Source organism: Janthinobacterium sp. MP5059B (assembly GCF_001758645.1).
Lineage (GTDB): Bacteria > Pseudomonadota > Gammaproteobacteria > Burkholderiales > Burkholderiaceae_D > Janthinobacterium > Janthinobacterium lividum.
The window spans coordinates 56952-169946 of record NZ_LRHX01000007.1; the positions used below are offsets into that span (position 1 = coordinate 56952).

Genomic DNA, 112995 nt, shown 5'->3' on the forward strand with positions numbered 1-112995 from the left:
TTGCATCATTCCCGGCGCCGTGCGCACGCCGCGCCAAGAGCGGCTGTGGCATACGCCGGAGGCGGAAGCCGTGATCCTGCAGGGACAATGCCTGCAACTGCGCGTGGAGCCGGAAGACGTGGCGGCGCTGGCGCTGTTCCTCGCGTCGGACAACGCGGCCAAGTGCGCCGGACGCGAATACTACGTCGACGCAGGCTGGTACGGCGCATGAGCATTCCCGCCCAACCCCAGGCGCGGCGCTTCCGCTCGCAGGACTGGTTCGACAATCCCGACCATATCGACATGACGGCGCTGTACCTGGAGCGCTTCATGAACTACGGCATCACGGCAGAGGAGCTGCGTTCGGGCCGGCCCATCATCGGCATTGCGCAAAGCGGCAGCGATATCAGCCCGTGCAACCGCATTCACCTGGAACTGGCCCAGCGTGTGCGCGACGGCATCCGCGACGCGGGCGGCATCCCGATGGAATTCCCGCTGCATCCGATCTTTGAAAACTGCCGCCGTCCCACGGCCGCGCTGGACCGCAACCTGGCATATCTGGGCCTGGTGGAAATCCTGCATGGCTACCCGATCGACGCCGTGGTGCTGACGACGGGCTGCGACAAGACGACGCCGGCCCAGTTGATGGCCGTCGCCACGGTGGACATTCCCGCCATCGTGCTGTCGGGCGGCCCCATGCTCGACGGCTGGATGGACGGTGAATTGGTGGGTTCCGGCGCCGCCATCTGGAAAGGCCGCCGCCAGCTGTCCGCCGGCTTGATCGACAACGACAAATTCCTGCAGATCGCAGCCGCTTCGGCGCCGTCGGCCGGCCACTGCAACACCATGGGCACGGCATCGACCATGAATGCGCTGGCCGAGGCGCTGGGCATGTCCCTGACGGGCTGCTCGGCCATCCCCGCGCCGTACCGCGAGCGGGGCCAGATCGCCTATGAAACGGGGCGCCGCATCGTCGGCATGGCGCATGACGACGTGCGCCCGTCGAGCATCCTCACGCGCGAGGCGTTTTTGGACGCGATTATCGTCAACGCGGCCATCGGCGGCTCCACCAACGCCCAGCCGCACCTGATGGCCATGGCGCGCCATGCTGGCGTGGCATTGCATTCGAGCGACTGGATGGAACATGGCTACGATGTGCCGCTGCTGTTGAACATGCAGCCGGCCGGAAAATACCTGGGCGAGCGCTTCCACCGCGCCGGCGGCGTGCCGGCCGTGATGTGGGAGCTGCAGCAGGCGGGCTTGCTGCACACCGAGCGGCCCACCGTCACGGGCCAGAGCATGGCGCTAAACCTGGCGGGTCGTGAAAGCGCTGACCGCGAGATGATCCGCCCGTTTGCCGCGCCATTGAAGGAAAAGGCCGGTTTCATGGCCTTGCAGGGCAACTTGTTCGATTTTGCCATCATGAAGACCAGCGTGATCTCGCCCGCTTTCCGCGAGCGCTACCTGTCGCGTCCCGGCAGCGAAGGCGTGTTCGAAGCGCGCGCCATCGTCTTTGACGGTTCTGCCGATTACCACGCGCGCATCAACGACCCGGCGCTCAATATCGACGACAGCTGCATGCTGGTCATGCGCGGCGCAGGTCCCGTGGGCTGGCCCGGTTCGGCCGAAGTGGTCAACATGCAGCCGCCCGATGCGCTCCTCAAGGCCGGTATTTTGAATCTGCCGACCCTGGGCGACGGGCGCCAGTCGGGCACTTCGGACAGCCCGTCGATCCTGAACGCGTCGCCGGAAAGCGCCGTGGGTGGCGGCCTGGCGCTGCTGCGCACGGGCGACATCATCCGCGTGGACTTGAGCGCGGGCCGGTGCGACATGCTGGTCGATGCTGACGAACTGGCGCGCCGCGCCACGGCGCTGCCGCCGCCTGTCAACGACAGCGCCACGCCGTGGCAGGAAATCTACCGCGCCAGCGTGGGCCAGCTGGAAACGGGCGCCTGCATGGAGCTGGCGCTGAAATACCGCGCCGTGGGCCAGACCCTGCCGCGCCACAACCATTAGCAGGCAGGTCGGGATAGGTCGGGTTAGCGCTCCGCGCGTAACCCGACACCACCACAGACATAAAATTTTTCAGCAGTACCCCGTAGTGAAAAAACGTTGTTAATAAAATCCACAAGGAGACACACAATGAACAAGATCATCAGTGCAGCCATCATGACCGCCATGCTGGCATTGAGCAGCAGCGCCGCTCTGGCCGATGCGAAAAACCCGAAGATCGGCTTTTCCATCGACGATTTGCGCGTGGAACGCTGGACGCGCGACCGCGATTTCTTTATCGCCGCCGCCGAAAAGCAGGGCGCCAAGGTCTTCGTGCAGTCGGCCGACGCCAGCGAGCAGCGCCAGATTTCGCAGATCGAAAACCTGATCTCGCGCGGCGTCGACGTGCTGGTGATCGTGCCGTTCAACGCGACAGTGCTCAACAACACCGTCAAGGAAGCGAAAAAGGCCGGCATCAAGGTGCTGTCGTATGACCGCCTGATCCTGAATGCCGATATCGACGCGTATATCTCGTTCGACAACGAGAAAGTGGGCGAAATGCAGGCCGAGGGCGTGACCAAGCTGCAGCCGAAGGGCAATTACTACCTGCTGGGCGGCTCGCCGACCGACAACAACGCCAAGATGCTGCGCGAAGGCCAGATGAAGGTGCTCAAACCGTTCATCGACAAGGGTGACATCAAGATTGTCGGCCAGCAGTGGGTGAAGGACTGGAGCGCCACCGAAGCGCTGTCCATCGTGGAAAACGCGCTGACGGCCAACGGCAACAAGATCGACGCCATCGTCGCCTCGAACGACGGCACGGCCGGCGGCGCCATCCAGGCCCTGGCCGCGCAAAAGCTGGCCGGCAAGGTGCCGGTCTCGGGCCAGGACGCCGATCTGGCGGCGGTGAAACGCGTCATCGCCGGCACGCAATCGATGACCGTCTACAAACCCCTGAAAACCATCGCTTCGGAAGCGGCCAAACTGGCCGTGCAACTGGCGCGCAATGAAAAACCGGCCTACAACTCCAGCTATGACAACGGCCTGAAAAAGGTCAGCACGGTGCTGCTGAAGCCTACGCCGCTGACCAAGGCGAACGTGAACATTCTCGTCGACGATGGGTTCTATACCAAGGCGCAACTCGGTAATTGATCGCCTGTGTCATGTCGGGTTACGCGCCATGCGCTAACCCGACCTACCCGTTTTTACCGGTAGGTCGGATTAGCGTAGCGTAATCCGACATTTTTTCCCGTATCAGCAACGAGAGCAAGAATGTCCGACTATCTGCTTGAAATGAAAGGCATCGTCAAACAGTTTGGCGGTGTCCGCGCGCTTGACGGCATCGACCTGCAGGTGCGGGCCGGCGAGTGCATCGGCTTGTGCGGCGAGAATGGCGCCGGCAAGTCGACCCTGATGAAGGTGCTGTCCGGCGTGTACCCGCACGGCACCTGGGAGGGCGACATCCTGTGGGATAGCCAGCCCCTGCGCGCGCAATCGATCCGCGACACGGAAGACGCGGGCATCATCATCATCCACCAGGAACTGATGCTGGTGCCGCAGCTGTCCGTGGCCGAAAATATCTTCATGGGCCGCGAGCTCACCCTGCCCGGCGGGCGCATGCATTACGCGGCCATGTACAAACGCGCCGACGAGCTGCTGCGCGAACTGAAAATTCCCGAACTGAACGTGGCGCAGCCCGTGATGAATTACGGCGGCGGCCACCAGCAGCTGGTGGAAATCGCCAAGGCGCTCAACAAGAATGCGCGCCTGCTGATCCTCGACGAGCCGTCGTCGTCGCTGACGGCGTCGGAAATCGCCGTGCTGCTCGATATCCTGCGCGCACTGAAGGCCAAGGGCGTCACCTGCATCTATATTTCGCACAAGCTCGATGAAGTGGCGGCCATCTGCGACACCATCGTCGTCATCCGCGACGGCAAGCACATCGCCACCACGCCGATGGCGCAGATGAACGTCGAACGCATCATCGCGCAGATGGTGGGCCGCGAAATGAGCCAGCTGTATCCGCAGCGCGCGCAGCCCCCGGCCATTGGCGAGGTGCTGTTCGAGGCGCGCCACGTGACCTGCATCGATGCCGACAACCCGCAGCGCAAGCGGGTCGACGATGTGTCATTCACCCTGCGCAAGGGCGAGATCCTCGGCATCGCCGGCCTGGTGGGGGCGGGGCGCACGGAGCTCGTCTCGGCCCTGTTCGGCGCATACCAGGGGCCGTGCCAGGCCGAAGTGTGGCTCGATGGCCGCAAGATCGATACCCGCTCGCCGCAAAAGGCCATCGCCATGGGCCTGGCCATGGTGCCGGAAGACCGCAAGCACCACGGCATCGTGCCCGACCTCGACGTGGGGCAGAACATCACCCTGGCCGTGCTGGAAGAATTCGCGCGCGCCACGCGCATCGATGGCGAGGCGGAATTGACGGCCGTGCGCGGCGAGATCGCCCAGCTGGAGCTGAAGGCGGCCAGCCCTTCGCTGCCCATTACGAGCCTGTCGGGCGGCAACCAGCAAAAGGCCGTGCTGGCAAAGATGCTGCTGACGCGCCCGCGCGTGCTGATCCTCGACGAACCCACGCGCGGCGTGGACGTGGGCGCCAAATATGAAATCTACAAATTGATGCTGGCGCTGGCCGACCGGGGCGTGGCCATCATCATGGTTTCGTCGGAACTGGCCGAAGTGCTTGGCGTGTCCGACCGCGTGCTGGTGATGGGCGAAGGCCGCCTGCGCGGCGACTTTATCAACGATGGCCTGAGCCAGGAAACCGTGCTGGCGGCGGCGCTGGACCAGCGTCCGGCACCCGCCGCCAACACCGCAAACAAGGAACCCGCAGCATGAAACCGCACAGTATCAAACAGCTGTTCACCCAATACAAGATGCTGGCCCTGCTGATCGCCGTGGCGCTGATCTGGGCCTTCTTTTCGTGGAAGACGGAGGGTAGTTTCCTCACGCCGCGCAACCTGTCGAACCTGCTGCGCCAGATGTCCGTCACCGGCATCCTCGCCTGCGGCATGGTGCTGGTGATTATCGCCGGCGAGATCGACCTGTCGATCGGCTCCCTGCTGGGGCTACTCGGCGGCATCGCCGCCGTGCTGGACGTGACGCAGCACTGGCCGCTGGCCCTGAACCTGGCGGCCGTACTCGGCTGCGGCCTGGTGATCGGCCTGCTCAACGGCTATCTGACGGCCTACCGGGGCATCCCCTCCTTCATCGTGGGACTGGGCGGCATGCTGGCGTACCGCGGCATCCTGCTGGGCATCACGGGCGGCATCACGATCGCGCCCGTCTCCGAGCCGATGGTCTACCTGGGGCAGGGCTATCTGCCCGCCGTGCCCGGCATCGTGCTGGGCATCGGCCTGTTCCTGCTGGCCGCCTTCCTGACGTGGCGCGCGCGTGCCAGCCGCGCACAGCATGGCTTGCCGCAGACGGCGCCCTGGGCCGACGGCTTGCGCCTGGCCGTCATCGGCGCCGTGCTGTATGCCTTCGTGCAAACCCTGAACGGCTATGAAGGCATCCCGCTGCCCGTGCTGTTGCTGCTGGCCTTGCTGGGACTGTTCAGCTACATCACCAGCCAGACCGTGTTTGGCCGGCGCATCTACGCTGTCGGCAGCAATATGGAAGCGACGCGCCTGTCCGGCATCAACGTGAAAGCCGTCAAGCTGTGGATCTTCGGAATCATGGGCCTGATGTGCGCGCTGGCGGGCCTGATCAACACGGGCCGCCTGGCGGCCGGTTCGCCCTCGGCCGGCACCTTCAGCGAACTCGATGCGATTGCCGCCTGCTTCATCGGCGGCACCTCGATGCGCGGCGGCTCGGGCACCGTGTACGGCGCCCTGATCGGCGCGCTGGTGATGGCCAGCCTGGATAACGGCATGTCCATGCTGGACGTGGACACCTACTGGCAGATGATCGTAAAAGGCAGTATCCTCACCCTCGCCGTGTGGGTCGATGTCAGCACCCGGGCCGGACGCAGATAGCGTGGACCCTCGACAAACCTACTGCGCGCCCCACTATCGCCTCTGCGTTGCTCAGCGTACCTTTGTACGCTTGCGCTACTCAAGACGATATTGGACCGCTCGCTACGGTTTTTCGAGGTCCCGAAAGGCCTGACTACGTCGTGCGGCCAGAGATACTTCTTTGGCCGCCACATGGAGGAGACACCTGCATGAAACTGCCGACCGCGCACCGGATCGCGCTGCTGTTTAACGGCAATAAAATCTACGACCGCGACATCATCGCCGGCATCGCCGCCTATCTGAACACCACGCGCGTGTCCTGGGACCTGTTCCTGGAAGAGGACTTCCGCTGCCGCCTGCCCGGCATCGAACGCTGGCAGGGCGACGGCATCATCGCCGATTTCGACGATCCCGCCGTCTGCGCGGCGCTGGCGCACAGCCGCCTGCCCGTGGTGGCCGTCGGCGGCTCGTATGCGCGCGCGGAGGATTACCCGGCCGGCATCCCGTACGTGGCGACCGATAATTTCAAGATCGTCAAGCTGGCCTATGAACACCTGGTGGAAGCGGGATTGAGCCGCTTTGCCTGTTTCAGCCTGCCCGAGGCCGATGTCAACCGCTGGGCGCAGGAGCGCGAAACGGCGTTTTGCGCCTTGATGGAGCGCGACCATATGCGTGCCGACGTGTACCGGGGCGTCGCCACCAGCGCGCCCTCGTGGGACGAAGCGGTGGAGCAGCAGATCGCATGGCTCAACAGCCTGGAAAAACCCGTCGGCATCATCGCCGTCAGCGACGCGCGCGCGCGCCAGCTGCTGCAGGCGTGCATGCATGCGGGGATCGCCGTGCCGGAGCAAGTGGCCCTGATCGGCATCGACAACGACCCGCTGGCGCGCATGCTCACGCGCATTCCATTGAGTTCCGTGATCCAGGGCACGGAGGAAATGGGCCGCACGGCGGCGCATTTGCTGCACCAGATGCTGAATGGCGCGCGCCTGTCCGGCACACGCATCCTCGTGCCGCCGGCCGGCCTGAACGTGCTCGCTTCCACGCGCCACCAGCCCTTCCAGCATCCGCAGGTGATGCAGGCGCGCCACTTCATCCGCCAGTACGCCTGCCAGGGCATCAAGACGGAGCAGGTGGCCGATTACGTGGGGGTCTCGCGCTCCTCGCTCGAAGCGCACTTCCGCCACGAGCTGGGGCGCAGCGTGCACGATGAAATCCTGCATTTCAAGCTCGATGCGGCCAAGACCCTGCTGGCGCGCGGGCCGGGGCAGGTGGCCGAGGTGGCCGTGCGTTGCGGCTTTACCACGGTGCAGTACATGCATGCCGTCTTCAAGCGCGAACTCGGTTGCACGCCGCGCGAATTCCAGCAGCGCAGCCGGCCGCCGCCAGCGCCCGGGCCGGCGCCATGATGCATCTGCTGCGCAATGCGCGCGGCATGTGCGTGGCCATCGACGCGCACGATGCCAGCGTGCGGGCCTGGTGGGCGCCCGACCGCTATGGCCGTCTGGCCGATGTGCTGGGCGCGGTGCCCCCGGCGGCGCGTGCGTCCACGGGCTGGCAGGGCGCAGCGCCAAACGACGGCCACTTGCGGCTGCACCTGGCGCAAGATGGTCTGTCGGTGCGCCTGGCCTACCGGCTTGACGACGATGGCAGCCTTTACCTCGATTGCGATGCCACGGCCGATACGGCTTCCCGTTTCTCTCTTGCCGCGCCCCTGTTCAATCTGCAGGGCGGCCGTGCCGGCGTGGGCGACCATGTACTGCGCCTGGCCGCTGACCGCTACCGGCCCGGCGGCTGCGCGGGCGGCGCTCCGCTCGATGTGGCGGGCAGCGCATTCGACTTCCGTCACGCGGCGCCGCTCGCTTCGCGCCTGGCCTGGCCCGCGCTGGCGCAATCGCCGGGATTCCGGCATGACTTTTACTGGACTGGCAGCGGCCAGCTGCGCGAGGCTGCGCGGGTTGCCGACCCCGCGTCGGGCCGGGTCTTGCGTTTTTCCAGCACCCAGGACAGCTGCCATCTGTATTCCGATGCGCGCTGTTTTTCCCTGCTGGCGCAGGGCGTGCAACTGCAGCCGGGAGAGGCGAGGCGCTTCAACCTTGCCTACCGTTTGGGCGTGCAGGATATCGATGCGTTTGACATATCCGAACCGGTATCAATGATGTCAAATAAGTGATTGGTCAGATATGCGGGGCAGTTCTACCATGGGGTAGTTTTTCCCTCATTTATTTTTGTCCTGACCGACGCTGCGAACCTGCCCATGAACATACTCACCATCGATGCCGGCACCACCAATACGCGTACCTTGCTGTGGCGCGCGGGCGCCGTCGTCGCCCAGGCGCAGCTGGAAACGGGCGTGCGCAATACCGCCATCGATGGCCATAACGGCGCGCTGAAACAGGCGCTGCGCGACACCATCGCCAGCGTGCTGGCCGGTGCCGGCATCGCGCCATCCGAGGTGGATCTGGCGCTGGCGTCTGGCATGATCACTTCGCCCATGGGGGTGCGGGAGGTACCGCATTTGCCGGCGCCTGCCGGCCTGGCCCAGCTGGCGCAAGGCATGCAGGCGGTGGACTTGCCCGACGTGCTGGCGCAGCCCCTGTGGCTGATTCCCGGCGTGCGCAACCAGCATGGCGCCGTCGGCCTGCATAACGTCGAAGCGATGGACATGATGCGCGGCGAAGAGACGGAAGTCGTCGCGCTGCTCGAGCGCCTGCAGTTGCGGGGCGCGGCGACCCTGATCATGCCCGGCTCGCATACCAAACTGATCAGCGTGGACGAGCAGCGCCGCATCCTCGGCTGCAGCACCACCATCGCGGGCGAGCTGCTGCAGGCGATCACGCAGCACACCCTGATCAAGCAATCGGTCGACGGCGGATTTGCCCAGACCCTGGTGCCGAAAATGCTGCTGGCCGGCGCGGCAGCGGCGCAAAAAACGGGGCTGGCGCGCGCCTGCTTCAGCGTGCGCACCCTGGGCCAGTTCAGCGCTGTCGAATGCAATGAGCGGGCCAATTTCCTGATGGGCGCCGTCCTCAGCGGCGACCTGCTGGCGCTGCGCAACAGCACCGCCATCCAGATGCGGCCCGATACGCCGCTCGTCATTACTGGTAAACCCATGCTGCGCCAGGCGCTCGGGCTGCTGATCGAAGAACACGGATTTTTTTATGGCAAGCGCATCATCGTCGACGACCAGCAGCAAGACTATCTGGCCGGTCACGGTGCGCTGCTGATCGCCGCCGCGCGCGGCTTGATTTCCCCGCAGGAGACAGTATGAGCAGCAACAAGAACAAGCGTCCCTTGCGTTCGCAAGCGTGGTTTGGCGGCGACGACAAGGACAGTTTTATTCACCGCAGCTGGATGAAGAACCAGGGCTATCCCAGCGACGCTTTCGATGGCCGCCCCGTCATCGGCATCTGCAATACCTGGTCCGAGCTGACGCCCTGCAATGGCCATTTCCGCGACCTGGCCGAGATGGTCAAGCGCGGCGTGCTCGAAGCGGGCGGCTTTCCCGTCGAATTTCCCGTCATGTCGCTGGGCGAAACGAATCTGCGCCCGACGGCCATGCTGTTCCGTAACCTGGCCAGCATGGATGTGGAGGAATCGATCCGCGCCAACCCGATCGACGGGGTGGTGCTGCTGACGGGCTGCGACAAGACCACGCCGGCCCTGCTGATGGGCGCGGCCAGCGTGGACTTGCCGACCATCGTGCTGTCGGGCGGTCCCATGTTGAACGGGAATTACCGCGGCAAACCGATCGGTTCGGGCACGGACGTGTGGAAGTTTTCCGAAGACGTGCGGGCAGGGCGCATGACCTCAAACGAATTCAAGCAGGCCGAATCGTGCATGTCGCGCTCCGCCGGTCACTGCATGACGATGGGCACGGCTTCCACCATGGCCAGCATGGTCGAAGCGCTGGGCGTGACCTTGCCCGGCAACGCGGCCATTCCCGCCGTCGATGCGCGCCGCAAGCTGCAGGCGCAGCTGACGGGCCGGCGCATCGTCGATATGGTGCATGAAGACCTGAAACTGTCGCAGATCCTCACGCGCGAAGCGTTTGAAAACGCCATCATGGTCAACGGCGCCATCGGCGGGTCGACCAATGCCGTGATCCACCTGCTGGCCATCGCCGGGCGCATCGGCGTGGACATGCGCCTGGGTGACTGGGACCGCCTGGGCCGCGACATTCCCTGCCTGCTGAACCTGATGCCGTCGGGCCAGTACCTGATGGAAGATTTTTACTATGCGGGCGGCCTGCCCGTGATCATCCGCGATCTGCTGGGCAAATTGCATGGCGAGGCGCTCACCGTCACGGGCGCCAGCATGGCCGTCAACGTGGCCGAAGCGGAAAATTTCAATCCCGAGGTGATCACGCCGCTGGTGCAGCCCTTCAAGGACGAAGGCGGCATCGCCGTCCTGCATGGCAACCTGGCCCCGCGCGGCGCCGTCATCAAGCCGTCGGCCGCTTCGCCGGAACTGATGCAGCACCGTGGCCGCGCCGTCGTCTTCAACAGCATCGAGCATTATAAAAAGCGCGTCGACGATCCCGCGCTCGATATCGACGCCAGCTGCGTGATGGTGCTGCAAAATTGCGGCCCGCAGGGCTATCCGGGCATGGCGGAAGTGGGCAATATGGGACTGCCGAAAAAACTGCTGGAGCAGGGCGTGCGCGACATGGTGCGCATCTCGGACGCGCGCATGAGCGGCACGGCTTACGGCACGGTGGTGCTGCACGTGGCGCCGGAAGCGGCCGTGGGCGGGCCGCTGGCATTGGTGCGCGATGGCGACATGATTGAACTGGATGTGGCGGGGCGCCGCTTGCACCTGGACGTCGACGAGGCCGAACTGGCGCGCCGGCGCGCCGAGTGGAGCGCGCCGCCGCCGGCCATGAAGGGCGGCTACCAGTCGATGTATATCAAGCACGTGACGCAGGCCGACGAAGGCGCGGACCTGGACTTTCTCGTCGGCTGCCGCGGCTCGGCGGTTCCGCGCGAATCACACTGAAAAACAAGGAAAAATGATGGGGACACAGGCCCAACTACTGGTCGATGCGCAGCACTTCCTGGGCGAGGGCGTGCGCTGGTGCGAACGCAGCGGCCGCGTTTTCTGGACGAATATCGAAGGCTGCCAGCTGCATGCGCTGGTGCTGGACACGGGGGAGCGCCAGAGCTGGGCCATGCCCGAGCGCCTGGCGTGCTTCGCGCTGACGGAGAGCGACGATGTGCTGTTGCTGGGACTGGCTTCCGGACTGGCCTGGTTTGACGCGCGCAGCGGGGCCGTCACGCGCTTGCACACGGTGGAGGGGGACTTGCCCATGACGCGCCTGAACGATGGCCGCTGCGACCGCCAGGGACGCTTTGTCTTCGGCACGCTCGATGAACGCCCGTGCCGCGATGCGATCGCCAGCTTCTATCGCCTCAACCTGGACTTGACCCTGGAGCGCTTGCCGCTGCCGCAGATCGCCATCTCGAACAGCATCTGCTTCAGCGTCGACGGCACGGTCATGTACTTCTGCGATTCGATGAAAAAGGCGATCTATCGCTGGGATGATTACCTGGGGGGCGACGCCAGCCGGGTGCGCGTGTTTGCCGTGCTCGATCCGGGGCCGGGCGCCGCCGATGGCGCCACCATCGACGCGGATGACTACCTGTGGAGCGCGCAGTGGGGCGCCGGCAGGGTCTTGCGCTTCGCGCCGGACGGCAGCGTCGAGCGCAAGATCAGCCTGCCCGTCTCGCAGCCCAGCTGCGTGAGCCTGGGCGGGCCGCACTACGATGAATTGTTCGTCACGACGGCGCAGGAGAGCTTGAGCCCGGCCCAGCTGGAGAGCGAACCGCTGGCCGGGGGATTGTTTCATGCGCGTCAGGTGGGCGTGCGCGGTTTGCCGGAAGTGCGCTTTGGCGCCCTGCCGGCCTGACAGGAGAGAGCAAATGCAGAAGCACACGGTTTTCGAGGGCATTATCGAACGGGGCATGGTCGGCATCGTGCGCGCCTCTTCGGCGCAGGCGGCCGTGCAGATTGCCGAGGCATGTATCGCCGGCGGCATCACGGCGCTGGAAGTAGCGTTCACCACGCCCGATACCCTGGGCGTGTTGCGCACCCTGCGCGAACGCCATGGTGATGACGTGCTGCTGGGCGCGGGCACGGTGCTCGATACGGAGACGGCGCGCGCCGCCATCCTGGCCGGTGCCCAATTCATCATCTCGCCCGGCGTGAACGTGGAGACCATCACGCTGTGCCAGCGCTACCAGGTGCTGTCCATGCCGGGGGCGATGACGCCGACGGAGATCGTCACGGCCCTGCAGGCCGGCGCCGACATCGTCAAGGTCTTCCCCGCCGAGATGTTCGGTCCCGCCTACATCAAGGCCCTGCGCGCCCCCCTGCCGCAAGCGCCGCTGATGCCCACGGGCGGCGTGACGCTGGAAAACCTGCATGCCTGGTTTGCCAGCGGCGCCGTGGCCGTGGGTATCGGCAGCAGCCTGAGTGGCCCGGGCGCCACTGGCGACTATGCGGCCGTGACGGCGCGCGCGCAAGCCTTCGTGGCGAAGATGTCGGCCATGCGTAAGGCTAAGTCTTCTGGCTAGCTCCCGGCGGGACGGGAATCTGCTACGCTAGGCGGGCAATGTCGCACGCCTAACTACGACCCGAATATGCCCAACATCGCCCGCATCCTGCAAGACAGCCGCATCATCGCCATCGTCGGCATGTCCGACAAGCCCGAACGCGCCAGCCATGAAGTGGCCGACTACCTGTTGCAGCAGGGCTACCGCGTATTGCCCGTCAATCCGGCCCTCGCCGGGCGCGATGTGCTGGGGCAGCGCGCCTATGCCACCCTGACGGAGGCTGCGGCAGCCGTGGCGCCGGCGCGCATCGACATCGTCGATTGCTTCCGCAAGTCGGCAGACATCCTGCCCATCGCCGAGGAAGCCATTGCCGTCAAGGCCGGCTGCCTGTGGCTGCAGCTCGATGTCGTCAACGAACAGGCGGCGCAGCTGGCACGGGCGGCGGGGCTGGAGGTGGTGATGGACCATTGCACAAAAATCGAGCACCGCAAGCTGGCGGTGGCGGCATGAAGGCGCGCACACAATTTCGTGCCGGCAAGGATTTTGAGCTGAACGAGGATTTCGCCGGCAAGCGCCTGCTGGGCGCTGCCACCAAGGCGGCGAACAAGAAGCTGACGGCAGCCCAGTGCAAGGCCCTGGACCGCGAGGAAACCGTGGCCTTGACGGCGCAGATCGCCGAGTGCCAGAGCATGCTGTATGCGCAGCACAAAAAGAAGGTGCTGCTGGTCTTGCAGGGCATGGATACGTCGGGCAAGGATGGCACGGTCAAGGCGATCTTCAGCAACATCAATCCGATGGGCATCCGCGCCGTGGCGTTCAAGGGGCCTACCGATATCGAACTGGCGCACGATTACCTGTGGCGCGTGCACCAGCACGTGCCCGTCAAGGGCGAGATCGCCATCTTCAACCGCAGCCATTACGAGGATGTGCTGATCACGCGCGTGCAGGACATGATCGACAAGGCCGAATGCCAGCGCCGCTACGCGCAGATCCGCGATTTCGAGCGCATGCTGAGCGAAACAGGCACCGTCATCCTGAAAATCTTCCTGCATATCTCGAAGGACGAGCAGCGCGGACGGCTGCAGGAGCGGCTCGATGATCCCGACCGCCAGTGGAAGTTCGACCCCAACGATATCGCCCAGCGCAAGAAGTGGGATGGCTACCAGCGCGCCTATGAAACGGCGATCCGCGAGACGGATGCCGACCACGCGCCGTGGTACGTGGTGCCATCGAACTCCAAGACGCAGCGCAACCTGGTGGTGGCGTCCCTGCTGCTGGAAACCCTGCAGGGCATGAAGCTGGAATACCCTGCGCCGGACCCGAAACTGTCGTCTTTCAAGGTCGAGTAGTTCCGCGCATCGCCTGCGGAATCGGCCGCGCTGTGGCATAGTATCCCTCGTCGATAATTCAAACCAGACCGGAGATCCATATGCTGCAGTTGAAAGATCCTACCTTGTTGCGTCACCAGGCTTACGTGAATGGAGCCTGGGCGGATGCCGATGGTGGCCAGACGATTAATGTGAGCAATCCCGCCACGGGCGAGCATATCGGCACGGTGCCCCTGATGGGCGCAGCCGAGACGCGCCGCGCCATCGAGGCGGCCAATGCCGCCTGGCCCGCCTGGCGCAAGAAGACGGCCAAGGAGCGCGCGGCCGTGCTGCGCCGCTGGCATGACCTGATCCTGGAAAACGCCGACGACCTGGCGCTGATCATGACCACCGAGCAGGGCAAGCCCCTGCCGGAAGCGAAAGGCGAAGTGCAGTTCGGCGCCTCGTTCATCGAGTGGTTTGCGGAAGAAGGCAAGCGCGTGGCGGGCGATACCCTGCAATCGCCGTGGCCAGACCGCCGCCTGGTCATCACCAAGGAGCCGATCGGCGTATGCGCCGCCATCACGCCGTGGAACTTCCCCGCCGCCATGATCACCCGTAAAGTCGGCCCGGCCCTGGCTGCCGGCTGCCCGATGGTCTTGAAACCGGCCGAAGCCACGCCGTTTTCCGCGCTGGCGCTGGCCGTGCTGGCAGAGCGCGCAGGCGTGCCTGCGGGCGTGTTCAGCATCGTCACGGGCGCGCCGAAAGACATCGGCGGCGAAATGACGTCGAACCCCATCGTGCGCAAGCTGACGTTCACTGGCTCGACCCAGGTGGGCCGCCTGCTGGCGGAACAGTGTGCGCCGACGATCAAGAAACTGTCGCTGGAACTGGGTGGCAATGCGCCATTCATCGTCTTCGACGACGCCGACCTGGACGCCGCCGTGGAAGGCGCCATCGCCTCGAAATACCGCAATGCGGGCCAGACTTGCGTCTGCGCCAACCGCCTGTACGTGCAGGACAGCGTGTATGACGCGTTTGCCGAAAAATTGGTGGCCGCCGTGGCCAAGCTGAAGGTGGGCAATGGCATCGAGGCAGGCGTCACGCAAGGCCCGCTGATCGACGCCAAGGCTGTCGCCAAGGTGGAAGAACACGTGGCCGACGCGCTGGGCAAGGGTGGCCGCCTGCTGGCTGGCGGCAAGCGCCATGCGCTGGGTAACGGCTTCTTCGAGCCGACCATCATCGCCGATGTGACGAACGACATGCGCGTGGCGACCGAGGAAACCTTCGGCCCGCTGGCGCCCCTGTTCCGCTTCAAGACGGACGATGAAGTGATCGCCCTGGCCAACAACACGGAATTTGGCCTGGCCGCCTACTTCTATTCGCGCGACATCGGCCGCATCTGGCGCGTGGCCGAAGGCCTGGAAACGGGCATGGTCGGCGTCAACACGGGCCTGATCTCGAACGAGATCGCGCCCTTCGGCGGCGTCAAGCAATCGGGCCTGGGCCGTGAAGGGTCGACCTACGGTATCGAAGATTATTTAGTCATTAAATACATCTGCATGGGCGGTATTTAAGGTCGCCTAGCGCGAGCCGCGGCGCGCGGCGAGGCGGTCGAGCATGCCCTTGACCGCTTCCATCTGTGTGCCGCTCTTGCGGTAGAAATCCGGGTCGATCGGATTGATGCTGGTGTAGCCCCAGAAATCCCAGCAGCCTTTCGGGTTGTACGGGTAGACGGGGCTCGGTTCGGCCTGCGGATACAGCACGATGATCTTGTTGGCGTCCGCCACCTGGTTGTAGCCGGTGCTGGTATAGAAACGGTCGCCGATGGCCTGCGTCGTTTGCAGACAACCGTGGAACACCACATGCACGCGGCAGCTCTCGCTGTCGCAGGCTTTCGGGATGTAGGCGTAGCCCGTATTGTTCATGCTGGAGTACGCGCTCTGGATGAAGCTGCGTTGATTGAAGGATATCAACTTGCCCGTCAGCGTGGTCGACGACGGTTGCAGGTCCGGATACAGGTGCTGCAGGATGTCGCGGGCCTGCACGAAGTCGCAGTCATTGATGAAGGGCGACGCCGTTACGTCGCAAGCCTTGTCCTGGTTGTTGTCCGTGATGATGGCATGGCCTGCCCCGACCGTGTCGACGAAGCGGATCTGCTCGGCCGGCGTGCCCGCCAATGCATAGAATTTTCCCACCTGCTCCACCACCGGCCGCGTCACGGTCTGGTCTTTCGTTCCGCTGAACAGATACACGCGCTGGCGTTTCAGGTTGGCCGTGTCGTCGATGAGGCGGGCGCGCGCAAAATCGTTCGCTGCGCGCAGCAATTCGCTGGCCACGGGTGGCGCCACCTGCGCGCTGCCCGGATTCATGCAGGTGGTCAGGGCATTCGTCAGGTAGGGAATGTAGGGGAAGCGGCCTGGCTGGCCCGAGCAGAAATACGGGCCGCCCGCGATGATGCCGGCGCCGGCCACCGTGGCCGAGTAGGCGACGGCAAATTGCGCCGCCATGAAGCCGCCCGAGGACAGGCCGGAGACGGTGGTCTGGCTCAGGTCGGCCTGGTAGCCGGGCAGGGCGGGGGCGTCCCTGGTCGCGGCGGGCTTGACGGCTTTGGCCGTCGTGGCGGCGTGCACGCCGCCTGGCGCCAGGATGAGCAGGCTGGCAGCCAGCAGGGCGGAGGGTAGTACGGTCAGGTGCGGGAAGGGCATGGCGACTCCACAGGGCAAGAAAAGGGACAGGAAGGCCGAGCATAGGTAAAAAAACTGTGCGCTGGGCAAGTACTGCACTGTCGTTGATGTCGCTCAAGCAATCGCTGTTGTTGTCCGTCTCATACGCGCGCGCGGCGTTTGACATAGAATGGTTTTTTTCCGTTCAACCATGGTGCCCTTCATGTCCAAGACCCTTGCCCAGCTGTTTGCGCTCACCACCCTTGCCGCCAGTGCCAGCCTGGCCATGCCGGCCCATGCTGCCGAAGCCGCTACAGCTGCCGCTGCTCCGGCCGCCTGCCCCGCCATCCTCAAGCAAACCTTCAACCGCCTGCAGGATGAAGCGCCGCAAAACCTGTGCCAGTACGCGGGCAAGGTGGTGCTGGTGGTGAATACGGCCAGTTATTGCGGTTTTACCAATCAATATGAAGGGCTCGAGGCGCTGTACGCCAAGTATGGCAGCAAGGGCCTGGTGGTGCTGGGTTTCCCGTCGAACGATTTCGGCAAGCAGGAGCCAGGCAACAGCAAGGAAATCGCCGATTTCTGCTACAACACCTATGGCGTGAAGTTCCCCATGTTTGCGAAGTCCGTCGTCTCCGGTCCCGCGCCGAACCCGCTGTATGTGGACCTGATCAAGCAGACGGGCAAGACGCCGGCCTGGAATTTCCATAAATACCTGATCGACCGCCACGGGAAAGTGGTGGAAAGCTTCCCCAGCAAGGTGACGCCGGATGACAAGAAACTCGTCGGCGCGGTGGAAAAAGCGCTGGCGCTGTAAGTTGCCGAGACGCAAGCAGGCTTGAACGCCTGCTTTTTTTTAATGTTGCGCTTGTCGTCTTGCCATCATTGTCCTAAGCTGGTTGTTCGCGTTTGTCACAACAAAGGAGAACATCATGGCGTATGTCGATGGATTTGTGGTGCCCGTACCGAAAGCCAAGCTCGATGCCTACCTGGCCATGTCGCGCAGTTGCGGCGCCGTCTGGCGCGAGTACGGCGCGCTGGAATTTCGCGAATGCGTGGGCGACGATGTCAAGCCAGGCAAGCTGACCTCGTTCCCGCAGGCGGTGGACTTGCAGGATGGCGAAGTGGTGGTGTTTTCATGGATCGTGTATGCGTCACGCGCCAAGCGCGATGAAATCAACGACAAGGTCATGAAAGATCCGCGTCTGGCCGAGATGATGGATCCGGCCAAGCTGCCGTTCGATGGCAAGCGGATGATCTACGGCGGTTATGAAATGCAGGTGGATCTCTAGCGGCTGAAACAGTCCATGGCGGCGTTGCAGTGCCTCGTCGTGCAGTTCGCACTGCCTTTGGCAATGCGCCTTGCCCTGAACTGTTTCAGGAGTCCATGGCGGCGTTGCAATGCCTCGTCGTGCAGTTGCACTGCCTTCGGCAATGCGCCTTGCCCTGAACGGTTTCAGGCGCTAGCGATAATATGTGCTGGCAACGCCCCGCGCAGCGCGTTGCACACGACAATGGCTTCGGCCCGTGCCAGCATGGGGCGCGTGATGATGGTTTCCTGCGCGTTCCAGGCGGGATCGGCCAGCATGGCCGCGCGCTGCACGCCGGGCAGCAGGCCGCAGGACAGGGGCGGCGTATGCCAGCGGCCGTCCAGCCGGACGAAGACATTGCTGCGCCCGCCCTCCGTCAGTTCGCCCCGTTCGTTAAAGAACAGCATGTCGAAGCCGCCTTGCGCCTCGGCCGCGCGCCAGGCCGCGTCATAGCGCGCGCGCACGCTGCTCTTGTGGCGCAGGAACAGGTCGTCCGCCACGGTGGCGTCGGGCGCCAACAGGATGTTGACCGTGTCCGGCAAGGCGGTGAGCGCGCCGCTTTGCGTCGTGAACTGGCCATCCTGGCGCAGCGCCAGGCGCAGGCGGAAGGGGGCATCGTCCGGGCGTGCCGCGCAGGCGGCCTGCAGCGCGGCACGCGCGGCACTTTCACTCCAGACAAAACCGAAGTAGGCGCAGGAGGCGGCCAGGCGCGCCAGGTGGCGCTCTTGCTGGCGGCAGCCACCGGCACGGCTGGCGTGCAGGGTTTCGAACAGTTCAAAGTCGTTGCTCAGCTCCGTCAGGAAGCGGGCCTTGAGCTGGCACTCCGCAAATTCCTCCTGCGGGTCGCTGTCGAGCACGATGCCGGCGCCCACGCCCATCTCGCCGCGCCGGATGCCGCCATGGCCAGCCGCTTGCAGGGCCAGGGTGCGGATCGGCACGGACATGCAGAAGTCGCCCACCGCGTTGGCAGCGCCGGCGGCTGGCGGATCGAACCAGCCGATGGCGCCCGTATAGATGCCGCGTGGCGCCGCTTCCAGTTCGGCGATGATTTCCATGGTGCGGCGTTTCGGCGCGCCCGTGATCGAGCCGCATGGATACAAGGCCTGGAAGATGTCGGCCAGGCTGGCGTCGTCGCGCAAGCGCGCCTGCACGGTGGAGGTCATTTGCAGCACGCTGCTGTAGCGCGTCACCTCGAACAGGGCCGGCACCTTGACGGAACCCGTGGCGGCGATGCGGCCGATGTCGTTGCGCAGCAGGTCGACGATCATCAGGTTTTCTGCGCGGTTCTTCGGATCATTGGCCAGGGCGGTGGCGCGGCGCGCGTTTTCTGCTACTTGGTCCGCAGGGGCGGCCGGCGCCGTGCCTTTCATGGGGCGCGCCATCAGCTCGCCCTGGGCATGGCGCACGAACAGCTCCGGCGACAGCGACAGCAGGGCGCCGCCATCGGGCAGCATCACCAGCGCGCCATACGGTACGGGCTGGCGCGCGCGCAGCCGCGCATACAGGGCCAGGGGCGAACCGAAGGCGTCGAAGCGCAAACGATAGGTGTAGTTGACTTGATAGGTGTCGCCGGCCACGATGTAGTCGTGGATGCGGTGCAGCGCCTGCGTAAATTGCGCCTGGTCGACATTCGTGCGGATGCCGGCGATGCCGGCCGGCGTTGCCGTCGCCGGCGTACGTTCGGCCAGCCACTGCAGCACCTCATCCTGCGACAGCTGCGTGCAATGTTCAAAGACGAGCACTTGCGCCAGCGGCGGCGCGCCGGGATCTGCCGCGCGCGGTGGCATGCCCAGCAAGTGGGCCCCCAGTTCGTAGCTGCACACGCTGACGGCGTACTGGCCGCGTTCCAAGGCCTCTTGCAGCCCCCCGAGCAGGGTGGGCCACTGTTGCCCCTCGGTGCACTGCAAGACTGCCGCCAGGCCCGTGTACAGGCGCGAACCGGCGCCGGGCGTGCTGGCGTCGTCGAGCAGGGCGAAACAGTCGGTGTGCATGGGGACAGCCGCGGCGGTGACTTACCCCAGCAGCATGGCGATTTGCAGCGCCGCTTCCTGGGATGGGTTGATCTTGAAGCCGCTCTTGGCGTAGCGGTGCCAGCGTCCGATGACGAAGCTGACGATCAGGGTGGCGCGCGCCGCCACTTCGCTTTCCTTGCCATGGCCTTCGGCAGCTGCCACGCGCAAGGCTTGCTTGAGCGCCAGTTCCACGCGGTCGTAGAACTGGTTCATGCGCACTTGCAGGCGCTCGTCCTCATTGACCAGCGCATCGCCGATCAGCACGCGCGTCATGCCCGGATTGCTGATGGCGAAATTGAGCAGCATGCCGATGATGTCGCGTGTTTGCGTCATGCCGTCGCTGTGCTTTTCCGCGATCTGGTTGATCAGGCCGAAGACGCTCGACTCGATGAATTCGATCAGCCCTTCGAACATTTGCGCCTTGCTGGCGAAATGGCGGTACAGGGCCGCTTCCGACACGGTCAGTCTGGCCGCCAGTGCGGCAGTGGTGATCTTTTCGCCTTTCGGCTGCTCCAGCATTGCGGCGAGGGCCTGAAGAATTTGTAGCCTGCGTTGGCCCGGCGGTGTGCTTGCCATATTTTCTCTTGTCGTTAAAAAAATGCTGCCTCGATGGGGAGGTCCGTCACCGCCGCTAGCGGTGCGGCTTCCGGCGTCAAGCGGAAGCCCAGGAGTCCCCTTCAACGCAGACGGTGAAGGCGGCGTGCCAAATGCCGGACAGATTTTACTTTGACATCGACGTAAGCGGGGCGATTTAACGCCTTGGGCAACTTCGCCACGCCGATCGGATCGGCCATTTTCAGGTATTGCGTGATCCAGGCCGTGCGCAGGCCCAGTTTTTTCGCGCCCTTCAGGTTGGCCAGGGTGTCTTCCACCAGGATGCAGCGGCCAGGGCGGATCTGGTGCTTGCGCATCAGTTTGCGCAGCATCAGCGTCGATGGCTTGGGCCGCAGCTGGCGGTGTACATGCATCGCCTCGATGGCGATATGCTGCGCAAAGTGCTGGCGCAAGCCCAGGTGGCGCATCACGTCGCTCGAATAGCGCAGCGGCGCGTTGGTGAGTAAAATTTTACGGCCAGGCAGGCGTTTGAGTAAAGCCCCCAGTCCCCGCTCGGCGCGTATCATGGCGCGCAAATCGTCGAAGCTATGCGTCTCGTGCAAAAAAAAAATGGGCTGCCTGTACCTGATGGTGCTTGACCATGCCCAGCAAGGTGGCGCCGTAGCGGCGCCAGTAGGCCGCGCGCGCCGCATTGACGATGGCGTCGTCGGCCGGCGTGACGCCATCGCCCAGCACGCGGGCAATATACGTGTTCATATTGGCCGTGATGGTGGGGAAGATGGCGTGCGAGGCATTGTGCAGCGTGTTGTCGAGGTCAAACAGCCAGACCGGCGACGAGCGGTTAAGATGGGACACAGGCACAGGAGTCTTTAGGCAAGATGATAAGCAAGATGAAAAATTCAACAATCAGGAAAACCATGCGACGCCAGATTATAGTGATGTTTTGCGGATTATTCTTGCTGCCGTTGCCGGCGGCCTTTGCCGAAGCACCGCCCGTGGCGCAAAACCGGGGCGCCCTGTTCAAGGTGCAGGATGCCAGCCACACCCTGTATCTGTTCGGCACCATCCACGTCGGCGCGCCCGATTTTTATCCGCTGGAACCGACGGTGACGCAGGCGCTGCACCAGGCTGGCGCGCTGGCGCTGGAGATCGATCCCGGCGCCGATTCGCGTGCCGCCCTGGGCGCCGTGCTGAAATACGGCATGGAAGCGCCGGGCAGCAAAGTGCCTGCCGACTGCCGCCAGACGCTGGCGCCGCGCCTGGCGCCGCTGTTGCAAAAATACGGCATTCCAGCCGAGTCGGTGGCGCCGATGAAGCCGTGGATGCTGGCCAGCATGCTGGCCATCGGCGAATTTTCCACGCTCGGCTACCGCTCCGACCTGGCCGTCGACAATTATCTGTCGCAGCAGGCCAAGGCGCGCAAGATCCCCGTGCTGGAACTCGAGTCGATGGAAGGCCAGATGGCGCTGTTTGGCGCCATGTCGCCGGCCGACCAGTGCCGCTTCCTGGAAGACGGCGTAGCGTCGATCGAGGACCAGGAGCAAAGCCAGGAAGCGCGCGAGATCGCCAACGCCTGGCGCACGGCCGATGCCGCCGCCTTCGACAGGCTGGCCGCCAAGGCCGCGACAGACCCGTCGTTCGCCGCCCAGTTCGTGCAAAAGGTGTTGCTGGATGGCCGCAACCCGGCCCTGGCCGACGGCATCGCCAAACTCCTGGCGCGCGAAAAGTCCAGCCTGGCCGCCATCGGCGTGCTGCACCTGGTGGGAACGAAAAGCGTGCCGGATTTATTGCGTCAGAAGGGCTTGAAAGTCGAACGGATTTATTAGTTTTAACGACAGCAGGAAGAATAGATGACGCTAGCTCCGCCGCGCAAAACACGCGGCAGAGCAGATGGAAAAGTGTTCAGGGCAAGGCGGACTGACGAAGACAGTACGCATGTACGGCGAGGAAGGACAACGCCGCCATGGACATTTTTTCAGCTGCGGGGAGATATAGTTGGTGCCCTTGACGTGGATCGAACACGTGGCCTCTCCCTTACCAAGGGAGTGCTCTACCACTGAGCTACAAGGGCAAATTAAAAGCGGCGCCAGGTGATCTGCGCCGCCAAACTACTCGCTGTGATGCGTTGCGATTTTTTTAGTGCGAACGGATCATAGTACCAAAAGCCTGCTCGGTCAACACTTCCAGCAATAATGAGTGTTCGATACGGCCGTCGATGATGTGCACCGTGTTGACGCCGGACTTGGCGGCGTCGAGCGCTGACGAGATCTTCGGCAGCATGCCGCCCGAGATCGTGCCATCGGCGAACATCTCGTCGATTTCGCGCGCGGACAGGTCGGTCACCAGGTTGCCCTGCTTGTCCTGGACGCCGGCGATGTTGGTCATCATGATCAGCTTTTCCGCTTTCAGGATTTCCGCGATCTTGCCCGCTACCACGTCGGCGTTGATGTTGTAGGCCTGGCCATCCTGGCCGAAACCGATCGGCGAAATGATGGGAATGAAGGCGTCGTCCTGCAGCGCCTTGACGACGGCCGGGTTGATCGCGTCGATTTCGCCGACAAAGCCGATGTCGAGGAATTCGCCCGGATGTTCGCGGTCCGGCATCTGCATCTTGCGCGCGCGGATCAAGCCGCCATCCTTGCCCGTCAGGCCCACAGCCTGGCCGCCGTAATGGTTGATCAGCATGACGATATCCTGCTGCACTTCGCCGCCCAGCACCCACTCCACCACTTCCATGGTTTCTTCATCGGTGATGCGCATGCCTTGCACGAAGGTGCCTTGCTTGCCGATTTTCTTCAGCGCGTTGTCGATCTGCGGTCCGCCGCCGTGCACCACGACCGGGTTCATGCCGACCAGCTTGAGCAGGATGACGTCGCGCGCGAAGCCGTGCTTCAGGCGTTCGTCCGTCATGGCATTGCCACCGTACTTGATGACGATGGTCTTGCCATGGAAATTGCGGATGTATGGCAGGGCCTCGGCCAGAATCTGCGCCTTGATTTGCGGCGACACCGCCGTCAAGTCGTCATTCATGTCCAGGTTCAAGTTAGCTAGTTGATTCATGGCGAGTCCGGAAAATAGATTTGTGCGATTTTACAGGGAAGAAGAAAATCCTGGAGGCATTATAGGGCGATCTTGTTGTATTTTCCCTGATGATCCTATAGTCTGGCCCGATATGTCCCCCAGCCAGCCCTTTTACTGCCAGTTACATCTGCGTCGCATGCCGGCGCAGCATGACACACACTTGCCAATTCACACACAGCCATGAGCCAGTGCACTCTCTGCGGCGCCACCTTCCAGTGTGGCCAGCTCGATCCGGCCGCCAAGGAACCCTGCTGGTGCGTGGCCCTGCCGCCGGCCGTTCCCGTGCCTGGCAGCCTCGCCGTCGGCTGCTGGTGCCCCGCCTGCCTGCAAGCCCACATCGCCACCTTGACGCCCCCGGCAGCAACGCCGGCCAAATAAGAGCCGCGGCACGCTTTTTCCTTTGCAAAAGACCTTGCATTTTGTAGGGGAATACGTTCAGACTTCGATTTTCAAGAATTTCTTATAGGAAAGTCATGCGCTTCAGGGATATCAGTATCGGCGTGCGCATCAATGCCGGTTATGCCATGTTGATCGTGCTGATGCTGGTTGTTATCGTCCTGGCGGGTAGCCGCATCTATGCCATCCGCGCCGAGACCGACGATATCCTGCAGCGCGACTGGGTCGCCGCCAAGGCCACCAGCAAGATCCATGGGCTGGCGCGCGAGGCCGCCACGCGCATCGGCAACCTGCCGAACCAGCACGAGCTGGCGCTGCGCCAGGCGAACCAGGCGCGCCTGGAAGCGATCAAGCAAGACATCGATGAGCAGGTGCGCATCCTCGACGGTCTCGATGCGCGGCCCGACGAACGGCGCCTGCTGGAACAGATGCACCTGGCCCGCGCCGGCTACTATGTGTCGCTCCAGACGATGTTCGAACTGGTCGAGCGCGGCGAGGATGCGCGCGCCGAGCAGGCCATGCAGACGCAGACCTTGCCGGTGCTGGAAAAGGTGCTGCTGTACGTGGGCCAGCTCGACGATCTGCAGCAGCAGCAGATCCGCGACAGCGCGGCCAGGATACGCAACGACATCGACACCTCGCTGCTGCTGATGGGCGGCATCGGTCTGGCGGCCCTGCTGACGGGCCTTGCCTTTGCCTGGTCGGCGCGCTCGATCACGCGTCCGCTGGGCGAGGCGGTGGCGATCGCCACGCGCGTGGCCAATGGGGACCTCAGTTCCGTCATCGAAGTGACGTCGCGCGACGAGACGGGCGAACTGCTGCAGGCGCTCAAGGACATGAGCACCAGCCTGGCCGTGGAACAGGACCTGCGCCACGCCGTCGAGGTGGCCGAGGATGCGACCAAGATGAAGTCGGACTTCCTGGCGAATATGTCCCATGAAATTCGCACGCCGATGAACGGCATCATCGGCATGACCCACCTGGCGCTGCAGACGGAGCTCACGTCGACCCAGCGCAACTACCTGGAGAAGGTGGAATCGGCGTCGAAGAACCTGCTGGCCATCATCGACGACATCCTCGATTTCTCGAAGATCGAGGCGGGCAAGATGGCCTTTGAAAAAGTCGATTTCTTCCTCGAGGACGTGCTGGCGCAGATCGCCGACCTGTCCGTGATGCGGGCGCAGGACAAGGGCCTGGAACTGCTGTTCGACATCGCCCCCGACGTGCCGAACGCATTGCAGGGCGACCCGCTGCGCCTGGGCCAGGTGCTGATCAATCTGACCAACAATGCGATCAAATTTACGGACAAGGGCGAGATCGTCGTCACCATCCGCCTGCAGCAGCTGGAAGAACATGCGGCTGTCTTGCGCGTCGATGTGCGCGACACGGGCATCGGCCTGACGCCGCCCCAGCGCAGCAAATTGTTCCAGGCATTTACCCAGGCCGACACCTCCACCACGCGCCACCATGGCGGAACGGGCCTGGGACTGACCATCAGCAAGCGCCTGGTGGAAATGATGGAAGGCGAGATCGACCTGGTCAGCGAAGCGGGCGTGGGCAGCACCTTTTTCTTTACGGCCCGCTTCGGCCTGGCCGCCGTGCCGCGCGACAGTCTGCTTGCTCCGCAGCGCTTTGAGGGCTTGCGCGTGCTGGTGGTCGACGACAACCCCAGTGCACGTGAAATCTTCGTCAGCATGCTGACGGCGCTGGGCTTCGAGGCGCGTGCCGTGTCTGGCGGCGTGCTGGCCATCGGCGCCGTGGCGCAGGCGCGCGCCGAGGGGCGTCCGTACGGGCTGGTGCTGATGGACTGGAAAATGCCGGGCATGAACGGCCTCGATACCCTGGCCGGCATCCGTGCCGATGCCGCCGGCATCGATGCGACGCCGGCCTGCATCATGGTCACGGCCTTCCATCGGGAAGCGCTGCTGGAAGCTGCGCGCCAGCGCGACTTGCCGCTCGACGGCGTATTGAACAAGCCGATCAGCGCCTCGACCCTGCTCGACCAGATAGCGTTCGTGTTTGGCGGCGTGACGGGACAGAGCCGCAAGACGCAGCGCCAGAGCAGCTACCGCGACGACGAGCGCGCCCTGCGCGGCGCCTGGCTGCTGCTGGTGGAGGATAATGAAGTGAACCAGGAAGTGGCGCAGCATATTCTCAACGACGCCGGCATCCGCGTCGATATCGCGGGCAATGGCGCCATCGCGCTGGCGAAGATCGAGGAAAACGCCTATGACGGCGTGCTGATGGATTGCCAGATGCCGGTGATGGATGGCTACCAGGCGACGCGCAAGCTGCGCCAGGATCCCCGTTATTCGAATTTGCCCGTGATCGCCATGACGGCCAACGCCATGGTGGGCGACAAGGAAAAATGCCTGGACGCCGGCATGAACGATTTCATCGCCAAGCCGATCGACGTGGCGCAGCTGTTCGGTACCCTGGCGCGCTGGATCGCGCCGGCCACGCCGCAGGAAATGACGGCGGTGGTGGCGCAGCCGGAAGTGGAACTGCCCGTGATCGCCGGCCTGAAAATGGCGGAAGCCATGCGCCGCGTGGGCGGCAATGCCGCTTTGATGCGAAAATTGCTGGAGCGTTTTGTGGAAACCCAGTTCGATGCGATGCAGCGCATCGTTGCCGCCATCGAGAACAATCAGCTGGAAACCGCGATCCGCGAAGCGCATACCCTGAAGGGCCTGGCCGGCAATATCGGCGCCGGCGGCCTGGCCGACAGCGCCGCGCGGGTCGAGCACTTGCTCAGCCTGGGCTCGCACGACGGCTTGCCGCAGGCGCTGGCCGCCTGCACCCTGGCGCTTGACGAACTGGTGCCGAAGATCGTGCTGGCGATGCAGTCGCGCGGCCATGTGGCCGAGGCGGGCGGCGCGGCGGTGGCGCAGGCGGCGCCGGTGGACCGGGCGCACCTGGAAGCGGGCTTGCGCGAACTGTCGCAGCTGCTGCTGCAGGACGATGCGCAGGCCGTCAAGCACCTGGACGGCATCGGCCCCGTGCTGGTCGCGGCCGGGCAGGCGGAACACGCGCGCCAGTTGAAGCGCATGCTGGGACAATACGATTTCGAAGGTGCGCTGGCGCAGCTGGGCGAGGTGGCCGATGCGCTGGAGCTGACACTGTGACAAGGATAACTATGCAGAGCGAAGGACGGGCATGAAAGCGCCGGCAAGCAAGCCAACCATCCTGGTGGTCGACGACACGCCAGACAATATCGACCTGCTGCGCGCGGTGCTGGAAGACGATTACCGCACCAAGATCGCCGTCAATGGCGAGCGCGCCCTGAAGATCGCCGCCGGCAGCGACCAGCCCGACCTGATCCTGCTCGACATCATGATGCCGGGCATGAGCGGCTACGATGTGTGCCGCGCGCTGAAGGCCGATCCCGCCACGGCCGGCATCCCCGTGATTTTCGTCACCGCCATGAGCGAAGTGGCCGACGAGCAGCTGGGCCTGGCCCTGGGCGCCGTCGATTACATCACCAAGCCGATTTCAGCGCCCATCGTGCTGGCGCGCATCAAGACGCAGCTGGCGATGAAGCAGATGCAGGATTTCTTGCGCGACCAGAATCATTACCTGGAAACGGAAGTGGAGCGCCGGGTGCAGGAAGTGGCCGCGCTACAGGACGTCACCATTCACGCCATGGCGTCGCTGGCCGAAACGCGCGACAGCGAGACAGGCAACCATATCCGCCGCACTTCGCATTACCTGAAGGCGCTGGCCGAGAAGGTGCGCGGCTTGCCGCGTTTCCGCGATTTTTTGACGGACAAGAATATCGAACTGCTGTTCAAGACGGCGCCGCTGCACGATATCGGCAAGGTGGGCATCCCCGACCATATCCTGCTCAAGCCGGGGCGTTTCGAACCGCATGAAATGGCCATCATGAAAACCCATACCACGCTCGGGCGCGACGCCATCCTGGCGGCCGAGCACGAGCTGGGCATCGAAGTGGACTTTCTCAAGTACGCGAAAGAGATCGCCTACAGCCACCATGAAAAGTGGGATGGCAGCGGCTATCCGCAAGGCCTGGCTGGCGAAGCCATCCCGATTTCGGCGCGCCTGATGGCGCTGGCCGACGTGTATGACGCCCTGATCAGCCGTCGCATCTACAAGCAGGGCATGGACCATGCGCAGGCCGTGCAGATCATCGTCGAGGGGCGCGGTTCGCACTTCGACGCCGAGATCGTCGACGCCTTCCTGCAGATCCAGGACCAGTTCATCGCCATCTCCCACCGCTACGCCGACGGCGTGTGCGAGATCGCCGACAAGCAGCGGCAGATCGCGCCATACACCGAAAACATCAGCTGACGGATTAGCTGACCGTCTTGAAGAAGCGCAGCATCTCCCGGCTGGCGTCCGGCCCCTTGCCATCCGTGTAGCTGCCGTTATTGCTGCCGCCGGACCAGGCATGGCCGGCGCCGTGGATGACCCAGTGTTCGCCCAGCGGCGAGCCATCGGCCTGGCTGTGCGTGGTGCGCGTGTAGCGGTGGCCATTCGGCACGCTGCCGTCGATGGATGCGGCCTTGGCCGCTTTGCCGCCCGCCTGGCTGCGCACGCCCTGGGCAATCAGTTCATCGCCATTGCGCGGGTTGACGGTGGTGTCGCGGTCGCCGTGGAAAACGATGATGGGCACGCCGCCCGCCGGCGCTTTGCGCTGGGCATTGGGCATGGCGCCGCCCTTCATGGCTGCCAGTGCCGACGGCAAGTCCTGCGCCGAGGCGAACGGCAGGCCCGAATGCACGCCGACGGCAGCAAACAGGTCCGGGTACAGGGTACCGACGATGACGGCCATGGCGCCGCCAGCCGACAGGCCGGCGACGAACACTTCGCGTTCATTTACCGGGTAGTCGTCGATGACTTGCCGGGCGATGCCGGCGATCAGCGACGGTTCGCCCTGGTCGCGCTGCTGGTCGATGGCATTGAACCAGTTCCAGCAGCGCGAACTGTTGGCGCCCTGCGTCTGCGCCGGGTAGACGACAAAGCATTCCTTTTCTTCTGCCAGCGCATTCATCTGCGTGCCGGCGGCGAAATCGTCGGGATTTTGCGTACAGCCGTGCAGCATGACGATCAGCGGCATGGCCTGGCCGTGGTAGCTGCTGGGGATATACAGCTTGTAGGAGCGCGTGCCCGCATGGTTGCGGTACACGCCGTCGATGAACTGCGCGCCAGCGGGCACCTCCGCCGGCGTGGTGGCCGGCGCGTTGAAGCCGGGCGGATGGAAATTCGGCAGCTCGAAGCTGGGCATGTCGAAGCTGTGCTGGCCCAGGCCGGCCGGCACGCCCAGGCGCGCCATGAAATCCTGCGCGAAGTCCTGCGCCGCTTGCGCGGGCGTGGGCGGCGCATCAGGCGTTTCTGGCGCGGCGGCAGCTTGCGGCTGTTCGGCTCGGGCTCGGGCTTGCGCTGGTGGTGGCGGATTAATATCGCGCATGGTCTGCGGCGGCGGCGCTTGCGTGGCTGCCGCCTGCGGTGCCAGGCCGGCGGCAGACAGCGCCTGCTGGATCGCTTCGGTGGCGGCGGCGGGACCGCTGCCCATCAGATTACGGGTTGCTGCGCGCATCTGCGCCAATATGTTGAGAGGGAGTTTCATGACCATCCTTAACGGTGCCGCGCATCGGCCGGGTCATCGCCGCGAACCAATACGCTAGTGAATTCGCCCTGCGAGCGCCGTCTTGACGACGGTGCTGGCGTGCAGGGCACCTAATACGAAAATCGACTCGATGGTGGCCAGTGCCAGTTCCACGGAGACGTCGCTGGCGATGCTGGCCAGTCCCAGCACCTGTATCTGCAGGCGCTGGCCGGCTGCCTGGATCGCTTCCAGGTCGGCGCGCGAATAGTGCTGCATGCCCAATACCAGGCTTTTACGGGCGACGGTTTGTTTCACCACGTCGGCGTGGATACCCAGCTGGTTGCGTATCGCCGTACGGATCAGATCCGTGCGGTTGGAATAAAATCCCTCCTGGACCAGCAGATCGATCTGCCCCAGGTCGATCAAGCCGAGGTTGATCGTGATTTTCTCGGATTCCCCAATTTTGGGCTTGCTGTCTTGCTTGGCCATATCTCTCCAAAAACTCCACGTGGCATCCAATTGCCATCTGTATGGATGGTAGTATAGTTGTGAAATATCTCAAGTCAAGCAGGATTTGACCTGATCGTGTTGTAGGACGGGTACTCGCAGAGTGAGAATGGGCTGCAAAATAAATTTCCGGAAGATGGTTTTTTGATCATATTTTTGCTTGAAAATATATTCACAGAAACATTGCATGGCGATGCCACCGACTCGCCGGCACGGTTTCGCGGCATAATGCAAGCCTGTACCTACACCGATGCCGCTCCATGATGGTCGCTCCCCCACCTCCGCCCGCCGTTCCGCTCCCCTTGCCATCGCCAGTGCCGTCGCCCTGCGTCAGCCTGTGCAAGATGAACCGCAACAGCGGCTTGTGCGAAGGCTGTTTGCGCACGCTCGACGAGATCATCGCCTGGAGCAAGGCCGACGACGACTTCAAGCGCGCCGTGTGGGCCGAATTGCCAGGACGTGAATCCCTGCTCGATTTCGAGCCCGACTACTGAGGAAGCCATGCCGCGATCGCCAGCGCTGTTCCCCGAGGCCATGCAGGTGTTCGAACGCGGCTGGCTCTCGTCGAATAACATCCTGTTCCAGGGCCGGGACGACACGGCGCTGATCGACAGCGGCTATGTCACGCACGCGCCGCAAACCGTGGCCCTGCTGCGCCACAGTCTCGCTGGCCGTCCGCTGGACCGCCTGTTCAACACCCATCTGCACTCCGACCATTGCGGCGGCAACGCGCTGCTGCAAGCGCAATACGGCTGCCATACGGCCATTCCCGTGTCGGAAGCGGACAAGGTGCGCGCGTGGGATGTCGATGCCCTGAGTTTTCAGGCCACGGGCCAGCAATGTCCGCGTTTCGGCTTTGACGCCACCGTCTCACCCGGCGACACGTTGACGTTGGGTGACATGGCCTGGCAAGCGCTGGGCGCGCCTGGCCACGATCCGCACTCGCTGATTTTTTACTGCGCCGACGAGGGCATCCTGATCTCCGCCGACGCCCTGTGGGAAAACGGCTTTGGCGTGATCTTCCCGGAACTCGATGGCGGCTCCGGTTTTGCTGAGGCGCGCGCCACCCTGGACCTGATCGCCGGATTGGACGTGCGCGTGGTGATCCCTGGCCACGGACGGCCTTTCCAGGATGCCGCCGGCGCCCTGCAGCGTGCCTATTCTCGCCTCGATTACCTGGCGTCCGACCCCGTGCGCAATGCGCAGAACGCGGTGAAAGTGCTGCTGAAATTCCTGCTGCTGGAACGCCAGCGCATCGCCCTCGCCGAGATACCGGCCCTGTTGCGCGGCATGCCCATCTTCGAAGAGGCCAACCGGCGCTTCCTGCGCCAGGAGGCGGCTGCGCTGGCCGAGTGGGCCGTGTCGCAGCTGGTGAGAGCCACGGCGGCGCGGGTCGAGGGTGAGTACTTGCTTAATGATGGCTGAAACGGATAGGTGATAAATTCAGCACGACCGTACTTTTTCTGAACTATAATCAACGTTCAGTGTGTTTCTCATCCCGATCAACTTTCCAGCGAGTCCGCCATGGCATTGCCTGTTGCGTTGCAAAACCTCTCCTTACCCGTTATCGCCTCGCCGATGTTCATCGCCAGCGGCCCGGCTCTCGTCGCGGCGCAGTGCAAGGCCGGCATCGTCGGTTCCTTCCCGGCCCTGAATGCGCGTCCCGCCGAATTGCTCGATACCTGGCTCACGGAGCTGCAGGCCGAACTGGCCGCCTTCCAGGCCGCCAATCCGGATAAAAAAGTCGGGCCGATCGCCGTCAACCAGATCGTGCACCAGTCGAACGACCGCCTGGCGCATGACGTGGAAGTGTGCGTGAAACACCAGATCCCCATCATCATTTCCTCGCTGCGCGCGCCGCCCAAGGAAATGCTCGACGCCATCCACAGCTATGGCGGCATCGTGCTGCATGATGTGATCTCGATCCGCCACGCGAAAAAGGCGCTGGAAGCGGGTGTCGATGGCCTGATCCTGGTGGCCACGGGTGCCGGCGGCCATGCGGGTACCTTGTCGCCGTTCGCCCTGGTGGGCGAAGTGCGCAAATTCTTCGACGGCCCGCTGGCGCTGTCCGGCTCCATCGCCACGGGCGACGCCGTGCTGGCCGCGCAAGCCATGGGTGCGGACTTTGCCTATATCGGCTCGCGCTGGCTGGCAACCAAGGAATCGAACGTCAGCGATGGCTACCGCGACGCCATCGTCGATTCCAGCGCGGCCGACATCGTCTACACGAACCTGTTTACGGGCGTGCACGGCAATTACCTGAAAAAATCGATCGAAGCGGCCGGTCTCGATCCGGAAGCGCTGCCCGAAGCGGACAAGAGCGCCATGAATTTCGGTTCCGGCAGCGCCAAGGCCTGGCGCGACATCTGGGGCGCGGGCCAGGGCGTGGGCTTGATGGATGACGTGCCGAGCGTGGAAGAGATGGTGGCGCGCCTGAAGGCTGAATACGATGCGGCGCGCGCGCGGTTGAAGCTGTAACGTTGGTGAGGATGTCGGATTACGCGCTGCGCGCTAATCCGACCTACTCGAACCTGGTGGCGTAGGTCGGATTAGGGCAGCGTAATCCGACAACCATCATGAATCACTGCTGCTTCAAATCCTCAGGCTTGATGGCCCACAGCCCCGGCAGGTTGCGCCAATAGCCATACGCATCCATGCCGAAGCCGACGACGAAGCGGTTCGGGATCACCAGGCCGACGATGTCGGCTTGCACGGGCTTCTTCTTGCCGATGGCCTTGTCGGCGAACACGGCCAGGATCACTTCCGAGGCGCCCATGTCCAGCAAGCGCTGCTTGACGTGCGCCAGGGTTTCGCCTTCGTCGAGAATATCGTCGAGCACGATCACGGTGCGGCCCGCTACATTCGAGCGGGGGATGACTTTCCACACCACTTCGCCACCCTTGTCGTCGTCGCCGTAGCGGCTCACGTGGATGTAGTCGAATTCGAGCGGAAAGCTCAGCTGTGGTAGCAGGTTGCCCGTAAATACGACGGCGCCGCCCATCACGCCCAGCACCAGCGGGAACTCTTTCGAGTCCTCGGCGTTGAAGCGCGTGTTGAGCACATCGGCCATGCGCGTGATCGACGCCTGCACGGCGTCTTGGTCGAACAGCAGTTCCGCGTTCTTGATCAGGTCACGGGCACGGTTGTGATGAAATTCTTGCATGGACTCTTGCATGGCGATGAATAGGGCTGATGGTCAATGCCGGTATTATCCCGCAAATCGGCCTTATTTGTAATCGCGCATGTCGTCGATTATTTTCCCATCCTGCGCCAGGCTGCCCGTGGCCACCAGCAGCACGTCGCCGCGCAGCTTGGTCAGTTCGCGGATCGACCCGATGATGGCTTCCACGCTGCTGGCGTCCGTCGGATCGTCGACTTCGCAATGCAAAGTCATCTCGTCGTTGGCCATGCGTCCCGATACCACCAGCCGCGCCTTTTTGATTTGCGGGTGGCGGCGCGTGATTTCATGCACCTGCGACGGATGCACGAACATGGCGCGCACCTTGGTGGTTTGATCGGCGCGCCCCATCCAGCCTTTGATGCGCGTATTCGTGCGGCCGCACGGCGACTCCGGCGTATCGACCAGCACGGCCGACAGATCGCCCGTGGCGAAGCGGATCAGCGGATAGTCGGCATTGAAGACGGTGACGACCACTTCGCCCACTTCGCCCGGCGCGACGGGAATGCCGCTGCCCGGGTGGACGATTTCCAGCAGCACGTTTTCATCGATCACCATGCCCGGATTGAGCTTGCCATTGCTGGCCGTTTCATAGGCGATGCTGCCGATGTCGGCCGAGGCATAGGTCTGGAACACGTGCGGCACGCCGTTCGCGGCAAACCAGCTGCGCAGGGATTCGGGCAAGGCTTCGGCGCCCATCACGGCCTTGGTGACGCTGCTGATGTCGGCGCCCATTTCGCGCGCCTTTTCGATGATCAGTTTCAGGAATGACGGCGTGCCGATATACGTGTCCGGCTTCAGGTCGACCATCGCCTGCACCTGCATTTCCGTCTGGCCGATGCCGGCCGGGATGACGGTGCAGCCCAGGCGCGCGGCGCCTCCTTCGACCATGAAGGCGGCTGGCGTGAAGTGATATGAAAAACAGTTTTGCAGCAAGCCGCCAGCGCGCACGCCGGCCGCATACATGGGGCGCGCGAAGCGCCACCAGTCAGGGCCGCGGCCTTCCGGATCGAAGATGGGGCCGGGCGAGACGAAGACGCGCGACAGGGCGTTTTTTGGCGTCGTGTTCAAGCCGCCGAACGGCAGCGCGTCGTGCTGCAATTGCTTGAGGTCGGACTTGCGCGTCACGGGCAGCTGCGCCAGCGCGGCGCGGCTGGTGATGTCGGCTGCGTTGACGCCATCGAGGATGCGGGCCCAGCCCGGCGCCTGTTGCGCGCGCGCGATCAGCTGCGGCAGGCCGGCCATCAATTCGCGTTCGCGCGCTTCGGGGGCGCGTGCTTCCAGACTGTCGAGCGTATCGGTCATGTTGCTGATTCTCCAATGTCACGTTGCATTTTTTTCGTCAGCCCCGCCACAATCAGGCTGTATGAGCGCTGCAGCAGGGCGGCCATTTCATCGTCGTCCAGGGCGTCGGGACTGGCGACCAGCACCCATTTGGCCCGCGCCAGGTAGGGCGCCGGGCGAAAGCCGGGACGGTCCGTCAATTCCAGGAAGCGTTCCGCATCGACCTTGAAGCTCATGCCGCGCGTGCTGTGCGCTTCCGCGCCGCACAGGGCGAACAGGCGGCCACCGACGGAAAACGCCAGCACGTTGCTCCATTTGATGTCTTCTGTCGCGCCGGGAAAGCCGCGGCACACTTGCTTCGCCCGTTCCAGGTCCATGACTTGCTTCCTGCGTCAGGCCAGCCAGCGCTTGCGGCGGCGGTAGAACTTCATGTCGCGGAAGCTCTTGCGCCCGGCGCTGGACACGCCCAGGTAAAACTCTTTGACGTCTTCGTTGCTGGCCAGTTCCTGCGCTTGCCCTTCCATCACGACTCTGCCGTTTTCCAGGATGTAGCCGAAGTCGGCGTAGCGCAGCGCCACGTTGGTGTTCTGTTCAGCCAGCAGGAAAGACACGTTTTCCTTGTGGTTCAAATCCTTGACGATGCCGAAGATCTCTTCGACGATCTGCGGCGCGATGCCCATCGAGGGTTCGTCCAATAAAATCATCGACGGCTTGGCCATCAGCGCGCGGCCGATGGCGCACATCTGCTGTTCGCCGCCCGAGGTATAGCCGGCCTGGCTGCTGCGCCGGGTTTTCAGGCGCGGAAAATAGTGATACACCTTTTCCAGCGCGTCTTTCAGTTCGCCGCGCGACAGGCTGCGCGTGTAGGCGCCCGTCAGCAGGTTTTCCTCGATGGTCAGATGGCCGAAACAGTGACGGCCTTCCATCACTTGCGACAGGCCCCGCTTGACCAGTTCATTCGGCGTCAATTGGTCCACGCGCTCGCCCTTGAACTGGACTTCGCCCTTGGTGACGTCGCCCCGTTCGCCGCGCAGCAGGGTCGAGATGGTTTTCAGGGTGGTCGACTTGCCGGCGCCGTTGGCGCCCAGGAGCGCCACGATCTTGCCCTGCGGGACTTGCAGCGACACGCCCTTCAGGACCAGGATCACGTGGTCGTAGATGACTTCGATGTTGTTCACCGACAGGTACGGTGGCGGTGTTTCCGGTGTTTGCGTGGCAGTGGGTGTCATGGCTGCTTCGTTTTCATAGGGTGTTGGCTTGTCGGATTACGGCCTGCGGCCTAATCCGACCTACGTCATATCCAGGTAGGTCGGATTAGCGCAACGCGCGTAATCCGACACCACCATCAGCAGCGATTTACTTCATGCACGCCGGCGTGATCTTTTTCTCTTCGGCGTACTTGTTCGACGATTCCTCGACCAGCTTGCGCACCAGGGCCTTGTCGCCGACGATCCATTTCGGCGTGATGGCGGTCCATTTCTTGCCATCCCACTGCTGCACTTTCACGGCGCCCGAGCCTTCATGGTCGTCGCAGCTGGTTTTCACGGTCGGGAACATGCCCAGCGCGCCGACGGCCTTCTGGCGCGCATCGTCGACGTTCAGGTTTTCCAGGCCCCAGCGCATCTGCTCGCCCGTGATCGGTTTGCCCTTGCCGAATTTTTCCTGCGCCACGCGGATCGCTTCCACCCACAGGATGCCGGCCGTCACGCCGCGCATGTGGTAGACGGAGCCGATGCGCGACTGGTCGGACAGGTTGCCCTTGCCGGACGCGTAGAGTTTCTTGCGGATATCGTCGAGCACGGGGTAGTTGCCCGGCGTATTGAACGTCATCGCCGTGTAGCCCTTGGCCGCATCGCCCGATGGAATCGTGTCTTCCTCGGAGCCGGCCCACCAGACGCCCAGCATTTTGTCGCGCGGAAAGCCGTTGCGCTGCGCCGTCTTGATGGCAACGGAATTCATCACGCCCCAGCCCCACAGGATCACGTGGTCGGGCTTGGCCTGGCGGATCTGCAGCCATTGCGATTGCTGTTCGCTGCCTGGCGGCGCGACGGGAATTTTCACCAGCTCGAAGCCGTACTGTTTCGACAGCGCTTCGAGCACGGGCAGCGGCTCCTTGCCGAAGGCCGAATCGTGGTACAGGTGAACGATCTTCTTGCCTTTCAGCTTGTCCATGCCGCCATCCTTGTCGCCCAGGTACTTGATCATGGCGGCGGCCTGGCTCCAGTAGCTGGAGATCAGCGGATACACATACGGGAAGACCTTGCCGTTGGCGGCGTCCGAGCGGCCGTAGCCGATCATCGTCATGGGGATCTTGTCTTGCGCCACGCGGTCGAGGATGCCGTAGGCGACACCGGTGGACAGGGTTTCGACCAGGGTGGCGCCGCCCTGCTTGGTTTTCAGGCGTTCATAGCATTCGACGCCGCGCGACGGGTTGTATTCGGTTTCGCATTCTTCCCAGCTGATCTTGACGCCATTCACGCCGCCGGCCTGGTTGACCAGATTGAAGTAGTCGATGATGCCGCCGTAGAAACCGGAGCCGCCGGCCGCGTACGGGCCCACGCGGTAGGACGGCAGGGCGATGTACTGTTCCTTGTCCTGGGCTTGCGCGCTGCCGGCCATGGTGAGTGTGGCACTGGCGATGGCGGCGGCCAGCATGAGCGATTTGATGTGTTTCATTGTGTGTCTCCTCTTGTTTTATTTGATTTCAAGTCAATCGACATCAGACAGCAAGGTACAAATTCCTAGTGCGGGAAAGGCCACAGGCGCAGTTTCTCCTTCGCGATCTGCCACAGCCTGGCCAGGCCGTGCGGTTCGACGATCAGGAAGAAAATGATCAGCGCGCCGAACACCATCAGTTCCAGGTTCGAAGCCACGCTGGTCGGCAATGCCAGGCCATGCGCGATGGTGTTCAGGAAGACGGGCAGCAGCACGATGAAGGCCGCGCCGAGGAAGGAACCGAGGATCGAGCCGACGCCGCCGATGATGATCATGAACAGGATGCGGAAGGACAGGTCCAGGTTGTACGCTTCCGGCTCCACCGTGCCCAGGTAGGCATACGCATACAGGGCGCCGGCCACGCCGCAGTAGAACGAGCTGACGGCAAAGGCCAGCAGCTTGGTGCGCATCAGGCGGAAACCGATCACTTCGGCCGCCATGTCCATGTCGCGCACGGCCATCCACGAGCGGCCCACGTTCGAGCGGATCATGTTCTTGGCCAGCAGCGCCATGCCGGCGACAATCGCCAGCACCAGCAGGTATTTGCTTTGCGGCGTGTCGAACTGGTAGCCGAGGATGGTCATTTTCTGCACCGTGATCACGCCCGAGGAGCTGTAGTTGGTGAGATACGGGATCTTGGTCAGACACCAGACGACAAAGAACTGCGTCGCCAGGGTGGAGGCGGCCAGGTAAAAGCCCCGGATGCGCAGGGAAGGCAGGCCGAAGGCGATGCCCACCATGGCCGCGCACAGGCCGCCGAGGATGAACGACACCAGCAGCGGCAAGCCTGGCAGGCGGGCCATGAAGTTATACGAGGCAAAGGCGCCCACGGCCATGAAGGCGGCCGTGCCCAGCGACAGCTGGCCCGCGTAACCGGTGAGGATGTTCAGGCCCAGTGCTGCCAGGGCGAAGATCAGGAAGGGAATCAGGATCGCCGACAGCATGTAAGGCGAGGCGAAATACGGCAGGAGGAAGACGGCGACGAGGAGCGTGGCCGTCAGCGCCAGGCGGTCTTGCCTGATCGGGAAAATCTGGTTGTCAGCCTGGTAGCTGGTCTTGAATTGTCCTGCTTCACGGTAAATCATGGCGTGTCCTTTGCTGGCTGTTTTGGCTGTTGTCGGGTTACGCGCCATGCGCCAACCCGACCTACGATGCTGTTACGGTGGCGTTATATTCGCCGGATGATCTTCTCGCCGAACAGGCCTTCCGGCCGCACCAGCAGGAACAGCAGGGCCAGCACATACGGGAACCAGCCTTCGATGCCGCCGCCCACCATGGGACCGAGGTAGACTTCGGCCAGCTTTTCCGACGCGCCGATGATCAGGCCACCGACGATGGCGCCCGGCACCGACGTAAAGCCGCCGAGGATCAGCACCGGCAGCGCTTTCAAGGCGATGAAGGTGAGGGCGAACTGCACGCCGTTGCGCGCGCCCCACAGCAAGCCGGCTACCATGGCCACCAGGCCCGCCACGCCCCACACGACGGCCCAGATGCGCTGCAGCGGGATGCCGACCGCCAGTGCCGCCTGGTGGTCGTCGGCGACGGCGCGCAGGGCGCGGCCCACCTTGGTTTTCGAGAACAGCAAGGCCAGGCAGATCACCAGCAGCGCGCAGATGCCGGCCGCCATCAGGTCGAACTGCGAGATGTTGATGTCGAAGCGGTCCATCAAAAACTGCATCGGCACGTCTTCGATGGGCAGGTCCAGCTTGTGCACCTGGGAGCCCCACATCAGCTGCGCCAGGCCTTCGATGAAAAAGGTCAGGCCGATGGTGGCCATGAACAGCGTGATTTCCGGCTGGTTGACGAGCGGGCGCAAGACCACCCGTTCAATCGCCATGCCCAGCACGATCATGGTGAGCATCGTCAGCGGGATGGCCAGCCACAGCGACAGGCCGAACTTGTCCATGATGCCGACGCAGGTGAGGGCGGCGAAAAACACCATCGCTCCCTGCGCGAAGTTGAACACGCCCGACGCCTTGTAGATCAGGACAAAGCCGATCGCCACCAGCGCATACATGACGCCCGACAGCAGGCCGCCGATCAGCACTTCAAAGAAAAAATTGATATTCATTGTTATTCCTCGTCTAGTGCGCCACGCCGAGATAGGCGTTGATGACATCCTGGTTGCTGCGCACCTCGTCGGGCGTGCCGTCGCCGATCTTCTTGCCGTAATCGAGCACCACCACGCGGTCGGAGATATCCATCACCACGCCCATGTCGTGCTCGATCAGCACGATGGTCGTGCCCAGCTGGTCATTGACGTCGAGGATGAAGCGGCACATGTCCTGCTTTTCTTCCACGTTCATGCCGGCCATCGGTTCATCGAGCAGCAAAATTTCCGGTTCGGCCACCAGCGCGCGGCCCAGCTCCACGCGCTTTTGCAGGCCGTAGGGCAGGCGCCCCACGGGCGTCTTGCGGATGGCCTGGATTTCCAGGAAGTCGATGATTTCCTCTGCCTTCTTGCGGTGCTCGATTTCCTCGCGCCGCGCCGGGCCCCAGTACAGGGCTTGCAAGAGGAAATTCGATTTCATCTTCAGGTTGCGTCCCGTCATGATGTTGTCGAGCACCGTCATGCCTTTAAAAAGGGCGATGTTCTGGAAGGTGCGCGCGATGCCGGACTTGGCGGCCGCATAGCAATCCATGCCGCGCCGGTGTTCGCCCCGGTAGATGATTTCTCCCTGCTGCGGGCGGTACACGCCGTTGATCACGTTGAGCATCGAGCTTTTGCCGGCGCCGTTCGGGCCGATGATGGCGCGGATTTCATGCTGCTTGACGTCAAACGAGATGTCGGTCAGCGCCTTCACGCCGCCAAACGACAGCGAGATGTTCTTCAGGTCGAGGATCACGGGGCCCGCCTTGCGGGCCGTGCCGAAATGGGCGTCGGGTTCGTTCATTTGCATCGTGCTGTGCTCCATCATGCGGCCAGGCCCTGGGGCCGATACGTTTTGCTGTCCCAGATCTGCAGGTCGGCGCTGGTCGAACCGGTGCGGCCATCCTCGAATTTCACCTGGGTCTCGATGTATTGCGTTGCCTTGCCCTCATACAGGGCGGAGATGAGCACCGCGTATTTTTCGGCGATGAATTTGCGGCGCACCTTGCGCGTGCGGGTCAGCTCGTCGTCGTCCGGATCGAGTTCCTTGTGCAGCACGAGGAAGCGGTGCACCTGCGTGCGGTCCATCAGCGGGTCGGCCGCCAGTTCCGCGTTGACTTGCTCGATGCAGTCGCGGATCAGGCCATAGGTCTCGGCGCGCGCCGCCAGGTCGGTGTAGCCGGAGTAGGCGATGCCGCGCCGCTCGGACCAGTTGCCCACCGCTTCGATGTCGATATTGATGAAGGCGCACACCTGGTCGCGCGCATGGCCGAAGGCCACCACTTCCTTGATGAAGGGGAAGAACTTGAGTTTGTTTTCGATGTAGTTGGGGGCGAACATGGCGCCGCAATTCATCTTGCCCACGTCGGCCGCGCGGTCGATGATTTTCAGATGGCCTTCGCTGTCGAACACGCCCGCGTCGCCCGTATGGAAATAGCCGTCGTTGTCGATCACTTCGGCGGTGGCGTCGGGACGCCGGAAGTAGCCGCTCATGGTGGCCGGCGACTTGACCAGCACTTCGCCATTCGCCGCCAGCTTGACTTCCACGCCCGGCGCCGGCAAGCCGACGCTGTCGAACTTGATATTGCCATCCGGTTGCAGACAGACATAGGCGCAGGTTTCGGTCGAGCCGTACAGCTGCTTGAGGTTGACGCCGATGGAGCGGTAGAAGCGGAACAGGTCGGGGCCGATGGCGGCGCCGGCGGTATAAGCCACGCGCACGCGCGACAGTCCCAGCACGTTTTTCAGGGGGCCGTAGACGAGCAGCTCGCCCAGCTTGTAGCTGAGGCGGTCCGCCAGCGATACGGGCTTGCCATCCAAAATCTGCGCGCCGCAGCGCTTGGCCACGTCCATGAAATGGCTGAACATGTGGCGCTTGATGCTGCTGGCGTCTTCCATGCGTATCATCACGCTGGTGAGCATGTTTTCGAACACGCGCGGCGGCGCAAAGTAGCAGGTGGGGCCGATTTCGCGCATGTCGATCATCACCGTGTCGCCCGATTCGGGGCAGTTGACGGTAAAGCCGGCCACCATGGCCTGCGCCAGCGAGAACAGGCAGTCGCCCACCCACGCCATGGGCAGGTAGGACAGGATGTCTTCCTCGTCGGTGAGCTTGTCGAAGGCGACGCCGCCAATGCCGGCAGCCAGCAGCGCCGTGTGGCTCTGGCATACGCCCTTCGGCTTGCCCGTGGTGCCCGAGGTGTACAGGATCACGGCGGAGTCGCTCCCTTGGCCCGCTGCCACGGCGGCGTCGAAAAAGCCCGGGTGTTCGCGGTCATAGGCCCGGCCCAGCACCTGCAGGGCGGCAAAGGACATCAGTTCCGGCTGGCGGTAATGGCGCATGCCCCGTTCATCGTCATAGGCGATGTGGGCGACGTGCGGGTACAGCGCTTTGAGTTCGAGCAGCTTGTCGACCTGCTCCTGGTCTTCGACGATGGCGTAGCGGATGTCCGCATCCTGCAGCACGTAGGCCATGTCGGCGGCCGGCGCGTCCTGGTACAGTGGCACGGGCACGCCGCCCAGGCTTTGCGCCGCCAGCATGGCCCAGTACAGGCGGGGACGATTATCGCCGATGATGGCCAGGTTCATGCCGCGCTGGAAGCCGATGGCTGCCAGGCCGCAGGCCAGCGCGCGTACTTCCTCGTTGACTTCAAGCCAGGTCCAGGTTTGCCAGATGCCCAGGTATTTTTCGCGAAATGCGGGCTTGTCGGATCGTACTGTCCCGTGTTGCAATAAGCGCCGCGGAAAAGTCGGCATTGCTGCTGTGGTATTCGTTTGCACCAGTGTCTCCCTGTTGCTTGTCTCAGGCCCCACCTCGTTGGATGGCGCTCTGTGTTTTTTATGTGTAAGGCGTTTGTGCAATGATAGTAGCTTGCGTTAGTTTGCCAAGTTGTCTTTTCGGGGACATTTACCCACTTTTCGATGGTGCATCGCACAATGACCAATCCTGATATCAGCCTCAAGGATGCCGTGCGCGCGGCCCACTGGGCACAGCTGCTCGATCCCGTTCAACTGGCCAGGGTCGAGGCGGATGTGTTTGAAACCTTCGTGCCGAAAGGCGGCTTTGTCTGCCGCAAGGGAGAGCCGGTGGACAACTGGATCGGCGTCATCAGCGGCATGGTCAAGATGAATAATTTTTCCGCTTCCGGCAAGGCCATGACCTTTATCGGCGTGCCGCCCGGCAGCTGGTTCGGAGAAGGTTCATTACTGAAGAATGAAATCCGCAAATATGACACCATGGCCCTGCGCGACACGCGCGTGGCGCGCCTGCCCGGCGCCACCTTCCACTGGCTGCTGGAAACGAGCCTGCCATTCACGCGCTTCCTGCTGATGCAGCTCAACGAGCGTTTGGGCCAGTTCATCGGCATGGTGGAAAACGAACGCCTGCTGGACCTGAACACGCGCGTGGCGCGCTGCCTGGCCTCGATGTTCAATTCGCACTTGTACCCGGGCGTGGAAACCCTGGTGCAGCTATCGCAGGAAGAAATCGGGCTGTTGTCCGGCTCTTCGCGCCAGCGCGCCAACCAGGCCTTGCAAGTGCTGGAAAAAAAAGGTTTATTGCGCCTCGATTACGGCGGCATCCGCGTGCTGGACCTGGAAGGCTTGCGCCGCTATGAGGCCGATGATGGCGAATGACGTGTCGATGGACGAGGTGCGGCACCTGACGGAGCAGCACTACCAGTCGTTCCTGCAGGCGCGCCTGGCTGGCGCCAAGGCCCTGGCGCGGCTCGATGCGGCCATGCAGGCACGCCACGCCGTGCTGCCGATGCCGATTACCCTGCGCGAACTGGCCTTGCTGCCGCAATTGCGCGATGCCTCCCTGCTGGCGCTGGCCCGCTCGCCGCACAGCGGGCATTGGAGCCGCGACGACATCGGCGATACGGATCCCGCGCAGGAGCTGGCCGGCGACGCCGCGTATGCGGATTTTGCGCGCGTCATCCTGGAAGAAGCGGCTGCGCACGTCGCCGCCATCCATGCGGGCCAGCTGCCGTATGTGGCCGATGCGGCCTTTGCCACGGCCGATTCCGGCGTGCTGGCGCGCGCCGCGCGGGTGGCTTCCTACCGCGATGACGCATGGTTCGCGCCCGTCATCGCCACCTTGCTGCCGCAGGTATGCGTGGCGCCCGGCACGGCGAAAAGCGCGCCGTCGCAGTCGCTGGCCATGGCGCTGGGCCATGGCGTGGAAACCATCCCCACCCAGGCAAGCCTGGAAGCCCTGCGCGCGGCGCTGGACCAGGTGCGCCACGCGGGCATCCGGAAAAAACTCGAACGCAACCTGAAACCGGCGGAAAAGGCGTTGCGGGCGCGCAGTGCCTTACCCGGGCTAATCGGGGTATCATAGGCACTTCCCAGCACCGCTCTTTTCGTCCCCATGCAGACACCTGACCAAGCCACTCCCGCCTCCCGTTTGTCGCAACTGCGCGGCGCCATGCGCGCGCAGCACATCGACGCCCTGATCGTGCCCTCGGCCGACCCGCACTTGTCCGAGTATCTGCCGGCCCGCTGGCAGGGCCGCGAGTGGTTGTCGGGCTTTACGGGTTCCGTCGGCACGCTGGTCGTGACGCAGGATTTCGCCGGCGTGTGGACCGATGGCCGCTATTGGGAACAGGCGGAAGACGAACTGGCCGGCAGCGGCATCGTCCTGAAGAAAATCCCGTCCGGCGCCAGCGTGCTGTATATCGACTGGCTGGGCGAGGCCATGCAGCCGGGGCAGACGGTGGCCGTCGATGGCGCCGTGCTGGGCCTGGCCAATGCGCGCCTGCTGCAACAGGCGCTGGGCGCGCAAGTGACGCTGCGCACGGACACCGATGTGCTGCAAGCCGTGTGGCCGGATCGCCCGGCCATGCCCGCCGCGCCCGTGTTCGAGCATGCGGCCGCGTATCCCTCGCTGTCGCGCACGCAAAAACTGGCGGCCCTGCGCGCCAGCATGGCGGCCCAAGGCGCCAGCCACCATGTGATTTCCACGCTCGACGACATCGCGTATCTGTTCAACCTGCGCGGCGCCGACGTCAGTTACAACCCCGTCTTCCTCGCGCATGCGCTGGTGGAACCCGAGCGCGCCACGCTGTTCGTCGCCGACGGCAAGGTGCCGGCGGCCCTGCGCGCCACCCTGGAGAGCGAGGGCGTGGACGTGGCCGCGTATGACCGTGCCGGCGCCGCATTGGCCGCCTTGCCTGCCGGCGCCACCTTGCTGCTCGACCCGCGCCGCATCACGTTCGGCACGCGCCAGGCCGTGGCAGATGGCGTGCGCGTGGTCGAATCGATCAACCCGACCACCCTGGCCAAGTCACGCAAGACGGACGGCGAAGCGGCGCACGTGCGCGCCGCCATGGAGCAGGATGGCGCCGCCCTGTGCGAGTTTTTCAGCTGGCTGGATGCCACCCTGGCCGATCCGCAGCGTGCGCCGTTGACGGAAATCGGCGTCGACGAGCACCTGACTGCCGCCCGCGCGCGCCGCGCCGGGTTTGTCAGCCCCAGTTTCGGCACCATCGCCGGCTTCAATGCGCATGGCGCCATCATGCATTACCACGCCCATGCGGATTCGGCCGTCACTATCGAAGGCGACGGCTTGCTGCTGATCGATTCGGGCGGCCAGTATTGGGGCGGCACCACGGATATCACCCGTGTGGTCCCCGTCGGCACGATCACGGCCGAGCACAAGCGCGATTTCACCCTGGTCTTGCGCAGCATGATCGCCCTGTCGCGCGCGCAATTCCCGCGCGGCGTGAAGTCGCCCATGCTGGACTCGATTGCGCGCGCGCCCCTGTGGGCCGAGGGCATCGATTTCGGTCATGGCACGGGCCACGGTGTGGGCTTTTTCCTCAACGTCCACGAAGGGCCGCAATCGATTTCCCAGTCCGCCATGCCGGAGCCGCAGACGGCCATGGAACCTGGCATGATCACTTCCATCGAGCCGGGCATCTACCGTCCCGGCCAGTGGGGCATCCGCATCGAGAACCTGGTGCTGAATGTCCCGGCAGGGACGACGCAGTTTGGCGAATTTTTGCGTTTTGAAACCCTGACCCTGTGCCCGATCGACACGCGCTGCGTGGAGCGCTCGCTATTGCGCGACGACGAGGCGGCCTGGCTCAACGACTATCACGCGACCGTGCGCGCGCGCCTCGCGCCGCACTTGGCCGCGCCGGCCGATGCGCCTGCGCTGGCGTGGCTGGCACAGCGCACGGGAGCCATCTGATGCGCTCGACCCGCGCCACGTCCGCCATCGAGCGGCTCAAGGAACGCACCGGCCAGCGCCTCTACACGATGGCGCGCACGGGCGATGAACTGTTCTTCCTCACGGAAGGCCCGGGCTTGCCGCCCCTGTGCCCGCCGCTGGAACTGGACGCCTTTGTCGCCTTCGTCAATGGCCTGGGGCCGCAAAAGGCGCGCCGCGTCAGCAAGCTCGACGTGGCGTTTGAAAAGCAGTTGAGCAAAAAGCCCTAAATGCCGACCATCGACTTCCTGCGCGCCTACTGGTCGCCGGCCGAGCTGGCGACGAATGGCGTGATCCTGCTGAACCTGCTGGGCGCGCTGCTGCTGGGCTTGTTGGTTGGCTATGAACGCTCGTATCACGGGCGCGCGGCGGGCATGCGCACCTACAGCCTTGTCTGCATGGCTTCGGCCGCGCTGACGGTGCTGGGCGGCTATCCCGAGTTCTGGTACGGCGGCCATGGCGCCATCGTCGGCAGCGACCCCACGCGCGTCATCCAGGGTATCGTCACGGGCGTGGGTTTTCTCGGCGCCGGCGTCATCATGCGCGAGGGTTTCAATATCAGCGGCCTGACGACGGCCGCCTCGATCTGGGCCTCGTCCGTGATCGGCATCATGGTCGGCATCGGCTTTTATCTGTCGGCCATGGGCCTGGCCTTCCTGTGCGCGATGGCGATGATTTTTCTGTCAAAATTGGAGAACTGGCTGCCGTCGCGCCACGCGGTGGCCATCACCATGCGCTTCCGCCAGGGGTTTATTCCGCGCGAAGATGCGCTGCGGCGCATGGCGGCCAAGCGCGGCTACGACATCGCCAGCGGCTCGCTGACCATCGGCAGCAATGAAGGCATGCAGGAATGGCGCTTCGTCGCCATCGCGCATGGCAAGAACACGGGCGCCAGCCTGTCCGCCATGTCGGCCGAACTGGCCGCTTTCGAGGGCATTGCCGGCTTCCAGCTGTCGCACGCACGCAATTGAAAAGGATGGACATGGATGCACAGGCCCAAGAGGTACTCGATTTCTGGTTCCTGCCGCCGGATAACCCGGATTACGGCCAGTCGCGCATGGAATGGTTCCGCAAGGATGACGGCTTCGACGCGCAGATACGCGACCGTTTCGGCGCGCTGATCGATGCCGCCATCGAGGGTGGCTTGCGCGAGTGGGACACGGCGCCGCACGGCGCGCTGGCGCGCCTCATCGTGCTCGATCAATTCACGCGCAATGTGTATCGCGGCACGCCGCGCGCCTTTGCCGGCGACGCCCGGGCGCTGGCGCTGGCTCTATCCTTGACCGAGCAAGGCCTTGATCAGCAGCTGCCGCCGATGCTGCGCGCCTTCGCCTACCTGCCGTTCGAACACGCGGAAGACCTGGCCATGCAGGCGCGCGCCGTCGAGCTGTTCCAGATGCTGTCGCAGGCGCAGCCCGGCTTTGAGGGCATGCTCGACTACGCCGAGCGGCACCAGGAAGTGATCGCCCGCTTTGGCCGCTTCCCGCACCGTAACGCCATCCTGGGCCGCGCTTCCACGCCGCAGGAGCTGGAATTCCTGCGCCAGCCGGGATCAAGTTTCTAGACATGAACGTCACCCTGAATATCATCGGCGCCGGCCATGTGGGCCGTGTGCTGGGCCGTTTGTTCGCCGGCGTGGAGGGTGTCGCCGTGCAGGACGTGCTGACGCGCTCGATGGCGTCGGCGCAATCGGCCGTCGATTTCATGGGCGCCGGCACTCCCGTCGCCAGCTATGCGGCCTTGCGGCGCGCCGACGTCACCATGCTGGCCGTGGCAGACGACCAGATCGGCCCCGCCTGCGCGGCGCTGGTGGCCGAAGGACGCCAGGCGGGCGCCATCGTGTTCCACTGCAGCGGCGCGCTGGCGTCGAACGCGCTGCTGGCCGCCACGCAGGCCGGCGCTTTTGTCGCCAGCGCCCACCCGATCCGCAGCTTTGCCGACCCGCAGCAGGTGGCCGCCACCTTTGACGGCACGTTTTGCGGTGTCGAAGGCGATCCGCTGGCGCTGGCCTTCCTCACGCCGGCATTGAACGCCATCGGCGCGCGTCCCGTGCCCATCGACCCGGCCGCCAAGACCCTGTATCACGCCGCTGCCGTCTTCGCCAGCAATTACCTGGTGACGGTGCTCGATGCCGCCTTGCGCGCCTACCAGGCGGCCGGCATTCCCGAGCCGGTGGCGCGCGAACTGGCGCAGCCTCTGGTGACGGAAGCGGTGGCCAATGTGTTCCGCCTGGGCGCCGCGCCCGCGCTGTCCGGCCCCATCGCGCGCGGCGATTCGGCCACCGTGCGACGCCAGCAGCTGGCCGTGCAAAGCTGGGATGCCGCCACGGGCGAGTTGTACCGGGCGCTGGTGGCGCCCACGCAGGATCTGGCCAGGCGCAAGCGCGGGGGATGACTCAGGCGGCGTGCATGCCGTTGCGGCCGTGCTGCTTGGCCTGATACAGCGCGCTGTCTGCGCGCGAAAAGAAGGCCGATTCGCTTTCCTCTGGCCGGTACTCGGCCACGCCCAGGCTGATCGTCACGGGTACCTGCGGTTCGGGCAAGCCGAAATCGTGGCCTTCGATGGCGGCGCGCAGGTTTTCCGCCACTTCCGCCGCTTTGGCCAGGTTGCAGTTATTCAGCAGCACCAGGTATTCCTCGCCGCCCCAGCGCGTGATGACGTCGCTTTCGCGCACGGTGGCACGCGCCACGTCGGCCACGCCACGGATGACCTTGTCACCCCACAGGTGGCCGTGCGTATCGTTGACGCGCTTGAAGAAATCGATGTCGAACAGGATGGCGGACATCGGTTGCTCGTTGCGCCTGGACAAGAGCATGGCGCGCTGGAACAGCAATTCCAGCGATTGGCGATTCAATAGTCCTGTCAGCGCATCCGTCGAGGCGATGCGCTCGATGCGGCGCTGGTAGCGGTTCACCGTCAGCAAGGTCAGCACCAGTACCAGCAGGGTGACGCCAAAGCTGATGGCCAGGTTGAGGATGAAGACGCGCTGCAGCGACTGGACTTCGTCGCTGACGTTCTGCTCGACCACCAGGTACCAGCCCAGTTCGGGAATGAAACGCGAGTTGACGAGGATTTGCGCGTGGCCCAGCTGGTACGACAGATGCGTCGGTTCGCTCTGGTGGTTGATGATCTGGTCGGCAATGGCGTTCACGCCGGGCAGGCTGCGGATGTTGCCGTGCCCGTTGCGCATGGTCTTGCCCGCCAACACCAGGGCGCCGGCGCCATCGACAAAATAGATGTTGCGGTGAAAGCGCGCCTGGTAGCGGTCGATGATGTGGCTCATGGTGTCCAGAGTCAGGCCGATGCCGGTGGCGCCGATGAACCGGCCGTCGTAGTCGAGTACGCGGTGGTTGATGAAGATGGTCATGCTGTCGCGGTTGGCCATGTCCACGTCGACATTCGTTTCATAGTCGCTGTTTTCCATGGCGCGCACGCGGTAGTACCAGATGTCGCGCGTCGCCTGCGGGCTGACGGATTTCAGCGTGCCTTCCGCGTAATAATATTTGCTGCTCTTGTCCGAGACGAGAAAGCTGGTGATGGCGCCGTATTTCTTCTTGACTTCGGCCAGGTAGCGCACGATCTGTTCCGGCTTGTTTTCGCCGGCGAGTATCCAGTCGCGCACGAAGGTATCGTGCGCCATCAGCGAGGAAATGAAGACGGGGCGCAGCATGTCCTTCTGGATTTCGGAATAGATATTGTCGCCCGTCAGCGGCAAGGTCTGGTCGGCGATGCCATGTTCGATGGTCTGGCGCGACGCCAGGTAGCTGGCCAGGCTGGTGGCCATGAAGCCCGCGCCCAGGATCAGGGTCAGGAGGATGAGCAGGCGGTACTTGATCGACAGAAGACGCATGGAGACGAGGAGTGGCCGGCGGGAAGGCAATCGTGACGCAAGCCAAAAGTATGCAGCAGGGCGGGTATTGGCGCAATGATAACTGGATTTATTGACAATTTACCTTGGTGAACGCGACAAGATAACCACGACTTACCAAATAAAAGTGCCGATTTGTCGACAAAGATGCAAATTAGCAATAAGATTTGACGAGGGGGAATCATTGCGCACCGCCCCTGTCTTGCCGCCCGTTTCAGGCGCGGGACATTACGCGCAGGGAGTGTTGTATGTTATTTTTAAAGAGTACGTCTGTCAGCAAGGCCCCCGGCATCTACGAGGTCGACATCGCCGCCAAGCCGCCTGGCAAGACCTTCGGCATTTTTCTCGCCACCGATCCCGACCATCCACCATTGGCTTTGCTGGGGCAATTGAAGGCGCTCGGCTTCGAGAACACCTATAGTTCGCCCTACCTGCACAAGGATGCGGGCAAGGTGCTGGACCTGCATTTCCAGAAGGATGGCACGGATATCTTCAAGGGCTGGAAAACCGAGGAGTGCACGCACAACCTGGCGGCCATCACGGCCCTGTTCGAGGAGCATGGCATTGCCATCGCCCCGCGCGTCATGTCGATGGCGGAAGCCTACGCTTAATTTGCTTCAGCCTACCTCCACGCCGATGTGATACAGCGCCCACGGGCAGCTGGTGTAGCGTTCGGCCAGGGGCAGCGCCGCCACGGCCGCGATGCGGTCCGCATCGTGGATCGCCCATAGCGGTCCCAGGCCGCCCAGCGCCATCGCCTGCCCGTCCAGGTGGGTGGCGACAATAAAACGCTGTGTGCGCGCCTGTGCCATGGTCAGCGCTGCCGCATAGCCATCCACGGCGCGCAGCAGCAGCCGCACGGCATCTTCCTCAGGCGCGCCCGCCGCCTTCAATACATCGACCAGCAGCGGCCCGCGCAGGGCATGCGCCTTGCCATCGTATTCCAGGGTGGGGTGGATGGTGCGTGCCGGCAAGTTCGCCAGCGCCGCGAAGTCGAAGGCGCGCGCCCGTTCGAAACTGATCTTTTGCTTGTGCATCATCTGGTCGCGCACGGCGTCGAACGGGCCCCGGTTCGGCTTGTCGATGCTGCCTGTGATGGTCAGCAGGGCCGGACCGCGCAGGCCGGCGGGTGCCGCCCTGCTTATGGCGGGCAGGGCGCTGGCAGCCATGGCGGCGGCGAGAAACTGGCGTTTGTGCATGCACTTCTCCTCTGGACTGAAAATCGCTAATGTTCTTAAGTCTATCTTAAGTTCGCTTAACAGTGCGCATTTTACGGTTATTGTCAGTTTGGAATGTTGGCTTACATCTTGTCACAGTTCTTACGGAATGGAGAAAGACGTAGCTTTTTTCGGCTGTTATTGTGTAGTCATCGCACTTCGCTGAACTGCGAATCCAGGCAAGTCAACTAATTGAGAGAGAGAGAACATGATGAAGAAGAAAATCCTGTTTGCAATGATCGCTTCCGTTACCGCACTGACCGGCATGAGCGCCGCACACGCCGAAGGCGCCTATGTGGGTGCTGGCGTCACGGGCAACCGTTATAACTTCGATATTCCTGGCGCCACCAGCGCCGATAATCACAGCGGCTACAAGGCCGGTGCCAAGATCTTCGCCGGTTACGATTTCGATAAAACCTGGGCGGTCGAGGGCGGCTACGCCGATTTCGGCAGCAAGGATTACAGCTATGTCACTGGCGCCGGCAACGGTTCCGTGAAAAGCGATTCGCACGGCTACTATCTGGCCGGCAAGGCCACCATGCCCGTGACCGACAAGGTTGGTGTATTCGGCAAGCTCGGCGTGGCCAAGGTCAAGAACAGCTTGAGCGGCACCGGCCTGTCGACCGGCATCAGCGGCAACGACAAGACGGGCGTGTACGCTTCCCTCGGTGCACAGTATGCGATCAACGAGAAAGTCTCGCTGACGGCGGAAGTGGAACACTTCGGCAAGAGCGCCGACCAGGGCCGCAAGGCCACCGGCCTCGCTTTGGGCGCACGCTACAACTTCTAAAAACCTACTGCGCGGCACGCTTTGCGGCCTCCGATGCTCACTGCCTCGGCGGCCCCGTGCTGTAGCACAGCTCCGCTTCTCAGCCACAATTCGTTGCCGCTCGCTACGGTTTTAAAAACTGGAAGTTTGCTGAAAAAAAAGGCAGTTACCGCGAGGTAACTGCCTTTTTGCATGGCCGGACCGAAATTACGTGGTCAACGGCTTGTAGCGGATACGTTTTGGTTTCGCGCCTTCTTCGCCCAGGCGTTTCTTCTTGTCGGCTTCGTACTCTTGATAGTTGCCGTCAAAGAAGGTGACCTGCGAGTTGCCTTCGAATGCCAGGATATGCGTGGCGATACGGTCGAGGAACCAGCGATCATGGGAAATGACCATGACGCTGCCGGCAAATTCCAGCAAGGCGTCTTCCAGTGCGCGCAAGGTTTCCACGTCCAGATCGTTCGATGGTTCATCGAGCAGCAGGACGTTGCCGCCCATCAGCAGGGTTTTCGCCAGGTGCAGACGGCCACGCTCACCGCCGGACAGGTTGCCGACCATTTTTTGCTGGTCCGAACCCTTGAAGTTGAAGCGGCCCAGATAGGCGCGCGACGGCATTTCAAAGCGGCCCACAGTCAGCATGTCGGCGCCGCCGGACACATCTTCAAAGACGGACTTGTTGTCGGCCAGCGAATCGCGGTTCTGGTCGACGATGGACACGCGTGCCGTCTGGCCGATGGCCACTTCGCCGCTGTCCGGCTGTTCCTTGCCGGTGATCATCTTGAACAGGGTCGACTTACCGGCGCCGTTGGGGCCGATGATGCCGACGATGGCGCCTGGCGGCACGGTAAAACTCAGGTTATCGATCAGCAAACGGTCGCCGAACGCTTTCGACACGTTCTTGAACTCGATGACGTCATTGCCCAGGCGTTCGGCCACGGGAATGAAGATTTCCTGCGTTTCATTGCGTTTCTGGTATTCGTGCTCGGACAACTCGTTGAAGCGGGCCAGGCGGGCTTTTGATTTGGCCTGACGCGCTTTCGGGTTCTGGCGCGACCATTCCAATTCCTTCTGCAGCGCCTTCTGGCGCGCCGATTCCGTCGATTCTTCCTGCTTCAGGCGGGCTTGCTTCTGCTCCAGCCAGGTCGAGTAGTTACCCTTCCATGGAATGCCGCTGCCGCGGTCCAGTTCCAGGATCCACTCTGCCGCGTTGTCGAGGAAGTAGCGGTCATGGGTGATGGCCACCACGGTGCCGGGGAAGCGCAGCAGGAATTGTTCCAGCCAGTCGACCGATTCCGCATCCAGATGGTTGGTCGGTTCGTCGAGCAGCAGCATGTCGGGTTTCGACAGCAGCAGCTTGCACAGTGCCACGCGGCGCTTTTCACCGCCGGACAGCACGCCGACCTTGGCGTCCCATGGCGGCAGGCGCAGCGCGTCGGCGGCCATTTCCAGCTGCAGATTCAAATTGCCGCCGTCGGAAGTCGAGATGATCGCTTCCAGGCGTGCCTGTTCCGTGGCCAGGGCGTCGAAATCGGCGTCTTCCTCGGCATACGCGGCGTACACGGCTTCCAGCTTGGCTTGCGCCTCAAATACTTCGCCCAGGCCCGACTCGACTTCCTGGCGCACGGTCTTTTCCGGGTCCAGCTGCGGTTCCTGCGGCAGGTAGCCGATGTTCAGGCCCGGCATCGGCACGGCTTCGCCCTGGATGTCGGTGTCGATGCCTGCCATGATTTTCAGCAGGGTCGATTTGCCGGAGCCGTTCAGGCCCAGTACGCCGATCTTCGCGCCTGGGAAGAAGGAGAGGGAAATATCTTTCAGAATCTGGCGTTTGGGCGGGACGATTTTGCCCACGCGATTCATGGTGTAGACGTAATTTGCCATTAGAAATCTCGGGTGATATACAAAGACGGACAGGATACGGTAAACGCCCGCTTCCGGCCAGCGCTGCGCGCTGCGGAAACGGGTTCCAGGGCAAGACTAGGCGGCGGCGCGCGCCTTGCGGGCCGTCCACAGGCCCTCGGCCGCATACAGGGCCAGCGCCGTCCAGATGACGAGGAAGCCCAGCATGCGCTCGGGCGTGAACGACTCGTGGAAGACCCACACGCCGATCAGCAGCTGGCCCGTGGGGGCGATGTATTGCAGCAGCCCCAGCACGGCCAGCGGCAGGCGGCGCGCACCGGCGGCAAACAGCAGCAGGGGAATGGCCGTGATGGGGCCGGACGCCAGCAGCAGCGCGCGCGTGGCGGTGGAGTCTGTATTGACGAAGCCGCTCTGGCCATGCCAGCCCAGCCACAGCATATAGGCCAGCGCCAGGGGGAACAGAATCAATGTCTCGAACGACAAGCCTTCGAGCGCGCCCAGCGCGGCCGTCTTGCGCAGCAAGCCATAGCCGCCGAAGGTGGCCGCCAGCAGCAGGGCGATCCACGGCACCTGCCCCGCCTGCCAGGTGAGCCAGGCCACGCCGCAGGCTGCCAGGCCGATGGCCAGCCACTGCAGGCGGCGCAGGCGCTCGTGCAGCAGCAAAAAGCCCAGCATGACATTGATCAGGGGCGTAATGAAGTAGCCGAGGCTGGCGTCGACCACGTGGCCGTTGTTGACGGCCCAGATATAGATGAACCAGTTGGCGGACAGCAAGAACGCACTGGCCACGAAGCTGGCCACCACCCTGGGCTGCGCTTTCAGGCTGCCCAGCCAGCTCCACTGCCGGCGCACGGTCAGCACGACGCCCAGGAACAACAGCGACCAGACCATGCGGTGCGCCAGGATTTCCTGTGGCGCGATCTCGCCGATGGCGTGAAAGTACAGGGGGAACAGGCCCCAGCAGAGGAAGGCGAGGGAGGCGTAGAGCATGCCTGGATTCATGATGGGCTTCGCTGGAGAGTAGACAGTCTGTCATTATGGCTGAAAACATCGGGGGCTGCCCGGCGCCGCTGGCGAGGCGTAGAATGGCAACAAATTAATGCCGCAAGCCCGCGCAGCAAGGCGGAGCGGCACAAAACCACGACTTTGGGGCAGCTGCGGAACCATGCAAAAATACTCTTGCTATTTGCTAATACCTATCATATTGTGCGATGCAACAAAACAAAAACGGGTGCAACCTTGACGTCGGAACATAAAAAAAGCGGCCTTGCCGGCATGACGCTGGCGGCCGTGGGCATCGTTTACGGCGATATCGGCACCAGTCCGCTGTACACCCTGAAGACCGTCTTTGACCCGGCCCACGGCCTGCTGCTCTCGCACGAGAACCTGCTGGGCATCGTCTCGCTGATTTTCTGGGGCCTGACCCTGATCGTCTCGCTCAAGTACGTGACCTTGGTGTTGCGTGCCGACAACCGCGGCGAGGGCGGCATCATGGCCCTGATGGCGCTGGTGCTGTCGTCCGTCAGCCGCCTGTCGCGCTGGCATTTCCCGCTGATGGTGATCGGCGTCTTCGGCGCCACCCTGTTCTATGGCGACAGCGTGATCACGCCGGCCATTTCCGTGCTGTCGGCGATCGAAGGTCTGGAAGTGGCCACGCCCGCCTTCAGTCCGTATGTGGTGCCGCTGACGATGGTGGTGCTGGTGGCGCTGTACTCGGTGCAGTCGCACGGCACGGCCGGCATCGGCCGCTATTTTGCCCCCATCATGGTGCTGTGGTTTGCCGCGCTGGCGGGCATGGGCGTGGTCAACATCATCAAGTCGCCGGCCATCCTGGCCGCACTCAATCCCCTGCACGCCGCCACTTTCCTGATGAATAACGGCTTTGTCGCCTTCGTTGCCCTGGGCGCCGTGGTGCTGGCGCTGACGGGTGCCGAGGCGCTGTACGCCGACATGGGCCATTTCGGCAAGAAGCCTATCCGCCTGGCCTGGTTCCTGATCGCCTTTCCCGCGCTGGCGCTGAACTACCTGGGACAGGGCGGCTTGCTGCTGGCGCATCCGGAAGCCGTCTCGAATCCGTTTTACCAGCAGCTGGGCGCGTGGAGCGTGTATCCGCTGGTGATCCTGTCGACCATGGCCACCGTGATCGCCTCGCAGGCGACCATTTCCGGCACCTTCTCGATGACCAAGCAAGCGATCGCGCTGGGCTTCTTGCCGCGCATGCGCGTGCGCCACACGTCGGAAAGCGAAATCGGGCAGATCTACATTCCCGCCGTGAACTGGCTGCAGCTGGCCGTGGTGCTGCTGGCCGTCATCGGCTTCGGTTCCTCGGAAAACCTGGCCGCCGCCTACGGCATTGCCGTGACGGCCACCATGCTGTCGACCACCATCCTGACTTTCTTCGTCATCCGCTACCGCTGGAAGATGAACCTGGCCCTGTGCTGGGCCGCCACGGGCTTTTTCCTGATCATTGACGTCAACCTGGTGTCGGCCACGGCGCTGAAACTGTTCCACGGCGGCTGGTTCCCGCTGCTGCTGGGCTCGATTTTGTTCATCGTCATGCTGACCTGGAAGCGGGGCCGCCAGCTGGTATTCCAGAACCTGGAAAAGCATGCGATTCCGCTCGATGATTTCCTTTCGTCGCTGTTCATCGCGCCGCCGCTGCGCGTGCCCGGCACGGCCATCTTCCTGCGTGGCGAAACGGATGGCGTGCCGCATGCGCTGCTGCATAACTTGCTGCACAACAAAGTGTTGCATGAGCGGGTGATCTTCCTGACCGTCTTCATGCATGAAGAGCCGTGGGTGGCGCCTTCCGAGCGCGTGCGCGTGGTGGACCTGGGCCACCAGTGCTACCAGGTGAATGTGCATTACGGCTTCAAGGATGAACCGGACATTCCGGCCGCGCTGGCGCAGTGCGCCGAGCAGGGACTGGATTTCGAGATGATGGAAACGTCGTTCTTCATCGCGCGCCAGACCATCATTTCGACGCCGGGCGCCGGCATGATGCCATGGCGCGAGCACCTGTTCGTCACCATGTCGCGCAATGCGCGCACGGCGGCCGACTACTATCAGATCCCGAGCAACCGGGTGATCGAACTGGGCACGCAGGTAGAAATATAGATATTGTGTCAACGTTGCATCGGGACACAGTTACTGCCTTGTTTACGTCTGCTTACAAATGGGCTACGCGAGTCCTGTTAAACTCCAGCCCGTACCGGTCCGCACCGTACGGGCTTAGCCACACACCAATATTTAAAGGGAAACCATGAAATCGGTATTTCAAATGATCGCCACCCTCGCTTGCGCCGTGGCCCTGACCGCTTGCGGCGCTGCTGCCAACACCGAGAAGCCGGTCGTGCTTGACCCGAACACGCAAGTGAAAGAATTCGCCTTTCCCGACCTGGTGAAAGGCACCGGCACGGCCGCCGCGGCGGGCGATACCTTGACGGTGGTCTACACGGGCTGGCTGTACGACGCGAGCAAGCCGGACGGCAAAGGCGTGCAATTCGACGCGTCTCCTTCTCTCTCCGGTTATACGTTTATCCTGGGTATCGGCAAACATATCCTGGGCTGGGACCGTGGCATGGTCGGCATGCAGGAAGGCGGCACGCGCCGCCTGCTCATTCCGTATGACCTGGGCTATGGCGTGAGCGGCACCCGTGACGCGACGGGTGCTGTGGTGATCCCGCCTTACGCCGGTCTGGTGTTCGACATCACGCTGCGAAAAGTGGAGAAAAAGTAAGCACGCGCAAGGTGCACGGACAAAGGGCGACTCCATGGAGTCGCCCTTTTTGCTTTTGCGGCCAATTCAAACTGGCGCCAGTTCCTGGAAGTAGTAGGTGGCGCCGCCCAGATTGGCTGGCGCGTCATATTGCAGCACTTGCGTGCGGCGCAGCGCCACCGGTGCACTGAAGGCGGGGCCGTCGTAGACGAAGGTGTGGAATTCGCCGTTTTCGCCGCAGGCGTCGACGCCGGGCGGCAGGTCGGCGAGGAAGGCGGCGTCGAACTCGCGCCCGCAAAATGCGCGCGGCAAGTGCTGGCCATTGATGCACACGACGATGGCCTTGAAGCCGGCGGCAAGGAACTCATCGACCAGCGCGCGGCGATCCTCACCCCACAGGGGCAGGTGGGCCGTCAGACCGGCGCTGGCGCAGACTTTTTCCTCCCAGTCGCGGTGCGGCTGCAAGTCGATGTCGCCGAAGATGGCGTGGGCGATGCCTTCGTCTTTCGCCGCGCGCAGCATGGCGATGAATTGCTCTTCGTAGCTGGCCCAGCTGGCGTGATAGCGCTGCAGGCGCGCGCCCAGGCTGGCTGCCTGCGCCTCGAGCAGCGCGGGCGGCACGCCGTGCGAGCGCGACTTGCGGCCGTCTTCATCCATGGCCGTGATCAACAGCGGCACGCTCGTGCCGGCGTTGCGCGCGCGCCACAGGGCCAGGCAGGAATCCTTGCCGCCGCTCCAGGAAATGAGGGCCGTCGTCATGCCGCCGCTCCCGGCGGCACCGCGCGCAGCATGTCGACGTGCTGTATGCCGTCTTCATCGTAGGGCGCGCTGACGGTGACAAAGCCGAAGGACTGGTAGAAGCGCTCCAGATATTGCTGGGCGCCGATGCGGATGGCGTGGCCAGGGTGCTGGCGTTCCGCGCGTGCGATGCCTTCCGCCAGCAGATGCTTGCCCGCGCCCGTGGTGCGCGCCTCGGGCGCCGTCAGCACGCGGCCCAGCGACATTTCCACATACTTGGCGCCGGGCGCCAGCACGCGCAGGTACGCGGCCAGCCGGCGCTGGCCATCGGCCGTTTGCCAGCCCAGCAAATGCATGGCTTGCTGGTCATGGCCATCGAGGTCCGGGTAAATGCACTGCTGTTCGATGACGAACACGCGCTGGCGCAAGGCCAGCACCTGGTACAAATCGTGGGGGCCGAGTTCGTCGAACGTGTTCCATTGCCAAGTGATCATGCGCCATCCTTGATTGAGAGTGGCCGTGATTTTACCGGCTTCGGAGCCCGGATGTTGACTAGCTGGCGCACAAGAGCAGCGTGGTGTTACGTGCCACTAGCGAATTGCAAGCTTTTTTCTACGCTCTGCAGCAAGCCGCAGTTGGATGGATATTGCAAATATGCTAATATCATTATGGCAAGTGACTGTCACTTGTAATTTGGGCACCGGCCTGAATTCCCTTGAAAATGTTCTGCAAAAATACGAGGAAGCTATGAAAAAGAAGCTGTTATGCGCCGCCCTATTTGTCGCCGGGATTTCTTCGGCCCATGCCGAAGTGACGACGTGGAGTTTTGTTTATCAAGGTTTTGTCGATGCGGCTACCGGCTTGTTCGATCCACAGGTGAAGTTCACTGGGAGTTTCACCGGGGAAGACCGTAATCTGGACGGTGTTATTGCATTTGATGAGCTCAGCTATTTTGAATCTCAGGGCATCACGTTCTTGTCTGACAAGGCAGAACCGGACTTTGGCGGATGCGGCACTCCCTATTTGAGGTGCCAAGTGGAGAAATTCAATTATGCACTGACGGGTAATCTTGATTACACCGTCGCCACGAACGGTGCTGACGAATTTGGTATCTACTGGTGGTATAGCCGCGCCGATACCGGCAGTTTTTTCCACACCGGCGGAGGCAATGTACCCTCGAACTTAGCGTGGGTAAATCAATATAATTGGTCCGACCAGACGAGCTTTAGCATTTCGCCAGCGCCAGTCCCCGAACCAGCGGTCGCGCTGATGTTGCCTGCGGGCTTGGCGCTCATGTACTTGACACGACTGCGCCGGCGTAAAAATTTCATTTGACCAAGTTGGTCTTGCATTCAGGCAGCCGGCGTTGGCACGCCAAAAAAATTCCCGGCAGCTTTGCGCGGCCGGGGAGGGGCGGATGACGGGTGTTGCCGTCCGATTACACGATTGTCAAGGTGACGTCGATGTTGCCGCGCGTGGCGTTCGAGTAAGGGCACACGATGTGGGCGGCGGCGACCAGCGCTTCGGCGGCGGCGCGTTCCATGCCTGGCAGCGAAATTTTCAGTTCCACTTCGATGCCGAAGCCCGTCTCGATGGCGCCGATGCCGACGTGGCCTTCGATGGACAGGTCCGCTGGCAGGGCGATCTTGTCGCGGCCGCCGACGAATTTCATGGCGCCGATGAAGCAGGCCGAGTAGCCGGCAGCGAACAGTTGTTCCGGATTGGTGCCGACGGCGCCATTGCCGCCCAGTTCTTTTGGCGTGGTCAGCTTGATGTCCAGCACATTGTCGGACGACACGGCACGGCCTTCGCGGCCTCCGGTGGCGGTAGCTTGAGCGCGGTACAGGACTTGTTTGATCGACATGATGGTTTTCCTCGGTGAGTTAAATAGTTAACGACTAAATAGTGTGCTACTTGTTTCGTGGGCTGGTGCCCCAGGATGCCCGTCTGAAGAAGCGATTTGCGGCGTCCATGTACACAATATATATCGCGCGCTATTTAATTGCAAGCGATTTTATTTGCGCGTGGCGCGAATTGAAGCTTTATTTTCTTGCCTTTGTCGCCAGTATTGCCCTTCCATCGCATAATGGCCACCGCCGGTGGGGCCGGTGGTTATGCTTGGCCCCACTTCACACCCCAAGGAAAAATCATGACTAGCCTCTTCTTTATCCTGCGCATCACCCTGGCCACGATGGTCACCTACATCATCGCCACGGCGATCCTGGTCGAGAATTTCCTGCGCTATATCTTCGGGCGGACGGAAGGCTTTTTTGTCATCGTTGGGGCGCTGCTGGCCAGCGCCGTCATCACGAATGCGTTTTCGCACGTGCGGCGCGTGCGCCTGATCGCCGGCACCGTCAATGCCGGCACCTTGTCGAGCCGCCAGCGGCGCCAGATCGAGATCCCGTTCGAGGCGGGCGAAGCGTTCGACATGATCGACGCGGCCATCCGCGAACTGCCGGGCAGCGAAGTGGTCGAAAGCGCGCGCGACAGCCTGCAGGTGCAGGCCCGCGTGCGCCGCGCCGCACCCTACACGCACACGGGCTTGCCCCGCATGCGCTTGCTGAGCTTCATTGAACCGCGGCCGAACCAGATTCTCGCCACCGTGACGCCGAATGGCGAGGCGGGCAGCGTGACCCTGATCTGCGAGCCGGCGCGCAATGCCTGGACCGACTGGTTCCTCGTCGACCATGGCAGCAACCTGGAAAACGCGGAAGCGGTGACGCGGGCGATGACGCGCCGGGTGGCGCAGCGCCGCCGCGGCGAGCAGGCCGAGGCGCGCCAGACGGTGACGGAAAAGGAACTCACGGTGGCCAAACTGAGCCTGCTGCACGCGCAGGTGGAACCGCACTTCCTGTACAACACCCTGGCCAGCGCGCAGCTGCTCACGCGCAGCGATCCCGTGCGTGCCGACGAGATGCTGGGTAATCTGATCCTGTACCTGCGCCACTCGCTGCCGCGCACGGAGCAAGCCATGTCGACCCTGGGCACGGAACTGGAACGGGCGCGCGCCTACCTCGATATCCTGAAAATCCGCATGGGTGGACGCCTGAACCTGCAGATCGAAGTACCGCAATACCTGCGCCAGGCGGAGCTGCCGCCGATGATGCTGCAAACCCTGGTGGAAAACGCCATCAAGCACGGCCTGGAGCCGAAAAGCGGCGGCGGCACCATCTGGATCATGGCGCGCAGCGGCGACGGCACGGTGATCGTCACGGTGGCCGACGACGGCAAGGGCTTCAGCGACGATGGCGCCGGCACGGGTATTGGTTTACGCAATGTGCGCGAACGCCTGCGCCTGACCTATGGCGCGGCCGCGTCGTTTTCCATCCTCGCCAATTTCCCCGATGGCGTGACGGCCACCATCACGGTGCCCGACAGCACGGCGCAAGGAGTATCGTATGCATCAGCCTGAGATGACTTGCGTCATCGCCGAAGATGAAACCCTGCTGCGCGATGCGCTCGTGGCCCTGCTGGCCGAAGAGTGGCCCAACTTGCGCATCGTCGCCGCCTGCGACGACGGCGGCGCGGCGCTCGACGCCATCGCCACGCATCAGCCCGACATCGCCTTCCTCGACATCCGCATGCCGGGCTTGACGGGGCTGGAAGTGGCGGCCGGCGCGCTCGAAGCGAGTCCCGCCACGCAGGTGGTGTTCGTCACCGCCTACGACCAGTATGCGATCGATGCCTTTGACAAGGGCGCCGTCGACTATTTATTGAAACCCATAGCCCGCGAGCGCCTGCAAGCGACCGTGCAGCGCGTGCAGGCACGGGCCGGCAAGACCCAGGTGGATGACGGCGCGCTGGCCGGCTTGCTGCAGCAATTGAGCAGCGCCTTGCCGGCGGCCGCCAAGTCGCCGCCGCTGGTCTGGCTGACGGCCAGCAGCGGCAAGGATACGCGGCTGATCATGGTGGAAGACATCGCCTATTTTCAGTCCGACACCAAGTACACGGCCGTCATGACGGCGGAGGGCGAGGCGCTGCTGCGCAAGCCGATCCGCGAACTGCTCGACGTGCTCGACCCGGCCATTTTCAAGCAGATCCACCGCTCCACCATCGTCAACATGAAGATGGTGGCGTCCGTCACGCGCGACGAAGTGGGACGCGGCGCCTTGCGCCTGAAGACGCGGCCGGAAACCCTGGCCGTGAGCCAGCCGTTCATGGCTTTGTTCCGGAATATGTAGACTGACTTAATCGGCTGTCTCGAAACCTTCGAGCACATTGACGACATTGATGCCGATTTCCTTCACCGCGTAGCCCCCTTCGAGGATGAAGGCGGTGGGCAGGTTCAGATGCGCGAGGCGCTCGCCCACGCGCAGGTAGTCGCCGCTTTGCAGGGAGAAGTGCGACAGCGGGTCGCCGGCGAAAGTATCGACACCGAGCGACACCACCAGCGCGTCGGGCGCATACATATTGATGCGCAGGCAGGCCGTTTCCAGCGCGGCGAACCAGCTGGCCGTGCTGCTGCCGGACGGCAGCGGCAGGTTGACGTTGTAGCCGAGCCCGGCGCCGCTGCCTGTTTCATCGGCGTGCCCCAGGTAAAACGGATATTCGCTGCGCGGATCGGCGTGGATGGAGGCGAACAGCACGTCGTCGCGCTGGTAAAAGATGCTTTGCGTGCCGTTGCCGTGGTGGTAATCGATATCGAGGATGGCGACCTTGCGGGCGCCGTCGTCGAGCAAATGCTGCGCGGCCAGGGCCGCGTTGTTGAGAAAACAGTAGCCGCCAAAGAAATCGCTGCCCGCGTGGTGGCCCGGCGGGCGGGTGAGGGCAAACGTTGCCCGCTCGCCCAGGCGCAGCGCGTGGGCCGCGTTGACGGCGCAGTCAGCGCCCGTCTTGGCCGCCGTCCACGTGCCGGCCGTCAGCGGCGTGCCATTGTCCATCGAGTACAGTCCCAGCTTGGCCGTGAAGTCATCCGGTTCGATGTCGCTGCGCAGGGTGCGCACGGGCCACACGGACGGCAAGGCATCCCTGCCCGCATTGTCGGGGTCGAGCGCCAGCCAGTCGTGCCAGGCGTGGCGCAGGAAATGCAGGTAACGGGGCGTGTGGATGCGCTCCAGCGAGGTCAGCGGAACGCCGTGCGGCGTGACGATGCGGCCCAGGTTGCGCCGTCCCAGTTCCGCCACCACCATGTCGGCCCGCTCGGGCGTCTCGAAGCAGGGCACCATGGTGCCGCGAAACATTTCGAAGCGGCCCCGATGCTGGCTGTGCAATTCATTGTAGAAGGTCAGCATGGGGCGCCAGGCAGGAAGTCAGGCAGGATCAGGTGTGCGAACACAGGGTGCTGGCGCGGTAGGCGGCGACGAAATCGTCGAAGCTGCCGGCTGGCGCCGCTTCCATGGCGCGCTGCTCGGCCAGCGAGCTGGCGGCCATCTCGTCGAAATACGCGCTTTGTTCCGGTGTTGCCGGATGCGTGCGGAAATAGGCGGCGTGGCGCTCGCTCTGGCGCAGGCCGAAGGCGGCAAACGAGCCGCCGTTGGCGCGCAGTTCGGCCAGGACCTTTGCCGATGGCGTCGCATCCGGGTCGGCCAGCTTGATGGCTTGCGCCGCCAGGCTGTCCGCGTGCTGCGTGCTGCCAAGGCGCGCGTCCAGCAGGGCCGCCACGGGGGCGATGCGCGCCAGCAATTCCTCGCCCCACGCCTGCAGGGTGATGTCCTCGCCATCGCGGCGCAGGGTCAAGCCCGGCTTGCGGCCTTCCTTCACGGTGCGGGCGAAATTGTTCGTGTAGCAGGCGCTTTGCTCGGCCGAGATGGGAGCGCTGTCGTCGAGCGCGCAGAACAGCAGAAACGCGTCGAGGAAGCGACCCGTTTCCAGGCTGATGCCGACCGGTTCGAACGGGTCGACATCCATGCAGCGCACTTCGATGTATTGCACGCCGCGCAGGCACAGGGCCTGGATCGGGCGCTCGCCCGTGCGGATCACGCGTTTCGGGCGGATGGTCGAATAGTATTCATTTTCGATCTGCAGCACGTTGGTGGACAACTGGATCCACTCGCCCTCTTTTTTTGTTCCCAGCGCTTCGTACGGCGGATACGGGTCGTTGACGGCATGCGTGAGCGCGTTGACGTAATCTTCCAGGCTGTTTTCGTGCGGACGCAGGCCGGACTGGGCATCGTTCTGGTAGCCGAGGTCGCTCATGCGCAGGCTGGTGGCATACGGCAGGAACAAGGTGTCGTCGGACAAGGTGTCGAGCTTGTGCGCGCGGCCGCGCAGGAAACCGGCGGACAGGGCCGGCGAAGCACCGAACAGGTACATCAGCAGCCAGCTGTAGCGGCGGAAATTGCGGATCGTCGCCAGATAGCTTTCCGACTGCACGTCTTTCGGCGTGGCCGCCGTGTGTGTCGGGCTGGCGCTGGTGTCCGGATTGCTGGCCAGCACTTGCCACAGCTGCTCGTCGAGCGAATAGTTGTAATGGATGCCGGCGATGCATTGCATGGCTTTGCCGTAACGCAAGGCCAGGCCGCGCCGGTAGACGTGCTTGAGCATGCCCATGTTCGAGCTGCCGTAGTTGGCGATCGCTATCTCCGCTTCGGGCGGCAGCTGGCACGGCATCGACTGGCTCCACAGCAATTCGTCGCCCAGGCGGCTGTAGGCGTGGCGGTGCACGGTGTCGAGCTTGTCGAGCGTGACGCCGATGTCGGCTTCGGCCGGGGTGATGAATTCGAGCAGCGCTTCGGCGTAGTCGGTGGTGATTTCTGGGTGCGTCAGCGCCGAACCCAGGGCGACGGGGTGGGGCGTGGAAGCCAGATGGCCGGCGTGGTCGACGCGCAGGGTTTCACGCTCGATGCCGCGCAAGCCGCCCAGCAGCGCGCGGTTGGCATCTTCGGTCAGCAATGCCAGGCGGCGAGTCAACAGGTTGGGCAATTTGAGCTTCCTTTCTTGTGCAGCATATAAATAATTTGTGCTGAGATTAACCGAATTTTGGCAAATGCGTCGGCGCCGGCCCAAAAAACGCCGCGTCGCCAGCGTCCGCCCCGGGGAGCGGGGACGGCGCTTCGGTCAGGAATTCGCTTGATATTTTAACAAACTGCGGGGGGATCTGGCGCGCTGCCGGGTCAAGCTTTGCGCAGGTGGCGGCGGTCAGCCCAGGCGGGCGCCGCTGACTCTTTCGATGCCGGCCAGGTCGCGCCAGCTTTGCACTTTGCTGTAGCCGGCGTCGGCCAGCAAGCCGCGCACGGATGCTGCCTGGTCATAGCCGTGCTCCATCAGCAGCCAGGCGCCTGACGCCAGGTGGCGCGCGGCGCCGGAGACGATGGTGCGCAGGGCCGACAGGCCATCCGCATGGTCGGTCAGCGCGCCGGCAGGCTCGAAGCGCAAATCGCCTTCGGCCAGGTGACGGTCGCCGCTGGTGATGTAGGGGGGATTCGAGACGATCAGGTCGAACTTTTCCGTGCCCAGCGCTTCGAACCAGTCGCTGGCCATGAAGGTGATGTTGACGCCATTGGCGCTGGCGTTGCGGCGCGCCACGGCCAGCGCCGTGCTGCTGACATCCAGGGCCGTGACGACGGCGTCGGGCCGCGTGTGCGCCAGCGCGACGGCAATGGCGCCGCTGCCCGTGCCCATGTCGAGCACCCGTCCGCCGGGCGGCAGGCGCTCGAGCGCCAGTTCCACCAGCACTTCCGTGTCGGGGCGGGGGATCAGCACGGCGTCGTTCACTTCGAACGGCAGGCCGAAGAATTCGCGCTGGCCCACGATGTAGGCGATCGGCTCGCCCTGCAGGCGGCGTGCCAGCAAGCTGGACAGGCGTTCCGCTTCATCGGGAGTGAGCACACGCTCCGATTGCGTGATCAGGCTCACGCGCGACAGGCCCAGCGCATGGCCCAGCAGGATGCGGTTGTCGAGCGGATCGAGCAGTGGACGGATTTGCAGGGCGCCGACAGTGCTGCCGGCGGGGATCAGTGTTTCTGACATGGTGCTTTCAATTATTTCTGACGGCGCAGCAAGGTCCACAGCAGGCCGACGCTAAAAATGGCGAACCAGATGAACGCCCATTGCGGAATTGACAGGCCGAAAAACGGCTCGCCGGCGTTTTCGCAGGCGCCATAGGATTCAAACATGAAGGGCATGACTTGCGCCGTGAAAATCTTGTTCAGCGCCGTTTCCACCGGATCGATGCCGCACGAGAAGCCGGGGTTGGCCAGCACGTACAGATGCTTGGCGCCCACGCCCAGGCCGCCCAGGGCAGCCAGCAAGCCGATGCCGGCGCCGATCTTTGGACGGTTGGCGGCCGCGCCGGCCAGGCAGGCGATGCCGATGGCGAGGAACAGGTAGCGCTGGATCACGCACAGCGGGCACGGCGCCATGTTCATGGCATGCTGCAAATACATGGCCACGCCCAGCATCAGGAAACACAGGGCGGCGATCGACAGGAGGACGGTGCGTGAATTTTTCATGGGCGACACGGTGAGGTGGATGGAATCGAGCTGGTCATTTTCGCACAAGGCTGGATTTTTATTGCTTAGCCGCTACTTAAACCCTTGATTTGGCTGGACGCTTTAAAAAGTGTTCAGGGCAAGGCGCAGCGCCGCAGGCAGTACGAATGTACGGCCAGGCGATGCAACGCCGCCATGGACGCTTTTTAATCGCCCAAGGCAGCCAGCAGTTCCGCCTGGTGCTCTGCCGCCAGCGCATTCGTCAAGTCCGTCAAATCCCCATCCATGATGAAGTCCAGCTTGTACAAGGTCAAATTGATGCGGTGGTCCGTCAGGCGGCCTTGCGGGAAATTATAGGTGCGGATGCGCTCGCTGCGGTCGCCCGAGCCGATCAGGCTCTTGCGGGTGGCCGCTTCCTTCGACTGCTGTTCGCGCAGCTGCACGTCCTTGATGCGCGCGGCCAGCACTTTCATCGCCTGCGCCTTGTTCTTGTGCTGGCTGCGGTCATCCTGGCACTCCACCACGATGCCGGTCGGCAAGTGGGTGATGCGCACGGCGGAGTCTGTTTTGTTGATGTGCTGTCCACCGGCGCCCGAGGCGCGGTAGGTGTCGATGCGCAGGTCGGCCGGGTTGATGTTGACGTCTTCCACTTCATCGGCTTCCGGCATCACGGCCACCGTGCAGGCGGACGTGTGGATGCGGCCTTGCGTTTCCGTGGCCGGCACGCGCTGCACGCGGTGGCCGCCCGACTCGAATTTCAGTTTTGAATACGCGCCGTTACCTACTACGCGCACGATCACTTCGCGGTAGCCGCCCAGGTCGGAGTCGGATGCCGACACCAGTTCCACCTGCCAGCGGTTGCGTTCGGCAAAGCGCGTGTACATGCGCAGCAGGTCGCCGGCGAACAGGGCCGATTCATCGCCGCCCGTGCCGGCGCGAATTTCCAGGAAGATATTGCGTTCGTCATTGACGTCCTTCGGCAGCAGCATGGTTTGCAATTCGCGCTCCAGCCGCGCCATGGTGGTCTTGGCCGCCTCGATTTCTTCCTGGGCGAATTCCTTCATGTCCGGATCGGACAACATTTCTTGCGCTGTCGTAATATCGTTGCCCGCTTCCTGGTAGGAATGGTACAGGGCGACCAGCGGACCCAGTTCGGCGTGCTCGCGCGTCATCTTGCGGTAGCTGTCCATGTTCGACGTGGCGTCCGGGTGCATCAGCAGTTCGTCGAGTTCGACCAGGCGGTTCGCCAGTTGATCGAGTTTGGCCAGCATGGATGGTTTCATAGCGATTCGCGGTAAAAGAGTGTAGGGATGGTGCAGGCCCGGCAGGCGGGCAGGGGGCGGTCGCGCGCGGGCGGCCAGCGGGGCTGCGCTAACGGCGGGGGCGGAACAGTTTTGGCAGCAGGGTGACCAGCTGCTTGCGCTCGTCGCCTTGCGCGTGGTGCAGCGCCTGCTGCGGGCCGTGCAGGAACTTGGCCGTCAAGCCTTTCGACAGCGCTTCCAGGACGGCGTCGATGTCGGCGCCCTTGGCCAGCATCTTGCGCGCCCGTTCCACTTCCATCAGGCGCAGCGCTTCGCTGTTTTCATGCAAATGCTGGATCACGGGCACCATGGCGCGGTCATCGACCCAGCTCATGAACGATTGCACGCGCGTCTCGATGATGGCTTCGGCTTGCGCCACGGCCGCTTGCCGGCTTTCCAGGCCCGTCTGCACGACCTTGCCCAGGTCGTCGACCGTGTACAGGAAGACGTCGTTCAAACGGCCCACTTCCGCTTCGATGTCGCGCGGCACGGCCAGGTCGACCATGAACATGGGCTTGTGGCGGCGTGCCTTGATGGCGCGTTCGACCAGGCCCAGGCCCAGCAGCGGCAAGGACGATGCCGTGCACGAGATGACGATGTCGAACTGGTGCAGCTGCTCCGGCAGGTCGGCCAGGCGGATGGCCTTGCCGTTGAAGCGGTGCGCCAGCTCCTCGCCCCGTTCCATGGTGCGGTTGGCAATGGTGATGCTTTTCGGGTTTTGCGCCGCGAAGTGCGTGGCGCACAATTCGATCATTTCGCCGGCGCCGATGAACAGCACGTTCTGCTCGGCGATCTTGTCGAAGATGCGCTGCGACAGGCGTACGGCGGCGGCCGCCATGGACACGCTGTGCGCGCCGATTTCCGTGCTGCTGCGCACTTCCTTGGCGACGGAAAAGCTGCGCTGGAACAACTGGTGCAGATACGTGCCCAGGCCGCCCGCTTCGTCGGCCGTGCGGATGGCGTCCTTGATCTGGCCCAGGATCTGCGTTTCGCCCAGCACCATCGAATCGAGCCCGGAGGCGACGCGGAAGGTGTGGCGCACGGCATCGTGCTGCGGCAACATATATAAGTGGGGGCGCAGCTCGCTGTAGTTGAGCTTGTGATAATCGGCCAGGAAATGCGCGCCCGCGTCGAGCGGATTGGGCACGTGGCTGGCCGCATACAGCTCGGTGCGGTTGCAGGTCGACAGGATGGCCGCTTCGTCGTTGTCGCGCAAGTCGATGCGCTGAAACCAGGTGCGCGCCGCCATCACCGCCGAACCCAATTGCTCAGGCGCAAACGCCAGCTGTTCGCGGAGCGACACTGGGGCGGTGGTATGGTTGAGGCCGACGGCGAGCAGTTGCATTTCAGGGCTGTTGGGATGACTTATGCCGACATTATAGCGCTTTGTGCCCGCGCTTTGAGCAGGTCAGCCGTTTGCCGCCGTTCAGCCGCCCAGTTTTTCCAGGCGATAACCGTAGCTGTAGACGGGCACCAGCCTGTAGCCGTGTTCCGGTTTCAGCTGCAGCTTGTTGCGCACGCGCGAGACGTGGGTATCCATGGTGCGCGAAGGCAAGGCCGTGTCGCGCTGCCACACGGCTTCGTGGATGTAGGCGCGCGACAAAGGACGGCCCAGGTTGCGGAAAAACAGCAGCGCCAGGGCGAATTCCTTGTGCGTCACGTCCAGTACTTCGCCATCGCGCAGCAGGCGGCCGGGGCGGGTTTCAAATGTGTAATGACCGAATTGCAAGTATTCCGCGCCATTCTGGGCCGGGTAGGCCACACGCAGCAGCGCCTGGGTGCGCAAGGTCAGCTCGCTGCGTCGCAGGGGCTTGATCATGTAGTCGTCGGCGCCGGCCGTCATGCCCGCCACCACGTCGTCTTCGCCGGAACTGTTGGTCATAAACAACACGGGTGCCTTGGGCGCCAGTTTTTCCCGGGCTCGGCGCAAGACTTCTGCACCGTCCAGATCGCTCACATGCCAGTCGAGGATGAGCATGTCGCAACTGTCCTTGCGCAGTTGCCCCAGCATGTCCTTGGCACTTTGAAACTCGTGGCAAGCGTGGCCGGCGGCGGTGAGCACCTGGCAGATCAGTTCTGCCTGGCTATGGTCGCTATCGAGTACGGCAATTCGCATAATTGGCTGGAGTGTGTAGCAACAAACAGACGGTCCGCTCTGCTTATCGTAATGTTAAGGAATGCTCAAGTGAAATATAACAGAGATTGCAACTGTGTCCAGTGAAATCGGCAGCTGAGGCCTTTACGTTACACTTGTTCATCTACCCCCTACTCGCGGAGAAACGGCCATGTCAGACAAGAGCACTACCGATTGGACACTGATACCGGGCAGTCGTGCCGAAATCGAGCAAGTGCGCGAGCGTTGCCGGCGCCTGGTGCAGCGGCGTGCCATGATGTCGGCGGGCGCTTCGGCCATTCCCATTCCCGGCATCGACCTGATGTCGGATGTCGGTCTGTTTTCCATGCTGATCAATGATATCAACCACGAATTCGGCCTTACGCCCGAGCAGATCGAGCGCCTCAACCCGCAGTTCAAGATGATGGCCTACCGCGCGGCGGTGGGCATGGGCGGCATGTTGGTGGGAAAGCTGGTATCGCGCGAACTGATCCTCCACCTGCTCAAGCGCAGTGGCGTCAAGATTGCCACCAAGCAGGTGGCGCGCTTCGTGCCGTTTGCCGGACAGGCGGTGGCGGCAGCCATTGGCTACGCCGTATTCCGCCAGATCGGCAACCAGCACGTGAACGCCTGCGCCGCGGTGGCGCAGGAATTGCTCACGGTCAGGCCGGATTAACGCTTAGGCGTCCGGCAGCACCACGTTGACGTCGAGCACCTCCAGGTTGCCCTGGCGGTCCAGCGAAATCTTGATGTCGTCGGCATTGACCTTGGTGTACTTGGAAATGACGGCGATCAATTCCTTGTGCAGGGCGGGCAGGAAGTCCGGACCATCGCGTCCGCTGCGTTCGCGGGCGATGATGATCTGCAGGCGTTCCTTGGCCGCGGTGGCCGTTTTCGGCTTTGGGGGGAACAGGAAAGAAAGCAAGGCCATATCACTTCGCCCCAAAAATGCGCTGGAGTAATCCAGGCTTTTCATAGTTGGTAAAGCGCAACTCGACATCTTCGCCGAGGAAACGCGAGACCACGTCTTCATAGGCTTGCGCCACGTCCGTGCCCGTGAAATGGATGGCCGGGTTGCCCTGGTTCGAGGCGGCCAGCACTTGCTCCGATTCCGGAATGATCCCCACCAGCGGGATGCGCAGGATTTCCTGCACGTCCTGGTAGGACAGCATTTCATCCGATTCCACGCGTTTCGGCGAGTAGCGGGTGATCAGCAAATGTTCCTTGACGGGCTCGCCGCCCGTCTGCGCGCGGCGCGACTTGGCTTGCAGGATGCCCAGGATGCGGTCCGAATCGCGCACCGACGACACTTCCGGGTTGGTGACGATGATGGCTTCGTCGGCAAACGTCAGCGCCATCAGCGCGCCATGCTCGATGCCGGCCGGCGAATCGCAGATGATGAACTCGAAACCCATGTTGATCAGGTCGTTCAACACGCGTTCCACGCCTTCTTCCGACAAGGCATCCTTGTCGCGCGTTTGCGAGGCGGGCAGGATGAACAGGTTGTCGCAGTGCTTGTCCTTGATCAGGGCCTGGTTCAGCGTGGCCTCTTTGTTGATCACATTGATCAGGTCGTAGACGACGCGGCGTTCGCAACCCATGATCAGGTCGAGGTTACGCAGGCCCACGTCGAAGTCGAGCACGGCTGTCTTGTGGCCGCGCATGGCCAGGCCAGTGGAAAAACTGGCGCTAGAGGTCGTCTTGCCGACACCGCCCTTGCCGGACGTCACAACAATAATTCTTGCCACAAATAATCCTTTTCAGATATCTCTTGAATTGTGCAGCTTAAGAGCGGTTCACGGGAGTGACCGGATTGACAGAGTGTATATCGATTCTGTCGCCAGCCAAACGAATTTGCGCGGGTCCGCGCGCCATTTCCGCAGGGAAACCATCCTCGAACGTGCGGTACACGCCGGCGATCGAGACCAGTTCCGGTTCCATGGCCAGCGCGAAGATGCGCGCCTGGGCATTGCCCGAGGCGCCGGCCAGCGCGCGGCCGTACAGCGAGGAATACACGTGGATGCTGCCGTCGGCGATGATTTCAGCGCCATTGTTGACGACGGCGGTGATGATCAGGTCGCAGCCGCGCGCATAAATGCGCTGGCCGGCGCGCACGGGCGTGTCGATCACCATCACCTGTGCGTCGGCGCCCGACTGGGCGGCGGCCGTGGGCGTATCCTTGGGGCCATCCTTGGGCGGCGCATCGTCGCGCGTCTTGCCGCTGTCGAGGCTCAAGCCTTGCGCCAGGATGGCGTCATGCATGTCGGCCGGCGCATTGCGTACGGCGACGGCATTCAAACGGTATTTTTTCAGCAGGGCCACGAGGGCGGCCCAGTCGATGGGCACGCCGCCGGGCGGCAAGGCCGCCACGTCCAGCACGGCCAGGTCGTCCTCGAAAAAGTCGGCCACGCCTCCCGTCATGTCGCGCAAGGCGGCATCGAGTGCCTGCGTATCGGCGCTATGCAGAATGGCGGAGACAGCAACGACGGTGGAAATCTTGATTTCGATAGGCTTCTGCGACGGGCTTTTGGACATAAACATTTATCAAAGTGAAACTGCGGCAGGCTAGATGTTCCGTACGGCAACAATGGGAGCAGTAAATTTCTTGCATTCTACTGCAAAAAAATCAGCATCAGGGGCCTGGCACGTGCTATTCCGCAGGGCAACACCTACTTCATGTCAAAAAAAACGGACGGCGCCCCGGAAAACCGGTGCGCCGCCCCGAAAGCAGCCGAGAATGCGGCTTGAGTACGTCTATCAAAACCTACTGCGCGTCGTAATTTGCGGCCTGCGATGCTCACTGTACCTTCGTACAGTTGCGCTTCTCAACCACAACTTTCTTCCGCTCGCTACGGTTTTGTTAGGCGTTGCATGACCTTGCCATATTTTCATCACGCCGCACGCATCTGCTGCGCCGCCGCGACCATATTTTTTAAAGCCGCCTCCGTTTCCGCCCAGCCCCGCGTCTTCAGGCCGCAATCGGGGTTGACCCACAAGTTGGCCGGAGGAATCACGGCGCTGGCTTTTTGCAGCAATTTCACCATGTCGAGAGTCGAGGGGAGGCGCGGCGAGTGGATGTCGTACACGCCGGGGCCGATTTCGTTCGGATACTGGAACTGGCCAAAGCCCTTCAGCAGTTCCATGTCGGAGCGGCTCGTCTCTATCGTGATGACGTCGGCGTCCATGGCGGCGATCTGCGGCAGGATGTCGTTGAACTCGGCATAGCACATGTGGGTGTGGATCTGCGTCGTGTCGCTGACGACGGATGCGGCGATGCGGAAGGCGCGCGTGGCCCAGTCCAGATAGGCGTCCCACCGGCCGCGGCGCAGCGGCAAGCCTTCGCGGATGGCCGGCTCGTCGATCTGGATGATGCCGATGCCGGCCGTTTCCAGGTCTTGCACCTCGTCGCGGATGGCCAGGGCCAGTTGCAGCGCCGTCGTGGCGCGCGGCTGGTCGTCGCGCACGAACGACCATTGCAAGATCGTGACCGGGCCCGTCAGCATGCCCTTCACCGGTTTATGCGTCAGGCTTTGCGCGTGCACCGTCCATTCGACGGTCATGGCGGTGGGGCGCTGCACGTCGCCGTAAATGACGGGCGGCTTCACACAGCGCGAGCCGTACGATTGCACCCAGCCCTGGCGCGTGAAGATAAAGCCGTCCAGTTGCTCGCCGAAGTATTCGACCATGTCGTTGCGTTCCGCTTCGCCATGCACGAGCACGTCCAGGCCCAGCGCTTCCTGGCGGCTCACGGCGTGGGCGATTTCGGCGCGCATCTGCTGTTCGTAGTCGTTCACAGCCAGTTCGCCTCGCTTGAAACTGGCGCGGGCGGCGCGGATGGCCGTCGTCTGCGGGAAGGAACCGATGGTCGTCGTCGGGAAGTCGGGCAGTTGCAAACGCGCGCGCTGCATGGCCTGGCGCTGCGGGAAGCTGGAATCGCGGCGGTCGACGGTGGGCGTGAGCGTTTGCAGGCGCTGCGTCACTTGCGGGCGGTGCACGCGGGGACTGGCACGGCGGCCGGCGATAGCCAGGCGAGACACGGCCAGCGCGGCATCATCGGGACGGCCTGCGAGCGCACCCTTGAGGACGGCGACTTCGGACAGTTTTTCCGTGGCAAACGCCAGCCAGCTCTGGATGTCACCATCGAGCTCCGTCTCGGCCGCCAGGCTGAACGGCACGTGCAGCAGGGAGCACGACGGCGCCAGCCACAGGTGGCCGTTGCGTTTGGCAGCCAGCGGCTGCAGCACGGCCAGGGCCGCGTCGAGGTCGGTGCGCCAGATATTGCGGCCATCGACGATACCGACCGACAAGACTTTATGCGCGGGCAGCCAGTCCGTTACGCTGATCAATTCATGCGGCGCGCGGATGCCGTCCACATGCAGGCCGGCCACGGGCAGGCGGCACGTCAGGCTGAGGTTTTCTTCCAGCGGCGAGAAATACGTGGCCAGCAGGATATTTATACCTACCTGGTTCAGCTGCCAGTAGGCGCTTTCGAAGGCGCTGCGCCAGGCAACAGGCAAGTCCAGGCCCAGGATCGGCTCGTCGAGCTGCACCCATGCCACGCCTTGCTGTTTCAGGCGGTCGAGCAGGGCGCCGTAGACGGGCAGCAATTGTTCCAGCAGGGCCAGGCGGTCGAAGCTTGACTCGCCGGGCGTCTTTTCCTTACCCAGCCAGAGGAAGGTGAGGGGGCCGATCAAGGCCGCCTTGACCTGGTGGCCCAGCGCCTGTGCTTCGGCTACTTCCGCCAGCAGGCGCTCGCACGCGAGAGAAAACCGGGTCTGCGGCGACAATTCGGGCACCAGGTAATGGTAATTGGTGTCGAACCACTTGGTCATTTCCAGCGCGGCAGTGCCGGCGGCGTGTGCATGGTGCGCGTGGCCGCAGCCGGCATGGGCGGCGTGCGTGTCTGCGCCGCGCGCCATGGTGAAATAGCGTGACAGCGGCGACTGCTCTGGCGCGAAGCTGAAACGGGCCGGTTCGCAGCCCAGCAGCTGGATATGGTTGGCCACCTGGTCGTAAAAGGCGAAGTCGCCCACGGTAACGTAGTCAAGACCGGCATCGCGTTGCAGGGCCCAGTGGCGCGCCCGCAGTTGCCGGCCCGTCGTTTCCAGGGCCGCCTCGGACACCTCGCCGCGCCAGTGGCTTTCCAGCGCCAATTTCAGTTCACGCGCGGCGCCGATACGGGGAAAGCCAAGGATGTGGGTGTGCACGGTCATGATGTCATCGAGATTTAATGTGAATGCGCTAGAGTGTGCGGCAACTTGGTCTATAATCAAAACGAAACATTTTGCCGAATAACATGAAAATAATTCACGTACGCCATTTCATTTGCCGATGCTAGAAATCCGCCACCTGCGCACCCTGAGTGCCTTGCGTTCGTCCGGCAGCCTGGTGCGCGCCGCGCAGCTGCTCAACCTGACCCAGTCGGCCCTGTCGCACCAGATCCGTTTGCTGGAAGAGCGCTACCAGGCGCCCCTGTTCGAGCGCAAGTCCATGCCGATCGCCTTTACGGCCACGGGCAGCCGGCTGCTGGCCCTGGCCGACAAGCTGCTGCCCGAGATCGAACTGGCCGAGCGCGACGTGGCGCGCCTGTCGCAAGGCGACAAGGGGCAGTTGCGCGTGGCGCTCGAATGCCATACCTGTTTCGATTGGCTCATGCCCGTGATGGATGCGTTTCGCCAGCGCTGGCCGGAAGTGGAAATCGACCTGGTCTCCGGCTTTCACAGCGAACCGGCGGACTTGCTGCGCTCGGGCGAGGCGGACCTCGTGATCGGTTCGCCGTACGGCCCCGACTTCACCGTGTTTCCCCTGTTCCGCTTTGAAATGCTGGTGGTGATGGCGCAGAAGCACCGGCTGCAGGCGCAGCGCCGGCTGGTGGCGGCCGACTTTACGGGCGAGACATTAATTACCTATCCGGTGCCGGAAGAGCGTATCGACCTGATCCGCGAAGTGCTGCGGCCGGCCGGCATCGCGTTTGAACGCCGCACGGCGGAATTGACGGTCGCCGTGCTGCAGCTGGTGGCGAGCCGGCGCGGCATTGCCGCCTTGCCGAACTGGGCCATCAAGAATTACGTCGATTACGATTATGTGGTGGCGCGCCCGGTGGGCGAGCACGGCTTGTGGAGCGACCTGTATGTCTCCGTGCCTGATCATCTGCAGGACAAGGCGTATGTGCGCGATTTCGTTAGCGTGATACGCGAGCAGTGCGCGGCCTCGCTGGACGGTATCAAGTTGTTGTCCTGATCAACGTTGAGTTGGAAACAAACCAACAGCAAAGCTTGATAAATATCAAGGTTCAGCAATGAACCACCGCTTACAGTTGAGTACTGTGCGGCGCAACATGCACCGCCATCAAATTGGAGAGGAACACTATGTTTTCATTTTCCGAGCAATGGGCACTGGCCGGCAAGGCCCTGGTGGAAGCACAATTGATCAGCGCGCAAGCGTATGCCCAGGCCGCTGTCGACAGCGGCGCCAGCGTGCTGGACTTGCAGATCGATGCGGCTCGCGCGGCGCTGGCCGCCGCTACGGTGGCAGGCAATCAGCTGCTGTCCGTGAAGGATCCGCAAGCGCTGCTGGAACTGTCGCGCACGCAGTCGCAACTGGCCATCGAACGCATCGGTGCATATGGCCGCCAGGCAAAGGATGTTGCCCAAGAAACCCAGGAGAAATTCGACACTGTGACAAAGGGTGAGTTTGCTGCATCGCGTCAAAAATTTGGCGAGCTGGTGCAGGTGGTAAAGCAAACGCCTGTGCCCCTGATTATTCCCTTCAATAATTTTCTAAAAACCACTTTCGGCGGCGCCGATGAAGGGTATGATAAAAATAAAAATACGCGTCCTGCTCGCCAGGCGTAAGCGTGTTGCGGCCCGGCAGCGGCTATCCGCCGCGCCAGGCCGCCCGCCGCCACCGCAAGCAGGCTGTCATCGCCGCCGCCTGCGGTGCGGCGCTGGAACTGCGGCGCGTGCCGCGCTAGAATGAAACGCAGCTTGCTGTGTCTTCCCGGATACTCATTGGATTGTATTAACACCTTGACCTTGGCCCTCGTGGCCTGCTTATCGGAGAAATAAATGGATGATGTCGTAATCGTGGCCGCCGGCCGTACCGCAGTCGGCAAATTCGGTGGCAGTCTGGCCAAGATTCCTGCGTCCGAACTGGGCGCGCATGTAATCAAGGGCTTGCTGGCACAAACTGGCATCGACCCGAACCTGATCGGCGAAGCGATCCTGGGCCAGGTGCTGACGGCTGCCGTCGGCCAGAACGCCGCGCGCCAGGCCGTCATCAAGGCTGGCCTGCCCAGCTCGATCCCGGCATTCACCATCAACAAGGTATGCGGCAGCGGCTTGAAGGCAACGCACCTGGCGGCGCAAGCGATCAAGTGCGGCGATGCCAACATCATCATCGCCGGCGGCCAGGAAAACATGAGCGCCTCGCCGCACGCGATGAACGGCTCGCGCGACGGTTTCCGCATGGGTGACTTCAAGATGATCGACACCATGATCGTCGACGGCCTGTGGGACGTGTACAACCAGTACCACATGGGCATCACGGCGGAAAACGTCGCCAAGAAATACGAAGTGACGCGCGCCGAGCAGGATGAATTCGCGCTGCAGTCGCAACTGAAAGCGGAAGCGGCGCAAAAGGCGGGCAAGTTCAAGGATGAAATCCTGCCGCTGGAAATCGCCAATAAAAAAGGCACGGTCGTCTTCGACAGCGACGAATACATCAAGCCCGGTTCGACCCTGGAATCGCTGGCCGGCCTGCGCCCCGCGTTCGCCAAGGATGGCACCGTCACGGCCGGCAACGCGTCCGGCCTGAACGATGGCGCCGCCGCCGTGATCATGATGTCGGCCTCGCAAGCGAAAGAACTGGGCTTGAAGCCGCTGGCGCGCATCAAGGCCTACGCTTCGTCGGGTCTGGACCCGGCCGTCATGGGCATGGGCCCCGTCTCCGCATCGCGCCTGTGCCTGAAAAAAGCCGGCTGGACGCATGAAGAGCTGGACCTGATGGAAATCAACGAAGCGTTTGCCGCGCAAGCGATTGCCGTCAACAAGGAAATGGGCTGGGATACCAGCAAGATCAACGTGAACGGCGGCGCGATTGCCATCGGCCACCCGATCGGCGCGTCCGGTGCGCGCATCCTGGTCACCCTGATCCACGAAATGATCCGCCGCGACGCCAAGAAAGGCCTGGCAGCACTGTGCATCGGCGGCGGCATGGGTGTCGCCCTCGCAATTGAGCGTGATTAATCGCTGACAGCGAACTTGGGCCGTTACGCGCAATGCGTGGCGGCCTGGTCCGGTGCAGTACGCCGCCGTCACGCGGCGGTTTTGGATTGCTTTCATTAAATAATTAACTTTTTAGCAATAGAACGACACTGAGGGGATGAAAATGGCAAGAGTTGCATTGGTAACTGGTGGCATGGGTGGTCTGGGCGAAGCGGTGTGTTTCAAGCTGGCTGCGCTCGGCTATCGCGTGGTGACCACATATTCCCCAGGCAATCCGAAGGTCGCGGAATGGCTGGCGTCGACCAAAGACATGGGTTACGACTTCAAGGCATATCCGTGCGACGTGGCCGACTACGATTCGGCGGCTGCCTGCGTGGCGGCCGTGGAAGCGGAAATCGGTCCTGTCGACGTGCTGGTGAATAACGCCGGCATCACGCGCGACATGACGTTCAAGAAGATGGACAAACCGAACTGGGATGCCGTGATGGGCACCAACCTCGATTCCGTCTTCAACATGACCAAGCCCGTCTGCGACGGCATGGTGGAACGCGGCTGGGGCCGCATCATCAATATCTCGTCCGTGAATGGCCAGAAGGGCGCCTTCGGCCAAACCAACTATTCGGCCGCGAAAGCCGGCATGCATGGTTTCACCAAGTCGCTGGCGCTGGAAGTGGCGCGCAAGAACGTCACCGTCAACACCATCTCGCCAGGCTACATCGGTACCAAGATGGTCATGGCGATTCCGCAGGAAGTGCTCGACAGCAAAATCATCCCGCAAATTCCAATGGCGCGCCTGGGCAAGCCGGAAGAAGTGGCCGGCCTGGTCGCTTACCTGGCTTCCGATGAAGCCGCGTTCGTCACGGGCGCCAACATCTCGATCAACGGCGGCCAGCACATGTCGTAATCGGTATTGAGGTCAAACAAAAAGACAGCTGCGGCTGTCTTTTTTTATGCTTGCTAGCAAAACAAGGTGATCGCCGGATTTGCCTTAGAATCAGCATTTCTCCACTGCACCATTTCCATGCCCCTCTTTCCTGTCTTGCGCCGCGCCAGCGTGGCCGCCATTCTTTTCCTGGGCGCCGGCGCGGCCCAGGCCAGTGTCGCGTTCCATGTCACGGTGACTACCGAGCGCGTCAACAAGCCCGACGTGAAAACCAGCCTGCCTGCGCGCGATACGCAGGAAAGCGATGTCGTGCTGGGGCCCCATTACCTGAGCGTGCGTGATGGCACGCGCTTGTCCGTACTCGATTTTGCCGCGCGCCGCCGCCACCTGATCGATATGGCGGCATCCACCTACGACACGTATTCGCTGTTCGACGTGGCGGGATTTCGCGTCTTCGAACTGCGCCACCGGCAAGGGATCGTCGGCATATTGAAGGCGGGCGGCCTTGAGCAGCACGCAACGTTGCCCGTGTATGAGGAACAGGCTTTGTCGGTGCTGGACAACAAGCGGCGCAACGCGCTGGCGCCGCAAGTGCTCGACGGCGCCGTGCTGTGGTCGCTCGACGGGCAGCCCCTGCTGCGCCTGGGGATAGCTGGCAGCCCCGTCAGCGGCGACGATGCCACGGCGTTTGCCCAGTACCTGCGCTATACCTGGGGCGGCCATCCGCTGGTGCTGAAGATGCTGGCCGACGGCAAGCGCATTCCCGCCGAATTTACCATGCACTACCAGGAGGTGGGTGGCAGCGTGACGCGCCACTTCCGCGTCGGCGCCATGACGGTGGGTGCGCCCGCCACGTATACCCTGGCCGCCTACCGGCCACGCCCGCTGGCGGCCGATGCGCCCCCGCTCGAGCGCGTGCTGGCGCAGGCGGCGCGGTTGCCGCCGCTGAGTCCGCAGGCGCATCCGGCGCTGCGCGCCGAGGCCGAGCGCCTGTTTGCGGCAGGCAAGCCCTTCGAGGCATTTTTGACCATGCTGGAAGACCATTTTTCTACGGGCGCGCTGGTGGACAAGCTGACGCCCCAGCAACAGCGGGCCATGCAGGAGTGCCAGCCCATCCACGACTTGACGCGCGCACTGCTGGCCAAGGACCAGGAAGGCATCAAGGCAGCATTGACGACGGTGCAGGAATCAAGGACGCAAACGGGGCTGGAGCAGCCCGTGCTGGCCTTGTTCGAAGGCAATTTGCGCGCCAAGCTGGGGCAATGGCCGGAAGCGACCGCGCTGTATCTGCAAGTGCTGCAGGCCAAGCCGCAGATGGCGGCCGTGTACCAGGACCTGGGCGATGCCTTGCTGGCGCAATTCGATGCGCCGAATGCCTGGCGCAGCTGGGACGCGGGACGGGCCATGGCGCCCACGCTGCGGCAATTTCGCAAGATCAACGAGCTGGAGCGCAGCCTGCTGAACGACTACCCCGCCTTTTTTGCCGGCGGGGCGCCGCTTCCGCTACCGCTGAAAAGTCAGCCCAGCACCAGCCGCCCGGCCAGCAAGAAGAAGACGGTGGGCAGCACGAACTTGCCGTAAGGCGAAGGTTTGCCGCGCAGGCGGCGCGCCAGGCGCGCTGCCAGGACGGCATACAGGGCATCGAACAGCAGGCCGACCAGCACCAGGACGGCGCCCAGGCGCAGGTATTGCATGCCGACCTGCTCGCTGCCGGCGACGAACTGCGGCAGGAACATGCTGCAAAACAGCAGTGCCTTCGGATTGAGCAGATTCGTCAGGAAGCCGCGCACCAGGCTGGCGCGGGCGCCATGCGCCGTGGCGGGCGCGGCCGCTTCCTGCACCGTTTGGGTCGACAGGGCCGACTGCAGCAGGCGCAGCGCCAGGTACAGCAGGTAGGCGGCGCCCGCCCATTTGACCCATTGCAAGGCTTGCGGATGCGTCACCATCAACGCCGCCAGTCCCGCGCCCGACAGCGCCACGTGGACGGCGCGCGCGCCGGCGATACCGAGGGCCGTCACCAGCGCCGTGGCCACGCCGCGCGCGGCGCCCGTCGCCAGCACCAGCGCCATGTCGGGGCCCGGTAATAAAAAGGCGCCAGCCAGTGCCAGCAGGTACATCAGGAAGGTAGAATCGGACATGGGCCAGTCGAAAAGAAAAGCGGGAGCATGCGCACGGTGCAGCCTGCTCGCCGGATCCCATTATGTTCTTGCTGTGATGAAATGTGCTTGCTTTTCCTGCCCTGCATGCCCTAGTATTCGGGTAGATTCAACTCCTATAAAAACAAAAAATAGATGAAAATTTCAGAAGTTAGCCTCGACGCCACCGATTTGCAGATACTCAGGCTGTTGCAGGATGAAGGACGGCTGTCGAATGCGCGCCTGGCCGAGCGCTTGAAGCTCAGCGAAACCCCCGTCTGGCGCCGTCTGCGCCGCCTGGAAGAGGAAGGTTTTATTACCGGCTACCAGGCTTTGCTTAACCGCAAGAAGCTGGGCATCGGCCTGGTCGCGTTCGTCCGGGTCGTGTTTGCCAACCATGGCGGCGAGCAGCCGTCGCAGTTCGAGCAAGCCATCGCGACGATTCCCGAAATCTTGTCGTGCCACAATGTGGCGGGCGAAGCCGATTATTTCCTGCAAGTGGTGGCGCGCGACCTGGAAGCATATGGCGAATTCGTCTCGACCGTGCTGCGCCGCCTGCCTGGCGTGGCGGAAATCCAGTCCAGCCTGTCGATGCGCGAAATCAAGTCGTCGAACCGCCTGCCCTTGCTGCTGGCCTGAGGCGCCGGGGGCGCACTATAATTGGAACAGTTGCCAGGACTCGTGCCTGGCGCCCTGACCGCCACTCCGAGGACCGCCATGCCCGATTCCCTGACTCCCCTGTTTCCCGTCCTGTCGCCGAACCGGCACGGCATGCTGGCGGTCGATGACATCCACACCATTTATTGGGAAGAGTGCGGCAACCCCGACGGTATTCCCGTGCTGTTCCTGCATGGCGGGCCCGGCGCGGGCCTGTCGCCGCAGCACCGCCGCTTCTTCGATCCGCAGCGCTACCGCGTGATCCTGTTCGACCAGCGCGGCGCGGGCAAGTCCACGCCGCTGGGCGAATGGCGCAACAACACGACGCAGCTGCTGATCGCCGATATCGAACGCCTGCGTGCCCAGTTCGGCATCGGCCAATGGCTGGTGTTTGGCGGCTCCTGGGGCTCGACCCTGGCGCTGGCGTATGGCCAGGCGCATCCGGAAGCCTGTCTCGGTTTCGTGCTGCGTGGCATTTTCCTGTGCACGCAGGCGGAAATCGACTGGTTCATCGACGGCGTGCGCTGGTTCTATCCGGAACTGTACGAGGAATTCGCCGCGCCCATTCCGGCAGAGGAAAGGGGCGACTTGCTGGCCGCCTACGTGAAACGCATCCTCAGCAGCGATCCCGCCGTGTACTGGCCGGCCGCGCGCGCCTGGAGCCGCTTCGAAGGGCGCCGCGTGTACCTGATGCCGCAACCGGAAGATGCGCCGAACGATGCGCTGGACCTGGGCGTGGGCCGGCTCGAATCGCATTACATGGCCAACCTCGGTTTCTTCGAGGAAGACCAGCTGATCCGCAACATCGGGCGCATCGCGCATTTGCCGGCCGTCATCGTGCAAGGGCGCTACGACGCCATCTGCCCGCCGCTGTCGGCCTACCGTTTGCAGCAAGCCTGGCCCGGCGCACAGCTGGAAATGATCCCGGACGCGGGCCATGGCGCGCTCGAGCACGGTATCGCTTCGGCGCTGGTGCGCGCCACCGAGCGCTTCGTGCCGGGGCGCGGCTTCGCATGACGTTCAACCACGCCGGTTGGCAAAGCGGCCAGCCGGCGTGCGCCACCTGCTACACTATGGCCTGTGCTGGCGCCACGGTCGGGCGCCGGTGTGAACCCACGACTTTTTATCCATGAACATACAGATCGGCGACATCGGCCATATCATCCAGCTGGCGATTGCGCCGGTTTTCCTGTTGACCGGTATCGGTACCATGCTGGTGGTGCTGACCAACCGCCTGGGCCGCATCATCGACCGCACGCGCGTGCTGGAAGACCGGCTCGACATCGGCTACAACGATTTCTATATGGATGAGCTAGATACCTTGTATCGGCGTACCCATCTGATCAACTATTCGATTTCGCTGAGCACGGCGTGCGGTTTCTTCGTCTGCGTCATCATCGCCATGCTGTTTTTGGGCGATATTCTGAACCTGACCCTGGACAAATACATCGCGGCCTTCTTTGTGCTGGCCGTGATTTGCCTGATCGGCTGTTTTATTTATTTACTGCGCGAAATTTATCTGGCCGCGACGGCCCAGCGCATCCGGCGCCATATCCGCCCGCCACGTTAAGCGGCGCGCCGGTTTACCCTACTATTGAAGAACGAGTCCAGCATGCACGATTACAAACGTCCCCCCACCCTGCACCGCTACGGCCAGCGCAGCGAACTCGAGCTGGCGCTGAGCCTGGGCCAGTTCCGCCTGGCGCCAGCGGGCAATTGTCTGACCCTGAGCTTTTCGCAAGTGTGGGACAAACAATTGTTCGATCTGTTCGCCCCGGCCGACGCCTGTTTGATCATCCACAATACGGAAGAATTCGGCGAACGCCTGCACCGCGCCGTGCAGCGCACCCTGCCCAGCTGGGCAGGCATCGATGGCCTGGTCGAATACGGCCAGCGCGCCGCCCTGGGCGCCGCCTTCACCAAGACGCGCGCCGAGGCGCCCGAGCAGGAATGGCTGTTCGCCTGGCGCTCGATGCAGCCGCAAGCGAGCCTGAACCCTGTCACGGTAAAACTGGGCAGCCTGGAAAACTTCGCGGAAATCCGCGACCGCGATACCTATTTGGCCTGATTTTTTAACACCGGATGAAACCGTAGCGAGCGGATGGGAGTTGTAGCTGAGCAGCGGAGCTGTGCTTTAGCACAGTGAGCAGCGGAGGCTGCAAATCGCGACGCGCAGTAGGTTTTTTCCGGTGTCGTTATCCGGATTTATCGGCGTACTGGCTGTCGATGCGGGTGAGTACGGCCGCCATCATGCGCTCGATATCGCCGCGTATCATGGTCGTGCCCAGCATGCCGGGCACATAGAAGCCCGGCATCAGCCGGCTGGAAAAGACGATGCGCGTGCCGCCCGTCTCCGGGATGGGATACAGATTCCAGCGCGATTCGTAATGCCGCATGTCGCCCGAGATCAGGGCGATATCGATGGCCGTGAACGGCGTTTCCGTGGCCCGCACCACCAGGTGGATGGGGTGGTTCATGAACAGGAAGCGCGCCATGCCCTGCTGCTCGATGATGACTTCATTGCCGTTGCGCGACAGCACGCGGCAGGAGCTGAGGTCGGGCACGAATTCATGCATGCGCTCGTACGTGGTCAGGGTCTTCCAGACGGAGGCCGGCGGCGCCTGCACGCTGCCGCTGGCATCGACTTCATACATGCGCTGCCCGTCGACCTCGATGCGCTTGACGTCGACCTTCAGCCTGTCCAGGCGTGTCGCCTGTGCCAGCGCGGTCGCGGGGACGGCGCACAGCATCAGCAGGCAAAGGAAGAGTCGCGTCATGCACCTAGCCTACGGGAAACTTGCCCCCGGCACAAGCTGTACGCATCGCCGGCCCGTGCGCCGGGCGATTTAGAACTCCCGGTCTAGAGAAATACGCTGCGGCGAGCGGCAATGCTTGCTACCGTACGGCCTGCATACCACCTCTACCGGACCGATCACCATGACTGCCTATCCCCACCTGCTGGCCCCGCTCGACCTGGGTTTTACCTCTTTGCGCAACCGCGTCATCATGGGGTCCATGCACACGGGCCTGGAAGACCGCTTTTACCATTATGGCAAGCTGGCCGCGTTTTACCGCGAACGGGCGCGCGGTGGCGTGGGGCTGATCGTCACGGGCGGCATCTCGCCGAACCGCCTCGGCGACGTGCCGAACCACCGCAAGGTGACGCGCGCCGTGCACGAGGAGGGCGGCAAGATCGTCATGCAGATCCTGCATGCGGGCCGCTATGGCTATCAGCCGTTCGTCGTCTCGGCGTCGGCGAAGAAATCGCCGATCTCGCCATTCCGGCCCCGTCCCCTGAGCGAACGGGGCATCGAACGCACCATCTGCGACTACGTGCGCTGCGCGCGTCTGGCGCAAAAGGCCGGCTATGACGGCATCGAGGTGATGGGCAGCGAGGGCTACCTGTTGAACCAGTTCCTGTGCGCGCGCACGAATCTGCGCCAGGACCGCTGGGGCGGCAGCATCGAGAACCGCATGCGCCTGCCCGTGGACATCGTGCGCCGCATCCGCGCCGCCGTCGGCCCCAACTTCATCATCATGTACCGCCATTCCCTGCTCGACCTGGTCGAGGGCGGCAATACCTGGGACGACGTGGTGACGGTGGCCAAGGCCCTGGAACACGCCGGCGTGACCATTCTGAATACGGGCTTCGGCTGGCATGAGGCAAGAGTGCCCACCATCGTCACCTCCGTGCCGCGCGCCGCCTTCGCTTCCGTGGCGGGCCGGCTGCGCCGCGAAGTCAATATCCCCGTGGTGGCGTCGAACCGCATCAACATGCCGCACGAAGCGAACGCCATCCTGGAACGCGGTGACTGCGACCTGGTGTCGATGGCGCGGCCTTTCCTGGCCGACCCGTTTTTTGTCGCCAAGGCCGCCGCCGGCCGCGCCGACGAAATCAATACCTGCATCGGCTGCAACCAGGCGTGTCTCGACCATACGTTTGCCAACAAGCGCGCCAGTTGCCTGGTCAACCCGCGCGCCTGCCATGAAACGGAACTCGTCTACGCGAAAAAGGCCGTGCCGCGTCGGGTGGCCGTCGTCGGCGCCGGTCCGGCCGGCCTGTCCGCCGCCTGCGTGGCGGCCGAATGCGGGCACGAGGTGAGCCTGTTCGACGGCAGCGATAGCGTGGGCGGCCAGTTCAAGGTGGCCATGCAGATACCTGGCAAGGAAGAATTTACGGAAACCATCCGTTATTTTGCGCGCCGGCTGGCGCTGCTGGAAGTCAAGCTGCACCTGGGCCAGCGCGTGACGCGCGAGCAATTGCTGGCGGGCGGCTATGACGACGTCATCGTCGCCACCGGCATCAAGGTGCGCCTGCCGGCCATTCCCGGCATCGACCATCCGAAGGTGCTGTCGTATCTGGATGTGCTGCAAAGCAAGAAACCCGTGGGCGCGCGCGTGGCCATCATCGGCGCGGGCGGCATCGGTTTCGACGTGGGCGAATACCTGCTGCACGACCCGGTGCACCCGCTGCCCCAGCCTGTGGCCACCTGGGCGGGCGAGTGGGGCGTGGACCTGGATGCGGCCACCGGCGGCGGCCTGGTGCCGCCCGTGGCGCCGCATCCCGTGCGGCAGATATTCCTGTTGCAGCGCAAGACCTCGAAAGTGGGGGCGGGACTGGGCAAGACGTCGGGCTGGGTGCACCGCGCGGCACTGGCGAGAAACGGCGTGGCCATGCTGGCTGGCGTGAGCTATGACAAGATCGACGAGCAGGGCTTGCACATCACCGTGGGCGGCGAGCAGCGCCTGCTGGCGGTGGACAACGTGGTTATCTGCGCGGGCCAGGACAGCTTGACGGAACTCATGCCGGAAATGGACAAGGATGGCAAGCCGCTGGCGGCGGGCGGCCCCCGTTTCCATAAGATCGGCGGCGCCGCGCTGGCGGCCGAACTCGACGCCAAGCGGGCGATACGGGAAGGCGCGGAGCTGGCCGCCAGTTTATAACCCGGAAAAAACTGGGGTCGGACCCTGAGGGTCCGACCCCGGCATTTGCATGGGCTAGAGGTTCGGTATCAAAGAACCTTAATGGCTATGCCCCTTCTTCGCCGCATCAAAACTCTGCAGCACGTGTTCGGCCATGCCATTCGCCAGCTCGTGCTCGCCGATAAACACCTTGCCCGCGTTTTCCGCGCGCAGCAATTCCGCCTCTTCCTCGCTGTGCGTGCGCACCACCGTCATGATGTTCGGGTTCAGCGCGCGCGCCGTCTCGATCATGGCGCGCACGTGGAAGGTATCGGGCGTGGCGATGACGAGCATGGTGGCGTGCGTGATGTGCGCCTGGATCAGCACGGCCGGTTCGCCCGCATTGCCGGCCACGGCCGGGATGCCCTGCTTGCGCAGCTGGTCGACGATTTCGCGGTTTTCCTCGGCCACGACGAAGTGGATGCCCCGTTCCATCAGTGCGGCGGCGATGCGCCGGCCCACGCGGCCATAGCCGACCAGGACGATCTGGCCCGACAGTTTTTCCTGTGGCACCGTCATCGGCAGCTCGGCCAGCGGGTCGGTGGTGCGTTCGAACTTGCGCGCGAAATCGCTGTTGCTCATCACGCGCAGCAACGGCTTGGCCATGCTGAATACGAGCGGGTTGAGGGCAATCGACAGGATGGCGCCGGCCAGGATCAGGCTTTGGCCTTCTTGCGGCATCAGGCCCAGCGACAGGCCCAGGGCGGCCAGGATGAACGAGAACTCGCCGATCTGCGCCAGGCTGGCCGAGACGATGATGGCCGTTTTCGGCGGATAGCGCAGCGCCATCACGAGCAGGAAGGCGGCGATCGACTTGCCGAAGATAATGATGGCGCACACGGCCAGCACTTGCAGGGGCTTCTCGATGAGGATGTTCGGCTCGAACAGCATGCCGACGGAAACGAAGAACAGCACGGCAAACGCGTCGCGCAGGGGCAGCGACTCTTCCGCGGCGCGGTGGCTGAGCTCGGATTCGCGCAGCACCATGCCGGCAAAGAAGGCGCCCAGCGCGAAGGACACGCCGAACAGCTTGGTCGAAGCGTAGGCGATGCCGACGGCGGCGGCGATCACGCACAGGGTGAACAGCTCGCGCGAACCGGTGCGCGCCACCTGCCACAAAATCCACGGGAACAGCTTGCGGCCGACCACCAGCATGAAGACGATGAAGCCGGCCACTTGCCCCAGGGTAATGGCCAGGGTTTGCCACAGGCTGACAGCCTCGGCATCCGGCGCGACCTTGCCGCCCAGCACGCCGGCAAACGCCGGCAGCAGCACGAGCACCAGCACGGTGACGAGGTCTTCCACCACCAGCCAGCCGACGGCGATGCGGCCATTCAGCGAGTCGAGGATGCCCCGTTCTTCCAGCGCGCGCAGCAGCACCACGGTACTGGCCACGGACAGGGCCAAGCCGAAGATCAGTCCGCCACCGAGGGTCCAGCCCCACCAGTGGGCCAGGCCCATGCCCATCGCCGTGGCGACGCCGATCTGCAGGATGGCGCCAGGCAGCGCGATCTTGCGCACGTCCCACAAATCTTCGATGGAAAAGTGCAGGCCGACACCGAACATCATCAGCATCACCCCGATTTCCGCCAATTGCCCGGCTATTTCCGCATCCGCCACAAAACCGGGCGTGGCCGGTCCGATGATGATGCCGGCGGCCAAGTAGCCGACCAGGGCCGGCAGTTTCAGGCGCGCGGCGATGAAGCCGAAGATGAGGCCGAACCCGAGGGCGGCGGCGATGGTGGTGATCAGGCTGATGTCATGGGGCATGCGTGTGGGGTTCCTTATGGGACGTACGGATGGAAAAAGATGTTGCTCAGCGACCAAGTATAAACGCATCAAAGCCCCTGCCGGAAGGTTCCTGCGGCTTTATTGCAAAAAACCTGTGCACTATCTTCGTCCAGGTGGCCACGAACGCATGTCATCCACCCGGATCTTCTCCTAATTCAAGGATTCAACCCTATGCCACCCCGTGTCTTTACACCTTGCGCACGATCACGCAGCCGATGGAATAACCGGCGCCGAACGAGCAGATGACGCCCGTGGCGCCCGCCGCCATATCATCCTGATATTTATGGAAGGCGATGATGGAACCGGCCGACGAGGTGTTGGCGTAGGTGTCGAGGATCACGGGCGCTTCGTTGGCTTCCGCGTCGCGGCCCAGGATCAGGCGCGCGATCAGCAGGTTCATGTTCAGGTTAGCCTGGTGCAGCCAGTAGCGGGAGACTTGCGCCACTTCCACGCCGGCCTTGGCCAGGGTCGCCTTGATCATTTCGGCGGCCATCGGGCACACTTCCTTGAAGACTTTGCGGCCTTGCTGGCGGAACAGCTTGTCGGCCTGGCCCACGCCGGACTCGTCAAAACGGTTGAGGAAGCCGAAATTGTTGCGGATGGCGTTAGAGAAGCGCGTTTTCAGTTCCGTGCCGATGATCTCGAACTGGTGCTTGGACACGGCAGTGTCTTTCGCTTCCACGATGATGGCCGTGCAGGCGTCGCCAAAAATAAAATGGCTGTCGCGGTCGCGCCAGTTCAGGTGGCCGCTGGTGATTTCGGGATTCAGGACCAGCACGGCGCGCGCCTGGCCGCTTTGCACGGCGGCCACGGCTTGCTGGATGCCGAAGGTGGCGGACGAGCACGCCACGTTCATGTCAAAACCATAACCGTCTATGCCCAGCGCATCCTGCACTTCCACGGCCATGGCCGGGTAGGCGCGCTGCATATTGCTGCAAGCCACCAGTACCATGTCGATATCGGCTGGCGTGCGGCCCGCGCGCGCCAAGGCGTCGCGCGCGGCGGCAACCGCCATTTCCGCTTGCAGGGACAGTTCATCATCGCCCCGTTCCGCGATGCGCGAGACCATGCGCGCCGGATCGAGGATGCCTTCCTTTTCCATCACGAAGCGCGACTTGATGCCGGACGCCTTTTCGATGAAGGCCACGCTCGACAGGTCCAGCGCCGTCACTGTGCCCGCGGCGATCGCGTCGGCGTTGTCGGCATTGAACTTTTCAACGTAGGCATTGAAGCAGGTGACCAGCTCTTCGTTGGAGATCGAAAATGGCGGCGTGTACAGTCCGGTACCGCTGATGACGACTTGTTTCATGGTTAAGCTTTCAAATTTGGCAATCGGCGCGATGCCGATAAGTGAAGCAAATTTTACACAAACGGGCTCGACTGTAGAGAGTTTCGTGTTACGGGGCAGGGCGATGTGTGGCGGAAGATTGATTTTTGTCGCGTGGACGGGTGACCAGGGGGCATTGCGCCCCCCCTGTGATGCTGGCGCTGCTGCTTATTTCTTCTGTTCTTTCTTGACGTCGGCCTGCACCACCACCGGTTCGGCCTTGGCCAGCTGCACCGGCAGACCCTTCAGGTGGTTCAGCGCCTGGTGCAATTGAAAATCGTCCTTGCTGCCAAATTCCAGCGGCTTGCGGGTCTTTTCCAGGGCGATGATGCGCAATTGCTCTTCCATCTCGTCGTTAACGGGCGCGGCTTTGGCACTTTCCTGGTCGCGGTCGTTGCTCAGGTGCTTGGTGAGATCGGCTTCGCGGATGCGCAGGCCGTTGAGGCCGTCGCCGTCCGCATTCTCGTCGACCAGCAGGTCGGGCACGATGCCCTTGGCCTGGATCGAGCGGCCGTTCGGCGTGTAGTAGCGGGCCGTCGTCAGCTTGACGGCCGTGTCGGCTGTCAGCTGGCGGATGGTTTGCACGGAACCTTTGCCGAAGGTCTGCGTGCCGATGATGGTGGCGCGCTTGTAATCCTGCAGGGCGCCGGCGACGATTTCCGAGGCCGAGGCCGACCCCGTGTTGACGAGCACCACCAGCGGCACTTTTTTGATGGCGGCCGGCAATTTCGCCAAGGCATCGCCTTCCGAACGGAAGGTATAGTATTCGGCGCGGCCGTAGAACACCTGTTTCGAATCCGGCAACTGGCCATTCGTTGAGACGATGGCCGCGTCCTTCGGCAGGAAGGCGGCCGAGACGCCGATGGCGCCTTGCAGCACGCCGCCCGGGTCGTTGCGCAGGTCCAGCACCATGCCCTTGATGTTCGGGTCTTGCTGGTATAACGCCGTGATCTGCGCGGCCATGTCGTCGACGGTCGGTTCCTGGAATTGCGACACGCGCAACCAGGCGTAGCCAGGCTCGACGATCTTCGCCTTCACGCTCTTCTGATGGATTTCCTCGCGCGTGATGGTGAAGGCCAGCGGTTGCGGTTCATCCTTGCGGGCAATCGTCAGCGACACCTTGGTGCCCGGTTCGCCGCGCATGCGCTTGACGTTGTCGTCCAGGCTGACGCCTTTCACGGGCTGGCCATCGAGGCGGGTGATCAGATCGCCGGCCTTGATGCCGGCGCGGTAGGCGGGAGAATCCTCGATGGGCGAGACGATCTTGATGTAGCCGTCTTCGCTGAGGCCGATTTCAATGCCCAGGCCGACGAACTTGCCTTCCGAGCCTTCGCGCAGCTCGGCGTAGGCTTTCTTGTCCAGGTAGGCGGAATGGGGGTCGAGCGAGGCGACCATGCCGGAAATGGCGTCTTCCAGCAGTTTCTTGTCTTCCACCGGCTCGACATAATCGGACTTGATCAGGCCAAATACGTCGGCCAGTTGACGCAGCTCTTCCAGAGGCAAGGGCGGCTCGACGGTCTTTTGCGCCATGGCGGAAAATTGCAGCGACACGGCGACGCCGGCCACCACGCCCAGGCCGATCAAGCCGGTATTTTTGAGTTTGCCCATCATTGCACCTTTGCAGCTAGCGTGTCTTGCACAAGCGCCAGTCCCCGTGGAGCGGCGCTTTCCTGAAAGTATAGACCTGAATCTCTGCCGGCGTGGGCCGGCCGTGGAAAAAGCGTGTCTGGGCCCAGTCTACGCGCGAAAACGGGGCTGTCAGCTTGCCATATGTTGCGGTTTTGTATGCGATGTATAGTTACTCTTGAGGGGAGTAAGCATTTGTAAGAGTCGAAAAAAAGCGTGTGCGGCGGCCCTATAGTGGACTCGCATTCTCGACCCGAAGTGGTTTTGCCTGCGTCTGCGGACGCAGGCTTTTTTTTATCCGGAGCCCCCATGACCTCGTTGACCTTTTCCCCTGCCGTGCGCCGTCTCGGCCTGGCCTTGCTGCTGGGTACCACCGCCTTGACCGCCTCGGCCGTGCCGATTGCCGAGATGCGCCTGGAAGACTTGTTGCCGATGGCGCCCGATTTCAAGACGGAATTGAAGCTCAATGCGAATCAAACCACCTTGTGGCAGCAGGTGGAAGGGAAATCGCGCCAGCTGTTGCGCGAACGCAAGGCGCGCCGCGAACGCCTGCAAGCGGGCGTGACGCAGGGTTTGCAAGCGCCGCGGCTGGAGTTGCGCGACTTGCTCGCCGGCCTGGACACGGAAAGCACGCAGAGCCTGGCCGAAGAAAAGCAGTTGCGCGAATGGTGGCTGAGCGTCAACGACGCCCTCGACGAAAACCAGCGCCAGATGGTGGCCCAGTTCATCGCCGGCCAGATGGCGCGCGTGATGGACGCCGCCGCGCCCCGCAGCGAATCGCGCGGCGCGCCCGGTGGCGAGCATGGCGGGCGCAAGGGCGGCAAGGGGGGAATGGGCGGCATGGGAGGCGCGGGCGTGAGCATGGGCAGCGGGGGCGCGGGCATGACGCTGCCCGGCAACTGAGGGTAAGCAGGGGGCAGGCGCTGGGGGGCAAGCAAGGGGCAAGGATGGCCAAAAGGCATGCTCGCGTGCTACATTCCTGCAGCGCCTGGCGCGGCAGGCTATCCGCCCGAAGCCATCCGCCCGGTCTTTTTGACATGCCCCATAAGGACAATCCGTGAATCGCTATCTCTTGAGCAGTCTGACCCTGACCCTGTTGGCTGCGTTTGCCCATGCCGCCGAACCCGTATCCGCCGCTGCCGCCCCGACCGTGGCGCCCGGCGTCGCACCTTCCGCACCTGCCGCCGCCGGCGTCGTTTCCGGTATCGATGTGCAGTACATCGACCCCGCCGTGCGCGTGCAGGACGATTTCTTCACCCATTTGAACGGCAAGTGGCTGGCCACGGCCGAGATTCCTGCCGACAAGTCGAGCTGGGGTTCGTTCGCCAAGCTGCGCGATGACACCACGCCACAGTTGCGCGGCATCATCGAAGCCACGCAAAAGGACAAGAACAGGAAAGCCGGTTCCGAAGCGCAGAAAATCAGCGACTTGTACGCCAGCTACATGGATGAAGCCAAGCTCGAGGCGCTGGGCACGAAGCCGCTGGCCGGCGAACTGAACCGTATCCGCTCGTTGCGCGACAAGAAGGGCGTGCCCGCCCTGATCGCTCACCTGAGCCAGACGGGCGTGTCGACCCCGTACGCCGTCTACGTGGGCCAGGATGCCCGTGCTTCGACGAAATATGCGGCATATGTGAGCCAAAGCGGCCTGGGCATGCCGGACCGCGACTACTACCTGGAAGCCAAGCAGGCTGGCGTCAAGGAAAAATACCAGGCGCACGTGGAAAAAATGCTGGCCATGGCGGGCGACAAGAACGCCGCTGCCCGCGCCAAGGCTGTCGTTGCGCTGGAAACGGCCCTGGCCGAAGTGCAATGGACCAAGGTCGAGAACCGCGACCCCGTCAAACGCTACAACAAGACCGACATCAACAAGCTGAACGACCTGACCCCGGGCTACGACCTGAAGTCCGGCCTGGCCGCCCTGGGCATCGCCAACAAGGTCGACTACGTCATCGTCAACCAGCCGAGCTACCTGGCCGGCTACAACAAGGTGCTCGCGTCTGCCGACCTGGATACCCTGAAAGCGTATTTCGAATGGCAGTTGCTGCGCAGCTATGCCAGCTACCTGTCGAAAAATTTTGTCGATGAAAGCTTTGCCTTCTACGGCACGGTGCTCAGCGGCGTGACGGAAAACCAGCCGCGCTGGAAGCGTGGCGTGGGCGCTGTCGAAGGCGTGCTGGGCGAAGCCGTCGGCAAACTGTACGTGGCGCAATACTTCCCGGCGGAGCGCAAGGCGCACATGCAGGAACTGGTGAAGAACGTGCTGGCCGCCTACAAGGACAGCATCGACACCTTGGACTGGATGAGCCCGGAAACCAAGAAGGAAGCGCAAGCCAAGCTGGCCAAGTTCACGCCGAAGATCGCGTATCCGAACAAATGGCGCGATTACACGAAGCTGCAAATCGTCCAGGGCGACTTGGTGGGCAACATGATGCGCGCCGCCAACTTCGGTTCCGCGCGCCAGGTGGCCAAGCTGGGCAAGCCGATCGACCGCGAAGAGTGGGGCATGACGCCGCAAACGGTGAACGCCTATTACAGTTCGACGATGAATGAAATCGTCTTCCCCGCGTCCATCCTGCAGCCGCCGTTCTTTGACGCCAACGCGGACGATGCCGTCAACTATGGCGCCATCGGCGCCGTCATCGGCCATGAAATCAGCCACGGCTTCGACGACAAGGGCAGCCAGTCCGATGGCGACGGCAACCTGCGCGACTGGTGGACCCCGGCCGACCGCAAGAATTTCGCCGCCAAGGCCGACGCGCTGACCAAGCAATATGACGGTTACAGCCCCTTGCCTGGCTACCACGTCAATGGCGCCCTGACGCTGGGCGAGAACATCGCCGACAACTCGGGCGTGGCGATCGCCTACAAGGCCTATAAAATCTCGCTGGGCGGCAAGCCGGCGCCCGTGCTGGACGGCTTGACGGGCGACCAGCGCTTCTACATGGGCTTTGGCCAGGTATGGCGCAGCAAGATGCGCGAAGCGCAGCAGATCGTGCAGATCAAGACCGACCCGCATTCGCCGGGCCAGTACCGCGCCAACGGCACCATGGTCAACCAGCCTGGCTTCTACGAAGCGTTTGGCGTGAAACCGGGCGACAAGATGTATGTCGCTCCGGAAAACCGCGTGATCATCTGGTAAGCCCAGCCTCGATGAAAACGTAATCCTGTAACAACAAAAGAGACCACTCGCGTGGTCTTTTTTGCATTCTGGCCAAAGTTCTTTCTGTCATTTCGGCCGGTATGCTACAGTCAAAAACCGGGCCAGAAGCCTTGGGCCTTCTGACCCTTATATTCCACACAATACAATATAGAGGACAACCGTGAATCGTTATTTGTTAAGTGCATTGACCCTGAGTTTGCTGGCCGGCGTGTCCGGCATGGCTGGCGCCGCTGATGCGGCCAAGAAAGCCGCTCCCGCCACGGCCGTTGCTGCTGCGGCGCTGACGTCCGGCATCGCCGTCGAATACGTCGATCCTGCCGTGCGCGCGCAGGACGATCTGTTCCAGCACCTGAATGGCAAATGGCTGGCGGAAACCGTGATTCCTGCCGACAAGTCGAGCTGGGGCAGCTTTGCCAAGCTGGCCGACGATACGCAAACGCAGCTGCGCGGCATCGTCGAAGGCGCGGCCGCCGACAAGGCCCGCGCGGCCGGTTCGAATGCCCAGAAAATCGGTGATTTTTATAACAGCTTCATGGATGAAGCCAAGCTGGAAAGCCTGGGCCTGACCCCCTTGAACGCGGAGTTGGCGAAGATCGCCGCGCTGCAGGACAAGGCGGAATTGCCGGCCGTAATCGCCCACTTCAGCAAGCTGGGCGTGACCTCGCCTTACGACTTCGGCATCCACCAGGACGCCAAGGATTCCACCAAATACGTGGCCGACATCGTGCAGAGCGGCCTGGGCTTGCCTGACCGCGACTACTACCTGGAAGCAGGCAAGGCCGACACGCGCGCCAAATACCTGGCCCACGTGGAAAAAATGCTGAGCCTGGCCGGCGACGCGAACGCTGCCGCCAACGCGAAAGCCATTGTGGCGCTGGAAACGGAGCTGGCCAAGGCGCAATGGAGCAATGTGCAGAACCGCGACCCCGTCAAGACCTATAACAAGGTGGAACTGGCGAAACTGGCCGCCGTGGCGCCAGGCTACGACTGGGCCCGCTACCTGAAGGACACGGGCATCGCCGGCAAGGTCGATTACGTGATCGTCAGCCAGCCCAGCTACCTGAAGGGTTTTGCCGAGATCGCCAACAAGACTCCGCTGGAGACGTGGAAAGCGTATTTCCAGTGGCACTTGTTGCACGCTAACGCCGGCTACCTGCCGAAAGCGTATGTCGATGAAAACTTCGCCTTCTATGGCACCACCCTGACGGGCGTGACGGAAATGCGTCCGCGCTGGAAACGCGGCGTGGGCGCCGTCGAAGGCGCGCTGGGCGAAGCCGTGGGCCAGCTGTACGTGGAACAGTATTTCCCGGCCGAACGCAAGGTGCGCATGGAAGCGCTGGTGAAAAACCTGATGACGGCCTACAAGCAAAGCATCGACAAGCTCGACTGGATGAGCCCTGTCACCAAGAAACAGGCGCAGATCAAGCTGGCCAAGTTCACCACCAAGATCGGCTATCCGAACAAATGGCGCGATTACTCGGGCCTGACGGTGGCGCCGGACGATTTGATCGGCAACATCCAGCGTTCGCACCTGCTCAACTACAACCGCGAATTGAACAAGCTGGGCCAGCCCATCGATCGCGACGAGTGGGGCATGACGCCGCAGACCGTGAACGCCTATTACAACCCTGAGCTGAACGAAATCGTCTTCCCGGCCGCCATCCTGCAAGCGCCGTTCTTCGACGCCAACGCGGACGACGCCGTCAACTATGGCGCCATCGGCGGCGTGATCGGCCATGAAATCAGCCACGGCTTCGACGACCAGGGTGCCCAGTACGACGGCGACGGCAACCTGCGCGACTGGTGGACCAAGGCCGACCATAAAAACTTCGCCAAGAAAACCAAGCAATTGGTGGCGCAGTACAACAGCTTCAGCCCCGTCAAGGGCCACTTCGTCAACGGCGAACTGACCCTGGGCGAAAACATCGCCGACAATTCCGGCGTGGCAATCGCGTATAAGGCGTACAAATTGTCGCTGAACGGCAAGCAAGCTCCCGTCATCGACGGCTTCACGGGCGAGCAGCGCTTCTACGCTGGCTTTGCCCAGGTCTGGCGCATGAAGATGCGCGAAGCGCAGCAGCTGGTCTTGCTGAAAACGGACCCGCACTCGCCAGGCCAGTTCCGCGCCAATGGCACCATGCGCAACCAGCCCGGCTTCTACCAGGCCTTCGACGTGAAACCGGGCGACAAGATGTATCTGCCGCCGAAAGACCGCGTCATCATGTGGTAACAGCAGTTCTGACGCGCTAGTACCGAGCCGCCCCGCATCAAGCCGGGCGGCTTTTTTACGCCGTGTGATCTGGCGCAAACTGCGGGTAAAAAAAAACCGCCCATCCGGGCGGTTCCTTGCTACTGCGAGCTGCTTACTTGGCAGGTTCCGCGGCTGGTGCGGCAGCGCCGTCAGCGGCAGCGGCTGGTGCCGGCACTTCCGGTTCCTTGAACTTGCCGCCCGACGCATTGGCGATGTAGACGACGGCGCGCGCCACTTCCACATCGTCGAGGTCGGGATTGCCGCCTTTGGCCGGCATCGCGCGCAAGCCTTCGATGGCGTGTTTCAGGACCGTATCGTAGCCCTGGGCCAGGCGTGCCGACCAGCCGCCCGCATCGCCAAACTTCGGCGCACCGGCCACGCCGGCGCCATGGCAAGCCACGCAGGTCGCCGTGTAGACGGCTTCGCCGCTTTGCAGCACTTTCGGACCGCTGGCATCCTTGAAGGTGAAGCCGGCATTGGCAACCGGACTCAAGCGCTCGGCAATGGCTTCCGGCGACTGGCTGTCCGTACCGGCGCCCGTCAGTTTTTGCGCCGTGACGAACTGCACCAGCAGGATGATGCCGATGACGGTGATGAGGAAGAAGCCAGCTACGGCGGCAAGCAATTGTTTAGGCGTTTTGATCGCTGATTGTTGTTCGTTATGTGCGTCGCTCATGATGTCCTTAGTCCAGATTTGAAACTGATGGCCGTGTAAGGTAGCATTTTTACATGCCTGGATGTAAACCTTTATGAAACCCACAATTATAGGCACAAAAATTGAGCAGTGACATGCAATTGCCAGCGATACGACAGTTTCCGTAGACGTAGGTAAAGAAAAACGGTATCCTTCGCATCACTTCAGAAATTCCCCCTACGCGGCTGTAGCTCAGTGGATAGAGTATTGGCCTCCGAAGCCAAGGGTCGTGGGTTCGATCCCCGCCAGCCGCACCAGACAAATCAAGACTCCCGTTTTATCCAGCCAGCATTGTCATGCGGCTGCCTGCCGTGTTCTCCATTGTGATTTCAACCCGGCAGGGACTGTGACGCTGCGCAGCGTGCGAATCCAATACCTCCACACTTTCGTGCGAGAACGACGCTTGCCTCGGCACGCGACTGTTTCTGCTTGCCATGGGCACCGTGTGCCGCCACATGTCGATACTGCCACTTTTTTGTGCGCCACCTTCCGAAAACGCCCCTGACGCCCCTGCCGTTGTCCGTTTGCAATCTCCAAAGTCCGCTAACCGCCGATATCAAAATTGATATCGAAACAGTGGAAAAATTGATTGGAGAGATTATCGCCCAGCCCCTAAGATAAACGCCGAGCATGCGAACGACATGCAAGCAGCACAAAAAATATCAATACAATATCTGGAGATTCATGATGCGCAACGCCACCGGCCCGCTCGCGGCCACTTCCCCTCGTCCATTCACCTTGAAGGCAGCCGTTGCGGCATTGGCCGGTATTGGCTTGCTGAGCACGGCTTCGGTATGGGCGCAGGAGGCGGTGGCGGCCGATGCCAGTGCCGAGCCTGCTGCGGAAGTGTCGGTCGTGACCGTCAGCGGCGTGCGCCGTTCGGCGCAGAATTCGCAGCAGATCAAGATGCGCTCGGACCAGGTCATCGATTCCATCGTCGCCGACGACATCGGCAAGTTTCCGGACAATAACGTGGCCGAGACCCTGGCGCGCATTTCCGGCATCCAGATCCGCCGCGATTCGGGTGAAGCCAGCGCCGTCATGATCCGCGGCTTGCGCGATGTCACGACCTTGCTCAATGGCCGCGAACTGTTTACCACCACGGGGCGCTACGTCAACCTGGCCGACATTCCCGCCACCATGCTGCAGCGCGTGGACGTGTACAAGTCGCAGGGCGCGGACCAGGTCGAAGGCGGCGTGGCCGGCATCATCGACGTGCGCACCAACCGCCCGTTCGACTTCAAGGAGTTTACGGCCAGCGTCAACACGCGCGCCGTCTACAGCGACAAATCGAAAGCCACGGACCCGAACATCAGCGGCATGGTGGCTAACCGCTGGAAGACGGGCATCGGCGAAGTGGGCGCGCTGCTGGGCTTGTCGCAGCAGCAGCACCGTTACCACGAAGAGCGCGCATTCAATACGGCGCCCGTGGATAAAAGTTTCCTGTTGCCCGGTTTGACGGGGCCGGACCAGGTGGGCTTGTTGCCGATCAAGGGCGACCGCCGCCGCAGCACCGCCAATGCCGTGCTGCAATGGCGTCCGAACACCGACGTGGAACTGTACGCGGAAGGCATGGCCACGCGTTTCCTCCTCGATGCCGAGTCCGACTACTTTGTCGGCTTGCCATGGTGGGGCACGCCCGTGTCGGCTACAAAGATTCCCGGCACCGACCAGCTGCAAACGCTCACTTCCACCAACGTCAACACCATCATGTCGACGCAGGCGAACAAGAACCAGACGAAGACGCATCAATTTGCCGTCGGTGGCTTGTGGGATATCAACCCGGAATGGCGTTTCACGTCGGAAGTGGCCAGCACCAAAAGTACCTATGCCTGGCGCAACCCGATTCTCGATGCGATTACCGTCGTGCCGAATGCCCGCATCAATACCAACCAGAATGGCACCTTGCACGTCGACTACACGGGCATCGATTTGCAAGACCCGTCGAATTACTATCTGAAGGGCTTTTTCGACCGCTACGGCCGTGACCAGGGCAGCTCGAACGACTTGCGCGCCGACCTGGCGTACACACCCAGTGCTGGCGGCATCTTCAAGGAAATCAGCGTCGGCCTGCGCGGCGTGAAGCGCGAAGCCGAATCGATCAAGAGTTTCGAGGGCAATGCGGAAGCACCGGACGTGTCCGGCGCAGCGTTTCCGTTTGGCCGCCAGAGCGTGACGTCGATTCCGGGCCTTAATTGTCTGTCGGAACCGATGTCCAGCGGCGGCCCCGACTATGGCTTGAAGCAGTGGTACACGCCGTGCGCCAGCTTCCTGCTCAACAACACGGGCACCATCCGCCAAGCCGTCACGGGCAGCAGCGCGGCGCGCGCCATGGACCCGGGTTCGTTCTTCAAGGACACGGAAAAGACGTATTCCATCTATACCAAGGCGAAGATCGCCTTCAAGCTGGGTGCCTACCCTGTCGATGGTACCCTGGGCGTGCGCGTCGTGCGTACCGAGCAAAGCCTGCAAGGCAACAGTTCGCAAGATGGCGTCTACACGCCCGTCATCAGCGACACGGCCAGCACCGATGTGCTGCCGAGCGTGGCCCTGAAAATCAAGCTGCGCTCCGACCTGGTCGGCCGCTTCGCTGCCGGCCGCACCATCAGCCGTCCGGGCTTTTCCCAGCTGAACCCGGGCGTGGCCCTCGTCAACTCGACGGAAACGGTGAAGGCGACGGGCGCGGGCGGCAATCCGAATTTGAAACCGGTGACAGGCGACAATGTTGACGCGGCACTGGAATGGTATTTCGCGCCAGCCGGTTCCGTGACGGCCACCGTGTTCCACCACAAGTTCGACGGCTATATCCAGCAACGCATTTCCAGCGAAACCATCGGTGGCAAGACCTATGATGTGGATCGCCCGTACAACACGGCCGCCGGCAAGCTGCAGGGCCTGGAAATTGGCTACCAGCAGTTCTATGACGGCTTGCCGGGCCTGTTGAGCGGCCTGGGCTTGCAGGCGAACGGCACCTACATGAGTGGCACCACCGATGACGAGACGGGCAGCCATGCCATCACGGGCGTGTCGCGCTATGCCTACAACCTGGTGCTGCTGTACGAAAAAGATGCGTGGTCGGGCCGCCTGGCCTACAACTGGCGCTCGAAATTCATCGACAGCTACAACCAGGGCGGCCCCGGCCTGGACTTGAAAGTGGCGCCGACGGCCCAGCTCGACGGTTCGCTGTCGTACAAGATCAACGAGCAGTTCACGGTGACCCTCGATGGCAATAACTTGCTGGACACCAAGTTCAAGGATTACTGGAACGATCCGGGCGTGTATGCGCGCGATACGCGCCGCTATGACCGCACGGTAGGGTTATCACTGCGCTGGAAAATGTAAGTTGATCGCACAGTAAACAATTAAGGGCGTTGCCATGGTTTCGGCCGGCAACGCCCCTGTCAGTTGGACAGTCACGCACGATTCATCATAAAAAGAATGGACGGAAAGCATGGAGACGCAAAAATTATCCACCGTTGAAAAGGTCGGCTTCGGCGCCGGCGACATGGCGCTCAATGTCGTCATCTCGTCGATGATGCTGATCATCACCTTTTTCTATACCGATATCTATGGCTTGAAAACCACCGACCTGGCCCTGCTGTTCGTGGCCGTGAAAGTCATCGGCGCCATCGCCGACCTGGTCATGGGCCAGATCACCGACCGCTACAGCTTTGCCTCGGGACGCTACCGGCCGTACCTGCTGTGGCTGGCCGTGCCGTATGGCGTCAGCGTCTTCTTTGTCTTCAGCACGCCCGAATGGCAGTATGACGCCAAGCTGATCTGGGCATATTCCACGTATATCCTGATGACCATCATGACGGCCGGCGTGGGCATTCCCTATATTTCCCTGATCAGCGGCTTGACCAGCGACCCGCAGGACCGCCTGTCGGCCAACGGCTACCGCCTGTTCTTCGCCAAGATCGGCGCCTTCATGGTGACCATCGTCGTGCCGGTCCTGTCGCAGCGCTGGGGCGGCGGCAACCCGGCCGTCGGCTACCAGGCGGCCATGGCCGTGATGGCCGTCATGGGCGTGGCTCTGTTCCTGTTCTGCTATTTCTCCACCACCGAGCGGGTTGTGCACGTGGTGGAAAAGCAATCGTTGCTGGCGCAATTGAAAGTGCTGCTGCAGAACGACCAGTGGCTGGTGCTGTGCGGCGTGTGCGTCACGGGCACCATCGGCTATGTGGTGCGCGGCTCGGTCGCCATTTATTACGCAAAATACTATCTGGGCGGCAGCACGGAAACGGTGGCCGCCTTCCTCACGACGGGCGTGGTGGCCGCCATCCTGGCCATGATCGCTTCGACCTGGATCACCAAGTTCTATTGCAAGGTGAAATTGTTCCGCTACACGCAGATCGGCGTCGCGCTGATCAGTCTGGCGATCTATTTCTTTGTGAAGCCGAGCGACACCGTGCTGGCCTTCGCCCTGTATTTCCTGCTGTCCTTTGTGGTGGACTTGCATGCGCCCGTGTTCTGGTCGGCCATTGCGGAAACCATTGATTACGGTCAAGTCAAGACGGGCAAGCGCGTCTCCGGCTTCGCCTTTGGCGGCATTTCCGTCTGCCAGAAGGCGGGCATGGCGGTGGCGGGCGGTCTGGTGGGCGTGCTGCTCGCGTATTTCGACTACCAGCCCAACCATGAGCAAACGCAATTCGCCCTGAACGGCATCGCCCTGATGCTGTCGATCATCCCCGGCTTTTTTCACTTGCTGATGGGCTTGTTGATGTTCAAGTACCGCATCAGCGACAGCTATTACACGGGCGTGAAAACCGAAATGCACAAGCGTGGCTACGTCGCCGCATGAGGACACCTGAGCTAACCTACTGCGCGTCGGTATAGGCGGCCTGCGATGCTCACCGTACTAGAGTACGGTTGCGCTTCTTAGCCACCTCTCCCTTCCGCTCGCTACGGTTTTCTCAGGTGTTGTAAGGCAAACTAATTTTATCTAATGAAATGATTTGGAGTGCTTATGGTTGAAGTACTGAAACCGCTGATCGAACAGCGCGCTGACCCGCATATCTATCGCCACAGCGACGGCTATTATTACTTTACGGCCTCCGTGCCGCAGTACGACCGCATCGAACTGCGCCGCGCCGACAGCATCGCCGGCCTGGCGGACGCGCAAACGGTCGACGTGTGGCACAAGCCGGAAACGGGGCCGTACAGCGAACTGGTATGGGCGCCGGAACTGCACTTCAACCAGGGCGCCTGGTATGTGTATTTCGCTGCCGCGCCGAGCCGCGAGATCAAACATAAATTGTTCCAGCACCGCATGTATGCGATCCGCAATACCAACGCCAATCCGCTCGAAGGCGAATGGGAATTCATGGGGCAGATCGACACGGGCATCGACACCTTTTGCCTGGACGCCACCACGTTCGAGCACGACGGCGTGCTGTACTACCTGTGGGCGCAGAAAGATGTCGCCATCGAAGGCAATTCCAACCTGTACATCGCGCCGATGGCCACGCCGTGGCAGCTGGCCGGCCCGCCCGTGATGCTGAGCAAACCGGAATTCGACTGGGAAATCCGCGGCTTCTGGGTCAACGAGGGACCGTCCGTGCTGAAACGCAACGGCAAGATCTTCATCAGCTATTCGGCCAGCGCCACCGATGAAAACTACGCGATGGGCTTGCTGTGGGCCGACGCGTCCGCCGACTTGCTTGACCCGTTTTCGTGGAGCAAGTCGCCCGAGCCCGTGTTTGCCACCTGCTATGAGCACGGCATCTACGGCCCTGGTCATAACAGCTTCACGACGGCCGACGACGGCGACGGCGTATTGCTGGTGTACCATGCCCGCACCTACACGGAAATCGTCGGCGACCCTCTGTGGAACCCGGATCGCCACACGTTTGTCAAACCGCTGCGCTGGGATGCGCAAGGCATGCCCGTGTTTGGCCGCTCATCGACCCTGTAACGTTACGGACCCGACGCCATGACCCCAGTTGATTCTGTTTCAGTGACGCAAGCGCCGTTCGGCATCCTGCCCGATGGCCAGCACGTCAGCGTATTTACCCTGACGAACCGCCAGGGCATGCAAGTCAAGGTGCTCGACTTTGGCGCCATCATCAGCGAAATCCACGTGCCGGATCGCGACGGCAGCTTTGCCGACGTGGTGCTCGGTTTCGAGCGCATCGAACCGTATCTGCACAACAGCGCTTTCCTGGGCGCCGTCATCGGCCGCTTCGGCAACCGCATCGCGCAGGGGCGTTTCAGCCTCGACGGCAAGGATTACCAGCTGGCCGTCAACAATGCGCCAAACCACTTGCATGGTGGCAATCAGGGCTTTCACCAGGTCATGTGGCAGGCCGAGCCGTTCACCAGGGATGATGTGGTCGGCGTCACGTTCACGCGCAGCAGCCCGCACGGCGAAGACGGCTACCCGGGCAAGCTGGACGTCACCGTCGTGTACGAACTGGACAACGACAATGCGCTGAGCCTGCGCTACCATGCCATCACGGACCAGGCCACGCCCGTCAACTTGACCAACCACAGCTATTTCAATCTGGCGGGGCAGGGCGATATCCTCGGCCACGCGCTGTCCATCAACGCGGACCGCTACCTGCCCGTGGACGCGGGGTCGATCCCCACGGGTGAGCTGGCGGACGTGGCCGGCACGCCGTTTGACTTGCGCCAGAGCAGCATCATCGGCGACAGCATCGCCCTGCCGCATGAGCAGCTGGGCATCGGCCGTGGCTATGACCATAACTTCGTGCTGAATCAACAGGCGGAGCAAGGGCTGAAGCTGGCCGCCACGGTGCGCGATCCGCAGTCGGGCAGGGTGATGCAGGTGTACACGCAGGAGCCCGGTGTCCAGTTTTATTCGGGCAATTTCCTCGACGGCAGCCAGCCCGGCAAGCTGCGCGCCAACAGTTATCGCAGCGCGCTATGCCTGGAAACCCAGCATTTCCCGGATTCGCCGAACCAGTCCCACTTCCCCAGTACCATTTTGCGGCCGGGTCAGGAGTATCGGACACAAACCGTGTATCGCTTTTCCGCCGAGTAAGCACCCCGGCCAAAACAGCCTGCGCCCTGCCGCCACGTGCGCGCAGGGCGTTTTCATTGGGGGATTCTGATATCGTTTTCGATATCGGAACGCATTAAAAATTGATTGGAAAGGCATGGCAGGATTCTTTAGTATTCCAACATCGCTGCCCGGGCCGACGACATTAGATCCGGCATAGCACAACCAGGAGAATGGCATGTCTGAGACAAAAAAGAAGGTTGCCCTGCGCTCTGCCGAGTGGTTCGGCTCGCAGGACAAGAACGGCTTCATGTACCGCAGCTGGATGAAAAACCAGGGCATACCTGACCACGAGTTTCACGGCAAGCCGATCATCGGCATCTGCAATACCTGGTCCGAACTGACACCCTGCAACGCCCATTTCCGCCAGTTGGCCGAACACGTCAAGCGCGGCATCCTGGAAGCGGGCGGTTTCCCGGTGGAATTCCCTGTCTTCTCGAATGGCGAATCGAATTTGCGCCCGACGGCCATGCTGACGCGCAACCTGGCCTCGATGGATGTGGAAGAATCGATCCGCGGCAATCCGATGGACGCCGTCGTGCTGCTGGTCGGCTGCGACAAGACCACGCCAGCGCTGCTGATGGGCGCGGCCAGCGTCGACATCCCCACCATCGTCGTCAGCGGCGGCCCCATGCTGAACGGCAAACTGAATGGCAAGGATATCGGTTCCGGTACGGCCGTGTGGCAGCTGCACGAGCAGATGAAGGCCGGTTCCATCACCTTGCACCAGTTCATGTCGGCCGAATCGGGCATGTCGCGCTCGGCCGGTACCTGCAACACCATGGGTACTGCCTCGACCATGGCCAGCATGGCCGAAGCGCTGGGGACCTCGCTGCCGCACAACGCGGCCATCCCTGCCGTCGATTCGCGCCGCTACGTGCTGGCGCATATGTCGGGCATCCGCATCGTCGAAATGGTGCACGAAGACCTGCGCCTGTCGAAAGTGCTGACGCGCGAAGCGTTTGAAAATGCCATCAAGGTCAACGCCGCCATCGGCGGCTCGACCAATGCCGTGATTCACCTGAAAGCGATTGCCGGCCGCATCGGCGTGCCGCTGGAGCTGGAAGACTGGACCAAGGTAGGCCGCGGCACGCCGACCATCGTCGACCTGCTGCCGTCGGGCCGTTTCCTGATGGAAGAGTTTTACTATGCGGGCGGCTTGCCGGCCGTGATACGCCGCCTGGGCGAGGGCGACTTGCTGCCGCACAAGAATGCGCTGACCGTCAACGGCAAGTCGCTGTGGGACAACTGCGTCGAAGCGCCGATCTACAACGATGAAGTGGTGCGCACCTTGGACAACCCGCTGCTGGCCGATGGCGGCATCTGTGTGCTGCGCGGCAACCTGGCGCCACGCGGCGCCGTGCTGAAACCGTCGGCCGCTTCGCCGCACCTGATGCAGCACCGCGGCAAGGCTGTCGTGTTCGAAGATTTCGAGCATTACAAGGCCCGCATCGTTGATCCGGATCTGGATGTGGATGCGAACTCCGTGCTGGTGATGAAGAACTGCGGTCCGAAAGGCTATCCGGGCATGGCTGAAGTGGGCAACATGGGCTTGCCGCCGAAACTGCTGGCGCAAGGCATCACCGACATGGTGCGCATCTCGGATGCGCGCATGAGCGGCACCGCCTACGGCACCGTCGTCTTGCACGTGGCGCCGGAAGCCATGGCGGGCGGCCCGCTGGGTATCGTGCGCGATGGCGACATGATCGCCCTCGATTGCCACAACGGCAGCCTGAATATCGACATCAGCGACGCGGAAATCGCCGAGCGCCTGGCGGCCCGCGAACTGGGCAGCGCGCCCGGACCGAAGAGCGGCTACCAGCAGCTGTACATCGAACACGTGTTGCAGGCCGATGAAGGCTGCGATTTCGACTTCCTGGTCGGCAATCGCGGTTCCGCCGTGCCGCGCCACTCACACTAAGCGGAGAATCCCATGCTGTTGCTGCAATTTACGAATGAACATGGCGGCCGCCTGGTCGGCCTGCTGCAAGACGACCAGATCCGCGTCATCGAAGGCTACAACACGACATATGCGCTGGCGCAAGACGCCATCCGCAAGAAGGTCAACCTGGCGGAACTGGTCAATGCTACCGTCGGCAACACCACGCATTCCTATGCGGACGTGGCCGCCGGCGGCCGTGTGCTGCCGCCGCTGGACCACGCGGACGAAGCGCACTGCTACGTGACGGGCACGGGCCTGACCCACCTGGGCAGCGCCGGCGCGCGCGACGCCATGCACAAGAAGATCGGCGGCGATGCGGAGTCCCTCAGCGACTCCATGAAAATGTTCCGCCTGGGCGTGGAAGGCGGCAAGCCGACTGACGGCACGGCCGGCGCCCAGCCGGAATGGTTCTACAAAGGCGACGGTTCCATCGTGCGCGCTGGCGGCCAGCCGCTGCGCATGCCGGACTTTGCCCTCGATGGCGGCGAGGAGCCGGAAATCGCCGGCCTGTACGTGATCGGCGACGATGGCCAGCCCTACCGCGTCGGCTACGCCATCGGCAATGAATTCTCGGACCACATCACGGAACGCCAGAACTATCTGTACCTGGCCCACTCGAAACTGCGTGCCTGCAGCGTCGGGCCGGCCCTGCTGGTGGGTGAATTGCCCGCGCACATCGCCGGCGCCTCGCGCGTGCTCGATGCGGCTGGCAATGTGCGCTGGGAAAAGGCGTTTGTCAGCGGCGAAGAGAATATGTCGCACACGATTGCCAACCTGGAACACCACCACTTCAAGTATCCGCTGTTCAAGCGCCCTGGCGACGTGCATGTGCACTTCTTCGGTACGGCCACCCTGAGCTTTGCCGATGGCGTGAGCGTGGCGCCGGGCGAAACCTTTGAAATCGAAGCGCCGGCCTTTGGCCCTGCCTTGCGCAACCGCCTCGACGTCTTCCCAACCGAATTTGCGAAAGTGAGCACATTATGAGTTTCAATATCACCGGTGATGCATTGATCGGCGGCGTTGCCGTCCAGGGCAATGGCGGCTCCTTCCAAGCCTGGGACCCGGCCGCGCGCGCGCACATCGCGCCTGCCTTCCACATGGTTGACGTAGAGCAAATCGACGCAGCCTGCCGCCTGGCGCAAGCCGCGTTCGACCCGTTCCGTGCCACCACGGATGCGGAACGCGCCGATTTCCTCGACACCATTGCCGCGCAAATCCTCGAACTGGGCGATGACCTGATCGTGCGCGCCATGACGGAAAGCGGCTTGCCGCGCGCGCGCCTGGAAGGCGAACGTGGCCGCACGGTCGGTCAGCTGAAACTGTTCGCCGGCTTGCTGCGCGAAGGCTCGTGGACGGATGCGCGCATCGACAGCCCGCTGCCTGACCGCGTGCCGCCGCGTCCTGACTTGCGCTTGCGCATGATCGGCCTGGGCCCCGTCGCCGTGTTTGCGGCCAGTAACTTTCCACTGGCCTTCTCCGTCGCCGGTGGCGATACGGCCTCGGCCTTGGCTGCCGGCTGCCCCGTCGTCCTGAAAGCCCACTCGGCCCACCCTGGCACGTCGGAGCTGGTGGCGCGCGCCATCGTGCAAGCGATCTCTATTTGCAAGCTGCCGGCCGGCGTGTTTGCCTTGCTGACGGGAACGGGCAATGGCATCGGCCAGGCGTTGGTGGCCCATCCGGCCATCCAGGCCGTGGGCTTTACGGGTTCGCGTTCGGGCGGCATCGCCCTGATGAAGGTGGCGGCAGAACGTCCGCAACCGATCCCCGTGTATGCGGAAATGAGCAGCATCAACCCCGTGTTTGTGCTGCCGCAAGCCTTGGCCGCCCGCGGCGCGGCAATCGCCAGCGGTTTTGCCGCCTCGCTGACCATGGGTGTGGGCCAGTTCTGCACCAATCCCGGCCTCGTGCTGGGCCTGGAAGGCGCCGACTTTACGGCCTTTGCCGCCGCTGCCGCCGAAGCGCTGGCACCGGCGCCTGCCGCCACCATGTTGACGGCTGGTATTGCCAGCAGCTATGCCAAGGGCGTCGCCGCCCTGGCGCAGCACGCCGATGTGACGCCGCTGGTGCAAAATACGGGCGACGAAGGCAAGGGCGCCGCCGCCCTGTTCGTCACTTCGGGCGAAGCGTTTTTGGCCAAGCATGACTTGCGCGACGAAGTCTTCGGCCCCGCCTCCCTGCTGGTGGCTTGCCGCGACATGCAACAGTTGCTGGCGATCACGGAAAGCCTGGAAGGCCAGCTGACGGCCACCCTGCAGATGGATGCGGGCGACCTGGAAGATGCGCGCCGACTGCTGCCTGTGCTGGAACGCCGCGTGGGCCGCATCCTGGCCAACGGTTTCCCCACCGGCGTGGAAGTGTCGACGGCCATGGTGCACGGCGGCCCGTTCCCGGCCACGTCCGATGGCCGCAGCACGTCCGTGGGCACGGCAGCCATCAACCGCTTCCTGCGTCCCGTGTCGTACCAGAACCTGCTGCAGGACTTGCTGCCGGAGTCGTTGCGCGATGATAATCCGCTGGGGATCTGGCGCCGTCACGATGGCGTGCTGGGCAAGGACTAAAACCTGCTGCGCGGCGGGGCCAACGGGTCTTGCCGCGCCAGCTTGTGTTGCACGTTGTATATAAAAAATAAACAGGTGGAGACAAGATGAAGCAATTGGCGAAATATGGCAGCTTGCAGGGCAAGCGCGTGTTCATCACGGGTGGCGGCAGCGGCATCGGCGAATCCCTGGTGGCGGAATTTGCCGCCCAGGGCGCGTTGGTGGCGTTTGTCGATATCGCCGTGGAAGCGAGCGAGGCCCTGTGCCGCCGCCTGGCCGAAGCGGGCCTGACGGCGCCCTTGTTCCGCCATTGCGACATCACGGATATTGGTTCCTTGCAAGCCGTCATGGCCGAACTGGCAGGCGCGCTGGGCGACTTCGATATCCTCGTCAACAATGCCGCCAACGACCAGCGTCACCAGGCGCAGGACGTCACCCTGGAATACTGGAACGAGCGCATTGCGATCAATCAACGTCCGATGTTCTTCACGTGCCAGGCCGTCTTCGAAGGCATGAAGCGCAAGGGCGGCGGTTCCATCATCAATGTCAGCTCGATTTCCTGGCACATGAAGTCGGGCGGCTACCCCGTGTATGCCACCACCAAGGCCGCCGTCGTGGGCCTGACGCGGGGCCTGGCGCGCGATTATGGCGCCCACAATATCCGCGTCAACACGGTCACGCCGGGCTGGGTCATGACGCAGCGCCAGATCGACCTGTGGGTAGACGACGCGGCCGAAGTGGAAATCAAGAAAAGCCAATGCTTGCCAAGCAAGCTGATGCCGCAGGACATCGCCGCCATGGTGCTGTTCCTGGCCTCGGATGACGGCGCCATGTGCTCGTCCCAAGAATTCATCGTCGACGCCGGCTGGGTCTGACAAAACGTCCAGGGCGTTGTTGCAGGGTCTTGCCGTACTAGCGTACTGTCTGCGACCCTGCGCCTAGCCCTGGGCGTTTTGTCGGCCGCGGGTTTGCCCGCAGCCATCCCCCTCCTTTGAAATACCGCTCTTGCCGCCCCAACCCTGCGGCAGGAGAGGCATCGCCACATCCATTGCCGGCTTGATCCCGGCCCTTGCTTTTCACTTAAAAACAGGAGACAGCATGAAATGTATCAACACCAGCATCGTGGCCTTCAGCCTGGCCATGGCCGTCTGCAGCGCCTTTGCCGCGCCCGTCAGCGTCACCATCGACGTGGCCAAGCCCGGTCCCGTGATCAACAAGAACGTGTACGGTCAGTTCGCCGAGCACCTGGGTACCGGTATCTACGAAGGCATGTGGGTGGGGCCGGACTCGCCCATTCCGAACACCAAGGGCTGGCGCAATGACGTGCTGGGCGCGCTGAAGCAGTTGCGCGTGCCCCTGGTCCGCTGGCCGGGCGGCTGCTTTGCCGATGAATATCACTGGAAGGATGGCATCGGCGCGCGCGCCCAGCGTCCGACCAAGGTCAATACCAACTGGGGCGGCGTGGAAGAGTCGAACGCCGTCGGCACGCACGAATTCTTCGACCTGGCCGAGCTGCTGGGCGCGCAAACCTACATCAACGGCAACCTCGGTTCCGGCACGCCGCAGGAAATGTCCGAATGGCTCGAATACATGACGTCGGACAGCAAGTCCACCCTGGCTGAGCTGCGCCGCAAGAATGGCCGCGCCCAGCCGTATAAAGTCGATTACTTTGGCATCGGCAATGAAGCCTGGGGTTGCGGCGGCAATATGCGCCCGCAATACTACGCCGACCTGTACAAGCACTATCACACCTTCATGAAGACGCCGGAAAGCGCGCGCCCGAAATTCATCGCCAGCGGCGGCAATGACGACGACATCAGCTGGTCCAGCACCCTGAGCCGGGAAATCAAGCCGAACATGATGGACGCCATCAGTTTTCATTACTACACGGTGCCGACCGGCGTGTGGGAAAAGAAGGGCGCCGCCACGGGCTTTGGTGAAAATGAGTGGATTTCCACCCTGAGCCGCACCTTGCGCATCGATAGCTTGATCAAGAACAATCTCGCCGCCATCGACAAGAACGACCCATCGAAAAAGACGGGCTTGTACGTCGATGAATGGGGCACCTGGTACGACGTGGAGCCGGGCACCAACACGGGTTTCTTGTTCCAGCAAAACAGCTTGCGCGATGCGCTCGTCGCCGCCCTGAACTTCAATATTTTCCACGCCCATGCAGACCGCGTGCGCATGACGAATATCGCGCAAATGGTCAACGTGCTGCAAGCGATGATCATCACGGACAAGGATAAATATTTCCTCACGCCCACGTATCACGCGTTTGAAATGTACGTGCCGTTCCAGGATGCCACATCGTTACCGGTCGCCATCAATGGCAATGGCAAGTACAGCCTGGGCAAGGTCAGCATTCCTGAAGTCAGCGCCTCGGCAGCGCGCGCCAAGGATGGCAAGGTGTACTTGTCCTTGGTGAATACCAACCCGCACAAGGCTGTCGACGTGAGCGTGGCGCTGGCAGGTCAAAAAGTGACAGCCGTGAATGGCCGCGTGCTGACCGCAGGCAAGATGGATGCCGTCAACAGCTTTGCGCAACCGCAAGCCGTACAACCGGTGGCGTTCAATGCCAAGGCGCAAGGCGGCAAGCTGACCGTGTCGGTGCCCGCCAAGGCCGTCGTGGTGGTGGCTGTCGAATAGTCTTCACCCCTTGTCATTCATCCGGCCGGCCCGCATGATGGGCCGGCCCATTCATATCGGAGTAGACGATGCATACATTGACCCGCGGCATGGCTGCCATCCTGGGCACCCTGGCGATCATGGCTGCCGCGCACGCGGCCCAGGTCAGCGTGCACGACCCCGTGATGGCCAGGGAAGGCGACACGTATTATCTGTACAGCACGGGTCCCGGCATCACCTTTTACAGTTCGAAAAACATGGTCGACTGGCAGCCCGAAGGGCGCGTCTTCGCGGGCCAGCCCACGTGGGCAAAAACAGCCGCTCCCGGTTTTGACGACCATATCTGGGCGCCCGACGTACAATTCCATGACGGAAAATATTACCTGTATTACTCCGTGTCCGGCTTCGGCAAGAACACGTCCGGCATCGGCGTGACCGTCAACACCACCTTGAATCCCCGTTCGCCCGACTACCGCTGGGTCGACCAGGGCATGCTGCTGCAATCCGTGCCCGAGCGCGACGAGTGGAACGCCATCGATTCGAACATCATCACCGATGCCAAGGGCACGCCATGGATGTCGTTCGGCTCGTTCTGGAATGGCATCAAGCTGGTAAAACTGACGCCCGACTGGACCCGTATTGCGGAACCGCAAGAGTGGCACTCCCTGGCGCGACGCGTGCCCTTGCCGCCAAGGGCCGGCGAATTCAAGCCCGCACCGGAGGAAATCGAAGCGCCGTTTATCTTCCAGCGTGGCAAGGATTACTTCCTCTTCGTTTCCTGGGGCCTGTGCTGCCAGAAGGAAAAAAGTACCTACCACCTGGCCGTGGGACGCGCCAACAGCGTGACGGGGCCGTACCTGGACAAGGATGGCCGCGACATGGCGCAGGGTGGCGGCACGGTGCTGCTGCAAGGCGACAAGGACTGGAAGGGCCTGGGCCACAACAGTGCCTACACCTTCGATGGCAAGGATTACCTGGTGCTGCACGCGTATGAGACGGCGGACAATTACTTGCAGAAGCTCAAGATCCTGCCCATGACGTGGGACAAGGATGGCTGGCCGCAGGTCGATGCGCGCGACTTGAACCGCTATCAAAGCCGCCAACTGCCGGCCGCCAAACCCTGAGGGCGCCCATGCACAAGACCTTGTTGACGCTGGCGCTGGCCGCTGGCGGCCTGTTCGCGCCTGCGGTGCAGGCAGCCGAGCTGTTTCCCCTCGCGTCCGTGCGCTTGAAAGCGGGGCCGTTTCTCGATGCGCAAACGACGGACTTGCACTATCTGCTGGCGTTCGATCCGGACAAATTGCTGGCGCCGTTTCGCCGCGAGGCGGGCTTGCCGCAGCCGCAGCCCAGCTATGGCAACTGGGAATCGACTGGACTGGACGGCCACATGGGCGGGCATTACCTGTCCGCGCTGGCGCTGATGGTGGCATCGACGGGCGACGCGCAGGCGCGCGAACGCCTCGACTACATGCTGGTGGAATTGAAGAAATGCCAGGATGCCAATGGCAACGGCTATCTGGGCGGCATTCCCGACGGCAATGCCGCCTGGCAAGCCATCGCCAAGGGCGAACTGCAGGCCGACACTTTCTCCGTCAACGGTAAATGGGTGCCGTGGTACAACCTGCACAAGGTGTTCGCCGGCTTGCGCGACGCGTATCACTACGCTGGCAATCATGAAGCGAAGGCCATGCTGATCGCCTTGTCGGACTGGGCCGTGAAACTGTCGGCCTCGCTCACCGATGCGCAGATGCAAGCGATGCTGCGCGCCGAACATGGCGGCATGAACGAAGTACTGGCCGACGTCTACGCCATGACGGGCGAGCAGCGCTACAT

The 112995-nt window shown here is 62.9% G+C and carries 100 protein-coding genes, 2 tRNA genes and 2 pseudogenes (2 of these 104 running past the window's edge); 63 read left to right on the forward strand and 41 right to left on the reverse strand.

The features are described 5' to 3' along the window. The 14 genes from JAB1_RS10725 to gabD form a co-directional block, all read left to right on the forward strand. Positions 1-211, forward strand: the 3' portion of a protein-coding gene (locus JAB1_RS10725) for an SDR family oxidoreductase (RefSeq protein WP_034783816.1). It extends 557 nt beyond the left edge of the window; only the last 211 of its 768 coding nucleotides appear in the window; its start codon lies beyond the left edge, outside the window; its stop codon occupies positions 209-211. Next, a complete protein-coding gene (locus JAB1_RS10730; RefSeq protein WP_070279938.1) occupies positions 208-1995 on the forward strand; it encodes an IlvD/Edd family dehydratase in 1788 nt (595 codons plus the stop codon). The genes JAB1_RS10725 and JAB1_RS10730 overlap by 4 nt, the downstream gene beginning before the upstream one ends. A gap of 126 nt (positions 1996-2121) precedes the next feature. Then, entirely contained in the window at positions 2122-3123 is a 1002-nt protein-coding gene (gene xylF / locus JAB1_RS10735) for a D-xylose ABC transporter substrate-binding protein (protein ID WP_034783813.1), read from the forward strand. A gap of 120 nt (positions 3124-3243) precedes the next feature. After that, the gene (gene xylG, locus JAB1_RS10740) at positions 3244-4815 is read left to right on the forward strand and encodes a D-xylose ABC transporter ATP-binding protein (RefSeq protein WP_070279939.1); all 1572 of its coding nucleotides are present in this window, start codon (positions 3244-3246) and stop codon (positions 4813-4815) included. Next, positions 4812-5954, forward strand: a complete 1143-nt coding sequence (locus JAB1_RS10745) for a sugar ABC transporter permease (RefSeq protein WP_034783811.1) — start codon at positions 4812-4814, stop codon at positions 5952-5954. Before xylG ends, JAB1_RS10745 begins: the two co-directional genes overlap by 4 nt. A 188-nt stretch (positions 5955-6142) precedes the next feature. Continuing rightward, positions 6143-7342, forward strand: coding sequence for a DNA-binding transcriptional regulator (locus tag JAB1_RS10750; RefSeq protein ID WP_070279940.1), 1200 nt, complete (start codon positions 6143-6145; stop codon positions 7340-7342). Continuing rightward, positions 7339-8106, forward strand: a complete 768-nt coding sequence (locus JAB1_RS10755; RefSeq protein WP_139144525.1) for a hypothetical protein — start codon at positions 7339-7341, stop codon at positions 8104-8106. Before JAB1_RS10750 ends, JAB1_RS10755 begins: the two co-directional genes overlap by 4 nt. 84 nt (positions 8107-8190) lie before the next feature. Beyond that, complete coding sequence (locus JAB1_RS10760; RefSeq protein WP_070279942.1) at positions 8191-9204, forward strand: 2-dehydro-3-deoxygalactonokinase; 1014 nt, start codon at positions 8191-8193, stop codon at positions 9202-9204. Then, complete coding sequence (araD, locus tag JAB1_RS10765) at positions 9201-10931, forward strand: L-arabinonate dehydratase (RefSeq protein WP_070279943.1); 1731 nt, start codon at positions 9201-9203, stop codon at positions 10929-10931. Before JAB1_RS10760 ends, araD begins: the two co-directional genes overlap by 4 nt. A 16-nt stretch (positions 10932-10947) precedes the next feature. Next, on the forward strand, positions 10948-11841 hold the full coding sequence (locus JAB1_RS10770; RefSeq protein ID WP_070279944.1) for an SMP-30/gluconolactonase/LRE family protein: 894 nt from the start codon (positions 10948-10950) through the stop codon (positions 11839-11841). Positions 11842-11854: 13 nt separating this feature from the next. Next, positions 11855-12508 carry a bifunctional 2-keto-4-hydroxyglutarate aldolase/2-keto-3-deoxy-6-phosphogluconate aldolase gene (locus JAB1_RS10775; protein WP_070279945.1) on the forward strand — a complete coding sequence of 218 codons (654 nt, stop codon included), beginning with the start codon at positions 11855-11857 and terminating at the stop codon, positions 12506-12508. Between the two features lie 66 nt (positions 12509-12574). Then, positions 12575-12997 (forward strand): CoA-binding protein, encoded by a 423-nt coding sequence (locus JAB1_RS10780; protein ID WP_070258345.1) that lies wholly within the window; start codon positions 12575-12577, stop codon positions 12995-12997. Next, positions 12994-13836 (forward strand): PPK2 family polyphosphate kinase, encoded by an 843-nt coding sequence (locus JAB1_RS10785; protein ID WP_070279946.1) that lies wholly within the window; start codon positions 12994-12996, stop codon positions 13834-13836. The genes JAB1_RS10780 and JAB1_RS10785 overlap by 4 nt, the downstream gene beginning before the upstream one ends. Before the next feature lie 80 nt (positions 13837-13916). After that, a complete protein-coding gene (gene gabD / locus JAB1_RS10790; protein ID WP_034783799.1) occupies positions 13917-15371 on the forward strand; it encodes an NADP-dependent succinate-semialdehyde dehydrogenase in 1455 nt (484 codons plus the stop codon). Positions 15372-15377: 6 nt separating this feature from the next. Here the strand turns inward: gabD and JAB1_RS10795 are convergent, their stop codons facing one another. Next, positions 15378-16502, reverse strand: a complete 1125-nt coding sequence (locus tag JAB1_RS10795; RefSeq protein ID WP_070279947.1) for a poly(3-hydroxybutyrate) depolymerase — start codon at positions 16500-16502, stop codon at positions 15378-15380. A gap of 181 nt (positions 16503-16683) precedes the next feature. On the opposite strand from JAB1_RS10795, the gene JAB1_RS10800 reads away from it, so the two are divergent. Then, positions 16684-17277, forward strand: a complete 594-nt coding sequence (locus JAB1_RS10800; RefSeq protein ID WP_070280058.1) for a glutathione peroxidase — start codon at positions 16684-16686, stop codon at positions 17275-17277. A gap of 115 nt (positions 17278-17392) precedes the next feature. After that, entirely contained in the window at positions 17393-17752 is a 360-nt protein-coding gene (locus JAB1_RS10805) for a DUF1428 domain-containing protein (RefSeq protein ID WP_070258351.1), read from the forward strand. 164 nt (positions 17753-17916) lie between these two features. Here the strand turns inward: JAB1_RS10805 and pabB are convergent, their stop codons facing one another. From pabB to JAB1_RS10820, 3 genes and pseudogenes are all read right to left on the reverse strand, one after another. Further along, positions 17917-19761, reverse strand: a complete 1845-nt coding sequence (pabB, locus tag JAB1_RS10810) for an aminodeoxychorismate synthase component I (RefSeq protein WP_070279948.1) — start codon at positions 19759-19761, stop codon at positions 17917-17919. Between the two features lie 21 nt (positions 19762-19782). Continuing rightward, the gene (gene slmA, locus JAB1_RS10815; RefSeq protein ID WP_034752791.1) at positions 19783-20358 is read right to left on the reverse strand and encodes a nucleoid occlusion factor SlmA; all 576 of its coding nucleotides are present in this window, start codon (positions 20356-20358) and stop codon (positions 19783-19785) included. 101 nt (positions 20359-20459) lie between these two features. Next, positions 20460-21198, reverse strand: a pseudogene (locus JAB1_RS10820) (HAD-IA family hydrolase). A gap of 95 nt (positions 21199-21293) precedes the next feature. On the opposite strand from JAB1_RS10820, the gene JAB1_RS10825 reads away from it, so the two are divergent. Beyond that, complete coding sequence (locus tag JAB1_RS10825) at positions 21294-22163, forward strand: TraB/GumN family protein (protein ID WP_254672052.1); 870 nt, start codon at positions 21294-21296, stop codon at positions 22161-22163. Positions 22164-22333: 170 nt separating this feature from the next. Here JAB1_RS10825 and JAB1_RS10830 read toward each other — a convergent pair. Both JAB1_RS10830 and argB read right to left on the reverse strand, forming a co-directional pair. Next, positions 22334-22408 (reverse strand) — tRNA-Thr (locus tag JAB1_RS10830). A gap of 65 nt (positions 22409-22473) precedes the next feature. Beyond that, positions 22474-23367, reverse strand: a complete 894-nt coding sequence (gene argB / locus JAB1_RS10835; protein WP_010393729.1) for an acetylglutamate kinase — start codon at positions 23365-23367, stop codon at positions 22474-22476. Positions 23368-23598: 231 nt separating this feature from the next. On the opposite strand from argB, the gene JAB1_RS10840 reads away from it, so the two are divergent. From JAB1_RS10840 to JAB1_RS10850, 3 genes are all read left to right on the forward strand, one after another. Next, positions 23599-23796 carry a cysteine-rich CWC family protein gene (locus JAB1_RS10840; RefSeq protein ID WP_070279950.1) on the forward strand — a complete coding sequence of 66 codons (198 nt, stop codon included), beginning with the start codon at positions 23599-23601 and terminating at the stop codon, positions 23794-23796. 95 nt (positions 23797-23891) lie between these two features. Further along, complete coding sequence (locus tag JAB1_RS10845; protein ID WP_070279951.1) at positions 23892-26939, forward strand: response regulator; 3048 nt, start codon at positions 23892-23894, stop codon at positions 26937-26939. A gap of 31 nt (positions 26940-26970) precedes the next feature. Beyond that, positions 26971-28122 carry a two-component system response regulator gene (locus tag JAB1_RS10850; RefSeq protein ID WP_070279952.1) on the forward strand — a complete coding sequence of 384 codons (1152 nt, stop codon included), beginning with the start codon at positions 26971-26973 and terminating at the stop codon, positions 28120-28122. Positions 28123-28126: 4 nt separating this feature from the next. Here the strand turns inward: JAB1_RS10850 and JAB1_RS10855 are convergent, their stop codons facing one another. Both JAB1_RS10855 and JAB1_RS10860 read right to left on the reverse strand, forming a co-directional pair. Continuing rightward, positions 28127-29401 (reverse strand): PHB depolymerase family esterase, encoded by a 1275-nt coding sequence (locus tag JAB1_RS10855; protein WP_254672053.1) that lies wholly within the window; start codon positions 29399-29401, stop codon positions 28127-28129. A 54-nt stretch (positions 29402-29455) separates the two neighbouring features. Then, positions 29456-29869 carry a CopG family transcriptional regulator gene (locus tag JAB1_RS10860; protein ID WP_034783786.1) on the reverse strand — a complete coding sequence of 138 codons (414 nt, stop codon included), beginning with the start codon at positions 29867-29869 and terminating at the stop codon, positions 29456-29458. A gap of 278 nt (positions 29870-30147) precedes the next feature. Here JAB1_RS10860 and JAB1_RS10865 point away from each other — a divergent pair, with 278 nt between their 5' ends. From JAB1_RS10865 to JAB1_RS10875, 3 genes are all read left to right on the forward strand, one after another. Continuing rightward, complete coding sequence (locus tag JAB1_RS10865) at positions 30148-30381, forward strand: DUF1289 domain-containing protein (protein ID WP_232731261.1); 234 nt, start codon at positions 30148-30150, stop codon at positions 30379-30381. A gap of 7 nt (positions 30382-30388) precedes the next feature. Beyond that, a complete protein-coding gene (locus JAB1_RS10870; RefSeq protein ID WP_070279953.1) occupies positions 30389-31312 on the forward strand; it encodes an MBL fold metallo-hydrolase in 924 nt (307 codons plus the stop codon). Between the two features lie 99 nt (positions 31313-31411). Then, complete coding sequence (locus tag JAB1_RS10875; RefSeq protein ID WP_070279954.1) at positions 31412-32365, forward strand: nitronate monooxygenase family protein; 954 nt, start codon at positions 31412-31414, stop codon at positions 32363-32365. 103 nt (positions 32366-32468) lie between these two features. Here JAB1_RS10875 and JAB1_RS10880 read toward each other — a convergent pair whose 3' ends face one another. From JAB1_RS10880 to JAB1_RS10920, 9 genes are all read right to left on the reverse strand, one after another. Beyond that, positions 32469-33050 carry a hypoxanthine-guanine phosphoribosyltransferase gene (locus tag JAB1_RS10880; RefSeq protein WP_070279955.1) on the reverse strand — a complete coding sequence of 194 codons (582 nt, stop codon included), beginning with the start codon at positions 33048-33050 and terminating at the stop codon, positions 32469-32471. 63 nt (positions 33051-33113) lie between these two features. Next, the gene (locus tag JAB1_RS10885) at positions 33114-34370 is read right to left on the reverse strand and encodes an AMP-binding protein (RefSeq protein ID WP_070279956.1); all 1257 of its coding nucleotides are present in this window, start codon (positions 34368-34370) and stop codon (positions 33114-33116) included. Continuing rightward, a complete protein-coding gene (locus JAB1_RS10890) occupies positions 34367-34726 on the reverse strand; it encodes an MmcQ/YjbR family DNA-binding protein (protein WP_034783779.1) in 360 nt (119 codons plus the stop codon). Before JAB1_RS10890 ends, JAB1_RS10885 begins: the two co-directional genes overlap by 4 nt. Before the next feature lie 15 nt (positions 34727-34741). Continuing rightward, positions 34742-35578, reverse strand: coding sequence for an ABC transporter ATP-binding protein (locus JAB1_RS10895; protein WP_070258366.1), 837 nt, complete (start codon positions 35576-35578; stop codon positions 34742-34744). A 127-nt stretch (positions 35579-35705) separates the two neighbouring features. Continuing rightward, a complete protein-coding gene (locus tag JAB1_RS10900) occupies positions 35706-37025 on the reverse strand; it encodes an ABC transporter substrate-binding protein (protein WP_070279957.1) in 1320 nt (439 codons plus the stop codon). A gap of 65 nt (positions 37026-37090) precedes the next feature. Beyond that, on the reverse strand, positions 37091-38149 hold the full coding sequence (locus tag JAB1_RS10905) for a branched-chain amino acid ABC transporter permease (RefSeq protein WP_034752817.1): 1059 nt from the start codon (positions 38147-38149) through the stop codon (positions 37091-37093). Between the two features lie 83 nt (positions 38150-38232). Next, the gene (locus tag JAB1_RS10910; RefSeq protein WP_198521486.1) at positions 38233-39129 is read right to left on the reverse strand and encodes a branched-chain amino acid ABC transporter permease; all 897 of its coding nucleotides are present in this window, start codon (positions 39127-39129) and stop codon (positions 38233-38235) included. 19 nt (positions 39130-39148) lie between these two features. Then, entirely contained in the window at positions 39149-39964 is an 816-nt protein-coding gene (locus tag JAB1_RS10915) for an ABC transporter ATP-binding protein (RefSeq protein ID WP_034753577.1), read from the reverse strand. A gap of 14 nt (positions 39965-39978) precedes the next feature. Further along, positions 39979-41910 (reverse strand): AMP-binding protein, encoded by a 1932-nt coding sequence (locus JAB1_RS10920; RefSeq protein WP_070279958.1) that lies wholly within the window; start codon positions 41908-41910, stop codon positions 39979-39981. Positions 41911-42090: 180 nt separating this feature from the next. Here JAB1_RS10920 and JAB1_RS10925 point away from each other — a divergent pair, with 180 nt between their 5' ends. Genes JAB1_RS10925 through JAB1_RS10955 form a run of 7 tightly spaced genes read left to right on the forward strand, consistent with a single transcriptional unit; the run spans position 42091 to position 47761 of the window. Beyond that, positions 42091-42789: a Crp/Fnr family transcriptional regulator gene (locus JAB1_RS10925; RefSeq protein WP_034783773.1), complete on the forward strand. Its 699-nt coding sequence runs from the start codon at positions 42091-42093 to the stop codon at positions 42787-42789. Next, positions 42776-43495 (forward strand): hypothetical protein, encoded by a 720-nt coding sequence (locus JAB1_RS10930; RefSeq protein WP_070279959.1) that lies wholly within the window; start codon positions 42776-42778, stop codon positions 43493-43495. The genes JAB1_RS10925 and JAB1_RS10930 overlap by 14 nt, the downstream gene beginning before the upstream one ends. Positions 43496-43525: 30 nt before the next feature. Further along, the gene (locus JAB1_RS10935) at positions 43526-45349 is read left to right on the forward strand and encodes an aminopeptidase P family protein (RefSeq protein WP_070279960.1); all 1824 of its coding nucleotides are present in this window, start codon (positions 43526-43528) and stop codon (positions 45347-45349) included. Beyond that, the gene (locus tag JAB1_RS10940) at positions 45349-45597 is read left to right on the forward strand and encodes a hypothetical protein (protein ID WP_070258377.1); all 249 of its coding nucleotides are present in this window, start codon (positions 45349-45351) and stop codon (positions 45595-45597) included. The genes JAB1_RS10935 and JAB1_RS10940 overlap by 1 nt, the downstream gene beginning before the upstream one ends. Beyond that, positions 45598-46338, forward strand: coding sequence for an MgtC/SapB family protein (locus tag JAB1_RS10945; RefSeq protein WP_034783768.1), 741 nt, complete (start codon positions 45598-45600; stop codon positions 46336-46338). Between the two features lie 5 nt (positions 46339-46343). After that, positions 46344-46931: a DUF924 family protein gene (locus JAB1_RS10950; RefSeq protein ID WP_070279961.1), complete on the forward strand. Its 588-nt coding sequence runs from the start codon at positions 46344-46346 to the stop codon at positions 46929-46931. A gap of 2 nt (positions 46932-46933) precedes the next feature. After that, positions 46934-47761 (forward strand): Rossmann-like and DUF2520 domain-containing protein, encoded by an 828-nt coding sequence (locus JAB1_RS10955; RefSeq protein WP_070279962.1) that lies wholly within the window; start codon positions 46934-46936, stop codon positions 47759-47761. 1 nt (position 47762) lies between these two features. On the opposite strand, the gene JAB1_RS10960 is transcribed toward JAB1_RS10955, so the two are convergent. After that, positions 47763-49217: a sensor domain-containing diguanylate cyclase gene (locus JAB1_RS10960; protein WP_070279963.1), complete on the reverse strand. Its 1455-nt coding sequence runs from the start codon at positions 49215-49217 to the stop codon at positions 47763-47765. 266 nt (positions 49218-49483) lie between these two features. Between JAB1_RS10960 and JAB1_RS10965 the strand changes: the two genes are divergently transcribed. Continuing rightward, the gene (locus JAB1_RS10965; protein ID WP_034783761.1) at positions 49484-49846 is read left to right on the forward strand and encodes a hypothetical protein; all 363 of its coding nucleotides are present in this window, start codon (positions 49484-49486) and stop codon (positions 49844-49846) included. A gap of 6 nt (positions 49847-49852) precedes the next feature. Here the strand turns inward: JAB1_RS10965 and JAB1_RS10970 are convergent, their stop codons facing one another. After that, complete coding sequence (locus tag JAB1_RS10970; protein ID WP_070279964.1) at positions 49853-50434, reverse strand: molybdopterin-dependent oxidoreductase; 582 nt, start codon at positions 50432-50434, stop codon at positions 49853-49855. 226 nt (positions 50435-50660) lie between these two features. Here JAB1_RS10970 and JAB1_RS10975 point away from each other — a divergent pair, with 226 nt between their 5' ends. Next, positions 50661-51242: a porin family protein gene (locus JAB1_RS10975; protein WP_034783757.1), complete on the forward strand. Its 582-nt coding sequence runs from the start codon at positions 50661-50663 to the stop codon at positions 51240-51242. A 186-nt stretch (positions 51243-51428) separates the two neighbouring features. Here the strand turns inward: JAB1_RS10975 and ettA are convergent, their stop codons facing one another. Further along, complete coding sequence (ettA, locus tag JAB1_RS10980) at positions 51429-53096, reverse strand: energy-dependent translational throttle protein EttA (protein WP_034783756.1); 1668 nt, start codon at positions 53094-53096, stop codon at positions 51429-51431. 96 nt (positions 53097-53192) lie between these two features. After that, positions 53193-54077 (reverse strand): EamA family transporter RarD, encoded by an 885-nt coding sequence (rarD, locus tag JAB1_RS10985; RefSeq protein WP_070279965.1) that lies wholly within the window; start codon positions 54075-54077, stop codon positions 53193-53195. A 237-nt stretch (positions 54078-54314) separates the two neighbouring features. Between rarD and JAB1_RS10990 the strand changes: the two genes are divergently transcribed. Both JAB1_RS10990 and JAB1_RS10995 read left to right on the forward strand, forming a co-directional pair. Then, the gene (locus JAB1_RS10990; RefSeq protein ID WP_070258389.1) at positions 54315-56192 is read left to right on the forward strand and encodes a potassium transporter Kup; all 1878 of its coding nucleotides are present in this window, start codon (positions 54315-54317) and stop codon (positions 56190-56192) included. A 145-nt stretch (positions 56193-56337) separates the two neighbouring features. Continuing rightward, positions 56338-56814, forward strand: coding sequence for an FKBP-type peptidyl-prolyl cis-trans isomerase (locus JAB1_RS10995; protein WP_070258391.1), 477 nt, complete (start codon positions 56338-56340; stop codon positions 56812-56814). A gap of 66 nt (positions 56815-56880) precedes the next feature. Here the strand turns inward: JAB1_RS10995 and JAB1_RS11000 are convergent, their stop codons facing one another. Both JAB1_RS11000 and JAB1_RS11005 read right to left on the reverse strand, forming a co-directional pair. Then, positions 56881-57552: a diphthine--ammonia ligase gene (locus JAB1_RS11000; protein WP_070279966.1), complete on the reverse strand. Its 672-nt coding sequence runs from the start codon at positions 57550-57552 to the stop codon at positions 56881-56883. Continuing rightward, complete coding sequence (locus JAB1_RS11005) at positions 57549-58025, reverse strand: GNAT family N-acetyltransferase (protein WP_070279967.1); 477 nt, start codon at positions 58023-58025, stop codon at positions 57549-57551. Before JAB1_RS11005 ends, JAB1_RS11000 begins: the two co-directional genes overlap by 4 nt. Before the next feature lie 145 nt (positions 58026-58170). Here JAB1_RS11005 and JAB1_RS11010 point away from each other — a divergent pair, with 145 nt between their 5' ends. After that, positions 58171-58866, forward strand: coding sequence for a PEP-CTERM sorting domain-containing protein (locus JAB1_RS11010; protein ID WP_139144526.1), 696 nt, complete (start codon positions 58171-58173; stop codon positions 58864-58866). A 103-nt stretch (positions 58867-58969) separates the two neighbouring features. On the opposite strand, the gene JAB1_RS11015 is transcribed toward JAB1_RS11010, so the two are convergent. After that, a complete protein-coding gene (locus tag JAB1_RS11015; protein ID WP_070279969.1) occupies positions 58970-59395 on the reverse strand; it encodes an organic hydroperoxide resistance protein in 426 nt (141 codons plus the stop codon). Positions 59396-59680: 285 nt separating this feature from the next. Here JAB1_RS11015 and JAB1_RS11020 point away from each other — a divergent pair, with 285 nt between their 5' ends. Beyond that, complete coding sequence (locus tag JAB1_RS11020) at positions 59681-60946, forward strand: histidine kinase (protein WP_070279970.1); 1266 nt, start codon at positions 59681-59683, stop codon at positions 60944-60946. Beyond that, on the forward strand, positions 60933-61715 hold the full coding sequence (locus tag JAB1_RS11025; protein ID WP_139144527.1) for a LytTR family DNA-binding domain-containing protein: 783 nt from the start codon (positions 60933-60935) through the stop codon (positions 61713-61715). Before JAB1_RS11020 ends, JAB1_RS11025 begins: the two co-directional genes overlap by 14 nt. Positions 61716-61721: 6 nt before the next feature. Here the strand turns inward: JAB1_RS11025 and JAB1_RS11030 are convergent, their stop codons facing one another. The 7 genes from JAB1_RS11030 to JAB1_RS11060 form a co-directional block, all read right to left on the reverse strand. After that, on the reverse strand, positions 61722-62765 hold the full coding sequence (locus JAB1_RS11030; RefSeq protein WP_070258399.1) for a histone deacetylase family protein: 1044 nt from the start codon (positions 62763-62765) through the stop codon (positions 61722-61724). A gap of 28 nt (positions 62766-62793) precedes the next feature. Next, positions 62794-64395: a glutamate--cysteine ligase gene (gene gshA / locus JAB1_RS11035; RefSeq protein WP_070279972.1), complete on the reverse strand. Its 1602-nt coding sequence runs from the start codon at positions 64393-64395 to the stop codon at positions 62794-62796. 216 nt (positions 64396-64611) lie between these two features. After that, the gene (gene prmC / locus JAB1_RS11040; RefSeq protein ID WP_070279973.1) at positions 64612-65442 is read right to left on the reverse strand and encodes a peptide chain release factor N(5)-glutamine methyltransferase; all 831 of its coding nucleotides are present in this window, start codon (positions 65440-65442) and stop codon (positions 64612-64614) included. Positions 65443-65453: 11 nt separating this feature from the next. Next, entirely contained in the window at positions 65454-65924 is a 471-nt protein-coding gene (locus JAB1_RS11045; RefSeq protein ID WP_034783901.1) for a disulfide bond formation protein B, read from the reverse strand. A gap of 185 nt (positions 65925-66109) precedes the next feature. Next, complete coding sequence (gene prfA, locus JAB1_RS11050; RefSeq protein ID WP_034783736.1) at positions 66110-67186, reverse strand: peptide chain release factor 1; 1077 nt, start codon at positions 67184-67186, stop codon at positions 66110-66112. An 88-nt stretch (positions 67187-67274) separates the two neighbouring features. Next, on the reverse strand, positions 67275-68549 hold the full coding sequence (gene hemA / locus JAB1_RS11055) for a glutamyl-tRNA reductase (RefSeq protein WP_034783735.1): 1275 nt from the start codon (positions 68547-68549) through the stop codon (positions 67275-67277). A gap of 81 nt (positions 68550-68630) precedes the next feature. Further along, entirely contained in the window at positions 68631-69320 is a 690-nt protein-coding gene (locus tag JAB1_RS11060; protein ID WP_034783734.1) for a response regulator transcription factor, read from the reverse strand. Positions 69321-69489: 169 nt separating this feature from the next. Between JAB1_RS11060 and JAB1_RS11065 the strand changes: the two genes are divergently transcribed. Next, entirely contained in the window at positions 69490-69993 is a 504-nt protein-coding gene (locus JAB1_RS11065; protein WP_034783732.1) for a hypothetical protein, read from the forward strand. A gap of 3 nt (positions 69994-69996) precedes the next feature. On the opposite strand, the gene minE is transcribed toward JAB1_RS11065, so the two are convergent. From minE to metE, 4 genes are all read right to left on the reverse strand, one after another. Beyond that, a complete protein-coding gene (gene minE / locus JAB1_RS11070; protein ID WP_034752886.1) occupies positions 69997-70248 on the reverse strand; it encodes a cell division topological specificity factor MinE in 252 nt (83 codons plus the stop codon). A 1-nt stretch (position 70249) separates the two neighbouring features. After that, complete coding sequence (gene minD, locus JAB1_RS11075) at positions 70250-71065, reverse strand: septum site-determining protein MinD (protein WP_034783730.1); 816 nt, start codon at positions 71063-71065, stop codon at positions 70250-70252. Between the two features lie 37 nt (positions 71066-71102). Further along, positions 71103-71852: a septum site-determining protein MinC gene (gene minC / locus JAB1_RS11080; RefSeq protein ID WP_034783729.1), complete on the reverse strand. Its 750-nt coding sequence runs from the start codon at positions 71850-71852 to the stop codon at positions 71103-71105. Between the two features lie 356 nt (positions 71853-72208). Then, positions 72209-74530 carry a 5-methyltetrahydropteroyltriglutamate--homocysteine S-methyltransferase gene (gene metE, locus JAB1_RS11085; protein WP_070279974.1) on the reverse strand — a complete coding sequence of 774 codons (2322 nt, stop codon included), beginning with the start codon at positions 74528-74530 and terminating at the stop codon, positions 72209-72211. A 118-nt stretch (positions 74531-74648) separates the two neighbouring features. Here metE and JAB1_RS11090 point away from each other — a divergent pair, with 118 nt between their 5' ends. The 5 genes from JAB1_RS11090 to JAB1_RS11110 all read left to right on the forward strand — a co-directional run bounded on the left by JAB1_RS11090 (position 74649) and on the right by JAB1_RS11110 (position 80006). Continuing rightward, complete coding sequence (locus tag JAB1_RS11090) at positions 74649-75557, forward strand: LysR family transcriptional regulator (protein ID WP_034783726.1); 909 nt, start codon at positions 74649-74651, stop codon at positions 75555-75557. A gap of 128 nt (positions 75558-75685) precedes the next feature. Further along, the gene (phaP, locus tag JAB1_RS11095; protein WP_034783725.1) at positions 75686-76171 is read left to right on the forward strand and encodes a TIGR01841 family phasin; all 486 of its coding nucleotides are present in this window, start codon (positions 75686-75688) and stop codon (positions 76169-76171) included. Positions 76172-76384: 213 nt separating this feature from the next. Further along, positions 76385-77563: an acetyl-CoA C-acetyltransferase gene (locus tag JAB1_RS11100; protein WP_034783723.1), complete on the forward strand. Its 1179-nt coding sequence runs from the start codon at positions 76385-76387 to the stop codon at positions 77561-77563. Positions 77564-77705: 142 nt separating this feature from the next. Further along, positions 77706-78446: an acetoacetyl-CoA reductase gene (gene phbB / locus JAB1_RS11105; protein WP_034783722.1), complete on the forward strand. Its 741-nt coding sequence runs from the start codon at positions 77706-77708 to the stop codon at positions 78444-78446. A 117-nt stretch (positions 78447-78563) separates the two neighbouring features. Beyond that, complete coding sequence (locus tag JAB1_RS11110; RefSeq protein WP_070279975.1) at positions 78564-80006, forward strand: hypothetical protein; 1443 nt, start codon at positions 78564-78566, stop codon at positions 80004-80006. Here JAB1_RS11110 and JAB1_RS11115 read toward each other — a convergent pair. Continuing rightward, entirely contained in the window at positions 79943-80563 is a 621-nt protein-coding gene (locus JAB1_RS11115) for a LysE family translocator (protein ID WP_254672054.1), read from the reverse strand. The genes JAB1_RS11110 and JAB1_RS11115 overlap by 64 nt on opposite strands. Positions 80564-80716: 153 nt before the next feature. Between JAB1_RS11115 and JAB1_RS11120 the strand changes: the two genes are divergently transcribed. From JAB1_RS11120 to JAB1_RS11135, 4 genes are all read left to right on the forward strand, one after another. Continuing rightward, positions 80717-81199 carry an Lrp/AsnC family transcriptional regulator gene (locus tag JAB1_RS11120; protein WP_034752896.1) on the forward strand — a complete coding sequence of 161 codons (483 nt, stop codon included), beginning with the start codon at positions 80717-80719 and terminating at the stop codon, positions 81197-81199. Positions 81200-81277: 78 nt separating this feature from the next. Then, positions 81278-82234: a prolyl aminopeptidase gene (gene pip / locus JAB1_RS11125; RefSeq protein WP_034783717.1), complete on the forward strand. Its 957-nt coding sequence runs from the start codon at positions 81278-81280 to the stop codon at positions 82232-82234. A gap of 112 nt (positions 82235-82346) precedes the next feature. Beyond that, complete coding sequence (locus tag JAB1_RS11130; protein ID WP_034783716.1) at positions 82347-82787, forward strand: DUF2721 domain-containing protein; 441 nt, start codon at positions 82347-82349, stop codon at positions 82785-82787. Between the two features lie 42 nt (positions 82788-82829). Continuing rightward, entirely contained in the window at positions 82830-83285 is a 456-nt protein-coding gene (locus tag JAB1_RS11135; RefSeq protein WP_034752899.1) for a hypothetical protein, read from the forward strand. Positions 83286-83412: 127 nt separating this feature from the next. Here JAB1_RS11135 and JAB1_RS11140 read toward each other — a convergent pair whose 3' ends face one another. Continuing rightward, the gene (locus tag JAB1_RS11140; RefSeq protein WP_249153662.1) at positions 83413-83994 is read right to left on the reverse strand and encodes an SRPBCC family protein; all 582 of its coding nucleotides are present in this window, start codon (positions 83992-83994) and stop codon (positions 83413-83415) included. Positions 83995-84154: 160 nt separating this feature from the next. On the opposite strand from JAB1_RS11140, the gene JAB1_RS11145 reads away from it, so the two are divergent. After that, complete coding sequence (locus JAB1_RS11145; protein ID WP_070279977.1) at positions 84155-86161, forward strand: NADPH-dependent 2,4-dienoyl-CoA reductase; 2007 nt, start codon at positions 84155-84157, stop codon at positions 86159-86161. Between the two features lie 78 nt (positions 86162-86239). On the opposite strand, the gene ybaL is transcribed toward JAB1_RS11145, so the two are convergent. From ybaL to JAB1_RS11160, 3 genes are all read right to left on the reverse strand, one after another. Next, positions 86240-87949, reverse strand: coding sequence for a YbaL family putative K(+) efflux transporter (gene ybaL, locus JAB1_RS11150; RefSeq protein WP_070279978.1), 1710 nt, complete (start codon positions 87947-87949; stop codon positions 86240-86242). Positions 87950-88157: 208 nt separating this feature from the next. Next, on the reverse strand, positions 88158-89279 hold the full coding sequence (locus JAB1_RS11155; RefSeq protein WP_070279979.1) for a beta-ketoacyl-ACP synthase III: 1122 nt from the start codon (positions 89277-89279) through the stop codon (positions 88158-88160). Positions 89280-89465: 186 nt separating this feature from the next. Then, positions 89466-90908, reverse strand: a complete 1443-nt coding sequence (locus JAB1_RS11160; RefSeq protein ID WP_070279980.1) for a S41 family peptidase — start codon at positions 90906-90908, stop codon at positions 89466-89468. Positions 90909-91232: 324 nt separating this feature from the next. Between JAB1_RS11160 and JAB1_RS29545 the strand changes: the two genes are divergently transcribed. The 3 genes from JAB1_RS29545 to JAB1_RS11175 all read left to right on the forward strand — a co-directional run bounded on the left by JAB1_RS29545 (position 91233) and on the right by JAB1_RS11175 (position 96316). Further along, entirely contained in the window at positions 91233-91826 is a 594-nt protein-coding gene (locus JAB1_RS29545; protein WP_034783707.1) for a hypothetical protein, read from the forward strand. 154 nt (positions 91827-91980) lie between these two features. Continuing rightward, the gene (locus JAB1_RS11170; protein ID WP_070279981.1) at positions 91981-94065 is read left to right on the forward strand and encodes a M13-type metalloendopeptidase; all 2085 of its coding nucleotides are present in this window, start codon (positions 91981-91983) and stop codon (positions 94063-94065) included. 181 nt (positions 94066-94246) lie between these two features. Further along, a complete protein-coding gene (locus JAB1_RS11175; RefSeq protein WP_070279982.1) occupies positions 94247-96316 on the forward strand; it encodes a M13-type metalloendopeptidase in 2070 nt (689 codons plus the stop codon). Between the two features lie 133 nt (positions 96317-96449). Here the strand turns inward: JAB1_RS11175 and JAB1_RS11180 are convergent, their stop codons facing one another. Continuing rightward, positions 96450-97013 carry a c-type cytochrome gene (locus JAB1_RS11180; protein ID WP_070279983.1) on the reverse strand — a complete coding sequence of 188 codons (564 nt, stop codon included), beginning with the start codon at positions 97011-97013 and terminating at the stop codon, positions 96450-96452. Between the two features lie 199 nt (positions 97014-97212). On the opposite strand from JAB1_RS11180, the gene JAB1_RS11185 reads away from it, so the two are divergent. From JAB1_RS11185 to JAB1_RS11240, 12 genes and pseudogenes are all read left to right on the forward strand, one after another. Further along, positions 97213-97288: transfer RNA gene (locus JAB1_RS11185), tRNA-Arg, on the forward strand. A gap of 427 nt (positions 97289-97715) precedes the next feature. After that, entirely contained in the window at positions 97716-100373 is a 2658-nt protein-coding gene (locus tag JAB1_RS11190; protein WP_070279984.1) for a TonB-dependent receptor, read from the forward strand. A gap of 109 nt (positions 100374-100482) precedes the next feature. Further along, complete coding sequence (locus JAB1_RS11195) at positions 100483-101835, forward strand: MFS transporter (protein WP_070279985.1); 1353 nt, start codon at positions 100483-100485, stop codon at positions 101833-101835. Between the two features lie 165 nt (positions 101836-102000). Beyond that, a complete protein-coding gene (locus JAB1_RS11200) occupies positions 102001-102948 on the forward strand; it encodes a glycoside hydrolase family 43 protein (RefSeq protein ID WP_034783695.1) in 948 nt (315 codons plus the stop codon). Positions 102949-102966: 18 nt separating this feature from the next. Beyond that, positions 102967-104037, forward strand: a complete 1071-nt coding sequence (locus tag JAB1_RS11205) for an aldose epimerase family protein (protein WP_070279986.1) — start codon at positions 102967-102969, stop codon at positions 104035-104037. A gap of 196 nt (positions 104038-104233) precedes the next feature. Continuing rightward, positions 104234-105976 carry an IlvD/Edd family dehydratase gene (locus JAB1_RS11210; RefSeq protein ID WP_034752921.1) on the forward strand — a complete coding sequence of 581 codons (1743 nt, stop codon included), beginning with the start codon at positions 104234-104236 and terminating at the stop codon, positions 105974-105976. Between the two features lie 12 nt (positions 105977-105988). After that, positions 105989-106981, forward strand: coding sequence for an AraD1 family protein (gene araD1, locus JAB1_RS11215; protein WP_070279987.1), 993 nt, complete (start codon positions 105989-105991; stop codon positions 106979-106981). Then, the gene (locus tag JAB1_RS11220) at positions 106978-108555 is read left to right on the forward strand and encodes an aldehyde dehydrogenase (NADP(+)) (protein WP_070279988.1); all 1578 of its coding nucleotides are present in this window, start codon (positions 106978-106980) and stop codon (positions 108553-108555) included. The genes araD1 and JAB1_RS11220 overlap by 4 nt, the downstream gene beginning before the upstream one ends. A gap of 86 nt (positions 108556-108641) precedes the next feature. Beyond that, entirely contained in the window at positions 108642-109409 is a 768-nt protein-coding gene (locus JAB1_RS11225; RefSeq protein WP_070279989.1) for an SDR family oxidoreductase, read from the forward strand. A gap of 223 nt (positions 109410-109632) precedes the next feature. Continuing rightward, a complete protein-coding gene (locus JAB1_RS11230) occupies positions 109633-111183 on the forward strand; it encodes an alpha-L-arabinofuranosidase C-terminal domain-containing protein (RefSeq protein ID WP_070279990.1) in 1551 nt (516 codons plus the stop codon). Between the two features lie 68 nt (positions 111184-111251). Further along, positions 111252-112286: an arabinan endo-1,5-alpha-L-arabinosidase gene (locus JAB1_RS11235; RefSeq protein WP_254672055.1), complete on the forward strand. Its 1035-nt coding sequence runs from the start codon at positions 111252-111254 to the stop codon at positions 112284-112286. Positions 112287-112294: 8 nt separating this feature from the next. Next, positions 112295-112995: pseudogene (locus tag JAB1_RS11240) on the forward strand (glycoside hydrolase family 127 protein) (its annotated part continues 780 nt past the right edge of the window); the annotation flags it as partial.

What these genes read in the sequence shown, in the direction of transcription:
- JAB1_RS10895 (WP_070258366.1), bottom strand. Translation starts at nt 35,578, where the DNA reads ATGACACCCACTGCCACGCAAACACCGGAAACACCGCCACCGTACCTG.
- JAB1_RS10845 (WP_070279951.1), top strand. Translation starts at nt 23,892, where the DNA reads ATGCGCTTCAGGGATATCAGTATCGGCGTGCGCATCAATGCCGGTTAT.
- JAB1_RS11100 (WP_034783723.1), top strand. Translation starts at nt 76,385, where the DNA reads ATGGATGATGTCGTAATCGTGGCCGCCGGCCGTACCGCAGTCGGCAAA.
- JAB1_RS11110 (WP_070279975.1), top strand. Translation starts at nt 78,564, where the DNA reads ATGCCCCTCTTTCCTGTCTTGCGCCGCGCCAGCGTGGCCGCCATTCTT.
- JAB1_RS10900 (WP_070279957.1), bottom strand. Translation starts at nt 37,025, where the DNA reads ATGAAACACATCAAATCGCTCATGCTGGCCGCCGCCATCGCCAGTGCC.
- JAB1_RS11230 (WP_070279990.1), top strand. Translation starts at nt 109,633, where the DNA reads ATGAAATGTATCAACACCAGCATCGTGGCCTTCAGCCTGGCCATGGCC.
- phaP (WP_034783725.1), top strand. Translation starts at nt 75,686, where the DNA reads ATGTTTTCATTTTCCGAGCAATGGGCACTGGCCGGCAAGGCCCTGGTG.
- JAB1_RS10870 (WP_070279953.1), top strand. Translation starts at nt 30,389, where the DNA reads ATGCCGCGATCGCCAGCGCTGTTCCCCGAGGCCATGCAGGTGTTCGAA.
- araD1 (WP_070279987.1), top strand. Translation starts at nt 105,989, where the DNA reads ATGCTGTTGCTGCAATTTACGAATGAACATGGCGGCCGCCTGGTCGGC.
- JAB1_RS10865 (WP_232731261.1), top strand. Translation starts at nt 30,148, where the DNA reads ATGATGGTCGCTCCCCCACCTCCGCCCGCCGTTCCGCTCCCCTTGCCA.
- JAB1_RS11195 (WP_070279985.1), top strand. Translation starts at nt 100,483, where the DNA reads ATGGAGACGCAAAAATTATCCACCGTTGAAAAGGTCGGCTTCGGCGCC.
- JAB1_RS10775 (WP_070279945.1), top strand. Translation starts at nt 11,855, where the DNA reads ATGCAGAAGCACACGGTTTTCGAGGGCATTATCGAACGGGGCATGGTC.
- JAB1_RS10925 (WP_034783773.1), top strand. Translation starts at nt 42,091, where the DNA reads ATGACCAATCCTGATATCAGCCTCAAGGATGCCGTGCGCGCGGCCCAC.
- JAB1_RS11190 (WP_070279984.1), top strand. Translation starts at nt 97,716, where the DNA reads ATGATGCGCAACGCCACCGGCCCGCTCGCGGCCACTTCCCCTCGTCCA.
- JAB1_RS11120 (WP_034752896.1), top strand. Translation starts at nt 80,717, where the DNA reads ATGAAAATTTCAGAAGTTAGCCTCGACGCCACCGATTTGCAGATACTC.
- JAB1_RS10915 (WP_034753577.1), bottom strand. Translation starts at nt 39,964, where the DNA reads ATGCAAATGAACGAACCCGACGCCCATTTCGGCACGGCCCGCAAGGCG.
- JAB1_RS29545 (WP_034783707.1), top strand. Translation starts at nt 91,233, where the DNA reads ATGACCTCGTTGACCTTTTCCCCTGCCGTGCGCCGTCTCGGCCTGGCC.
- metE (WP_070279974.1), bottom strand. Translation starts at nt 74,530, where the DNA reads ATGACCGTGCACACCCACATCCTTGGCTTTCCCCGTATCGGCGCCGCG.
- JAB1_RS11010 (WP_139144526.1), top strand. Translation starts at nt 58,171, where the DNA reads ATGGATATTGCAAATATGCTAATATCATTATGGCAAGTGACTGTCACT.
- JAB1_RS11145 (WP_070279977.1), top strand. Translation starts at nt 84,155, where the DNA reads ATGACTGCCTATCCCCACCTGCTGGCCCCGCTCGACCTGGGTTTTACC.
- gabD (WP_034783799.1), top strand. Translation starts at nt 13,917, where the DNA reads ATGCTGCAGTTGAAAGATCCTACCTTGTTGCGTCACCAGGCTTACGTG.
- JAB1_RS11030 (WP_070258399.1), bottom strand. Translation starts at nt 62,765, where the DNA reads ATGCTGACCTTCTACAATGAATTGCACAGCCAGCATCGGGGCCGCTTC.
- JAB1_RS10800 (WP_070280058.1), top strand. Translation starts at nt 16,684, where the DNA reads ATGTCCAAGACCCTTGCCCAGCTGTTTGCGCTCACCACCCTTGCCGCC.
- xylF (WP_034783813.1), top strand. Translation starts at nt 2,122, where the DNA reads ATGAACAAGATCATCAGTGCAGCCATCATGACCGCCATGCTGGCATTG.
- JAB1_RS11200 (WP_034783695.1), top strand. Translation starts at nt 102,001, where the DNA reads ATGGTTGAAGTACTGAAACCGCTGATCGAACAGCGCGCTGACCCGCAT.
- JAB1_RS11090 (WP_034783726.1), top strand. Translation starts at nt 74,649, where the DNA reads ATGCTAGAAATCCGCCACCTGCGCACCCTGAGTGCCTTGCGTTCGTCC.
- JAB1_RS11020 (WP_070279970.1), top strand. Translation starts at nt 59,681, where the DNA reads ATGACTAGCCTCTTCTTTATCCTGCGCATCACCCTGGCCACGATGGTC.
- JAB1_RS11225 (WP_070279989.1), top strand. Translation starts at nt 108,642, where the DNA reads ATGAAGCAATTGGCGAAATATGGCAGCTTGCAGGGCAAGCGCGTGTTC.
- JAB1_RS11060 (WP_034783734.1), bottom strand. Translation starts at nt 69,320, where the DNA reads ATGCGAATTGCCGTACTCGATAGCGACCATAGCCAGGCAGAACTGATC.
- minE (WP_034752886.1), bottom strand. Translation starts at nt 70,248, where the DNA reads ATGGCCTTGCTTTCTTTCCTGTTCCCCCCAAAGCCGAAAACGGCCACC.
- JAB1_RS10960 (WP_070279963.1), bottom strand. Translation starts at nt 49,217, where the DNA reads ATGCGTCTTCTGTCGATCAAGTACCGCCTGCTCATCCTCCTGACCCTG.
- JAB1_RS10945 (WP_034783768.1), top strand. Translation starts at nt 45,598, where the DNA reads ATGCCGACCATCGACTTCCTGCGCGCCTACTGGTCGCCGGCCGAGCTG.
- JAB1_RS10850 (WP_070279952.1), top strand. Translation starts at nt 26,971, where the DNA reads ATGAAAGCGCCGGCAAGCAAGCCAACCATCCTGGTGGTCGACGACACG.
- phbB (WP_034783722.1), top strand. Translation starts at nt 77,706, where the DNA reads ATGGCAAGAGTTGCATTGGTAACTGGTGGCATGGGTGGTCTGGGCGAA.
- JAB1_RS10995 (WP_070258391.1), top strand. Translation starts at nt 56,338, where the DNA reads ATGAAATCGGTATTTCAAATGATCGCCACCCTCGCTTGCGCCGTGGCC.
- slmA (WP_034752791.1), bottom strand. Translation starts at nt 20,358, where the DNA reads ATGGCAAGCACACCGCCGGGCCAACGCAGGCTACAAATTCTTCAGGCC.
- JAB1_RS11025 (WP_139144527.1), top strand. Translation starts at nt 60,933, where the DNA reads ATGCATCAGCCTGAGATGACTTGCGTCATCGCCGAAGATGAAACCCTG.
- JAB1_RS10940 (WP_070258377.1), top strand. Translation starts at nt 45,349, where the DNA reads ATGCGCTCGACCCGCGCCACGTCCGCCATCGAGCGGCTCAAGGAACGC.
- araD (WP_070279943.1), top strand. Translation starts at nt 9,201, where the DNA reads ATGAGCAGCAACAAGAACAAGCGTCCCTTGCGTTCGCAAGCGTGGTTT.
- ybaL (WP_070279978.1), bottom strand. Translation starts at nt 87,949, where the DNA reads ATGCCCCATGACATCAGCCTGATCACCACCATCGCCGCCGCCCTCGGG.
- ettA (WP_034783756.1), bottom strand. Translation starts at nt 53,096, where the DNA reads ATGGCAAATTACGTCTACACCATGAATCGCGTGGGCAAAATCGTCCCG.
- JAB1_RS10920 (WP_070279958.1), bottom strand. Translation starts at nt 41,910, where the DNA reads ATGCCGACTTTTCCGCGGCGCTTATTGCAACACGGGACAGTACGATCC.
- JAB1_RS10965 (WP_034783761.1), top strand. Translation starts at nt 49,484, where the DNA reads ATGTTATTTTTAAAGAGTACGTCTGTCAGCAAGGCCCCCGGCATCTAC.
- JAB1_RS11005 (WP_070279967.1), bottom strand. Translation starts at nt 58,025, where the DNA reads ATGATCACTTGGCAATGGAACACGTTCGACGAACTCGGCCCCCACGAT.
- pip (WP_034783717.1), top strand. Translation starts at nt 81,278, where the DNA reads ATGCCCGATTCCCTGACTCCCCTGTTTCCCGTCCTGTCGCCGAACCGG.
- JAB1_RS10840 (WP_070279950.1), top strand. Translation starts at nt 23,599, where the DNA reads ATGAGCCAGTGCACTCTCTGCGGCGCCACCTTCCAGTGTGGCCAGCTC.
- minC (WP_034783729.1), bottom strand. Translation starts at nt 71,852, where the DNA reads ATGTCCAAAAGCCCGTCGCAGAAGCCTATCGAAATCAAGATTTCCACC.
- JAB1_RS10745 (WP_034783811.1), top strand. Translation starts at nt 4,812, where the DNA reads ATGAAACCGCACAGTATCAAACAGCTGTTCACCCAATACAAGATGCTG.
- prfA (WP_034783736.1), bottom strand. Translation starts at nt 67,186, where the DNA reads ATGAAACCATCCATGCTGGCCAAACTCGATCAACTGGCGAACCGCCTG.
- argB (WP_010393729.1), bottom strand. Translation starts at nt 23,367, where the DNA reads ATGAATGACGACTTGACGGCGGTGTCGCCGCAAATCAAGGCGCAGATT.
- JAB1_RS11000 (WP_070279966.1), bottom strand. Translation starts at nt 57,552, where the DNA reads ATGACGACGGCCCTCATTTCCTGGAGCGGCGGCAAGGATTCCTGCCTG.
- JAB1_RS10880 (WP_070279955.1), bottom strand. Translation starts at nt 33,050, where the DNA reads ATGCAAGAATTTCATCACAACCGTGCCCGTGACCTGATCAAGAACGCG.
- JAB1_RS10905 (WP_034752817.1), bottom strand. Translation starts at nt 38,149, where the DNA reads ATGATTTACCGTGAAGCAGGACAATTCAAGACCAGCTACCAGGCTGAC.
- JAB1_RS11205 (WP_070279986.1), top strand. Translation starts at nt 102,967, where the DNA reads ATGACCCCAGTTGATTCTGTTTCAGTGACGCAAGCGCCGTTCGGCATC.
- pabB (WP_070279948.1), bottom strand. Translation starts at nt 19,761, where the DNA reads ATGCACACCGACTGTTTCGCCCTGCTCGACGACGCCAGCACGCCCGGC.
- JAB1_RS11235 (WP_254672055.1), top strand. Translation starts at nt 111,252, where the DNA reads ATGCATACATTGACCCGCGGCATGGCTGCCATCCTGGGCACCCTGGCG.
- JAB1_RS10875 (WP_070279954.1), top strand. Translation starts at nt 31,412, where the DNA reads ATGGCATTGCCTGTTGCGTTGCAAAACCTCTCCTTACCCGTTATCGCC.
- JAB1_RS10755 (WP_139144525.1), top strand. Translation starts at nt 7,339, where the DNA reads ATGATGCATCTGCTGCGCAATGCGCGCGGCATGTGCGTGGCCATCGAC.
- JAB1_RS10890 (WP_034783779.1), bottom strand. Translation starts at nt 34,726, where the DNA reads ATGGACCTGGAACGGGCGAAGCAAGTGTGCCGCGGCTTTCCCGGCGCG.
- JAB1_RS11140 (WP_249153662.1), bottom strand. Translation starts at nt 83,994, where the DNA reads ATGACGCGACTCTTCCTTTGCCTGCTGATGCTGTGCGCCGTCCCCGCG.
- rarD (WP_070279965.1), bottom strand. Translation starts at nt 54,077, where the DNA reads ATGAATCCAGGCATGCTCTACGCCTCCCTCGCCTTCCTCTGCTGGGGC.
- JAB1_RS11180 (WP_070279983.1), bottom strand. Translation starts at nt 97,013, where the DNA reads ATGAGCGACGCACATAACGAACAACAATCAGCGATCAAAACGCCTAAA.
- JAB1_RS10855 (WP_254672053.1), bottom strand. Translation starts at nt 29,401, where the DNA reads ATGAAACTCCCTCTCAACATATTGGCGCAGATGCGCGCAGCAACCCGT.
- JAB1_RS11210 (WP_034752921.1), top strand. Translation starts at nt 104,234, where the DNA reads ATGTCTGAGACAAAAAAGAAGGTTGCCCTGCGCTCTGCCGAGTGGTTC.
- JAB1_RS10780 (WP_070258345.1), top strand. Translation starts at nt 12,575, where the DNA reads ATGCCCAACATCGCCCGCATCCTGCAAGACAGCCGCATCATCGCCATC.
- JAB1_RS10760 (WP_070279942.1), top strand. Translation starts at nt 8,191, where the DNA reads ATGAACATACTCACCATCGATGCCGGCACCACCAATACGCGTACCTTG.
- prmC (WP_070279973.1), bottom strand. Translation starts at nt 65,442, where the DNA reads ATGTCAGAAACACTGATCCCCGCCGGCAGCACTGTCGGCGCCCTGCAA.
- JAB1_RS10975 (WP_034783757.1), top strand. Translation starts at nt 50,661, where the DNA reads ATGATGAAGAAGAAAATCCTGTTTGCAATGATCGCTTCCGTTACCGCA.
- JAB1_RS10750 (WP_070279940.1), top strand. Translation starts at nt 6,143, where the DNA reads ATGAAACTGCCGACCGCGCACCGGATCGCGCTGCTGTTTAACGGCAAT.
- hemA (WP_034783735.1), bottom strand. Translation starts at nt 68,549, where the DNA reads ATGCAACTGCTCGCCGTCGGCCTCAACCATACCACCGCCCCAGTGTCG.
- JAB1_RS11135 (WP_034752899.1), top strand. Translation starts at nt 82,830, where the DNA reads ATGCACGATTACAAACGTCCCCCCACCCTGCACCGCTACGGCCAGCGC.
- JAB1_RS10970 (WP_070279964.1), bottom strand. Translation starts at nt 50,434, where the DNA reads ATGCACAAACGCCAGTTTCTCGCCGCCGCCATGGCTGCCAGCGCCCTG.
- JAB1_RS11045 (WP_034783901.1), bottom strand. Translation starts at nt 65,924, where the DNA reads ATGAAAAATTCACGCACCGTCCTCCTGTCGATCGCCGCCCTGTGTTTC.
- JAB1_RS11155 (WP_070279979.1), bottom strand. Translation starts at nt 89,279, where the DNA reads ATGAAACAAGTCGTCATCAGCGGTACCGGACTGTACACGCCGCCATTT.
- JAB1_RS11130 (WP_034783716.1), top strand. Translation starts at nt 82,347, where the DNA reads ATGAACATACAGATCGGCGACATCGGCCATATCATCCAGCTGGCGATT.
- JAB1_RS10860 (WP_034783786.1), bottom strand. Translation starts at nt 29,869, where the DNA reads ATGGCCAAGCAAGACAGCAAGCCCAAAATTGGGGAATCCGAGAAAATC.
- JAB1_RS11115 (WP_254672054.1), bottom strand. Translation starts at nt 80,563, where the DNA reads ATGTCCGATTCTACCTTCCTGATGTACCTGCTGGCACTGGCTGGCGCC.
- JAB1_RS10955 (WP_070279962.1), top strand. Translation starts at nt 46,934, where the DNA reads ATGAACGTCACCCTGAATATCATCGGCGCCGGCCATGTGGGCCGTGTG.
- JAB1_RS11220 (WP_070279988.1), top strand. Translation starts at nt 106,978, where the DNA reads ATGAGTTTCAATATCACCGGTGATGCATTGATCGGCGGCGTTGCCGTC.
- JAB1_RS10730 (WP_070279938.1), top strand. Translation starts at nt 208, where the DNA reads ATGAGCATTCCCGCCCAACCCCAGGCGCGGCGCTTCCGCTCGCAGGAC.
- JAB1_RS10935 (WP_070279960.1), top strand. Translation starts at nt 43,526, where the DNA reads ATGCAGACACCTGACCAAGCCACTCCCGCCTCCCGTTTGTCGCAACTG.
- JAB1_RS10930 (WP_070279959.1), top strand. Translation starts at nt 42,776, where the DNA reads ATGATGGCGAATGACGTGTCGATGGACGAGGTGCGGCACCTGACGGAG.
- JAB1_RS10805 (WP_070258351.1), top strand. Translation starts at nt 17,393, where the DNA reads ATGGCGTATGTCGATGGATTTGTGGTGCCCGTACCGAAAGCCAAGCTC.
- JAB1_RS10785 (WP_070279946.1), top strand. Translation starts at nt 12,994, where the DNA reads ATGAAGGCGCGCACACAATTTCGTGCCGGCAAGGATTTTGAGCTGAAC.
- xylG (WP_070279939.1), top strand. Translation starts at nt 3,244, where the DNA reads ATGTCCGACTATCTGCTTGAAATGAAAGGCATCGTCAAACAGTTTGGC.
- JAB1_RS10795 (WP_070279947.1), bottom strand. Translation starts at nt 16,502, where the DNA reads ATGCCCTTCCCGCACCTGACCGTACTACCCTCCGCCCTGCTGGCTGCC.
- JAB1_RS11015 (WP_070279969.1), bottom strand. Translation starts at nt 59,395, where the DNA reads ATGTCGATCAAACAAGTCCTGTACCGCGCTCAAGCTACCGCCACCGGA.
- JAB1_RS11065 (WP_034783732.1), top strand. Translation starts at nt 69,490, where the DNA reads ATGTCAGACAAGAGCACTACCGATTGGACACTGATACCGGGCAGTCGT.
- JAB1_RS10885 (WP_070279956.1), bottom strand. Translation starts at nt 34,370, where the DNA reads ATGACCGATACGCTCGACAGTCTGGAAGCACGCGCCCCCGAAGCGCGC.
- JAB1_RS10950 (WP_070279961.1), top strand. Translation starts at nt 46,344, where the DNA reads ATGGACATGGATGCACAGGCCCAAGAGGTACTCGATTTCTGGTTCCTG.
- JAB1_RS10770 (WP_070279944.1), top strand. Translation starts at nt 10,948, where the DNA reads ATGGGGACACAGGCCCAACTACTGGTCGATGCGCAGCACTTCCTGGGC.
- JAB1_RS11160 (WP_070279980.1), bottom strand. Translation starts at nt 90,908, where the DNA reads ATGATGGGCAAACTCAAAAATACCGGCTTGATCGGCCTGGGCGTGGTG.